The sequence below is a fragment of the Sphingomonas phyllosphaerae genome (assembly GCF_036946485.1).
GTDB lineage: Bacteria > Pseudomonadota > Alphaproteobacteria > Sphingomonadales > Sphingomonadaceae > Sphingomonas > Sphingomonas phyllosphaerae_E.
The window spans coordinates 846,825-954,340 of record NZ_JAQIJA010000001.1; the positions used below are offsets into that span (position 1 = coordinate 846,825).

The 107,516-nt window shown below is 66.3% G+C and carries 137 protein-coding genes and 1 tRNA gene (2 of these 138 cut by a window edge); 63 read left to right on the forward strand and 75 right to left on the reverse strand.

Annotated features, from left to right (window positions below):
- The 14 genes from PGN16_RS03970 to PGN16_RS04035 form a co-directional block, all read left to right on the forward strand.
- Positions 1–395: the 3' portion of a DNA-methyltransferase gene (locus PGN16_RS03970; RefSeq protein WP_335308096.1), read on the forward strand. The gene continues 283 nt to the left of window position 1, outside the view; only the last 395 of its 678 coding nucleotides appear in the window; its start codon lies off the left edge, out of view; the stop codon is at positions 393–395.
- A gap of 11 nt (positions 396–406) precedes the next feature.
- A complete protein-coding gene (locus PGN16_RS03975; protein ID WP_335308097.1) occupies positions 407–967 on the forward strand; it encodes a MazG-like family protein in 561 nt (186 codons plus the stop codon).
- A 398-nt stretch (positions 968–1,365) separates the two neighbouring features.
- Positions 1,366–1,713, forward strand: coding sequence for a hypothetical protein (locus tag PGN16_RS03980; RefSeq protein ID WP_335308098.1), 348 nt, complete (start codon positions 1,366–1,368; stop codon positions 1,711–1,713).
- Positions 1,713–1,922, forward strand: coding sequence for a DUF2829 domain-containing protein (locus tag PGN16_RS03985; RefSeq protein WP_335308099.1), 210 nt, complete (start codon positions 1,713–1,715; stop codon positions 1,920–1,922). The genes PGN16_RS03980 and PGN16_RS03985 overlap by 1 nt, the downstream gene beginning before the upstream one ends.
- A complete protein-coding gene (locus PGN16_RS03990) occupies positions 1,919–2,308 on the forward strand; it encodes a hypothetical protein (protein WP_335308100.1) in 390 nt (129 codons plus the stop codon). Before PGN16_RS03985 ends, PGN16_RS03990 begins: the two co-directional genes overlap by 4 nt.
- The gene (locus tag PGN16_RS03995) at positions 2,308–2,487 is read left to right on the forward strand and encodes a hypothetical protein (protein WP_335308101.1); all 180 of its coding nucleotides are present in this window, start codon (positions 2,308–2,310) and stop codon (positions 2,485–2,487) included. The genes PGN16_RS03990 and PGN16_RS03995 overlap by 1 nt, the downstream gene beginning before the upstream one ends.
- Positions 2,484–2,924 (forward strand): hypothetical protein, encoded by a 441-nt coding sequence (locus PGN16_RS04000; protein ID WP_335308102.1) that lies wholly within the window; start codon positions 2,484–2,486, stop codon positions 2,922–2,924. The genes PGN16_RS03995 and PGN16_RS04000 overlap by 4 nt, the downstream gene beginning before the upstream one ends.
- A gap of 198 nt (positions 2,925–3,122) precedes the next feature.
- Positions 3,123–3,515, forward strand: coding sequence for a hypothetical protein (locus tag PGN16_RS04005; protein ID WP_335308103.1), 393 nt, complete (start codon positions 3,123–3,125; stop codon positions 3,513–3,515).
- Positions 3,508–3,747 (forward strand): hypothetical protein, encoded by a 240-nt coding sequence (locus PGN16_RS04010; protein WP_335308104.1) that lies wholly within the window; start codon positions 3,508–3,510, stop codon positions 3,745–3,747. The genes PGN16_RS04005 and PGN16_RS04010 overlap by 8 nt, the downstream gene beginning before the upstream one ends.
- On the forward strand, positions 3,737–4,081 hold the full coding sequence (locus PGN16_RS04015) for a hypothetical protein (RefSeq protein ID WP_335308105.1): 345 nt from the start codon (positions 3,737–3,739) through the stop codon (positions 4,079–4,081). The genes PGN16_RS04010 and PGN16_RS04015 overlap by 11 nt, the downstream gene beginning before the upstream one ends.
- Positions 4,081–4,341 carry a hypothetical protein gene (locus PGN16_RS04020; protein ID WP_335308106.1) on the forward strand — a complete coding sequence of 87 codons (261 nt, stop codon included), beginning with the start codon at positions 4,081–4,083 and terminating at the stop codon, positions 4,339–4,341. The genes PGN16_RS04015 and PGN16_RS04020 overlap by 1 nt, the downstream gene beginning before the upstream one ends.
- A 47-nt stretch (positions 4,342–4,388) precedes the next feature.
- Positions 4,389–4,649: a hypothetical protein gene (locus tag PGN16_RS04025; protein WP_335308107.1), complete on the forward strand. Its 261-nt coding sequence runs from the start codon at positions 4,389–4,391 to the stop codon at positions 4,647–4,649.
- Entirely contained in the window at positions 4,646–4,843 is a 198-nt protein-coding gene (locus tag PGN16_RS04030; RefSeq protein ID WP_335308108.1) for a hypothetical protein, read from the forward strand. The genes PGN16_RS04025 and PGN16_RS04030 overlap by 4 nt, the downstream gene beginning before the upstream one ends.
- 451 nt (positions 4,844–5,294) lie before the next feature.
- Positions 5,295–6,386: a tyrosine-type recombinase/integrase gene (locus PGN16_RS04035; RefSeq protein WP_335308109.1), complete on the forward strand. Its 1,092-nt coding sequence runs from the start codon at positions 5,295–5,297 to the stop codon at positions 6,384–6,386.
- Between the two features lie 286 nt (positions 6,387–6,672).
- Here the strand turns inward: PGN16_RS04035 and PGN16_RS04040 are convergent.
- Positions 6,673–6,749, reverse strand: a tRNA-Pro gene (locus PGN16_RS04040).
- 130 nt (positions 6,750–6,879) lie between these two features.
- Positions 6,880–7,032, reverse strand: a complete 153-nt coding sequence (locus tag PGN16_RS04045; RefSeq protein WP_335308110.1) for a hypothetical protein — start codon at positions 7,030–7,032, stop codon at positions 6,880–6,882.
- 114 nt (positions 7,033–7,146) lie between these two features.
- Between PGN16_RS04045 and PGN16_RS04050 the strand changes: the two genes are divergently transcribed.
- From PGN16_RS04050 to PGN16_RS04120, 15 genes are all read left to right on the forward strand, one after another.
- On the forward strand, positions 7,147–7,449 hold the full coding sequence (locus PGN16_RS04050) for a hypothetical protein (protein WP_335308111.1): 303 nt from the start codon (positions 7,147–7,149) through the stop codon (positions 7,447–7,449).
- Between the two features lie 182 nt (positions 7,450–7,631).
- On the forward strand, positions 7,632–7,838 hold the full coding sequence (locus tag PGN16_RS04055) for a hypothetical protein (protein ID WP_335308112.1): 207 nt from the start codon (positions 7,632–7,634) through the stop codon (positions 7,836–7,838).
- Between the two features lie 276 nt (positions 7,839–8,114).
- Entirely contained in the window at positions 8,115–8,930 is an 816-nt protein-coding gene (locus PGN16_RS04060) for a hypothetical protein (protein ID WP_335308113.1), read from the forward strand.
- Complete coding sequence (locus PGN16_RS04065; RefSeq protein WP_443019575.1) at positions 8,927–10,078, forward strand: DNA-methyltransferase; 1,152 nt, start codon at positions 8,927–8,929, stop codon at positions 10,076–10,078. Before PGN16_RS04060 ends, PGN16_RS04065 begins: the two co-directional genes overlap by 4 nt.
- A gap of 11 nt (positions 10,079–10,089) precedes the next feature.
- Positions 10,090–11,328: a MazG-like family protein gene (locus tag PGN16_RS04070; RefSeq protein WP_335308114.1), complete on the forward strand. Its 1,239-nt coding sequence runs from the start codon at positions 10,090–10,092 to the stop codon at positions 11,326–11,328.
- On the forward strand, positions 11,328–11,468 hold the full coding sequence (locus tag PGN16_RS04075; protein WP_335308115.1) for a hypothetical protein: 141 nt from the start codon (positions 11,328–11,330) through the stop codon (positions 11,466–11,468). Before PGN16_RS04070 ends, PGN16_RS04075 begins: the two co-directional genes overlap by 1 nt.
- Positions 11,465–11,905 carry a hypothetical protein gene (locus PGN16_RS04080; RefSeq protein ID WP_335308116.1) on the forward strand — a complete coding sequence of 147 codons (441 nt, stop codon included), beginning with the start codon at positions 11,465–11,467 and terminating at the stop codon, positions 11,903–11,905. Before PGN16_RS04075 ends, PGN16_RS04080 begins: the two co-directional genes overlap by 4 nt.
- Positions 11,902–12,183: a hypothetical protein gene (locus PGN16_RS04085; RefSeq protein ID WP_335308117.1), complete on the forward strand. Its 282-nt coding sequence runs from the start codon at positions 11,902–11,904 to the stop codon at positions 12,181–12,183. The genes PGN16_RS04080 and PGN16_RS04085 overlap by 4 nt, the downstream gene beginning before the upstream one ends.
- Positions 12,183–12,362 (forward strand): hypothetical protein, encoded by a 180-nt coding sequence (locus PGN16_RS04090; RefSeq protein WP_335308118.1) that lies wholly within the window; start codon positions 12,183–12,185, stop codon positions 12,360–12,362. Before PGN16_RS04085 ends, PGN16_RS04090 begins: the two co-directional genes overlap by 1 nt.
- Entirely contained in the window at positions 12,352–12,765 is a 414-nt protein-coding gene (locus PGN16_RS04095; protein WP_335308119.1) for a hypothetical protein, read from the forward strand. Before PGN16_RS04090 ends, PGN16_RS04095 begins: the two co-directional genes overlap by 11 nt.
- Positions 12,766–12,966: 201 nt before the next feature.
- Complete coding sequence (locus PGN16_RS04100; RefSeq protein ID WP_335308120.1) at positions 12,967–13,257, forward strand: hypothetical protein; 291 nt, start codon at positions 12,967–12,969, stop codon at positions 13,255–13,257.
- The gene (locus PGN16_RS04105; RefSeq protein WP_335308121.1) at positions 13,247–13,591 is read left to right on the forward strand and encodes a hypothetical protein; all 345 of its coding nucleotides are present in this window, start codon (positions 13,247–13,249) and stop codon (positions 13,589–13,591) included. Before PGN16_RS04100 ends, PGN16_RS04105 begins: the two co-directional genes overlap by 11 nt.
- Positions 13,591–13,938, forward strand: coding sequence for a DUF2493 domain-containing protein (locus tag PGN16_RS04110; RefSeq protein WP_335308122.1), 348 nt, complete (start codon positions 13,591–13,593; stop codon positions 13,936–13,938). The genes PGN16_RS04105 and PGN16_RS04110 overlap by 1 nt, the downstream gene beginning before the upstream one ends.
- A gap of 195 nt (positions 13,939–14,133) precedes the next feature.
- The gene (locus PGN16_RS04115) at positions 14,134–14,313 is read left to right on the forward strand and encodes a hypothetical protein (protein ID WP_335308123.1); all 180 of its coding nucleotides are present in this window, start codon (positions 14,134–14,136) and stop codon (positions 14,311–14,313) included.
- The gene (locus PGN16_RS04120; RefSeq protein ID WP_335308124.1) at positions 14,310–14,510 is read left to right on the forward strand and encodes a hypothetical protein; all 201 of its coding nucleotides are present in this window, start codon (positions 14,310–14,312) and stop codon (positions 14,508–14,510) included. The genes PGN16_RS04115 and PGN16_RS04120 overlap by 4 nt, the downstream gene beginning before the upstream one ends.
- A gap of 227 nt (positions 14,511–14,737) precedes the next feature.
- Here PGN16_RS04120 and PGN16_RS04125 read toward each other — a convergent pair whose 3' ends face one another.
- The 12 genes from PGN16_RS04125 to PGN16_RS04180 form a co-directional block, all read right to left on the reverse strand.
- Complete coding sequence (locus tag PGN16_RS04125) at positions 14,738–14,869, reverse strand: hypothetical protein (RefSeq protein WP_335308125.1); 132 nt, start codon at positions 14,867–14,869, stop codon at positions 14,738–14,740.
- Entirely contained in the window at positions 14,866–15,048 is a 183-nt protein-coding gene (locus tag PGN16_RS04130; RefSeq protein WP_335308126.1) for a hypothetical protein, read from the reverse strand. The genes PGN16_RS04125 and PGN16_RS04130 overlap by 4 nt, the downstream gene beginning before the upstream one ends.
- Before the next feature lie 74 nt (positions 15,049–15,122).
- Positions 15,123–15,602 (reverse strand): lysozyme, encoded by a 480-nt coding sequence (locus PGN16_RS04135; RefSeq protein ID WP_335308127.1) that lies wholly within the window; start codon positions 15,600–15,602, stop codon positions 15,123–15,125.
- Positions 15,603–15,673: 71 nt separating this feature from the next.
- Entirely contained in the window at positions 15,674–16,003 is a 330-nt protein-coding gene (locus PGN16_RS04140; protein ID WP_335308128.1) for a hypothetical protein, read from the reverse strand.
- Positions 16,000–16,320: a hypothetical protein gene (locus tag PGN16_RS04145; protein ID WP_335308129.1), complete on the reverse strand. Its 321-nt coding sequence runs from the start codon at positions 16,318–16,320 to the stop codon at positions 16,000–16,002. Before PGN16_RS04145 ends, PGN16_RS04140 begins: the two co-directional genes overlap by 4 nt.
- Positions 16,317–16,808: a hypothetical protein gene (locus PGN16_RS04150; protein WP_335308130.1), complete on the reverse strand. Its 492-nt coding sequence runs from the start codon at positions 16,806–16,808 to the stop codon at positions 16,317–16,319. Before PGN16_RS04150 ends, PGN16_RS04145 begins: the two co-directional genes overlap by 4 nt.
- A 2-nt stretch (positions 16,809–16,810) precedes the next feature.
- Complete coding sequence (locus PGN16_RS04155; RefSeq protein ID WP_335308131.1) at positions 16,811–16,975, reverse strand: hypothetical protein; 165 nt, start codon at positions 16,973–16,975, stop codon at positions 16,811–16,813.
- A 40-nt stretch (positions 16,976–17,015) separates the two neighbouring features.
- Positions 17,016–18,860, reverse strand: a complete 1,845-nt coding sequence (locus tag PGN16_RS04160) for a hypothetical protein (protein ID WP_335308132.1) — start codon at positions 18,858–18,860, stop codon at positions 17,016–17,018.
- Between the two features lie 110 nt (positions 18,861–18,970).
- Positions 18,971–21,109, reverse strand: coding sequence for a hypothetical protein (locus PGN16_RS04165; protein ID WP_335308133.1), 2,139 nt, complete (start codon positions 21,107–21,109; stop codon positions 18,971–18,973).
- On the reverse strand, positions 21,106–21,495 hold the full coding sequence (locus PGN16_RS04170) for a DUF6950 family protein (protein WP_335308134.1): 390 nt from the start codon (positions 21,493–21,495) through the stop codon (positions 21,106–21,108). The genes PGN16_RS04165 and PGN16_RS04170 overlap by 4 nt, the downstream gene beginning before the upstream one ends.
- On the reverse strand, positions 21,492–22,031 hold the full coding sequence (locus PGN16_RS04175) for a hypothetical protein (RefSeq protein WP_335308135.1): 540 nt from the start codon (positions 22,029–22,031) through the stop codon (positions 21,492–21,494). Before PGN16_RS04175 ends, PGN16_RS04170 begins: the two co-directional genes overlap by 4 nt.
- Positions 22,028–22,699 (reverse strand): hypothetical protein, encoded by a 672-nt coding sequence (locus PGN16_RS04180; RefSeq protein WP_335308136.1) that lies wholly within the window; start codon positions 22,697–22,699, stop codon positions 22,028–22,030. The genes PGN16_RS04175 and PGN16_RS04180 overlap by 4 nt, the downstream gene beginning before the upstream one ends.
- A 60-nt stretch (positions 22,700–22,759) precedes the next feature.
- Here PGN16_RS04180 and PGN16_RS04185 point away from each other — a divergent pair, with 60 nt between their 5' ends.
- The gene (locus tag PGN16_RS04185; protein WP_335308137.1) at positions 22,760–23,203 is read left to right on the forward strand and encodes a hypothetical protein; all 444 of its coding nucleotides are present in this window, start codon (positions 22,760–22,762) and stop codon (positions 23,201–23,203) included.
- On the opposite strand, the gene PGN16_RS04190 is transcribed toward PGN16_RS04185, so the two are convergent.
- From PGN16_RS04190 to PGN16_RS04355, 34 genes are all read right to left on the reverse strand, one after another.
- Positions 23,185–26,541, reverse strand: a complete 3,357-nt coding sequence (locus tag PGN16_RS04190; RefSeq protein WP_335308138.1) for a hypothetical protein — start codon at positions 26,539–26,541, stop codon at positions 23,185–23,187. The genes PGN16_RS04185 and PGN16_RS04190 overlap by 19 nt on opposite strands.
- Entirely contained in the window at positions 26,541–26,726 is a 186-nt protein-coding gene (locus PGN16_RS04195) for a hypothetical protein (RefSeq protein WP_335308139.1), read from the reverse strand. The genes PGN16_RS04190 and PGN16_RS04195 overlap by 1 nt, the downstream gene beginning before the upstream one ends.
- 14 nt (positions 26,727–26,740) lie before the next feature.
- A complete protein-coding gene (locus PGN16_RS04200; RefSeq protein WP_335308140.1) occupies positions 26,741–27,199 on the reverse strand; it encodes a gene transfer agent family protein in 459 nt (152 codons plus the stop codon).
- Positions 27,200–27,202: 3 nt separating this feature from the next.
- Positions 27,203–27,913 (reverse strand): phage tail tube protein, encoded by a 711-nt coding sequence (locus PGN16_RS04205; RefSeq protein ID WP_335308141.1) that lies wholly within the window; start codon positions 27,911–27,913, stop codon positions 27,203–27,205.
- Positions 27,914–27,980: 67 nt separating this feature from the next.
- Positions 27,981–28,418, reverse strand: coding sequence for a tail completion protein gp17 (gene gp17 / locus PGN16_RS04210; RefSeq protein ID WP_335308142.1), 438 nt, complete (start codon positions 28,416–28,418; stop codon positions 27,981–27,983).
- On the reverse strand, positions 28,418–28,828 hold the full coding sequence (locus tag PGN16_RS04215; protein WP_335308143.1) for an HK97 gp10 family phage protein: 411 nt from the start codon (positions 28,826–28,828) through the stop codon (positions 28,418–28,420). Before PGN16_RS04215 ends, gp17 begins: the two co-directional genes overlap by 1 nt.
- A complete protein-coding gene (locus PGN16_RS04220) occupies positions 28,825–29,196 on the reverse strand; it encodes a hypothetical protein (protein WP_335308144.1) in 372 nt (123 codons plus the stop codon). The genes PGN16_RS04215 and PGN16_RS04220 overlap by 4 nt, the downstream gene beginning before the upstream one ends.
- Complete coding sequence (locus PGN16_RS04225; protein WP_335308145.1) at positions 29,196–29,651, reverse strand: DUF4054 domain-containing protein; 456 nt, start codon at positions 29,649–29,651, stop codon at positions 29,196–29,198. The genes PGN16_RS04220 and PGN16_RS04225 overlap by 1 nt, the downstream gene beginning before the upstream one ends.
- The gene (locus PGN16_RS04230) at positions 29,651–30,940 is read right to left on the reverse strand and encodes a DUF1996 domain-containing protein (protein WP_335308146.1); all 1,290 of its coding nucleotides are present in this window, start codon (positions 30,938–30,940) and stop codon (positions 29,651–29,653) included. Before PGN16_RS04230 ends, PGN16_RS04225 begins: the two co-directional genes overlap by 1 nt.
- Entirely contained in the window at positions 30,940–32,505 is a 1,566-nt protein-coding gene (locus PGN16_RS04235; protein ID WP_335308147.1) for an SGNH/GDSL hydrolase family protein, read from the reverse strand. The genes PGN16_RS04230 and PGN16_RS04235 overlap by 1 nt, the downstream gene beginning before the upstream one ends.
- A gap of 64 nt (positions 32,506–32,569) precedes the next feature.
- Positions 32,570–33,088, reverse strand: a complete 519-nt coding sequence (locus PGN16_RS04240; protein ID WP_335308148.1) for a hypothetical protein — start codon at positions 33,086–33,088, stop codon at positions 32,570–32,572.
- Complete coding sequence (locus PGN16_RS04245; protein WP_335308149.1) at positions 33,085–33,501, reverse strand: hypothetical protein; 417 nt, start codon at positions 33,499–33,501, stop codon at positions 33,085–33,087. Before PGN16_RS04245 ends, PGN16_RS04240 begins: the two co-directional genes overlap by 4 nt.
- 72 nt (positions 33,502–33,573) lie before the next feature.
- On the reverse strand, positions 33,574–34,017 hold the full coding sequence (locus tag PGN16_RS04250) for a hypothetical protein (protein ID WP_335308150.1): 444 nt from the start codon (positions 34,015–34,017) through the stop codon (positions 33,574–33,576).
- 10 nt (positions 34,018–34,027) lie between these two features.
- Positions 34,028–34,975, reverse strand: a complete 948-nt coding sequence (locus PGN16_RS04255) for a DUF2184 domain-containing protein (RefSeq protein ID WP_335308151.1) — start codon at positions 34,973–34,975, stop codon at positions 34,028–34,030.
- Between the two features lie 14 nt (positions 34,976–34,989).
- Positions 34,990–35,445 (reverse strand): structural cement protein Gp24, encoded by a 456-nt coding sequence (locus PGN16_RS04260; RefSeq protein WP_335308152.1) that lies wholly within the window; start codon positions 35,443–35,445, stop codon positions 34,990–34,992.
- Positions 35,446–35,459: 14 nt separating this feature from the next.
- Positions 35,460–36,593, reverse strand: coding sequence for a DUF2213 domain-containing protein (locus PGN16_RS04265; RefSeq protein WP_335308153.1), 1,134 nt, complete (start codon positions 36,591–36,593; stop codon positions 35,460–35,462).
- A gap of 53 nt (positions 36,594–36,646) precedes the next feature.
- Positions 36,647–37,522 carry a hypothetical protein gene (locus PGN16_RS04270; RefSeq protein WP_335308154.1) on the reverse strand — a complete coding sequence of 292 codons (876 nt, stop codon included), beginning with the start codon at positions 37,520–37,522 and terminating at the stop codon, positions 36,647–36,649.
- A 3-nt stretch (positions 37,523–37,525) separates the two neighbouring features.
- Positions 37,526–39,412 (reverse strand): phage portal protein, encoded by a 1,887-nt coding sequence (locus tag PGN16_RS04275; RefSeq protein WP_335308155.1) that lies wholly within the window; start codon positions 39,410–39,412, stop codon positions 37,526–37,528.
- Between the two features lie 47 nt (positions 39,413–39,459).
- Entirely contained in the window at positions 39,460–40,836 is a 1,377-nt protein-coding gene (locus tag PGN16_RS04280) for a phage terminase large subunit (protein ID WP_335308156.1), read from the reverse strand.
- The gene (locus tag PGN16_RS04285; protein ID WP_335308157.1) at positions 40,833–41,120 is read right to left on the reverse strand and encodes a hypothetical protein; all 288 of its coding nucleotides are present in this window, start codon (positions 41,118–41,120) and stop codon (positions 40,833–40,835) included. Before PGN16_RS04285 ends, PGN16_RS04280 begins: the two co-directional genes overlap by 4 nt.
- Complete coding sequence (locus PGN16_RS04290; protein WP_335308158.1) at positions 41,117–41,296, reverse strand: hypothetical protein; 180 nt, start codon at positions 41,294–41,296, stop codon at positions 41,117–41,119. The genes PGN16_RS04285 and PGN16_RS04290 overlap by 4 nt, the downstream gene beginning before the upstream one ends.
- On the reverse strand, positions 41,293–41,733 hold the full coding sequence (locus PGN16_RS04295) for a hypothetical protein (protein ID WP_335308159.1): 441 nt from the start codon (positions 41,731–41,733) through the stop codon (positions 41,293–41,295). Before PGN16_RS04295 ends, PGN16_RS04290 begins: the two co-directional genes overlap by 4 nt.
- On the reverse strand, positions 41,730–41,942 hold the full coding sequence (locus PGN16_RS04300) for a hypothetical protein (protein ID WP_335308160.1): 213 nt from the start codon (positions 41,940–41,942) through the stop codon (positions 41,730–41,732). The genes PGN16_RS04295 and PGN16_RS04300 overlap by 4 nt, the downstream gene beginning before the upstream one ends.
- The gene (locus PGN16_RS04305; RefSeq protein ID WP_335308161.1) at positions 41,939–42,472 is read right to left on the reverse strand and encodes a hypothetical protein; all 534 of its coding nucleotides are present in this window, start codon (positions 42,470–42,472) and stop codon (positions 41,939–41,941) included. Before PGN16_RS04305 ends, PGN16_RS04300 begins: the two co-directional genes overlap by 4 nt.
- The gene (locus tag PGN16_RS04310; RefSeq protein WP_335308162.1) at positions 42,469–42,621 is read right to left on the reverse strand and encodes a hypothetical protein; all 153 of its coding nucleotides are present in this window, start codon (positions 42,619–42,621) and stop codon (positions 42,469–42,471) included. The genes PGN16_RS04305 and PGN16_RS04310 overlap by 4 nt, the downstream gene beginning before the upstream one ends.
- Before the next feature lie 250 nt (positions 42,622–42,871).
- Positions 42,872–44,053, reverse strand: coding sequence for a virulence-associated E family protein (locus PGN16_RS04315; protein WP_335308163.1), 1,182 nt, complete (start codon positions 44,051–44,053; stop codon positions 42,872–42,874).
- A complete protein-coding gene (locus PGN16_RS04320) occupies positions 44,043–44,372 on the reverse strand; it encodes a hypothetical protein (protein WP_335308164.1) in 330 nt (109 codons plus the stop codon). The genes PGN16_RS04315 and PGN16_RS04320 overlap by 11 nt, the downstream gene beginning before the upstream one ends.
- Positions 44,369–45,748 (reverse strand): DEAD/DEAH box helicase, encoded by a 1,380-nt coding sequence (locus PGN16_RS04325; RefSeq protein WP_335308165.1) that lies wholly within the window; start codon positions 45,746–45,748, stop codon positions 44,369–44,371. Before PGN16_RS04325 ends, PGN16_RS04320 begins: the two co-directional genes overlap by 4 nt.
- On the reverse strand, positions 45,741–46,079 hold the full coding sequence (locus PGN16_RS04330) for a hypothetical protein (protein WP_335308166.1): 339 nt from the start codon (positions 46,077–46,079) through the stop codon (positions 45,741–45,743). The genes PGN16_RS04325 and PGN16_RS04330 overlap by 8 nt, the downstream gene beginning before the upstream one ends.
- Positions 46,076–46,960: a DNA-methyltransferase gene (locus PGN16_RS04335; RefSeq protein ID WP_335308167.1), complete on the reverse strand. Its 885-nt coding sequence runs from the start codon at positions 46,958–46,960 to the stop codon at positions 46,076–46,078. The genes PGN16_RS04330 and PGN16_RS04335 overlap by 4 nt, the downstream gene beginning before the upstream one ends.
- Entirely contained in the window at positions 46,957–47,568 is a 612-nt protein-coding gene (locus tag PGN16_RS04340; protein WP_335308168.1) for a helix-turn-helix domain-containing protein, read from the reverse strand. The genes PGN16_RS04335 and PGN16_RS04340 overlap by 4 nt, the downstream gene beginning before the upstream one ends.
- A complete protein-coding gene (locus PGN16_RS04345; protein WP_335308169.1) occupies positions 47,565–48,044 on the reverse strand; it encodes a hypothetical protein in 480 nt (159 codons plus the stop codon). The genes PGN16_RS04340 and PGN16_RS04345 overlap by 4 nt, the downstream gene beginning before the upstream one ends.
- Positions 48,041–48,256, reverse strand: coding sequence for a hypothetical protein (locus PGN16_RS04350; RefSeq protein WP_335308170.1), 216 nt, complete (start codon positions 48,254–48,256; stop codon positions 48,041–48,043). The genes PGN16_RS04345 and PGN16_RS04350 overlap by 4 nt, the downstream gene beginning before the upstream one ends.
- Positions 48,253–48,504, reverse strand: a complete 252-nt coding sequence (locus PGN16_RS04355; protein ID WP_335308171.1) for a carph-isopro domain-containing protein — start codon at positions 48,502–48,504, stop codon at positions 48,253–48,255. The genes PGN16_RS04350 and PGN16_RS04355 overlap by 4 nt, the downstream gene beginning before the upstream one ends.
- A gap of 96 nt (positions 48,505–48,600) precedes the next feature.
- Here PGN16_RS04355 and PGN16_RS04360 point away from each other — a divergent pair, with 96 nt between their 5' ends.
- From PGN16_RS04360 to PGN16_RS04410, 11 genes are all read left to right on the forward strand, one after another.
- Positions 48,601–49,182 carry a LexA family transcriptional regulator gene (locus PGN16_RS04360; protein ID WP_335308172.1) on the forward strand — a complete coding sequence of 194 codons (582 nt, stop codon included), beginning with the start codon at positions 48,601–48,603 and terminating at the stop codon, positions 49,180–49,182.
- Positions 49,183–49,277: 95 nt separating this feature from the next.
- Positions 49,278–49,514: a hypothetical protein gene (locus PGN16_RS04365; protein ID WP_335308173.1), complete on the forward strand. Its 237-nt coding sequence runs from the start codon at positions 49,278–49,280 to the stop codon at positions 49,512–49,514.
- Entirely contained in the window at positions 49,511–49,711 is a 201-nt protein-coding gene (locus tag PGN16_RS04370; RefSeq protein WP_335308174.1) for a hypothetical protein, read from the forward strand. The genes PGN16_RS04365 and PGN16_RS04370 overlap by 4 nt, the downstream gene beginning before the upstream one ends.
- Positions 49,708–49,953 carry a hypothetical protein gene (locus PGN16_RS04375; protein WP_335308175.1) on the forward strand — a complete coding sequence of 82 codons (246 nt, stop codon included), beginning with the start codon at positions 49,708–49,710 and terminating at the stop codon, positions 49,951–49,953. Before PGN16_RS04370 ends, PGN16_RS04375 begins: the two co-directional genes overlap by 4 nt.
- Complete coding sequence (locus tag PGN16_RS04380) at positions 49,950–50,099, forward strand: hypothetical protein (RefSeq protein WP_335308176.1); 150 nt, start codon at positions 49,950–49,952, stop codon at positions 50,097–50,099. Before PGN16_RS04375 ends, PGN16_RS04380 begins: the two co-directional genes overlap by 4 nt.
- The gene (locus tag PGN16_RS04385) at positions 50,099–50,263 is read left to right on the forward strand and encodes a hypothetical protein (protein ID WP_335308177.1); all 165 of its coding nucleotides are present in this window, start codon (positions 50,099–50,101) and stop codon (positions 50,261–50,263) included. Before PGN16_RS04380 ends, PGN16_RS04385 begins: the two co-directional genes overlap by 1 nt.
- A complete protein-coding gene (locus tag PGN16_RS04390) occupies positions 50,260–51,384 on the forward strand; it encodes a hypothetical protein (RefSeq protein ID WP_335308178.1) in 1,125 nt (374 codons plus the stop codon). Before PGN16_RS04385 ends, PGN16_RS04390 begins: the two co-directional genes overlap by 4 nt.
- A 2-nt stretch (positions 51,385–51,386) precedes the next feature.
- Complete coding sequence (locus tag PGN16_RS04395) at positions 51,387–52,325, forward strand: PD-(D/E)XK nuclease-like domain-containing protein (RefSeq protein WP_335308179.1); 939 nt, start codon at positions 51,387–51,389, stop codon at positions 52,323–52,325.
- The gene (locus PGN16_RS04400) at positions 52,325–53,407 is read left to right on the forward strand and encodes a hypothetical protein (RefSeq protein ID WP_335308180.1); all 1,083 of its coding nucleotides are present in this window, start codon (positions 52,325–52,327) and stop codon (positions 53,405–53,407) included. The genes PGN16_RS04395 and PGN16_RS04400 overlap by 1 nt, the downstream gene beginning before the upstream one ends.
- A complete protein-coding gene (locus tag PGN16_RS04405; protein ID WP_335308181.1) occupies positions 53,404–53,544 on the forward strand; it encodes a hypothetical protein in 141 nt (46 codons plus the stop codon). Before PGN16_RS04400 ends, PGN16_RS04405 begins: the two co-directional genes overlap by 4 nt.
- A 178-nt stretch (positions 53,545–53,722) precedes the next feature.
- Entirely contained in the window at positions 53,723–54,823 is a 1,101-nt protein-coding gene (locus PGN16_RS04410) for a tyrosine-type recombinase/integrase (RefSeq protein ID WP_335308182.1), read from the forward strand.
- Between the two features lie 178 nt (positions 54,824–55,001).
- On the opposite strand, the gene PGN16_RS04415 is transcribed toward PGN16_RS04410, so the two are convergent.
- The 3 genes from PGN16_RS04415 to PGN16_RS04425 form a co-directional block, all read right to left on the reverse strand.
- The gene (locus PGN16_RS04415; protein ID WP_335308183.1) at positions 55,002–55,262 is read right to left on the reverse strand and encodes a hypothetical protein; all 261 of its coding nucleotides are present in this window, start codon (positions 55,260–55,262) and stop codon (positions 55,002–55,004) included.
- Positions 55,263–55,286: 24 nt separating this feature from the next.
- The gene (locus PGN16_RS04420) at positions 55,287–55,550 is read right to left on the reverse strand and encodes a hypothetical protein (protein WP_335308184.1); all 264 of its coding nucleotides are present in this window, start codon (positions 55,548–55,550) and stop codon (positions 55,287–55,289) included.
- 163 nt (positions 55,551–55,713) lie between these two features.
- On the reverse strand, positions 55,714–57,114 hold the full coding sequence (locus PGN16_RS04425) for a M20/M25/M40 family metallo-hydrolase (RefSeq protein ID WP_335308185.1): 1,401 nt from the start codon (positions 57,112–57,114) through the stop codon (positions 55,714–55,716).
- Positions 57,115–57,225: 111 nt separating this feature from the next.
- Between PGN16_RS04425 and ettA the strand changes: the two genes are divergently transcribed.
- Both ettA and PGN16_RS04435 read left to right on the forward strand, forming a co-directional pair.
- Positions 57,226–58,905, forward strand: coding sequence for an energy-dependent translational throttle protein EttA (gene ettA / locus PGN16_RS04430; protein ID WP_335308186.1), 1,680 nt, complete (start codon positions 57,226–57,228; stop codon positions 58,903–58,905).
- Between the two features lie 129 nt (positions 58,906–59,034).
- A complete protein-coding gene (locus PGN16_RS04435; protein WP_335308187.1) occupies positions 59,035–59,511 on the forward strand; it encodes a hypothetical protein in 477 nt (158 codons plus the stop codon).
- Between the two features lie 185 nt (positions 59,512–59,696).
- Here the strand turns inward: PGN16_RS04435 and PGN16_RS04440 are convergent, their stop codons facing one another.
- The 4 genes from PGN16_RS04440 to PGN16_RS04455 form a co-directional block, all read right to left on the reverse strand.
- Positions 59,697–61,328 (reverse strand): M28 family peptidase, encoded by a 1,632-nt coding sequence (locus tag PGN16_RS04440; protein ID WP_335308188.1) that lies wholly within the window; start codon positions 61,326–61,328, stop codon positions 59,697–59,699.
- Entirely contained in the window at positions 61,328–62,116 is a 789-nt protein-coding gene (locus PGN16_RS04445) for an NYN domain-containing protein (protein WP_335308189.1), read from the reverse strand. Before PGN16_RS04445 ends, PGN16_RS04440 begins: the two co-directional genes overlap by 1 nt.
- Before the next feature lie 215 nt (positions 62,117–62,331).
- Positions 62,332–62,823, reverse strand: coding sequence for a transcription elongation factor GreB (greB, locus tag PGN16_RS04450; RefSeq protein ID WP_335308190.1), 492 nt, complete (start codon positions 62,821–62,823; stop codon positions 62,332–62,334).
- Complete coding sequence (locus PGN16_RS04455) at positions 62,820–64,781, reverse strand: lytic transglycosylase domain-containing protein (RefSeq protein WP_335308191.1); 1,962 nt, start codon at positions 64,779–64,781, stop codon at positions 62,820–62,822. The genes greB and PGN16_RS04455 overlap by 4 nt, the downstream gene beginning before the upstream one ends.
- Positions 64,782–64,894: 113 nt before the next feature.
- On the opposite strand from PGN16_RS04455, the gene dapA reads away from it, so the two are divergent.
- The 9 genes from dapA (at position 64,895) to PGN16_RS04500 (ending at position 76,601) form a co-directional block, all read left to right on the forward strand.
- Positions 64,895–65,776 (forward strand): 4-hydroxy-tetrahydrodipicolinate synthase, encoded by an 882-nt coding sequence (dapA, locus tag PGN16_RS04460; protein ID WP_335308192.1) that lies wholly within the window; start codon positions 64,895–64,897, stop codon positions 65,774–65,776.
- A 360-nt stretch (positions 65,777–66,136) separates the two neighbouring features.
- Positions 66,137–66,619: an SsrA-binding protein SmpB gene (gene smpB, locus PGN16_RS04465; RefSeq protein WP_335308193.1), complete on the forward strand. Its 483-nt coding sequence runs from the start codon at positions 66,137–66,139 to the stop codon at positions 66,617–66,619.
- A gap of 2 nt (positions 66,620–66,621) precedes the next feature.
- The gene (locus PGN16_RS04470; RefSeq protein WP_335308194.1) at positions 66,622–67,182 is read left to right on the forward strand and encodes a DUF2062 domain-containing protein; all 561 of its coding nucleotides are present in this window, start codon (positions 66,622–66,624) and stop codon (positions 67,180–67,182) included.
- 63 nt (positions 67,183–67,245) lie between these two features.
- Positions 67,246–69,297, forward strand: a complete 2,052-nt coding sequence (locus PGN16_RS04475; RefSeq protein ID WP_335308195.1) for a M13 family metallopeptidase — start codon at positions 67,246–67,248, stop codon at positions 69,295–69,297.
- A 17-nt stretch (positions 69,298–69,314) separates the two neighbouring features.
- Positions 69,315–71,732 carry an ATP-binding protein gene (locus PGN16_RS04480; protein WP_335308196.1) on the forward strand — a complete coding sequence of 806 codons (2,418 nt, stop codon included), beginning with the start codon at positions 69,315–69,317 and terminating at the stop codon, positions 71,730–71,732.
- Between the two features lie 42 nt (positions 71,733–71,774).
- Positions 71,775–72,122: a response regulator gene (locus PGN16_RS04485; RefSeq protein ID WP_335308197.1), complete on the forward strand. Its 348-nt coding sequence runs from the start codon at positions 71,775–71,777 to the stop codon at positions 72,120–72,122.
- A 50-nt stretch (positions 72,123–72,172) separates the two neighbouring features.
- Complete coding sequence (ilvD, locus tag PGN16_RS04490) at positions 72,173–73,894, forward strand: dihydroxy-acid dehydratase (RefSeq protein ID WP_335308198.1); 1,722 nt, start codon at positions 72,173–72,175, stop codon at positions 73,892–73,894.
- A 158-nt stretch (positions 73,895–74,052) separates the two neighbouring features.
- Entirely contained in the window at positions 74,053–75,426 is a 1,374-nt protein-coding gene (locus PGN16_RS04495) for an NAD(P)H-hydrate dehydratase (RefSeq protein ID WP_335308199.1), read from the forward strand.
- Complete coding sequence (locus PGN16_RS04500; RefSeq protein WP_335308200.1) at positions 75,423–76,601, forward strand: class I SAM-dependent RNA methyltransferase; 1,179 nt, start codon at positions 75,423–75,425, stop codon at positions 76,599–76,601. Before PGN16_RS04495 ends, PGN16_RS04500 begins: the two co-directional genes overlap by 4 nt.
- On the opposite strand, the gene truA is transcribed toward PGN16_RS04500, so the two are convergent.
- Both truA and fmt read right to left on the reverse strand, forming a co-directional pair.
- Positions 76,541–77,332, reverse strand: coding sequence for a tRNA pseudouridine(38-40) synthase TruA (gene truA / locus PGN16_RS04505; RefSeq protein WP_335308201.1), 792 nt, complete (start codon positions 77,330–77,332; stop codon positions 76,541–76,543). The two genes, PGN16_RS04500 and truA, sit on opposite strands and share 61 nt — an antisense overlap.
- The gene (gene fmt, locus PGN16_RS04510) at positions 77,329–78,234 is read right to left on the reverse strand and encodes a methionyl-tRNA formyltransferase (protein WP_335308202.1); all 906 of its coding nucleotides are present in this window, start codon (positions 78,232–78,234) and stop codon (positions 77,329–77,331) included. Before fmt ends, truA begins: the two co-directional genes overlap by 4 nt.
- Before the next feature lie 52 nt (positions 78,235–78,286).
- On the opposite strand from fmt, the gene recR reads away from it, so the two are divergent.
- From recR to PGN16_RS04525, 3 genes are all read left to right on the forward strand, one after another.
- Entirely contained in the window at positions 78,287–78,883 is a 597-nt protein-coding gene (gene recR / locus PGN16_RS04515; RefSeq protein ID WP_335308386.1) for a recombination mediator RecR, read from the forward strand.
- A 31-nt stretch (positions 78,884–78,914) separates the two neighbouring features.
- Positions 78,915–79,445, forward strand: a complete 531-nt coding sequence (def, locus tag PGN16_RS04520) for a peptide deformylase (RefSeq protein WP_335308203.1) — start codon at positions 78,915–78,917, stop codon at positions 79,443–79,445.
- 65 nt (positions 79,446–79,510) lie between these two features.
- Entirely contained in the window at positions 79,511–80,890 is a 1,380-nt protein-coding gene (locus PGN16_RS04525; RefSeq protein WP_335308204.1) for a DNA recombination protein RmuC, read from the forward strand.
- 14 nt (positions 80,891–80,904) lie between these two features.
- Here the strand turns inward: PGN16_RS04525 and PGN16_RS04530 are convergent, their stop codons facing one another.
- Genes PGN16_RS04530 through PGN16_RS04565 form a run of 8 tightly spaced genes read right to left on the reverse strand, consistent with a single transcriptional unit; the run spans position 80,905 to position 86,959 of the window.
- Positions 80,905–81,819, reverse strand: a complete 915-nt coding sequence (locus PGN16_RS04530) for a hypothetical protein (RefSeq protein ID WP_335308205.1) — start codon at positions 81,817–81,819, stop codon at positions 80,905–80,907.
- Between the two features lie 59 nt (positions 81,820–81,878).
- On the reverse strand, positions 81,879–82,676 hold the full coding sequence (locus tag PGN16_RS04535; RefSeq protein ID WP_335308206.1) for a TrmH family RNA methyltransferase: 798 nt from the start codon (positions 82,674–82,676) through the stop codon (positions 81,879–81,881).
- A 20-nt stretch (positions 82,677–82,696) separates the two neighbouring features.
- On the reverse strand, positions 82,697–82,966 hold the full coding sequence (locus PGN16_RS04540) for an HPr family phosphocarrier protein (protein ID WP_335308207.1): 270 nt from the start codon (positions 82,964–82,966) through the stop codon (positions 82,697–82,699).
- Complete coding sequence (locus PGN16_RS04545; RefSeq protein ID WP_028965961.1) at positions 82,963–83,370, reverse strand: PTS sugar transporter subunit IIA; 408 nt, start codon at positions 83,368–83,370, stop codon at positions 82,963–82,965. Before PGN16_RS04545 ends, PGN16_RS04540 begins: the two co-directional genes overlap by 4 nt.
- Before the next feature lie 29 nt (positions 83,371–83,399).
- On the reverse strand, positions 83,400–84,296 hold the full coding sequence (gene rapZ, locus PGN16_RS04550; RefSeq protein WP_335308208.1) for an RNase adapter RapZ: 897 nt from the start codon (positions 84,294–84,296) through the stop codon (positions 83,400–83,402).
- Positions 84,293–84,724 (reverse strand): HPr kinase/phosphorylase, encoded by a 432-nt coding sequence (locus PGN16_RS04555; protein ID WP_335308209.1) that lies wholly within the window; start codon positions 84,722–84,724, stop codon positions 84,293–84,295. Before PGN16_RS04555 ends, rapZ begins: the two co-directional genes overlap by 4 nt.
- Positions 84,721–86,286: a stimulus-sensing domain-containing protein gene (locus PGN16_RS04560; protein ID WP_335308210.1), complete on the reverse strand. Its 1,566-nt coding sequence runs from the start codon at positions 86,284–86,286 to the stop codon at positions 84,721–84,723. The genes PGN16_RS04555 and PGN16_RS04560 overlap by 4 nt, the downstream gene beginning before the upstream one ends.
- Positions 86,255–86,959 carry a response regulator transcription factor gene (locus PGN16_RS04565; RefSeq protein WP_335308211.1) on the reverse strand — a complete coding sequence of 235 codons (705 nt, stop codon included), beginning with the start codon at positions 86,957–86,959 and terminating at the stop codon, positions 86,255–86,257. The genes PGN16_RS04560 and PGN16_RS04565 overlap by 32 nt, the downstream gene beginning before the upstream one ends.
- 169 nt (positions 86,960–87,128) lie before the next feature.
- Between PGN16_RS04565 and PGN16_RS04570 the strand changes: the two genes are divergently transcribed.
- The 4 genes from PGN16_RS04570 to PGN16_RS04585 all read left to right on the forward strand — a co-directional run bounded on the left by PGN16_RS04570 (position 87,129) and on the right by PGN16_RS04585 (position 92,614).
- Positions 87,129–88,739, forward strand: coding sequence for a phosphoenolpyruvate carboxykinase (locus PGN16_RS04570; RefSeq protein WP_335308212.1), 1,611 nt, complete (start codon positions 87,129–87,131; stop codon positions 88,737–88,739).
- A gap of 290 nt (positions 88,740–89,029) precedes the next feature.
- Positions 89,030–90,487 (forward strand): IMP dehydrogenase, encoded by a 1,458-nt coding sequence (gene guaB, locus PGN16_RS04575; RefSeq protein WP_184032563.1) that lies wholly within the window; start codon positions 89,030–89,032, stop codon positions 90,485–90,487.
- Between the two features lie 417 nt (positions 90,488–90,904).
- Positions 90,905–92,056, forward strand: coding sequence for an RsmB/NOP family class I SAM-dependent RNA methyltransferase (locus tag PGN16_RS04580; protein WP_335308213.1), 1,152 nt, complete (start codon positions 90,905–90,907; stop codon positions 92,054–92,056).
- Between the two features lie 33 nt (positions 92,057–92,089).
- Positions 92,090–92,614, forward strand: coding sequence for a tetratricopeptide repeat protein (locus tag PGN16_RS04585; protein WP_335308214.1), 525 nt, complete (start codon positions 92,090–92,092; stop codon positions 92,612–92,614).
- A 4-nt stretch (positions 92,615–92,618) separates the two neighbouring features.
- Here PGN16_RS04585 and rsmA read toward each other — a convergent pair whose 3' ends face one another.
- The 4 genes from rsmA to PGN16_RS04605 form a co-directional block, all read right to left on the reverse strand.
- Positions 92,619–93,440, reverse strand: a complete 822-nt coding sequence (gene rsmA, locus PGN16_RS04590) for a 16S rRNA (adenine(1518)-N(6)/adenine(1519)-N(6))-dimethyltransferase RsmA (RefSeq protein ID WP_335308215.1) — start codon at positions 93,438–93,440, stop codon at positions 92,619–92,621.
- On the reverse strand, positions 93,437–94,438 hold the full coding sequence (pdxA, locus tag PGN16_RS04595) for a 4-hydroxythreonine-4-phosphate dehydrogenase PdxA (protein ID WP_335308216.1): 1,002 nt from the start codon (positions 94,436–94,438) through the stop codon (positions 93,437–93,439). The genes rsmA and pdxA overlap by 4 nt, the downstream gene beginning before the upstream one ends.
- A gap of 4 nt (positions 94,439–94,442) precedes the next feature.
- Positions 94,443–95,792: a peptidylprolyl isomerase gene (locus PGN16_RS04600; protein ID WP_335308387.1), complete on the reverse strand. Its 1,350-nt coding sequence runs from the start codon at positions 95,790–95,792 to the stop codon at positions 94,443–94,445.
- A gap of 78 nt (positions 95,793–95,870) precedes the next feature.
- The gene (locus PGN16_RS04605; protein WP_335308217.1) at positions 95,871–98,108 is read right to left on the reverse strand and encodes an LPS-assembly protein LptD; all 2,238 of its coding nucleotides are present in this window, start codon (positions 98,106–98,108) and stop codon (positions 95,871–95,873) included.
- 150 nt (positions 98,109–98,258) lie between these two features.
- On the opposite strand from PGN16_RS04605, the gene PGN16_RS04610 reads away from it, so the two are divergent.
- From PGN16_RS04610 to PGN16_RS04625, 4 genes are all read left to right on the forward strand, one after another.
- Positions 98,259–99,701 carry a leucyl aminopeptidase gene (locus tag PGN16_RS04610; RefSeq protein WP_335308218.1) on the forward strand — a complete coding sequence of 481 codons (1,443 nt, stop codon included), beginning with the start codon at positions 98,259–98,261 and terminating at the stop codon, positions 99,699–99,701.
- A gap of 9 nt (positions 99,702–99,710) precedes the next feature.
- Entirely contained in the window at positions 99,711–100,151 is a 441-nt protein-coding gene (locus PGN16_RS04615) for a DNA polymerase III subunit chi (protein ID WP_335308219.1), read from the forward strand.
- 80 nt (positions 100,152–100,231) lie between these two features.
- Positions 100,232–100,654 carry a nucleoside-diphosphate kinase gene (gene ndk / locus PGN16_RS04620; protein ID WP_066707774.1) on the forward strand — a complete coding sequence of 141 codons (423 nt, stop codon included), beginning with the start codon at positions 100,232–100,234 and terminating at the stop codon, positions 100,652–100,654.
- 1 nt (position 100,655) lies between these two features.
- A complete protein-coding gene (locus PGN16_RS04625) occupies positions 100,656–101,171 on the forward strand; it encodes a GNAT family N-acetyltransferase (RefSeq protein ID WP_335308220.1) in 516 nt (171 codons plus the stop codon).
- 352 nt (positions 101,172–101,523) lie between these two features.
- Here the strand turns inward: PGN16_RS04625 and PGN16_RS04630 are convergent, their stop codons facing one another.
- From PGN16_RS04630 to PGN16_RS04655, 6 genes are all read right to left on the reverse strand, one after another.
- Positions 101,524–103,650, reverse strand: a complete 2,127-nt coding sequence (locus PGN16_RS04630; protein WP_335308221.1) for a TonB-dependent receptor — start codon at positions 103,648–103,650, stop codon at positions 101,524–101,526.
- A 61-nt stretch (positions 103,651–103,711) separates the two neighbouring features.
- Positions 103,712–103,951, reverse strand: a complete 240-nt coding sequence (locus PGN16_RS04635; protein WP_335308222.1) for a hypothetical protein — start codon at positions 103,949–103,951, stop codon at positions 103,712–103,714.
- On the reverse strand, positions 103,948–105,201 hold the full coding sequence (locus PGN16_RS04640) for an N-succinylarginine dihydrolase (RefSeq protein WP_335308223.1): 1,254 nt from the start codon (positions 105,199–105,201) through the stop codon (positions 103,948–103,950). Before PGN16_RS04640 ends, PGN16_RS04635 begins: the two co-directional genes overlap by 4 nt.
- Positions 105,198–106,214, reverse strand: coding sequence for an arginine N-succinyltransferase (locus tag PGN16_RS04645; protein ID WP_335308224.1), 1,017 nt, complete (start codon positions 106,212–106,214; stop codon positions 105,198–105,200). The genes PGN16_RS04640 and PGN16_RS04645 overlap by 4 nt, the downstream gene beginning before the upstream one ends.
- Positions 106,211–107,413 (reverse strand): hydrolase, encoded by a 1,203-nt coding sequence (locus PGN16_RS04650; protein ID WP_335308225.1) that lies wholly within the window; start codon positions 107,411–107,413, stop codon positions 106,211–106,213. Before PGN16_RS04650 ends, PGN16_RS04645 begins: the two co-directional genes overlap by 4 nt.
- A gap of 53 nt (positions 107,414–107,466) precedes the next feature.
- Positions 107,467–107,516: the end of a DUF481 domain-containing protein gene (locus PGN16_RS04655; RefSeq protein WP_335308226.1), read on the reverse strand. It continues 841 nt past the right edge of the window; the window shows 50 of its 891 coding nt (coding positions 842–891); the start codon falls outside the window, past its right edge; the stop codon is at positions 107,467–107,469.

Sequence of the window (107,516 nt, forward strand, 5' to 3'; positions counted from 1 at the left end):
GCAACGCGAAGACCTTCCGGGGGGGCGGCGTCTACACAGGCGGCAAGAGCTTCGACAACGCCTGCAGCAGCGAGCGCGATAGCCACGGCAATGCGCCGAACCTGACCGGCACCCGCAACAAGCGATCGGTCTGGGAGATTGCCACACAGCCTTTCAAGGAGGCGCACTTCGCAACGTTTCCGCCGGCGTTGGTTGAGCCCTGCATTCTCGCGGGCTGTCCGGCTGGCGGCACGGTGCTGGACCCGTTCTTCGGCGCGGGCACGACCGGGCTTGTCGCCGATCGCCTTCAACGCCGGTGCATCGGCATCGAATTGAACCCCACCTACGCGGAGATTGCTCGCCGTCGCCTCGCGGATGACCGCGGCGCACTGCTCGACGCGATCCTCGCCGCATGACGGAGCATCCCATGACCGACGCAACCCCGCTCGCGAGTGAGCAGATTACGCCCGAGACTTTTCTCGCCCAGCTTCGGCGCGTCAACACCGATCGCTATCAGGCGTGGATCGGTGACGCTGATGACGCTGGCATCCTGTTCGACGCCGCCGAGCTTGGTGGCGAGGTCGGCGAGCTGCTGAATGTCGTCAAGAAGTTGGAGCGTGAGGCGCGCGGCTGGCGTGGTTCGCGTGCGGCCCCCGAGGATTTCGCCGACGAATGCGCTGACGTGCTGATTTGCCTCGACAAGCTAGCGCGCCGCATGGACGTGGACCTTGAAGCGGCCACCATCCGCAAATTCAACGCCACCAGCGACAAGGTGGGCTTGCCCCAGCGCCTATCCGCCACCCCCGTACCTGGCGATCAGGACGCATCGCAGGCGCAGGGGGAGCGTCTCCGCGAGGTGATCTACCGCTATCAATGCGATGCAGGTCTTGCGCCAGACGATGCAGCCGCAGACGCGGATGGTATCGTTGAGGCGTACCTCGCCGCCCCCCGGTGCGACGGCGCAGGATGGGGAGCTGACGGCGGATGAGCGCCGCCTTGAAGACCTGAAGCAGATGGCGGCTTATGCCGGGCCGATCGTGTCGTTTGACTTGCGCGAGCCGTACTATCTCGCGTCCTGCGATCGGTGCGGATGGGTCGGGTCGTCGGAATTGTGCGGCACCGATAGCTGGGGAGACGACAGCGACGTGTATTGCCCGCGTTGCCACGCCTCAGGTGCTGACTGCGGCAAGGTTGCCGAGCGCATTGCCATCCCGACGCCGACTATCCCGGCGGACATGGTGGCGGACTTGTGCCGTGAGCGCTTTGTCGAGCCGAACGACGATTGGGATAAGGGGTGGAACGCAGCGCTGGAAAGCCTGCTCGCCGCCGCACCCAAGCAAGCAGAGCAGATGACGGCGCAGGAGTGGATGCGGCAAAAGTACGACGATGCTGGCTTTCCCCGGCACCTACACTTTCTACGACTATTCCAGCGCGGATATGCTTGCAGCTTTCATCGCAGGAGAAAGCTGCGGGCAGACGACAATGGCAATGGATGCAGCGCCAAAAGACGGCACGATGCTTCGCCTGTTGGTCGATTACACCGATGGCGGTGGACCGCTGGACGACGCCCTGACCGCGTGGACGATCGGCTTCAACGACCTCGTCAACACCGGCGTGGACGAATGGAAATTCGCTGGCTGGTGCTGGACCCACGATCACTTTTCGCAGGGTAGCGGCACGCCTGTCGGCTGGCTTCCTTGGTCCAACCCCTCGACGGGCGGAGATGAGCAATGATGACTTTCGGAGAAGCTGTCGAAGCGATGATCGAAGATCACAAGGTCGCACGCGCCGGATGGAACGGCAAGGGCATGTATGTCTATCTGGTCTGCGCGGCGGGCTTTGAACCGGCCCTATATCTGCATACCGCGATCGGTACGGAACAGCCGGGCTGGAACGCTTCGACGCCCGACGTTCTGGCACGCGACTGGATGGTGCTGGCATGAGGGATAAGGACGCATCGCAGGTGGCGGAGCGGTGGCGTGAGCGCTGGTATGGATCGGAGCCACAGAAAGGGTCCGCTATCACCGATGAACTCGGCAATCTGATTGCCTATTTTGGCGGTGACGAAACTGCGCACGCCGAAGTCACGAAGATCGTGTCGGCGCATAACGCAACTCTCTCCGCCGCACCCAAGCAAGCAGAGCAGCAGGGGGTGGAGGCGTTGCGATCGGCGCTGGAGGAAGCGGTCGGCGTGCTTGAACGACTGCCTTACGGCGATTGGCCGGGCAAGATGTACAGCGGCAAGACGGTTGCTGCGAACGCCCTGATCCGCCGCGCACGTCGCGCCCTGAACGCCCCCACTGGTGCGGTCGAGAAGGAGCGCGGATGATGCCAAAACCGTGGACCCTTTGGGAATGCTGCACCTGTCACAAGCGACATGCAGATTACGACGCAGCCGCCAAGTGCGAAACGAACCACATCGCCGACAATGCCATGAATGGCTTCAAGGAAAGACTTGATGTGATCTTCAGCAATCGTGGTGCGGTCGAGAAGGGAGAGGCGAAGTGAGCGAACGTCTTGATGCCGCCTTCGCAGCGGCACGCGACCATCTGGCAGAGAAGGATCAGCGCATCGAGTTTCTCGAAGCGGCAATGGGGACCGTATTCGTCAACCTGCGCCGCGCGCCGGAGAAGGCGATGGCTGTTGCGACGTTCGCCAGCGCCATCATGCGCGGTGTGTCGTTGCAGGAAGCGGTAGCGGAAGCGGAGAAGGCGGACGATCCGTCATCTATCGTGGAAGTCACCACCCCCTCGCAGGGGCTGGACGCGGCTACGGTCGAGCGGTGCGCGCAGGTGGCGGAGACGCAGACCGAGCGCAGCAATCGTGACGACGAGAGCGACGAGGCCATGCAGTACGGCGCAGGATACGAGCAGGGTTGCGCTGACGCAGCCGCCGCCATCCGCGCCCTCGCCACCGAACCACACCAGCATGGGGGGAAGGCATGATGGCATACGCAAACCCTTGGACCGGAAAGCCCGTCGACAGGATCAGCGATCTACTCCCGCATCCGAACGGCAACACCTGCAATGAATGCGGATCGCCGTGCATCGACAACTGCTTCATGTGTGGCGCGCCTCAATGCTGTCCGTCGTGCTGCTATGACGACGCGCAATCCACCCCGCACCAAGGCACCGGGGAGAAGCATGGTGGATAAGCTGGAGGCGGGAGAGGCCATCACCGAATTGCAGGCTCGCTGGGCGCGCGCCGCGGCGTACCTGAGTGAGCGCGGTTGGCCAGAGGATCACGACACGATCGGCTATCCAGCGGTCGTCGGCCTTCTTGCCGGATACGAGCGCATCCACGCCACCCCCACAGAAGATGCGCGGGAGCGGGTTAAGGTGCTGGAGGAGGCGCTGGAGGCGATCCGTGACGGCGATGTGCCGCGGCCAGTTCACTGTCATTGGCGGGCTGACGGGAAGCCTAGCAAACTCGATGAGTGCAAGCACGGCGTGACCATGAGCGAAGACTGCGCTGGCTGTACCGCCGAGTTCATCGACACCGCCCTCGGCAATAAGGAGACGGATCATCATGGGTGAGAGCATCGCGGAGGTGGCGGCGATCGCGGCTAAGCTGACGAAGGCGCAGCGGGAGTTCCTCGTGGAGCGCCCGTACAACTACTTCTTCGTGGAGGGGTACAAGCCGGGCGACAAGCTGGTGAAGCTCGGCATCCTCGACCGTCAGCGCATCGGGCTCGGTGATCGTGTCGTCATCACAATGCACGGCATCGCCGTCCGCAACCACCTGGAGGCCACCGACCATGCCCGCTGACGCTGCTGAGATCGTGCGCTTGGCTGACAGGGTCGAGCAGGCAACGGGTCCGGATCGCGAGTTGGACCAGGCTATCTGGTTCGCCCTGTTCGGGCCGGACAAGGACATGCACCGCATAATTGCGCGGGGATCGTTCAATTACACCGCCTCTCTCGACGCCTCCATGACGCTGGCCCCGGAGGGGTTGTGGAAGCGGATCAACGTAGACCCGTATGGCCGCGCAAACATCCGCTTAGGCGACGCTTGCGCAGTTACCGCTGCCACATCCGCGCTTGCTCTCACCGCAGCCGCCTTGCGCGCCCGAGCAGCTCAACACGAGCATGAGGTGGGGTGATGGACAATCCTTTCGCTGGGCCGTTCGGCGGATTGCGCCTAATCGCCACCGACCTGATGGTTATCGGCCCATTTGAGGATTGGTCGCAGGTGAGGTCACCCGGTCGCGCTCGACGTCGCCGCGCCAAGCACAAGCAGCGCATCCGATTCTACCACAAGCCTGATCCGAACGTGATGCACGATCGCGTCAACGGTGTGATTTATGGCCACCCGGCAACGCTGGATCACCTGCGTCGCACGCTTGAAGCCCGTCCCGCATGACCCCCTCTCTTACCCCTCCCGCCTATGTGTCGAAAGGACGAGATGTGGTGACGCCGTCCCAGAGATCGCTGCTGCTGTCGCTGGGAGCCCCTGACAGGCACGGCCTGCGCCACACGCGGCCGGTCGCGCGCGAGCGGCAATCGGGCTGGCTGCAATCGGCGCTGGCGCTGTTCCGCCGCGGCTATCTCGAAAAGCACCACGAGGATGGCACGCACGCGATCGGCGACGGGGCGGGGCGCGTCTGGTTGACGCTGACGGCCGCCGGCGAGGCGCTGCGCGACAAAATCTCGAAGGAAGGTGACCAATGACCGCCGCTGCGAAGACAGCATATCCGCGCCGTTCTGTAATCGAGCGCGCGATCGCCGCGGCGAAAGCCGCCGGCATCAAGGTCGGCGGGTTCGAGGTCGATCCCGACGGCACTGTTCGCATCCTGTCCGAGCGCGTCTCACCGACATCTGATGACGCATACGCGCGCTGGAAGGCGAAGGGCGGGCCGCGCTGATGATGACCGACGCTGAAGCCGGCCGCTTCTGGGCCAAAGTCGATAGACGGGTGCCAGACCAGTGCTGGCCGTGGCAGAACGCCAAGACGCCTGCTGGTTACGGTAAGATGGGGCTCCGTCGTGTGACCCGGTATGCGCATCACTTGTCGCTTGAGCTCAGTGGCCGTCCCCGACCGAGCCCTCAGGCGATCGCGCTTCACTCCTGCGACAACCCGTCCTGCGTGAACCCCTCACATCTATCTTGGGGAACGCAGGCCGAGAATATGCAGCAGGCGATCACCCGCGGGCGCGCGCCGCACGTTGGCCGGGTCAGCGGCACAAAGAACGGTAACGCCGTCCTTGATGAGGAAAAGGTTGCGCTCATCCGCTCGGCGGGCGGCAGTCAGCGCCAGATCGCTGAGAGCTTTGGTGTTAGCCGAAGTCTCGTCAGCCAGATTCGAAGCGGAACAGCATGGAGGCACTCGTGCCAGCCGGACTGCATATAGTCACCAAGCGCCGCCCGGGCAAAACGCTGATCCACTACGTTTACGCTTGGCGCGGCGGGCCGTTGATCCACCGCGCCGAGGGGCCGCGGCCGCGGGTCACCGCAGCGATCACCGATGCCGCCGCCGAGGCGCGCGCGGCCGGCCGGACAGACGGGCCGCAGAGCCCAACCATCATGAACCTGATCAAGTCGTTCTGCGCTGCGCCGGAGTTCACCAAGCTCGCCAGGTCGACGCAGACCTCGCACAACACCTGGCTGAAGCGGATTGAGGAGCGGTTTGGCGACGCCCCGCTGTCCGTCTTCGAAGATCGCCGGGTGCGTGCCGACATCATGGACTGGCGAGACCAGTGGTCCGACAAGCCGCGCAGCGCCGACGCGGCCATGCAGACCTTCACCCGGCTGCTCAGCTGGGGCTATGACCGCGGCAAGCTGCGCGAGAACGTCGCAAAGGGCATCGGCCAGCTCTACGACAACAACCGCTCGGACGTGATCTGGGAAGCTGACGACTTCGAGAAGGTCGCTGCCGTCGCTTCGGTCGAGGTCAACGAGGGCGTCGCGCTCGCCGCGTTCACCGGCCTGCGTCGCGGCGATCTGGTCAAGCTGCCCTGGGCCGCGATCGGTGAGCACGCGATCGTGTGGAAGACGAACAAGAGCCGTGGCCGCAATCTCGCAACGGTGCCCCTGCTGCCTGAGACGAAAGCGCTGCTCGCGCGCATCAAGGAGCGACACGCCGCCGAGATGGCCAAGCTCGAGCCTGACAAGCGCCGACCGCTGCCGGAGACGGTGCTGTCGAATAGCCGGTGGCAGCCGTGGAGTCCGACCGGCTTCGGCTCGCGCTTCGATGACGCGAAGAAGGCCGCCGGCATCGACAAGCACCTTCACGACCTTCGCGGCACCTTCGTGACCCGCTGCTGCATCGCGGGGCTCAACGACCGCGAGATCGCCGACATCGTGGGATGGGACACGAAGGACGTCGCCGCGATCAGAGCGAAATATGCGGATCAGGCGAGGGTGGTTGTGGCCATTGGCGAGCGGCTCGCCCGGGCGGCAATCGCATGAGGCGCAAATCGTCCGAGGTAGCGCGACGCTCGCTTGTGCAGGGGGGTGAAGTCGCTTGGCAGCTATACCAAGCAGCGTTCGCTCTCCGCTGCGCAGCCGATGAAGTCAGCATGCTCGGAGAGGAGGAACTGGCCCGCAATCTGCACCGGAATGCCCGTCGCTTGGACGCGCGACGAGGCCGATTGACGCGGCGACAACCTGCCTTCGAAAACAGGCAAAGCTCCGCCGACGTGTAAACCGGGGTGTAAACCGGCCTACGAGGCAGAGTAAGAAATGGCGGAAAAGGTGGTCGGGGAGACAGGATTCGAACCTGCGACATCCTGCTCCCAAAGCAGGCGCGCTACCAGACTGCGCCACTCCCCGACGCTGTTTTCCCCCTAGGCGCAGAGGGGGCAGGGGCGCAACCCGCTTGTTTCGTACCGGCATCCAACGGCGGAACGCGGCAAGAACGCTGCACTAGCAGTCCCGGAATAGTCCCGAAGCGCCGAGCGGCTCATTTTCCGCGCCGCTCAAGCTCGCTTTCAATCGCGTCGCGCATGAAGCTGACTTGGTTTTCGCCATCGGTCAGTGCGGCCTTGATGCGCGCCAGCGTGCCTTCGCGCAGCGCGACCTCTCGCTTCTCGGGATATTCCAGCTTCCGACCCACGCGCGGCCCACTAGCGCCGCCATGATCTGCTGTCGAGGCAATTAGCATATGCTTTTTCGCTTGATGGGGAAAGGCATATGCTTTAAATAGAGCATATGCTTTTCGGAGGCAAGAATGTCTGACGCAACTCCCGGACCTTGGATCGACAGCGACGGCACGACGACCGGACGTGTCGTCACCGCACCCGGTCAGCCCAAAGTTCGCCGCAATGTTGCAGTGTGCGGCGGACCGAACCGTGTTGCTAACGCGAGGTTGATTGCTGCTGCGCCTGATCTTCTGGAGGCCGTCGCAGCTTTCATTGCCTACGACGAGGGCGACGATGATGCGCCTGACGCCGGTGTGCGGATGATGATCGACTACGATCACGCCTTGACGCTCGCCCGCGCCGCCATCGCCAAAGCGCGAGGTGAGGCATGACCCGCCCGACCGCAATGGCGCCTGACGCCTCTACCTCTCCCGTCGGACATACGCCGGGGCCTTGGGGCTGCCAGCCTGTTGAGCGTGACGGTCCTGACCGCGGGGTCACGATCATCGGTCTGCGGCTTGATAGTGACGGCACGCCACTGGACTCGCCTACGAACGGGCTAGTCGGCGCGGCGTTGCCGTGGCCGACCGAGATCGACAGCGGCGATATGAGCCGCGTTGAAGCAAACGCCCGCCTGATGGCCGCCGCGCCTGAGTTGCTGGAGGCGCTGGAGTGCATGGTCGCAACCTACGCGGACATGCAGGACGGCAACGGCGATCCGTGTCCTGACGTGATCGCCGCCCGCGCCGCCATCGCCAAAGCTCAGGGAGAGCAGGCATGAGCCAGTGGCAGCCGATTGAGACTGCGCCGAAGGATGGGACGCGGGTTCTGCTTTGGCTCCGTGCCCCTTGGTCGTGCGTCGAGGCGGCGCAATGGTATGAGCCTTGGGGAGTGTGGATCACCGACCGCGCCTTTCCAGAGCCGGACGGTGAGATGTCCGGCATCGGGCGCTTGGTGCCCACGCACTGGATGCCCCTCCCTCCCGCCCCGGAGGTGTCCCATGTCGGGTAACTCTCCCCTCGACCAAGATGGGGGCTGGACCGGGCTTCAGTTCGAGATGTTCCCGGTCGAGCGCCCGACGCCGGAGCAGGTGATTGCCGCTGCGATCGCGCATGAGCCAGTCGCCATCTATGCGCTGTTCTCAGGCGGAGACGGAAGCCTGCGCGCAACGCATTGGGCGATGAACAACGTGCCCGGCTGCCGGGTCGCTCACATCAACACCGGGATCGGTCTTGACGCGACCCGGCGCTTTGTCCGTGAGACGTGCGTTCGGCACGGCTGGGACCTGACCGAAATCCGCGCCAAGGAGGACTGCGGGCAGGATTACGACCGCATCGTGCTTGAGCATGGCTTTCCGGGGCCGGCGTCGCACCGTTACATGTACATCCAGCTTAAGGAGCGCGCGATTGAGGAACTGGTCCGCCGCTCGAAGGCGCGCGGCACTGGCGAGAAGGTCATGCTGCTTACCGGCATCCAGCACGACGATAGCACGCGTCGCAGCGGCTACGGCGGGCGCGAGATCACCTTCAATAAGGCGCAGATGTGGGTCAATCACATGTACTGGACCGATAAGTCATCGGTGTATCACTACCTGCGCGACAATCAGATCCGCCGCAACCCGGTGTCCGTCGCACTCGGCATGTCCGGCGAATGCGGATGTGGGGCCTTCGCCGACGTCGGCGAGCTTGCGATCTGGACGCGGGAAGACCCGGCGTTTGGCGAGCGCATCGACCGTCTCCAGCACGAAGCCGCCGCGCGTGGTGTTCACTGCCGCTGGGAAGGTCGCCCGCCTCGCGATCGCGACGACACGCAGACGCAGGACATGTTCTCGCCGCTCTGCACCAACTGCATCAAATCGAGGATGGCCGCATGACCTCCTCTGATACGAACTCGTCTGGGATGATGGGTGGGGGGCTCATTCGTCTGATCGAGGGCGACGCTCGCGAGATGCTGGCGACGCTGCCCGACCAAAGCGTGCATTGCTGCGTCACGTCGCCGCCGTACTTTGGCCTGCGCGACTATGGCGTGGCGGGGCAGATGGGGCTGGAGGAAACCCCAGAGGCGTTCGTCGCCGGTATGGTGGCGGTATTCCGCGAGGTGCGCCGCGTCCTGCGCGACGACGGCACGCTCTGGCTCAACATCGGCGACAGCTACGCAGGCGCGCGTGCCGGCCCTCAAGGATCGTCTGGCCAGATGGCTGACCGATCGGTAGCGGCTGCGCGCTGTCGGGAGGCCGGGCCTGAGGCAATTGCTCGCGGTAAGCGCGACGCGAAGCGCTGGGGCTGGGGTAACAACCCGCACGGCGATGGCATCAAGCCGAAAGACCTGATCGGCATTCCGTGGATGCTGGCTTTCGCCCTGCGCGCTGACGGCTGGTATCTGCGTCAAGACATCATCTGGTCGAAGCCGAACCCCATGCCGGAGAGCGTGCAGGACCGCTGCACGAAGGCGCACGAGTACCTGTTCCTCCTGAGCAAGGGGCCGCGCTACTTCTTTGACCAAGCGGCAATAGCCGAACCGATCTCAGCAGCTTCGGAGGCCCGCCTATCGCAGAACGTCGATCTGCAGCGCGGCTCTGACCGCGTACCTGGGAAAACCAACGGCCCCATGAAGGCGGTCGGAAAGGGCAACGCGAAGACCTTCCGGGGGGGCGGCGTCTACACAGGCGGCAAGAGCTTCGACAACGCCTGCAGCAGCGAGCGCGATAGCCACGGCAATGCGCCGAACCTGACCGGCACCCGCAACAAGCGATCGGTCTGGGAGATTGCCACACAGCCTTTCAAGGAGGCGCACTTCGCAACGTTTCCGCCGGCGTTGGTTGAGCCCTGCATTCTCGCGGGCTGTCCGGCTGGCGGCACGGTGCTGGACCCGTTCTTCGGCGCGGGCACGACCGGGCTTGTCGCCGATCGCCTTCAACGCCGGTGCATCGGCATCGAATTGAACCCCACCTACGCGGAGATTGCTCGCCGTCGCCTCGCGGATGACCGCGGCGCACTGCTCGACGCGATCCTCGCCGCATGACGGAGCATCCCATGACCGACGCAACCCCGCTCGCGAGTGAGCAGATTACGCCCGAGACTTTTCTCGCCCAGCTTCGGCGCGTCAACACCGATCGCTATCAGGCGTGGATCGGTGACGCTGATGACGCTGGCATCCTGTTCGACGCCGCCGAGCTTGGTGGCGAGGTCGGCGAGCTGCTGAATGTCGTCAAGAAGTTGGAGCGTGAGGCGCGCGGCTGGCGTGGTTCGCGTGCGGCCCCCGAGGATTTCGCCGACGAATGCGCTGACGTGCTGATTTGCCTCGACAAGCTAGCGCGCCGCATGGACGTGGACCTTGAAGCGGCCACCATCCGCAAATTCAACGCCACCAGCGACAAGGTGGGCTTGCCCCAGCGCCTATCCGCCACCCCCGTACCTGGCGATCAGGACGCATCGCAGGCGCAGGGGGAGGTGCCCGCATGGCAGGAGGTGTTGGACGCGCAGGAAGCTGAGTGCCGCCAGTTGCGCAAGGCGCTGATCGCGATGGGCCGCATGATCCCCGGCGTGCTGCTGGCGGATGATGTGTCGTCTGACTTCCTCGCCACGCTGCCTGACGAAATGGCGCACTACCACCTCCACTCCGCCCCCGGTGCGACGGCGCAGGATGGGGTGGAAGTCGATGACGATGGCCCATGCACTACCTGTGACGATACAGGCATGACGATTCAGACCGAGCGACCATGCGCGTGTGAGGAAGGTGATCAATTTCGCACCCCGACGCCGACTATCCCGGCGGGCATGGTGGCGTGGAATGGCGGTGACAGCGCGCCCGAGGATTGGGACTTCGAGCAGCCCGTGCTGCTACGAGATGGCTACAAGGTCAAAGCGAAATCTCTGCATTGGGGCCACAACAATTATCTAGACGGTCGGCGAGATGTGATCGCCTACACCCCGCTCGCCGCCGCACCCAAGCAAGCAGAGCAGCAGGGGGTGGAGCGGGCGCAAGAAGCGCTGGATGAAGCCTGTGCACTCATTCAGGAGGCGAAGGGCTTTGCTGGACCGGGTTATATAACTGACCACCTCGACTTTGCAGAGTCATGGCTCAACGAAATCAACCTCGCCGCCCTGAACGCCCCCACAGGTGCGGTCGAGAGGGAGCCAGGCTGCGAGAGCGTGCTTACCGCACTCCGCAATCTTCGCCGATCAATTGAAGAGACAGGCGCAAAGCATAGCACGCCCGCTCTTAAAGAGGCGTTCGATCAAGCCACCATTGTTCTCGGGAGGGGCTACTGATGTTGTCGTTCGACGAATTGTGCAGCCAGTTCCACGCGACAGCCGAGGAACGCGATGCGCTGGCGTGGCATCTCGCCATGTTCCGTGCTCGGAAAACCTACGACGCCTTGCGTGCGGTCGAGAAGGGAGAGGCGAAGTGAGCGAACGTCTTGATGCCGCCTTTGCAGCAGCCCGCGATCATCTGGCCGAGAAAGATCAGCGCATCCAGTTTCTCGAAACGGCGATGGCAACCGTGTTCGTCAACCTTCGCCGCGCTCCGGAGAAGGCGATGGCCGTTGCGACGTTCGCCAGCGCCATCATACGCGGTGTGTCGGTGCAGGAAGCGGTAGCGGAAGCGGAGAAGGCGGACGATCCGTCATCTATCGTGGAAGTCACCACCCCCTCGCAGGGGCTGGACGCGGCTACGGTCGAGCGGTGCGCGCAGGTGGCGGATGACGTGTGGAAGTCCGCAGCGGCGTCGGTCGCATCAGGTGGTGGGCTCACGGCGCGCGGTCGAGCGGCGATTGCTGACGATATTCGCTGTCGCATCCGCGCCCTCGCCACCGATACGCACCAGCACGGGGGGAAGGGAGCGTGAGCTACGCATCCGAACAAGGCGTCCTTAATGGACAGTGGAATGCCGCCGAAATGGCGTTCCAAGCAGAATGCGAGCGAGCCCGCCCGTTCATGCTGTTGAAGCCGCGCATGTTCCCCGATGGGGGGCAATGGTGCGCGCTATACGGCGACAATTTGCAAGAGGGGGTCGCGGGGTTCGGCAATACACCGGATGCCGCCTCACGTGCATTTGACGTTGAGTGGACAACCCGCACTCTTACCCCGCACCAGCACGGCGCGGGCAACGGGGAGAAGCGGTGATGGCCTGCTATACCTTGAAGGAGCGAGTGGCTGGCGGGCTGGCAATCCTCGGCTGCGTATTCGCCGGGGTAGCAATCACCACCGATCCTTTTGGTCAGATCGGGATCGGCCTCCTGAGCGCCGGATATGCACTGAACCGATACACTCAAAAGGGCAACGGGGAGAAGCATGGTGGATAAGCTGGAGGATCAAGCCGATTACGCCGAGGCCGCGCGCGTGCCGTTCGAAGCGAGCCGCGACCGCTTCATGCGGGTCGAGCAATGCTACGAGGCGATCGACGCACTTGTGCAGGCCGGCTACATCACGGACCCCACCCCCACAGAAGATGCGCGGGAGCGGGTTAAGGTGCTGGAGGAGGTGCTGGAGGAAGCTGTCAGCGTGCTTGAACGGCTGCCCTACGGCGATTGGCCCGGCAAGATGTACAGCGGCAAGGTTGCGGCTGCCAATGGCCTGATCCGCCGCGCCCGCACCGCCCTCGGCAATAAGCAAACACCTCTTTCTCTATCCGATGCGGATGCCGGAAACCCGCAGAAATCCGCGCCTCCCGCCCTCGGCAATAAGGAGACGGATCGTCATGGGTGAGAGCATCGCGGAGGTGGCGGCGGGGCTGAGTGGGCACGACGCCGATATGATCGCAGGAGCATGGCAAGGGTCCAGCGGCCGCTGGTACGTCGATGGCAGGTGCAAGCACCTTTATGCGCTCGACATATGCCGCCTGACTGGAGTGCTAACCACTCGCGGGGAAGCCCTACGCAAGCACGTCATTCTGCAAGGAGCGGTTAAATGAGCCTTCGAAAGGCAATAGCGGCACGGCTCGATCCAGAGACGGCAAAAGCAGCCCGCAAACATTGGTTTCTGCGCAATCGGCTTACTGAAGCAGCGGAGTGGCTAGGATATGACTTTCCTGTCGTGGATGCAGTGATCCATTGGGCCAAGGTAAGCGAAGTCGTTCATTTCGCTAGCCTCGATGATAAGTTGCCCGAGCATGTGCCCGGCAAGCCTTGGGTGCACGCCATTCACGATTTCCGCGAGCATCTGCGCGCCACTTATGGAGACACCGACCATGACCGCTGACGCTGCGGAGATCGTGCGCTTGGCTAAGAAGGTCGAGCAGGCGACGGGGCCGGATCGGGAGTTGGACCAGGCTATCTGGTTCGCCCTGTTCGGGCCGGACAAGGACATGCACCGCATAATTGCGCGGGGATCGTTCAATTACACCGCCTCTCTCGACGCCGCCATGACGCTGGTGCCGGACGGGTTGTGGAAGCGGATCAACGTGGACCCGTATGGCCGCGCAAACATCCGCTTAGGCGACGCTTGCGCTGTTACCGCCGCAACTCCCGCGCTCGCCCTCACCGCCGCCGCCTTACGCGCCCGAGCAGCTCAACACGATAATGAGGTGGGGTGATGGACAGGATCCTTGTCTGTGGCGGTCGCGACTACAGCGATCAGGCTATGCTCTTCGGCGCACTCGACATGCAGGCAGAGCAATCGCGCATCTATACCATCATTCAAGGCGGCGCGGACGGCGCGGACCGACTGGCGCGGCTGTGGTGTCATAGCAGGCAGGTCCGCTACGAGAATTTCCCCGCCGACTGGAAGCGGCTTGGCCGCGCCGCCGGGCCGATCCGCAATCAGCAGATGCTGGACGAAGGCAAGCCGACGATGGTGTTCGCCTTCGCTGGTGGCCGGGGGACCGCTGACATGGTGCGACGGGCGAAAGCCGCCGGCATCCCGATCGCGGAGTTCGCATGACCCCCTCTCTTACCCCTCCCGCCTATGTGTCGAAAGGATGTGCATGAAAGCACTTCTGTCGTTCTTATGGGCGGGGTGCTGGCACCGATGGACGTTACTCCGGGAGGATGCCATTCACAATGAGCGGGGCACTTGGTGGGCGTCTGATTTCATTCTCCAATGCGAGCACTGCGGCAACATGAAGAAGGAGCGGCTATGACCGAGGTGACTGTCTTCCCGCCACGAAGCACCGACGACGAAGCCAGCGGCATCGTAGACGAGTTGTCGCGGCTGCAACACTGGTGCGTGCTTCAATATGCGACGCCGGGCGCGATGCAGGCTGCTGATCTAGTGCAGCGGACGCGCATCCTCATTATCGAAAGGTGCAAGCGATGACCGCCATCGAACAAGCCCGTGCACAGGCCGCAGAGCGCTTCCCTGAGCATCTGGTCGATACGATGGGGCGGGAGCATCCTTCGATACCGCGGCGGGCGCTGCTGCGCGGCGACTGGGATAGCGGCTCGCTGGTGCGGTCTTTCGTGGCCGCGCTGGGTGATGTGCCGGGAGTGATGGAGGATGTGCCGGGCGGTTGAACGGGTGGCTTATCCGGAGTTCCACCGGCCCGGTTTGCGTTTGACCGGCTCAGTCGACCGGCTCTTACGTTCCCCGTTCTTCTCGGGTCGCCACCCTTGCTGCGACCGGCGCTCTAACCAGCTGAGCTATACCGGAGTCTCTTACACCCCGGAGCGGGACTTGAACCCGGGACCTCCGATCGTAGCCCGATCTTTCTACCACTCCACCCCATTGACAGCAAGAGCAGTCACACCTTCGGCCGCGCCTTCTCCTGACGGATCGCCTCCTTCACCGCTGGGACAGCTACGGTGACGATAGGAACGACGACAGGCGCCACGGCCTTGGCAATGCGCAGGATGCTGCCCAGGTTGATCTTCATAGCGGTTCCTTCTCTGCTTGCTGGCGCACGATCTGCGCGTTGTTGGAGGCAAGTTCGCTTCCGCCCTTGGTCGCGGCATAGGCCCACGACACCACATCCTTGATGAAGGCGCCGACGACGAGGGTGCCGAGTGTCTTGAAATACTCGTTGTCGCGCAGGGCTGGGATAGCGGCGGTCATCACGAATACCATGACGGTGAGTAGGAATACTCCGATCCCGATCCAGCCGCGCGCGTCCGGCCAATCCCAAGGCTTCACGACCGATACACCGATGCTTCGGCGGCACGTCGCTTCGTCAGGCCCGCCAGAATGCGCCCGCCAGCCTTGTTCCACCGCCCGAACTGCTCAGCCGCAGCGACGTAGTTGCCGGCGTTGTGCAGCTTCAGCAGCGTGCTGTCGCGGAACGCCTGTTCGCCGATGTTGTAGGCCAGAGAGGTCATCGCGCCGCGCTGGTTGTCCGTGGCGACAGGAGCGGCCTTGACGACCGCCGACATGAACTTGGCCACGTCGGACGCCAGACGCTCATCAGCCTGCGCCTGCGTCCACCGCACGCCCTTGACGATACCAGCGCTGGTCGCTCCCCAGCCGATCGTCCACGGCGCGCCGCCGGTGCCGGGATCTGGGTATGCCTCCAGCTCGCAGCCCTCGAATTGCTTGATGAGCTTCAACGCCACAGTCAGGGCGCCATCGCCTTCGCGCGGGATGCCGAACGCATCGGCCAGTGCGTCGATCACCTGGATATGGCTGGCGAGGAAGCGACGCTCAGGCGCGAATGGACGGATTGCATCGAAAAGTGCTGCTCGGGTCATAGCTTTCCCCTGCTTTGCAGATAACCGCGCGCTTCGTTCGCTGCGGCGCGATTGGCCTTGTCGTGCTTGCGGTCGCGGATTGTGCGTCCGATCAGGAACATCAGCACGCCGAACGTGAGGATGGTTGCGGCCCACAGATCGAAGGGGCTGCCCTCGCGCTGCCAGATGACGGGGATCGTCAGGAAGCTGGTGCCGCCGACGAAGCCAAGCCCGGTGCGCTCCAGCCCGTTCATCGTCTCCCGGAAGCGGGTGACCTTGATGACCACGACGACGGTGACGAGCAACCGGCCCAGCGTCATCAGGATGGCAATCATGTTATCAATCATGCCACTTCCTCCGCGCCCAACAGCTTCTCCAGGCGCCCTTTCATCCAGCGGATGATGACGGGCACGAACGCGTTGGCTCCTGTGGCTCCGATGTATGTGAAAAAGCAGATGGCCCGCAGATTTGCGATCTCGATGCCGGCAAGGTCGCCAACCAGGTACGGCACGCCGAACGCCGCGAAGCCCGAGCCGACGACGAGGGTCATGACGATCTCGCTCCACCGCATCGTCCGCCACGGCATGAACGATAGCGCGGTCACCGACCCAGCAAGCGCCGCCATGGCGATGTAGAGCGCGCGATGTTCGTCCTGATTAATCACGACGACGCCTCAGGAAGCCAGCCGGAAGCGCGGCCCACAAAACGAATGCGATCCCAGCAAGCAGACAGACGATCGGCACAGCCCGGTCCCCCAACCATGAAGATGACGGCCAACTGCACAGCCAGCCCGGCGTCGAGAACCGCAGCGTAATCGACGTATTGAAGCGAGAAGGTGTAAGCGACCGCGTGCATTGCCAGCATGTTGAGGTACGTCGCCCAGATCACTGGCGCCCACCAGACGCGCAGACAGGCCCATACGGCGAACATCAGCGACACGAGGTCGAACAGCGCCCAGCCGTCTTCCTGACGCGCAGGATAGCCCACCAGATAGGCGTACGAAGCCGGCGGGTAGAACCACGGCATGTTGAACAGCAGCCAGTTCACCGACAGGATGCAAGCCACCTTCACCGCGCATGCACGGTCGTGCCGAGCGCAGCTAGCAACCGCGATCGACAGCAGGCACACGAGGCCGAAGGTGGCTTCCTTCATCGTCAGTTCTTCTTGGGTGGCTGGGGCGGGTTCGTGGTGCCGCCGCCACCCGATTGCACGGTCACGTCGCCAGGCTTCTTGTCGGGCTTCTGCGGCGCCTCACACGCCTTCTGCTCGACCTCAGTCGCGTCCACGTCAGCCGGGCAGTGGATCGGTGCATCCTGCATTCTCATTCCCCTTCGTGACCGGATAGCGCCGGTCGTCGCATCACAGGATGCGGCTGACCGCAGCGACCCCACCTGCGAACGGCACGTTCCACGTCAGCGGCCCGTTGCCTTCACCGTCGAAGATCCAGCGCGAGCGCGTAGCGGTGCCGGTGCCAGGCTTCGTCACATCGATCTTGCCGCGAATGTCGGAATTGCGGAGGATCACCCGGTTAGTGACACGCTGGCCGTAAGTGGTGAATTCCATGCCCCCGATGCCGGCCGGATCGCCTTCGGTCACTGCACCGGTCGTCGGGTTGACCGTCACCGCGGGCTGTACGAGGCAGGCGTCGAACAGTAGCGTCGACTGCTTCACCCCGAACGGCCCATTTTGCTGGTCGTGCACGGCGAAAGGGTACGCGGGCGACTTGAAGACCGAATTGTAGAACTCGGCGTGGCAATCGTCCCAGGTGCCGCACCCGGCCGCGCAGACCGTGCGCCAAATGTAATAGGGTGTCCCGAACGCGTCGGGGTCATGACCTTGGCTGATCTGATACTGTCGCGCGCCTTCATTCCCTTTGTGCCAGAAAGTGCAGTCCTTCGCCTTCCACAGCTTGCCGCTTGAAAACGGGTCGTCCCAGTGCACCGCACCGTAACGAACGTTGGCGGCCGATATGTGAAGGCGCTCCATATAGCAGTCGCCCAGCCGATCGAACGTCGAATAAGCGGTGATGTCGGCTGGCGAGGCGTTGTTCGGCTGGCTTCCATCGATGTAGACCAGCTCGGGCGTGGCGCTCACGAAGTCGATGTAGTCCGCCACGATGGAGCGTTCGGCATACGCCGCCGCGCCCGGCTTCGGCGCGATCCGCAGCAGCACGCGCGAACCGGGGCCAGCTTGGGGCTGCACCGCGGCAATCGCATCCTTGATCGTCGTGAACTCGCCACCTTGGCCGGGCGCGGTCACCAGCACCTGTCGCGCATAGACACGCTGGTCACGCTCGACCGCGGCGAACAACTGCCGCTCGCGCGCATCCAGCGCCAGATCGGCGCGCGTCAGACCGTTGTCAGACACCGCAGGTCCGAGCGAGGTGGACAGCAATTCGATCGTCTGCACGGCGCTGGTGGCGGTCGAACTGGCCAGCGTGGCCGTCAGCTGGAAGCCGACTGCATTCGCCGGGATGTTGTAGACCCCGGAAAGCGTCAGGACGCCGTTAGCCATGCGGTAGGCGACCACACCCACAGGATCGAGCAGGCTGGCGTTGCCGGCGGGGTCGAACGAGTAGACAGTAAGCGTGACCGTGCGGTTGAAGTTGCCCGAGACGGCCAGCGACAGGTCGATGCGGCTCCGCACTCCGGCCAGCCCGGACGGTTCGATACCCTTGGTGCGGATGACGTTGAGGTACGCGCCCTGTCCAGTCGCTCCGCTTGCAATGGATAGCCCGACGATCGCCCCGACACGCTCGATCAGGGTCGCGCCGTTTGCCGGGACCGCGCTGCCCGTGCCCGATCGCAGGTCGATCGTCTGCGCGCTGGGGGCAACGCTCTCGGTCGCGACGGCCACCTCGCCTCGAATATCCGCCGCAGTCTGGTCGATCTCGGGCTGCACAGCCGCGGCGAGCCCGGAATAGACGGTGTTGTCGACCACCCAACCGGCGCCCTCACGGCGATAATAGTCCTGCTCGTCCGCCGCCTTGCCGATGGTTCCTACAGGGCGCGCCGTATCCGCCGCACGCGCGGCGCCAGTCGAGTAATAGACGATGCCGGCAACGGCGCCCGCAATACGCTGGTCGATCAGGCGGCCAGCCGCGCGGATCTCGGACTTCACGGGGTCATGCGCGCCGGAAGCAGGGAGGCCAGCCACGCTGAAATCCCGAAACGCTTCCGTGAACCGATCCGAAATTTCGCCCACGACAATCTCCGCTTACACCGCGGCGACGCTAGGCCGTAGCCGTCGCCTGTCGTACCGCCGTCACGTTGCCGGGTTAGGGCGCGGGCGGGGGTGAGCATTACGGCGGAAGCCTAGCCGCCAGTCGTGTCTACCACGGCTGGATCAGACCATGGGGACAGCCGTCCGTCACCGACGCTGTACGCCACCTCGACGTTGACGTTGTTCGCCAGCGGCACGAACTCGGTCGTGAACGACACTGCGGGACCGGGGTCAGCGTCTGCATACTCGCGCTCGTTCCACGATCCGGATGTACCAACTCGCCAGCGTGCGTACCACGTCAGGTCGGTGCGGTCAGGGCCATCAGCGGCGATCAGGATGCGAGCGCCAGTTGCGGTCTGGCCGGGCGCGGGGTCCACCGGCTGTTCGCCCTCGGGGGTCTGGCCCACAGCAGAGTAGACCGCTGATGCACTGACGATCGTCGGCTGCTCCAGCGGCTCGCGCGCGACACGTTCGCCCACCGGGGCGGGCTCGCCTTCCTCGGTCGCCGGGTTCCACGCATCAATGTTCGGGTCCGCGGCGATCCAAGACGCCGACAGCCCGCCCGTCTGGAGGTTGCGGCGCACGTCGGTGATCTCGGCTGGGCCGATGTAGGGCGCGAACTCGTCCTCGGTGCCTTCGCCCTCAATCAGCCGCAGGTTGATGAACCGCTGCGACAGGACCGCCGACCCGCTCGACATGAGCGAGACCGTTCCGCGTTTCGGTGCCATCGTCTGTGCCATCTTGCGCTTGGCCAGCCGGCGGGCTTGCGCGTGAGACGGCACCTGGTTCTTCAGGTCAGCGGATCGCAGCGCGCCGCGGCGGGTGATGTCGTCCTCGTCCGTCCACGGATTGGTGTCTACCTCGTTGTAGTCGTGCTCCGCCGAGACGTAGGTGACGTTGATGTTGTTGAGCGCGGCTTCGTCCTCGATGCCGTCCTCGACCGTGTAGCTGATAATCTCGTCGGGACCGAGCGTGACGGTCGGCTCGTAATAACGGCCGGAATACGGCACCAGCGCTTCATCCTCGCGGCTGGCCATCCAGCCGTCGCAGCACGCCAGCAGCGCGCCTAGCACTGCCTTGGGTTCCGAGCCTTCACCGGCATTACGGTGCGCGACACAGGACCGATAACGCGGCTCGGTGCCTCCAGGCCCGCGCGCACGAGCCCCAGTGGGGACTATGCTCGAAAAAGCAGGGGTAACGTCAATGGTGACACCGGTGATGGCGGTCACGGTGCGCGTCTGTGGAGCCGCCCCCTGAGACGAAACGGTGATCGGGCCGCCAACCGCGAATTCGCCAGCGTTCGCAACTTGTATGGTTGAGGCACCCGCGTTCGCGCCGATCGTAACCTGCGTACCCCCACGCAACGGCACCGGGCTGTCGGCATCATTCACCGCCGCCGTCCACAGATCGAGCGTAGGGGCGAAGTGCCGATCCCACGTCTTGCCGTTCCGCACGAGCTGGTAATGCGCGATGTGCAGCCAGGCGTTCTCGGACCACTTCCACGTCAGTGGATCCGACAGCGATTGCGATGGGTCGCGCCAGTCGAATACGGGCTGCGCCTCCACGACGATCGCGAGCGGCATGTTGTTCGGCCCGCCGGCCGGGTAGACCTGCTGATAATCCTTCGCCTTCACCGGACGCGAGATCATATAGCCGGTCACCACACCATCGCCGCGGTGCGCCTGGGTCCAGATCCCCGGCAGCTTGGCGACCACCGGAGCGTGCGCTGTCTCTGTCGCCGCACCGAGGTTGGCGCCGATGGCGATGGTGTCGTTGTTGCCGTATTCGCCGCCGGGGCCGCCCAGAACGAAGCCGTTCGCTTGCCGCGTCACCAACTTGTCGCCCAGATACCACGCCACGATCCGGCTCACTCTGCCATCGTGGAACGCCCACACGTCAACCGCGCTGCCATCGCTGGCCGCTTCGTACAGGATGTACGCGCCGAACAGTTTGAGGCGACCATAGGCCGATACGCGAGGTGGCCGCTCGGTTTTGATGGCCAGCTTCGTGATCTCGGGTGGCGGCGCTTTCGTGCCTGCGGCTGCGGACAGGGCTGTGCCAGCGGCGGTGAGGGCGGTGGATGCGGTGAGCAGCGCAGCCGTGCTGACGCCGCCGATCGAGATGCCGGCCGTGGTGCCGAACAACGCCAGCCCGCCGGCCGCGCCGACGCCGGTTGCGATCAGCGCCGCGCTGCCAGCGATCGTCAGGATGCTGCCCAGCGTGCGGCTCATGGGCGCCACACCTTCAACGGCTCGGCTGGCCCGATCTCAAGCCCGCGCAACGCCAGCGACGCCCAGCGCTCACCGACCCTGATAGCCATCGCCTCATCAAGCCCGCACGACGTGGGACGGTGGATCACCGCAACGTCGCCAGGCTGCGGCTCTGCGGCCTCAGGTACGCCGACAGCGGTCATTCCTCGGCCCCACAGCGCTGTCAGCCCGCCTCCACGCTTGATGGTGAGCAAAGCACCCCGCTCGGTGCTGTAGCGCAGCCCTAGAGATTCTATGGGGCAAGCGTGATCGCGCGCCACGATCCAGCGCGCCACCCAACGGCAGCAGTCGTGATGGCGAAAATCCCACTCAGGCAGCGGGGCAGAGAGGAAGTCGGCGAGCTTCACCCGTTGGTTCCGAACGGACGCGACGTTCCAGAATTTATCCCCGACACATGGTCGAAGATCATATCGCCCGGGGATCGGCGCTGCTGATCCGCATGCGTCCAGTACGCCTGCGGTGCGCTCGACCGGCCGGTGTCGTCGGAGCCCATCGACAGCGTGATCGTGCGCGACGTGTCCTGCCGCGTCACGCTCAGCTTGTCCGCACGGTAGCGTGCCGCCCAGGTGACGGACTGCACCTGCCACTCGTCATCGAACACGATCACGCCAACATCGACGCTGGCACCCTTAACGTCGTCGGCTTCTTCAATCGCCAGCTTCTGCGTGGCTGCCGCGACGCCGGACACTGAAATTTCGGTCCGCCCGGCGGTCCCGTTGATGAACTGCTGGACATCGGTGAAGCCATCAAGCAATTCGCCGCCGCCAAGGTACACAGCAGGCGCGGCTTCGATCATGTCTGCTGGAACCAATAAATCGCCAACGCCGCTCCAGAACCTTGCTGGCGGATCGCAATCGATACGGATGCAGAAGCTGCGTCTCATGCCGGCTTCCGCATGTCCTCGACCAGCGAAAGAGCGCAGCTGCCGTAGCGGCCGATATTCGTGGTCAGACTGACTTGGAACCCGGGCGCCAAATGCATCTGGCAGCGCGGCGTGTCGAAATTGAGCTCTGTTCCTGCGTCGATCGCCTCCCGCAGAGGCGGACGGATTGTCACCACATCACCTTCGATACCAATGATCCGATAGGTGCGGTTGCCCCAAAAGACGTGCCTGATCGAGAACACTTCACCGCCAATAAGGGGGAGCTCAGCCACCCCGCTGATTGTCAGTCTCGTTGCGCGCAGTGGAGCAGCGGCGGCGGTGAAAGATGCGCCAGAAGAGACGTATAGCGATTTATCCGAGAACGGTGTCGCATCGCTGTGCGGCGTCAGCGGATGTCCGGCGACAGGGGCAAAGAACAAGTCGCACACCAGAACATCGACAGCGGTCGCGCCGCCATCGAGGATGTCGGACAGGGCTCGCCACGCCAGTCCGGTTTCTCGGGTGCGCGTGCTGCCGTTTGTCGCATCAAGCCGCCAATAACCACCACCGTCGACCTCGATTTGCTCGGAGATGCCGGAAAGCGAAGTGCCACCGTCGGTGATCTGCCCGACGCGGCGGAAGTCCACGTCGCGGAACTGAAACCGGCACAGGTGGACGGTGATAGGCACGCTGGCTGGCGTAGGATGGGGCGGCGGGCAGCATTACGGCGGATTGACCGAGGCATCGTCGTGGACGATATTGGCCTATCACCCTATACTGAGGTGCGGATGCGACCACTTTTTGCCACAGCGTGCCTCTTCTGGGTAGCCTCGTGCCAGTATGTTCCCGGCACAGATGCCAGTTTTATCCGTAACGCCAGAGCATCAGTGTCGGATAAGCTGATTGACCCTACTAGCCCGCTTTGGCGCAAGGAAAGGATCATCAAATCTGAAACCGCCGACTTCAGGAATGGGGCCCAGGTGACTAAGCCGGGTGACCCGAAGTTTGTGTGTGGGGAGGTCAACGGGAAAAATCAAATGGGGGCGTTTGTCGGATTTTCGCCATACGCTTACGACTTAGTGAACAAACAATCGTATCTTTTGCCAAGCTTCGACAATACCAACGAAGCCGCCATGGCGATATTGAATTTTCCGACCGCTTGCATGACCAAAAGTCAACTGCCCAACGTCTGAATTTGCTGGAGCCGCCCCGGCGCAGCCTGCACCGCTGCGGACCCAGCCCGCGCAGCAACCTGATTGGCATAGGCGCGGTTGCGCTGCTCCATTTGGCCAACCAATTGCTCGGTCATTACCACGCCCGTAAGGTCAAAGTGCTGCGGAGCGATGATCGTCGTATGCTGGCCAGCGCCCGCGATCGTCGGAAGCGCGCCGTTCGGATAGACCTTGCCCGAGGTCGGAAAGACGACGCGCTCGGGTCCGTTTTCTCCAACCATATAGGGCACGCCGCCGACCACGTTGCCGCCGCTTGCACGACCCCCAAAGATTTTGCCGAGGAACCCGCCGACCGCGCCGGCCGATCCACCACCAGCCGCACCGAACAGGCTATCTGCCAGCGGCCCGATGATCGCACGCTGCACGCCGATCCGGATCAGGTCCGAGATGATCCCATTCGCCACATCGCCGAACGCACCCCCAAGCTGGAAGACCTTGCCGATGCTATCGGTGATCGCGTCGTCCAGAGATTGCAGCCCGCGGACCTTCACGTTCTCCAGCGCCTCGTTCATCTGGTCGGCGGTGCGGGGGAGGCTGTCGCGATACTGGTCGAGCACACCGCGGTTGCGGAACTCGACGTCGGAGCGCTGGGCATCGTACCGACGGTCGAGTGTGCCGAGCTGAGCCCGCGCCTGATCCGCTTCCGGACTACCCGGTTTGGCGGATGCAATGGTCGCGTTGAGCCGGTCGCGCTCCTGCGTCTTGGCGTTCTCCAGCAACTTCAGCTCGATGTCGCGACGTTCGGCAATCGTGCGCGCCATCCCCAGCTGCGCACTGAGGATCGTCTGATCAGCATCCAGCAACGTCGCAGCGATCGCGGCACGCGCACGGTTCGCATCCAGCGTCCGTTCCTGCTCGATCACCTCGCGGTTCGCAGCCGCTGCCTTCCGCTCGGCGGCCGATAGTTCATCCGCCCGCGCCTGTTCCAGTTTCGCGTCGGCGCCGGCGAGCACGTTGCGCTTCCGCTGGCTCTCGATGTCAGCAAGACGGGCCTTGGTCGCGTTGTCGAGCAGCTGAAGTTCAATCGCGGCACGCGCGTCGATGCTGCCGGTAAGCTGCTGTTGAGCGCGCAGGAATTCGTCAGTGGCCTGCGCGATCTGGTCATTGAACTGGCGGGTGCGCTGCTCAGCCTCACGCTCGATCTGGTCAGCGCTCTTGCCTTTTGGGCCTTTAGGCGTGTCGAGGTTGCGGATCAGCCCAGGATTGACGGCGCCAGCGCGAACAGGCGGCGTGACGTCCACGCGCGCCTGACGCTTGGCTGCGGCCTCTGCGCGGACAATCGTCTGCTGCTCTGCGCGTAAGCGCTTGCGCTCATCCTCAACACTGTCTTTGCCAGTGGCCGCGTTGATACTCGCTGTCCCGGCAATGGCACGAAGCTGCTGCTGATTGCGATCAAAAAGCGCCTGACGCCCTTCTCGCGATTGCAGCTGGCGGTTGAACGCCTCCTGCTGAACCTGTTTAGGATCACGACCGGTTACCAGAGTTGCCGCACGGACTACCGTCGGATTATTCAGGATGTCGAGGTCGCCCTGACGCGAGATGCGGGAGAAGAAGTTCGCCGCCGATGCAGCAGCCGCCTCGAAAGCTCGCGCCAACGTTATGACGGCGTCGGCGTTACCAGCGACAACGCGAGCAAAGTCAACCTGCAACTGCGCCTTGACGTCGGCCAGCTTGCGAGCGGTTTCGTCAAGCTCTTGAATTTCCTTCTGAGACAGCGCGCGCCCCGTCTCCTGTAGGGATTTTGCCAGCGCACTTACTTTCTCCGGACCGCCTGAGAGAAGCGCGTCTAGCTTCCTACCTTCTTCGCCAAATAGCCGCGTCTCGATCGCCGCACGCTGGAGGGGGTCCTTCAGCTGCGAGATGCGGTCAATAACGGTAGGGAGGGCGTCGCCAGCCGACTTGAAGCCCTTAATCTCGACGCCAAGCGCCTTGAAAACCTTTGCCTGTTCGTCGGATCCTTGCTGTGCTCGGCCAAGGTTGCTGGCAAATTGGCCGAACGCGGAAGACAACGTTGCCTGCTCAACGCCTGTATCACGGGCGATCTTCAAATATGCCTGCAAATCCGTCGTCGTGATACCAAGCTGCTTGGACAGATTGGACAGGGCCTTGCCATACTCGACCGCGCTGCTGATCACCTCGACGCCCACGCCGACCCCGACCGCCGTAGCAATGCCAGCGAGAGCCGCCCCGCCGCCAGCAGCTGCGGATAGGCCAGCGCCTCGTGCAAACTGTCCCACGCTCTTCGAAGCTTGGCCTCTCTCTTGGATGGCACGCTGACGCGTCACCAGTACTCGCCGCTCGTCCAGACGGAGTGCGATCGCAGCGTCATCGAGCCCAGCCTTCTCAAGCTGGCGGGTCAGACGCAGCTCCGCCAGTCGCTCCCGAATGACATCTCGGTCGCGGCCGCGGGCGAAGGTGAGGCGGCCCTGAAGCTCTGCCTGCTCGGCGGCGAGGTGATTGATCTCCTTGGCAGTCGCGACTTCGGTAGCCGCATCACCGGCGAGGGCGGCGGCTGGGATCGAACGCTGCCCAGTCGCTTCGCGCGCAACAGTGCGCCCGAGCGTGCTGTTCGAAGCCGCAGGTACGCCAGCGCGCGCCGACGCCCGCTCGGCAACTGCGGCAAGGCGCGCCTTTGCCGCAGTCTCACGCTCGGTGGCCGCCACAATCGCCGCGGAAGCGGCTCGTTCGATCTCCGCACGACGCGCCGCCTCAGCCGCAGCCTTGGCCTGCTCACGCTCGCTGACCCGCAACGCCTCCTGCTTCTCGCGCTCGGCGGCCCGGACAGCCGCCGCAGACTCTCGCGATGCTTGGATATCACGGGCTCGATCAGCCGCAGAAAATTCCCGCGCTTTGGCTTCAAAGATGCGCGGCCCTGCGGCGTAAAATCGAGCCTGTTGGCGTTGCCGGTCGCGCTCCGCCGCTGCCTCTGCGCGCTGACGCTGTTTCAGCGCCTCAGCGATCTCGCGACTTGCTGCCTTCTCGGCATCTGCTTTTGCTTTGGCCGCCGCTTTCGCCGCATCGGCCTCACGCTTAGACTGCGCCACCTCGGCGTCAGAGCGAGCCTTTCGGGTGCGAGTGACACGAGCGGTTGTCTGCTCCTCAGCCTGCGCGACGTCACCCGCCGCCTTCTTGTGCCGGTTCGCATATTGCTCGACTTGCTGCGGAGAAAACTGACCGAACTTGTCCGGTCGCGTGCGGGTGAACCGCTCGTGCGCGTCAGCGGCTTCATTGAAGTTTTTGGCGTAGTCGCCCAGGCGGGCTTCCAGCACCGCAACGATGGAGTCGACAACCTCGGCCATCAGTGCACCGTCCTTACCAGCCCGCGAGCAGCGAGTTTCTGATGTCGCCGGGCAACCATCTCCGCGTCAGGCGCCTCGACCGGCTGATTGGCTCCCTCCGGGTCGTGCCGCTCGCTCCACACTGCTACCAACGCCTGATACTCCCACCACGACAGCCGTTTGAACTCGCTCGGCGGGATACCCATCATGGCCGCGTTGGTCAGGGCTCCGGCGTAGTCGAACCGGTGGTCGGGGTCGCCGGGTCGCTGCCCGGCTCGGCTTTTGGGTCAGGGTCGTAACCTTCGATCAACGCGAAGAGGATCGAGGCGGCCAGCGCCCACAGGGCGCGCAGGGTGATGCGGCCGCGACGGGATAGCACATAGCGCTCGACCAGTTCGTTGGCGCGGATCGATGACACTTGAACTTCGTCGCCATCCACGACGCCCTGCGCGCCGCCGATCAGCCCTTGCCGAACGATCTCGCGCAGCTCGGAGAACCGATAATCGCCCTGATCCGGCATGACCTCATCGTCACCTGTGCCGTACCGTCCTGCCAGCGTGCGCCCGTAGATGCGGCCGATCCCGGCGTCACACTTCTTCTCAAGCTCGGCGATCTGCGCCGGCCCGAGAAAGAAGCGATACTCGCCGTCGGCGAACTTGAGGTCGACCCACGTCTGCACGGGTTACGCCGCCTTGACGTTGAGGCCGAACTTGTTGACCTTCGGGCTGTTGCTGGCGGCGGTCAGCGTCTCGGTGACGGTGATCGTCTTGTTGCCTGCGGCCGAGAAGGTGCCGGTGATGGTGTTGTTCGTGACGGTTAGCGACGTGCTGTCGCTGCTGGTGGCGGTGAGCGTCGAGCCCGCGGTCTTGCCGGCGATCGTGCCGGTCCACGACGCACCGACGGTAGCGGTCAGCGGGGTCAGCGAGAGCGCGTCGAGCACGATCAGCGGCGGGGCCGGATACCACAGCACCTGACCGTCGGAGACGAAGGTGTTCTGCACCGTGACATTGGCACCGTCCGCAGCCCCGTACTGGAGGTTGCTGAGGACGAAGTTGCCCTCGTAATAGCCGCCGTCGACCGCGTCTTCGGCATCCTCGCCCATGATGAAGCGGTACTTCAGCGAGCGGCCGCCGATCCGGCGAAGGAGGTCCGCCTGCTCGCGATTGAACAGGCCGGTGCCGCTGATGTCGAACTGCTCGCCCGTGACGTTGACGACGCGAAACGGCACGCCGCTCGGATCCTGGCAATCGCGCAGGAACTCGTCGTTCGTGTTGAACTGGTGCGTCATGTTCTTCGTGGTCAGGCCACAAAGGATCGTCGGAACGGTGTCGCCAGAGCCTGCGAAGACGGCGACGTCGAAATACTGACCCTTTACGGTCTTCGGCACGGACATGGGGCGCACTCCTCGGGCGTTTACGAGGGGCTTATCGGCTCGGCATGAGCTGGATTACGGCGGGAACTCAGCCTGTCACGCCGGCTGAGAAGCTCACGACTGCGTGCCAGACGTCGGCTTCCTGCGGGTCGGGAAGCTGGTTGGTCGTCAGCCATGACACCGATGCGGTGCGGTCAGGCAGCGTCAGGATGCGGTCGCCCAGCGCGGCTACGATCGCCGCAGCGATGACGTGCGATTGATCCTCAGCGGGTCGGATGACGCGGCCGGCACCGTCGGTCAGTGGCTTCGTAAACGAATGGACGGTGAACCGGATCGTGCTGCTGTCGAGCCCCGACGCGAGCAGCGGGGCCGCGATCGGCGCGCCATAACGTGTGAACGGGAACGTGCGGTCGACTGGCACGGTGCCGCGGTATTGCGACCCCACAGGTACGAGCGCGCCCAGAGCCGATGCCGCCAGCGCCTTCATCACCGCATCTCGGACGGGCAGGCTATAGTCAACGGCCATCAGCGCACGACCTTTCGGAAGGTGTCGCGCAGACGATCAAGCACGCCAGCCCGGTTCTTGGTCACCGCTGGACGCATGAACGGCCTCTCTTCGATCCGCGTCGTACCCAGCTCCATGTAGAGCGCGTGGTCGCTGTCCGCGATCACCGACGTTTGGACGCGATCGGGCGTCTCGATCAGGTCGCCAACATGGATGGACTGGTCAAGGTCGTGCGTGTCGGCGTTCGGCGGCTGGCCGGACAGCGATGGGACATGGCCGGCACCGCTTATCGCGCCATCGCGGATCGAGAAGGCGGCATCCTCGGCGATACCCTGTGCGCCATCGGTCAATGCAGACCCCAGCGCCAGGATGACAAGATCCGGGTGCATTTTCGCCAGCCGAGCGGCGTGCTCGTCCTTGATGCGGATCATGCTGGACGCGCCTTGATGCGCCAGCCGATCGCTGCGGGATCGCGGCTGGGCGTGGAAATCATCCACACGCCAGCGCGCGGCCCACCGGCGATTTCGACCTGCATATCGGTGGTGACCTGCGCGTTCGTATCGATGACCAGCAGCGAAACATCGCCGTCGGTATAACCTTCGTTGGCCCGCATGTAATCGGTCACGTCATTGACCTGCACTTGGCAGGCGATGCGGGTCGGCGGGGTGCCTGGCTGATACACGCCTTCGCCGTCATAGCCGCCGCCTGTCCCCGGGACGACCAGCGAACCCGGCCAGTACGGACCGCCGAACACCGCCGAGACGCGGCCCGCGATAGAGGCGAAGGCCCGGTCGAACATCAGCAGCCGAACAGCGCAGCGGGGTAAGGCAGCGGCCCTGCGAACCCGTTGAAGCCGTCGCACGCGCAGGCAGCACCGGGTAGCGTGACGCGAACGCCGCCCTTGTTGCGGCCCAGCATCTCAAGATACTCCTGACCGGGCTTGGTCGCGGCGAACCCGCCCGCGGTTACGGCGGCGACAGCCTCGGCGGCGAACGACACCGAGAAGCGATCGGACTTGAAGTCGGTGACGCCGGCGGCGAGCAACGCGGAAACGTCGCCGTCAGTGATCCCCGCAGTGCCGCCGGCCAGCATGTGGTGCGCAGCGGCCGCCAGCATCGCGGGATCCCGGTCAGTCACGATCGGCCAGCTATCGTCAACAAACCGCGTGGCGTCGTCGAGCCAGTATTGCACCGTTGCGTCAGGTACCGCGGCGAACTGAGGATAGCGAATGCGGAACGTGGCGAGATCGGCCATCAGCGCGCCTCCGGGATCGGCACAACCCGAGGCTCGATTTTCCACTTGAAGCCCCACACGTCTTTCAACTGCTTGCCGTTGCCGAGGTCGTTGCCATTGCAGGACAGCAGCTTCTCGATGCAGTTGTCGATCCAGACGTGCTTGATGTCGTCGTCCCACGCATCCATCAAGTCGGTGTGGAAGGATGTGCCTGCGGGCAGCTTCCCCATTCCCATGGCGGTCATGTCGTCGCTGGACAGGGACCATTCAGTAGGGTTGTCGCCGTCCACCACCCGGTAGAACAGTTGCAGCGAGAAAGCGGGGATGCCGACCGGATGGGTGGCCGGGCAGCGCAGCTTGCCGGTGTTGCCGAAGTCCGCATAGGCGAGGTGGTCGCGATGGTTCGGGCTGTCGAGCCGCTTGCCATCCCAGCAGGTCGGCGAGGACGACGAGACGGTGATGTAATTGCCGGCCCGGCAAACCGTGGCGACATCGGCCAGCGTTGGGAAGGCGCCGGATGGCGCAGTCGGCCCGTCGCACTTCCAGTACACCGAACCGGTCGGCGTCTTGCCGGTCACCATGTCGTAACCGAAAATCTGACGCAGGCCGCGGGGGATGCCCTCACACCGCGTGGCGACTACCGCGCAACCCTCGCTGCTCGACGGCGAGCGCTTGTAATAGATCTGGGCGTAATCCCACTGGACGACATTGCCCTTGCCGTCGAGCATGGCCGGCGACCAATAGGCCGAACGGTTCAGCGGGTTGCCGCAGGTGCTGTCGCCCTTGGCCCGCAGGCTGGCGTAGGTGCTGTTTGCGTCAGCCGTCAGATTGCCGAAGAACTGGTGCAGGTGGCTCTTGCCCGGCTGTTTCGGGAAGACGATCGGATCGTCACGAAGGAGTTGCCCGGGGTTGCAGTTGAACCTGAACGCACCGACGCCTTCCGCTGCGCCGCTGACAGCGATAGCGCCCGATCCCCACGAAGGCACGAGCATGGACGCCACGTCGAAGTTGCTCGCGACTGGCGCAGGCACCTTGTCGAGGCTTACGCCCAGCTCAGGCTCTTGGACATCGCCCACCGGCGGCGCGACCGGCGTTAGCTGCGCAATCCGCTTCTCGCGGTTCGCAATGCTGATGTCGGCCAGCCCCTTGGCCTTCTTGAAGCACTCGATGTCCGCGCGCAGCTTGTCCGCGCTCTTGGCCGTCCACACGTTCTGGCCGCTGTAATTGTAGCAGCCCTTATCGATTTGGGCCGATGCTGGCGCTGCGACGAACGCAGCGACCAGCATGGCGAGGGCGGCGAGCGGGCGCATCAGCGGCGCATCGCCGTGATGGCGGCACGGATACCCTTGGCCGCCGCACGCGCGAGATATTCCATGCCCCCGACGCCGGGGACCGAAGCCCCGAACGTCGGATGGATCAGATCCGTCTGCGTATAGAGCGAAGCCGTGCCGGTCGCGTTGTCGCCCGCCAGCACTGGCGTCGGCGTTGCCGTGGATAGCGGCACGAAAGCCACTAGCGGGTCATTGGCTGCGGCGACGGCGGCGATAAGCGCCTGCTCGGCTGCCAGCACGCCGGCAGCGACGGTATAGGCGGAAGCGCCGAGAGCCCCCGGAGCGACGCCAAGCACGATGATCGGCTTGCCGGCGCCGACGATGGCACGCGCCTGTGCGATCACAGCGGACGCCTCGCTCTGGATCGTCGCGGGGCTCTTGTCGCGATCGTTGATCGACCCCTGCAATACCACCATGTCGACGCCGCCCGGCCGCGCCTGAAGCAACGCCAGATCGTTCATGCGGGACGAATAGCGGAGCCCAAGGGAGACGTTATCCGAGGCGAACCCGGTGCCTGCCACGCCCAGATTGTTGCCGTCGTGAACGCCGAGCAGGCGATGCGTGATCGAAGGGTAATTGTCGTGGGCAAAGCTGTTCACCGAACCCGCATTGGTGGCGAAAGCGGTGTAGCTGTCACCGATCCACGCGCTGCGAACGAAGTCGACCGGCTCAGGTTTGATGATGCGATGAGTGGTGGCGAGATAGATGGCACGGAAGTCGCCGTTCAGCTCGCTTTCGTAGCGGATGCGGCGGGGCTTTGCCGACGCCCCAGAGGCGAACGCCACCGTGAGGTGCTGCGGCGAGCCCGGAACCACGTTGTCCATCTTTGCTGGCGTGCGCCCGACGAACTGACCGTCCACGAGGACGCGAAACTGGATCGCCTGACTGTTGAGGACGCGGAAGCTGATCTTGTCCGCGTTCGTCTCCGTCTCGACAGCCCAAGCGACGCCAGCCCGGCCGCCGGCACCGCTGACAGCGCCGGCCGTGCTGGTGACGACCGGGAAACCGTAGGCCGAACCTGAGATCTGCGACGGGATGCCGCCGTAGAACGCGGCCCAATCGTTGCCAGCCGCATCGTTCATGAGCCGCTGCTGCGTCAAGCCGGTCGGCGCAGCCTCCCACGTCAGCGTCGGCGCAGTCAGCCCAGCGCTCGGACCAGAGCCGTAGTTCGGAAGGTCGTAGGGATTGCTGTCCAGCGCCCGCTGCATGTTGCGGAACAGCTTGTCGAGGGAGGCGAGATCGCCAGTGGCAGTATTCGTTGCCGCCAGGCCAGCCGCCCCCAGCGCGATCCCATCCACCGAGATATCGATCCGGCTCTCGCGCGGCGTCTCGCCGGCCTTGCTCTCGCGCAGCACGATCGTGGCCGGCGTCGAAGAGCCCGGCATGCGATCGATATAGACCCGACCGTTGGACGATCCGAACCCCGGCGTGCCGTCGGCCAGTACCTCAAGCGTCGATCCAGCGGTGAGCCCCAGCACAGTGGCTTGGAAGCGGCGCCCTGCCACCGCATACGTTACGTCGAGGGTGAGCGGGTTGAGCGCCACGGACATGCTCCTGTCGATTATGACAGGTGGCGTACCGAGCGGGGCGCGCTTGGATTACGGCGGGTTACGAAGCGGGTAGAGCCAGCACGTCGAACGTGACGCCGGCTGCTGCGGTGGTGATGGGCGCGACGACAGCGCCGAGAATGGAGACGGTGACGCTCTGCGTCGTGAAGCACTTGATCGTGGCCCCGGTGACCGTGACCGTGCCCGCGACAGGGAAGCATAGCGGAGCGTTGGCAGCGCTGGTCGATGCGACATACGGCGTGACGGTCAGCCGCGGCGGGCTGGGCATAGCGGGCCATGTCACGGAGCCGGTTCCACCAGCCGTTGTGGTGCCCTGCACGGTACGACTGATGCGGGGCTGAACGGCGTTGGCAAGTCGGCACGCTTCCCCGCTGCCAGCAGAGCCGCCGACAGTTTCCATAGGCGGGATCGTTGCACTGGGCTGGCACGCCGCAGCCGCAGCCTGCGCAGCCGTATCCGCGGCCTGCTGGGCGCGGTCTATCTTGGTGGTCAGGCTGGTCATGTCGACGCCCCCAGCCGGCGCAGAGACGACCTGGAGCGCAATCAGAGCGGCGATCATTGCGACACCACGACAAAGGTGGCACCCGCAGTGGCCGACGTGACGCTGATCTGATCGGTCAGCACCAGCCCCTGGAACGAGCCGCAATTGAACGACCCGCCAGCCGGGACTGGGATAGATGCAGCAGCGGACGCGCCCGCCGGGGCGCCCAGATACACCAGCATGGCCGCGGTGGAAGTGTTGTAGAGCGCACAGCCCTTGCGCGCCGGGGAAGCCGATAGCGCCGATTGGAAGGCGTTGGCTGACGCCACGGCACCCGACGTCGGCACGCTGGTCGATCGGATCGGCGCAATGTTGGTGATGCCGATGCCGTCCTGCACCTGCCCGGCGGCGTTACGGTAGGACTCAGCAATCACCTGCGCCTGGACAGGCTGCGCGATCAGCAGCAGGGCTGCGGCTATGATGCGGATCAAGGTCGTGGCTCCTCAACGAAAAGGGCCGCCGCACGCGAGGTGAAGCGGCCCGTCAGGTGCAGGGACAGGATGTCAGGCGGGACGCTTCGCATCCGGAGCAGCCGCCTCGATTTGGGCACGGGTGACCTTGGTGCCCATCGCTTCCGAAACGGCACTGACGTCGGGCAGGCCGGCCGCGGTCCAGTGGTCGTCGTTCATGACGTTCAGCCTTTCGACCGCAGCGCGGATCAGCTCGGCGTCGGGCTGGTTGCCCTTGGTGCCGTCCGCAGCGCTGGCCGCCTCTAGCTGTGCGCGCAGGTCGGCGTTTTCCGCCTCCAGCGTCTCGACGCGGGCACGCAGCGTGTCGATCTCGTCGGCCACGCCGGCATCCGAAGCCGGCTTGCCGAAGTCGGGCAGCTTGCCATCGATCGTGTCGGGATCGATCTCGACCGTCTCGCCCGGCTCAATCCAGCGCGTGCCGCCGCCCTTGAGGTTGATCCCGCGCGAGCCGGCGGTGTGGTTGGTGAACGTCTTCATCGCCATCACCTCAGATGTTGTCGCGGTAGGACATGGTCTTCGCGCGGTAGAGCTCGAACTGACCGACGTTCATCACCCCGTCGACACGCCACGTCATGGACGAGGTCGGGAACAGCGGCATGAACTCGAACAAGCCGGGCAGGAAGAACTCCATGTTGTCCGGCGACTTCTCGTAAGCGACCATGCGCGCGGTGCTGCTGGCGCCGGCCTGTTCCAGCTCGCGGCTCGGAGCGATATTGAGCGGGCGCTTGCTGATCGCCGAATAGCTGTTGTTCTCGGCCAGATACTTCAGCACCGACGTCCCGGTGTTGCTGATCCGGGCGTTGTTGATGAACAGGAACTTCGACGTCGGGAGCAGCAGCGAGTCTGCCAGAGCCGTCTCACGGCTGTTGACGTAGACGTCCTGCAACGCCGCATTGACGTCGGCCAGCATCTGATCCGGCGTCGCCGTGGCCCAGCCACCCGTCGGGGCATTGGCCGTCGGCACGCGCGGGTCGTTGATCATGCCGGTGAAGCCCTTCTCGGTGCTTCCGCGGATGACGCGATCGTAGACGAACTTCTCGCCGACCATGCGCGCGGCCGATGCCTTGCGCTCGCCGAGGTTGCCGCCGCCCTGATCGCCGCTGCCCTGCGCCTGGATGCGCGCGAACCGCTCGACCTCCTGCTTGGACAGCTCATAGCCCACACCGGCGAGGTGGAAGCTGGTCGCGCCCTGCGAGAAGTTCAGCCCGGCATTCGGGATGTCGAAGGTCTTGCCGCCGAGATATTCGGCCTTGCCCGCGATGTCGCCGGAATAGACCAGCGTGCCGACGTCCCACATGTCACCGTCGGTATTGACCGGCACCAGCGCGCCATAGTCGAACGACGGGTACTTCTGCGGAAGCATCCGGTGAGTGCGGTAGAGCGCGGGCTGGGCGAAACCCGCTGCCTGCTGCGCGTCGTCGAAACGGATGAACATGGTATTCTGCCCCCTTACTGCTGGACGACGCGGATGCGGACATTGCTGCCGTTCGAACCAGCATCCAGAAAGGTCGCCGGGATCGCGGTGTTGCCCGACGCCGTCGACGTGAAGGCACCGGCGCTGGTGACGTACACCGCAGCATCCTTGGCGACGGTCGCGGCGGCAGTGACCCAGATGTTGCCGTTGTCGAGCAGCGTGGCGCTGGCATACTGCGGATAGACGTCTGCGGAGCCGCCGACGGGCGCGATCAGCGTCGCGGTCGCAATCGAGATGCCCTTGAACTTGCCGCCCGGCGTGCCGGTAACCTGACGGCCGGTGCCGGTGCCGAACGCGGCCTTGCCGAACGCGAGGCCCGCAGCGTCTGCGACGATGCCGGTGACACGATCCTGCGTGGTTCCGTCGGCGAGCATGCCGGGCTGACCCTGCGCATAATCGGTCAGGTAGGTGTCCTGGATGACGATGGTCATTGTATCAGTTCCCCTCAGGCTTCGCCGGCGGGCTGGCGCCACGCATCGGAAATTGCAGCACGACGCTTGGCACGGTCGGCTTCGTATTCGGCCCGCTCGTCGCCGAGGCTGACGGGCATGCCGGTCAGTGCATCGCGCAGGACGTCACGGCCGGCGTCGTCGATCTTTGCGTCCTTGGCGAGCACGGCGAACGAAGCGGCGATCTGACCGGCGTCCCAGCCCTTGGCGGTGTCGCCCATCTTGGCGGTGACGACCGCGGCCATGATGGCGGGCTCGTCCATCGCGTCGGTTACTGCGACGCCCAGCGCCTTTGCCTTGCCGACCACCAGCGCGTAGCTCTTGGCCGCGTCGCGCAGCTTCTCCGGGGTCAGCGTGGCGTCGGCCAGTTGCTTGGCCAGCGTCGCCTTCTCGGTTTCCAGCGTCGCGACCTTGGCATTGGCATCGCCAAGCTGGGTATGCGCGGTCGCCAGCGCGGTATTGGCATCGTTCATCTTGCCGTTGAGCACATCGACCGCGATCCGGACGGCCTCGCCGTTCGTCGCATCGACCTCGGCGTCGCCGATCTTGATCTTCATGGGGTGTTGCTCCGGGTTGCGAAGGTGGTCAGGGCGCTCGTCAACGACGCGCAGCTCGGAACCCCCGCGCGCCACCGGCACGAGGGCGAGATGATTGATGCGGATGTTGCGCATGGAGCCGTCGTAGTCGGCATCGCCGAACCGACCGGGCGTCATGTCGAGGTCTGCCCCGTAGCCGAGGCTGAATTCCTGATGGGTGCTGGTGGCGGCCGAGACGCCGGCCTGATCCATCACCATCACCGGAATGCGCAGAAAGTCGCCGTCGCGCAGAACCTCGCCGCCGGTGTCACCGACGGCCAGCTGCTTCCAGTTTGCGGCATCAACGTCGGCGGACGGGTGATTGATCGTGATCGGGCGATGCGCAGCGCTGGCGATCGCGTCCCGCGCAAAGACCTCAGCCTCGGGGCGGAAGATGCGGATGATGTCCGACGGCGCGCGATCCGTCAGGCCAAGTTCTTTGGCGGTATACGGCTGGATGTTGTTCGCGCGGGCAACACGGGCTGACGCAACGAGATGACCGCCCGGCGTGATGCGGGCGGCTCCGTCGATCAAGGCGCGGTCGTGGAACAGCATACCCGGCTGGATACCGGGCGGCTGGGATAGGGATTACGGCGGACGCTATCGCGTCAGGACCAGTCCCATTCCTGCCAACATTTGCAGAAGGGCAGCACCCCTGGGAGGTCATTCGGCTGCGTGCGCACGGTGTACAACCGTTGGTCCCGCGCCTTGTGGTCGACGCGCGGATGCTTCTGGGGGGTATGCCGCCAGCGCCACCGGGTCAGCCCTGCCGACTGCGCCCGCTCACGAGTCAGGTCTTCGACCAGCATGTCCGTCTGATCGACCGCAATCCGAGCCACCCGCTTCTTGGCGCGCGTAAGAACCGCGCTCGTCTCGCTGCCCGCCTGCGCCGTCGTCATACGCAGCGCCAGAGCGGCCATCAGCGCCGCGCTCATCTTGCCCTTCGTGTCGGCGTGTACTTGGTCGAGCAGCTGGCCGTTGCGGGTCACTGCGTTCGACTGAACCGCCTCCGTCTCGCCGCCGGTCATAGCCGCGACGTCGACACCGGTCGCCGTCTGAACCCGCTGTACCCATTGGCGGACGTGCCAGCGATCGACGGTGCTCACCGCAGCCGGGAACAGCCGTTGAAACCGGGCGAGCTGGCGTTCAACACGCACAGCGGCATCGTCAACCGCACGCTGGATACGGTACGACGCGTCGGCGTCGAGCGGCGCGCCGCGATCAGGCAGTGCTGCGGCATAGGCGGCGAGGATCGCGTCTCGCTCAGCAGCCCATGCGCGCAGCAGGGCGAAGTACGGGCCGCCCATCTGCGATCGCAGCGCTTCCGTCGGCATGATGCGGCGAAACGGGCGTAGCGTCGTGCCCGATGCACGGATCAGCGCTGGCAGGTCGTAGCGCCGCCTCTGGAGCAGCAGCAGGAGCGCCGCGGCCTCGGCTGTCCGCTCGGTCATGCGGCTCTCGGTGTCTGGCGGGGCGCTGGCCACGGATCATTCCTCCGTGATCTTCGACTTCCAATCCAAGTCCAGCGGCTCGAACAACTCCGGCCCAAAGCGCAGCGCGCCGGTGAATGGCTTGACCGCCTCTACGTCGACGTCGCCAGCGTCGTAGGTCAGCGTGACATGCGGCTGATACTCGTCGAAGTCATGTGATGCGCCGGCCTCAACCATGCTGCGATGGCGCCACGACAGGTCGTCGGACGCGAACAGCAGCACGACCGCGTCCTCGCCCAGCTTCTCCACCGCGCGCGGCCCGCCGGGCTTGATCGACAGATTGCCCTTCTGGTCGTCGCTCCACGTCGTGCCCATCTTGATCGGGTCGACCGGCTGACGGCTATACAGCACGGTGACGTGCATGTCCGATGCGTCGAGCGTGGTTTTGAACCCCTGCGCCTTTGCCCAGCGGATCACCTCATCGGCGTTCAGGAGCTTGCGCTGGACGTAGAGCGGTATCGGCTTGGCGTCGTTGGCAGCACGGCGCACGGGGGCGCTTCCATCGCCACCCGCCGCCGCCTGAGATACAGGATCACCTCCTTCCGCATCATCATCCGGACCTTCAGCGATCGCGGACGGGAACCGCTCATCCTCGGGCATTTCGGCAAGCGCGCCGTCGAGCCCAGCAAGCCAGCCTTCCTCAACCGCCGTATGCTGGACCGCCTTGCTGAACGCGGGCTCGGGCACAGATCCGGTCGCCTGCAACGCAGTGACGCCCTGCATCCGCTTGTAGAACACGTCGGCCGCTTCGCTGTCGGTCATCTTGGCGAGTGGCGGGAAGGAGTAATTGACCGACGCGGATGGGGTGACCCCAGCCGATCGCAGCAGCACCGGGTCGATCCGATCCAGTGCCGGGCGCAGAGTGGCTTCCTGATCGGCCCCGATCTTGTCGTTGTAGTTGCGCTCGTCGCCCTGACCGGTCGCGTTCATGCCGTCGGCCGACTTGCCGAGGAACCGGGTCGCTGGGATGTCGAACGCGCCAGCGACCGCAGCGGCGTACGTGCGGATCATGTCCGGCATGCCGTTCCAACTGATCTGGCGCGTCTCCCACGTCTCACCGGGGCTGTCCTTGCCACGGCCGCCGTCGAGAATGCGGGTGTTGTGCGTCGACTTGATCGCGTTCGCCACCGACACACGCTTGAGCACCAGCGCCTCGCCATCGGCGGTCGCCAGCGTCTGCGTCAGGTTCGGTATCGTGACGGTGTCGAGCTTGGCTTCCTCGATCAGCGAGGCGAAGCCGTTCATGGCAGCCTCAGCGTTCTTCACCGCGTCGATGACCGAGACGAATTCGCTGTCGCCCCAATACCAGTCGTCACCGGAAAGGCCGCGCAGCGCCGGGATGCGCTTGCCCTTGAATGCGATGATCCTGCTGGGGTGGATGCGGACACCGCGCCCAGCGCTGGCCAGCTCGAAATACGCAGGTTCGCCGAACAGTGGGTCGGTCGGGTCGGTGATCGCTGGGCCAAGCGACACCTGATGGCGGTTCATGACGTGGAGATAGGTCAGGCCACGAGCAGCGACGCGTTCAGCGATCAGCGGGGTAGTGGGATCATCGCGACCGACGCCCATCACGATCAGCCCGCCGCCCAGCCGTCCCAGGACCAACGCCTGATTGAGCTTCTGCCACAGCCCCAGGCGACGCTCTTCGGCTTCGATCAGGTCGACGGCATCCTCGTCAGCCTGCCAGTCGCGGCGCCCACGGGTCATGTCGAACGGGGGAAGGTCGATGCCCTTCCGCATCATCCACGACGTGCGGTACGCGGCTTCGATCTCGGTGGGGTCGCTGCAGCGGTAGTGGAAACGGCCAGCAGTGCGCTTGTCGACGCTGGTGCCGGCGCCAGAGACGAGGTTCATGAGCCCGTCGAAGAAGCGCCAGCCTGCCATGGTGGTGGGATACGGCTGGCGGCGGGGACTGGATTACGGCGGACAGGTCAGCCCAGCAGCCGCGCCAAATCGTACTCAGCTTCACCCAGCATCAGCTCCGTCAGCGCCCAGACCAAGGCATCGGCTCGGTCCGGCGAGCCCTCACCGACGTAACCGCCCGGCGTGAAGTTGCACATCTGGTCCTCAAGGTCGGCGAACACCCCGACGTGGCTGATGCGGCCCTGCTCGTAGAGCGCGGCCACCGGCTCGGCGCGCACAACCTTGCCCCGGGTGGCGTCGACAGCCTTGAACGGCACGGTCTTGTCGGTGGTCTGGACAATCGCGCGCACCATGTCGCCGCCATAGTTCTTCTCGCCGACGATACGGTCGCCGCCCCAGCGCCGGTAGCGATCGACAGCGCGCCGGCCCCAGCCTTCAGGTGACAGGTTGCAGGTGGCGTCCTCGAACACATAGCCGCGGCCATCGATACCGAGACCGCCTACCATAATGCCGACGTCATCGCCGTTGCCGTCTCCCTTGGTGCCGGACGGGTCAACCGACACGACGACGCGCCGCATGCCGATGCGGGCCCCGTTGTAGATCACGACCGGGCTGTCACCGTCCCATTCCAGCTGCGCGCGGAATTTGTCGATGCCGGGGATGGTGCCGCCCTCTGTTTCGCGATCATCCAACGCCCACAGCGCCCCGTTGACCTCGCTCGCCCATTCACCGGCCTCGAACCGCAGCCGCTTGGCGGCAGACATGGACGCAAGCACATCGAAATACTCGGCGGGCAGATTGTCGGCGTTGTCGGACGGGTTGACCTTCATCTCGACGTAATCGTCGGGGTTCGGCAACGCTTCCTTGGTGCCGGGCTTCACCTTGGATCGGAATAGCTGGTACGACCAGTGCAGCTTAGACGGCGGGTTACAGTCGAAATACGCCTTGAGCGCCAGATGCGTGCGGCCGGTCGCCTGGGCGATCTCCGGCGCCAGCTCGCACTTTTGCGCGAGACGCGACATGGCCGTCTCAATCGATCCCCACGGGATCTGGCTGCTCTCGTTAAAATACAGCGTCACGTACTCGGCACCCAGGATCTTCTCGACCCGCTCCTTGTCGTCCAACCCTGCGATCCAGATCTGCGATCCATTGGGCAGGTCGAGGTAGAAGTCGGTCTTGTCGAACCGCGCCCGCAGCGTCGGGAAGCACAGCTTCAGCACCTTGGGCATGGTGTCCGCCCAGATGCTCGTCTTCGCGTGGTTGAAGCGGAACCGGAAGATCGCGTGACGGCTGCCCGGCGCGTTGATGGCGCGCTGGATGATGTTGCGCACTAGGATGAACGTCTTTCCCGAACGTGACCCGCCGCGCAGCATGATGTTGCGGGCAGGGCCGTTCAGGAGGGATCGGGCCTCACGCTGGCGGGGGGTAAGGGCGGCGGGTGTCACTGGTCAATCGTGACCGGCTGCTTGCGAGTGACGGTGACGTCGAACAAGCACTCGTTATCGGCATAAGCGTAGGTTTGGGTGTTGCTGATAGTGACCCCTTCGCCGACAAAACGCCTGTGACGCTCAGTACGATGTATCTGTGTTGCTAAGCTGCGGCCGAGCACCGCCATCCACTGAGGGAGATCCTCGCGATGCGCCTTTTGCTCAGCGCGGCCGCGCCACCACCAGCCGAACAGCAGTCCGGCGAGGAAGAAGATCCAGACGGAGGCGTCTTCGTGGGTCACGAACGCGGCTCCAGCCATGCAATAGCGACTACCCCAAGTGCACCGACAGCGATCAGCGCCAGCGCCAAGCAAACACCAAGCATGCCGCGGTCCCATGACGCGCCGGCGAAGACCGCAGCGCTACCAGACACCAGAAGCCCCATACTGATGGTGCCCTTCCGATCAATCTCGCTCATGCCGACGCATCCTCGCTCGACACGACGATCGCCATCGGCCCGCCATCAGCACCAGCGTGCTTGATCATCTCGCCGTAACGCTTGGGGTCCCACTTCGCGAGAAGCTTCAGCCGCGTCTCCACCCGCAGCTTCGACCGCATCAGCCATTCCTTGTTCGGGATCGGCCCGTGTTGCGTCTCGATCGTGTCCTGCTCAGTGACCTCGTCAGCGATGCTCAGGGCATCGATCGCAATCTGATCGAACCCTTCCTCGCGCGCGCGCGCGATGGCTCCAGAAAGCTCTTGGTCACTTCCAGCCCAGTCATAGACCGTCGATGTCGCAGGCATATCCTCCGCACCACAGATGATCGTCAGCGGCGTGCCTTTACGCAATCCATCGATGATGCGCGCGATCACCTCATCCGTCCGCTTGGACGGGCGCCCGGTCGGCTTTTTCATCGCACTACTCCCGCTCGGCGCCCATTGGTCTGCACAGCCGCCCGCTCAGCGAGCAGGGCCGGTCCGCCCGCCTTGGCGATCAGCTGCAACAGCACAGGTGTCGATGCCCCGTAATTCCGCTCCAGCGCGCGCCAGCCGCCACGCAGGAAGACGGCACGCACCTCGACCGGGTCGGCGGAGATGGCGCTGCTCTGTCGTACGTTGGTCATAGATCGATAACCCCCAAGTTTGCTTCTTCCGCCAGTTCCATGAAGCTCTCGCGTGCGGCACGCGGTGCCCGGTTCCACGCCTGCGCGATCAGGCGCATCGCGGTATCCTCCGGATCGTCATCGGGCAGCATCGGCACCTGAAGATCACGGATGACACGAACCTGTGCCTTGAGCGCTGCTGCGGTGATCCTGCCCTCCTCCGCCTTCGCCAGAAGGTTTTCCGCCTCGGTATCGTCCGGCACCGCCATGACCGCGAGATGGTGACCGAACGACAGCGCAGCGTGCCGACGGTCAGTTGGGAAACGCCGGCACGTCTTCACGATCGGATCGAAGCGTTCCACATCGCTACGGAAGATCGTCAGCGCCTCAGTCCGGGCGCGCTCACCGTAGCGATCGGAACCAGCGATCAGCCAGTCGCCAATCAGCCAATTGATCGTCCGAGCACTGCGGCACAGCTGGCGTCCAAGATCCGACCATTCCTCGAACGTGGTCGTGTCGGGCAAGTCGAGCGTAATCTGGGCGGGGGTCATCTCGCGCTCCATTGGCGAATGTAGAAAGCGGCATGGTCGGCTCGGATGCCGTATTTGGCAGCGAGCTTGGCGGGGTTGGCGCGGGCGATGGCGGTGGGGTCCGCGTGCATCATGGCGACGATGAAGGGGGTGAGGCCGGTGTCGGTCACTGTCCGTAACCTCCGTCCAGAACCGGCAACATTCCCCCGGCCTTATATTCTCCCCCTCTTTCTTCTTCTTTTGATCTGAAAAGAGAAAGGTTATGGACATAGGGCTGAAACCCGCAGAAATCCTCACGTCCACGACCGTCCGTAACCGCGGTACATAACCGGTTGTCCATGACGTCAGTTTGCGAGTGTGTCGCATATCCGCTGACGGGGAGGTTATGGACAGCAACGTCGCGGACAGGGGTTGCGGACATCATGCTGAAACGTCCTTCCGCCAGGCGATGTAGGTCTTGCGGTTCTCGTCTTTGGGTGTCGTCCGTTTGTATCCGAGCGCCTTCAGGACTGTCGCGACACGCATCTGCGCCTTGCGGTCCATGCGGTCGGTCGGGATCCCCAGCAGGCGCATAGCGGCGGTCGGCGTGACCTCAGGCACCCCGGACAGCTTCTCGCCCAGCAGAGGCTCCCAAGCGTCCTGTTCTTGCCTTGCGGCCGTCTGCGCAGTGGCGAGCGCTTCCTCTTCCTTCTCAAGCCACCATCGCTCGCCTTGGCGGTACAGCTGCTGCGCTTCGGCCCATAGCTGATCGCGCCATTTGCGGATGCCGGCGAGATCGATCTTGGTCACCGACACGGGCCAGTAGCGCCGGTTGCCGGTGCTGTCGGTGAGGTAGCCGAAGTCCTCCGGGTTGATGGTGCCGAAGAACACACAGCGCCTCGGATGAACGGTGGCAATCTTGGCGTAGGGCAGCACCACCTTGTCCGAGCGCATCGAGATGAGCCCTTTCACTGAGGCGCTATCCTTCTTGAAGAAGGCAACGAACTCGGCGAGCTCGACCACCCATGCGCCCATCATCTGCATGACCATCTTGTTGTGCTGGTCGAAGAGGCTGACGGACTCGGCGGTGTAATCCTCCCCGAACAGCGCAGCGATCGCGCTCGACTTGCGGATACCCTGGTCGCCTTCGAGCACGAGTACCGTGTCGACCTTGCAGCCGGGGTCGCGGGCGCGGGCAACGGCCGAGATCAGAACTTTCGGGCCGATCGCGCGGACGAATTCCGTGTCGTTAGCGCCGAGCAGCGATTGCATCCAGCGGGTGAGGCGGGGCTTTCCGTCCCACGCGAGCCGGTCCAGATAGTCGGTGATCGGGTTGTAGGCGTTGTCGAGCGCGACGCGGTTGACAGCTGCCGGCACATCGCTCTTAGACGGCAGGAACCCGGCATGCTCAATGAGCATCTGGATGTCGACGTAATCGGCTTCGCGGAGCGGGCGGCCTTTCCACTCGATCTGGCTCGTCAGCTCGTTGAATTTGAGCTCCGGGCCGATGCCGCTCAGGTTGCGAACGTACAGGACGAGATTGTACATCGTCTTGCGCTCGCCCTTGCTGCCAATTTGCAGCCGGCTGCGCCAGGCGTTCAACGGAATAGCCTCAGCGGCCATGGATGCGCTCCAATGTCATGGCCACTGCATCGTCACCGGTGCCATCGGTGGAGCGGGCGAGGATGTAGACGGCGCCGGCGGCCTCGGCGGCTCGGGCGAACGCTTGTTGCGGCTTCCGCCATGCGTCGCGACCAACCTTGGCTTCGATCGCGTAGAGCCGACCGGTTGGGGCCGCAGCAAGCAGGATGTCGGAGGATCCGACCAGCCCATAACGGACAAGCCGACCCTCAGCCTTAAGCGCACCGGTGTTGTTGCTCCAGGCGAGGCCGAGCGGCGACACGGCGAGCAGCAGCTTGTTGACGAGATCGGCGTGCGTCATGCGCCCGCCCTCCATTGCTGGCGCTGCTTCATGATGTGACCAGCCCAGGCGACCGGGTATTTGTACCGGCGCTGCTTCCCGAGCTCGATCAGCTGATCAAGCGTGCGGGCGGACTTCAGCTCATGGCGCTTGCGGGCGCGGATCGCGTCGAGGTCGACCACCTCAAGCGTGCCTTCGACCTGCTCGACCTCACGCGCCTGCGTCGCGTAGGTGTGACCACACTGCGGACACTCGGGTGCCGGCTGGTGAACGCGGAAGCATTCAGGGCATTGCTTGACCGGCACCTCGGTCTTGGCGCCGCGCTTCTTCTTCTGACGGTCCTCCAGCGACCACTCACGATCGTCGTCGGGGAGGCCGTGACGCATGGCGTTGCCGGCATGGTCGAGGATGATCGCGTGCGGCTTGCCCGGTGCGGGGCGTAGGGCGCGACCAATCTGCTGAAGGTGCAGCGACAGCGACTGCGTCGGCCGCAACAAGATCACCGCCTCGACCGCCGGGACGTCGAAGCCCTCACCGAACAGGTCGGCGTTAGTCAGAACCTGGATCCGGCCGGCGGAGAAGTCGGACACGATCGCGTCACGCGCGCCACTGTCCATGCTGCCATCGACATGCGCCGCCGAAATGCCGGCCACGGTGAACTGCTCGGCGACGTGCTTGCTGTGCTCGATTGACACTGCGAACGCGATCGCGCGCTTGCCGGGCGCCAGCTTGCGATAGTGTGCCACCGCGTCGCCAACGATTGACGGCTTGTCCATGAGCTTAGCGAGGTCGTCGCGCTTGAAGTCGCCGCCCTGCGTGGCGACGCCGGTTACGTCAGCTGCGGAGGGGGCGAACAGCCGGTAATCGCAGAGCGCGCCGCGATCCATCAGATCGGCGACAGTCGGGCCCTGCACCATGCTCTCAAACCACTGGCCAAGACCGCGGCCATCGAGCCGCCACGGGGTCGCGGTCAGGCCGACGATCTGCGCGCGCGGGCACGCCTCGAAAATCTGCTGATACTGCGCGGCGCCCATGTGGTGGCATTCATCGAAGATGATGAGGTCGGGCGGGGGCAGCTTGCCGATCCGGCGGGCCAGCGTCTGGACGGAGCCTACCTGCACCATGGCATCAACGTCGCCGATCGATCCGCCCATGACGAGGCTGTGCGGGATCTCCATAGACCAGAACGTGCGGCTGGCCTGCAGGATGATCTCGCGGCGGTGAACGACCCACCAGCACCGGCGACCGCGCTGGGCTGCGGTCTTGACCATATATGCGCTGGTTACCGTCTTGCCGCCGCCCGTGGCAAGCTGGACCAGCACGGTGCGATCCATGCCGCGGAATTGCGCGCGGATGTCGGCGATCAGCGCCTGTTGATAGTCGCGGAGCTCAATCACGGGTGGCCCTTTCGATTTCCCATGCGGCCTGCACCGTCAGCTTCAGCGCGGTGTTCAGGGCGTTCAGCTTCCGAAATGGCGCTTCGGCGTAGACAGCCGAGGTCGCCAGCTGCGAAACCTCATGCAGGATGGCGGCCGCAGTCGGGCCCGCGCGACGCATTGCTGCGCCGGCGCGATCACGAAGCATCGCCAGCTCGACACGCGCAGCCATCGTCATCTCGTCTTGGTTCGGGCAATGGATGCTGATGGAGTGGCGGTGCGCGCGTTCCGCTGCGGTCCCATGCAGGAACTCGCGCGCCCCTTCGATGGGAGAGCGGAACGGCGCGTTCATGCCGCGCGTCCCCAGGGACTGCACAGCGCGGCGAGCGTCTCCGTGATGCCAATCAGCATGAAAGCCTCGGGCGGGGGCGGTGATCGCAGATCGTCGGCGACGATCAAGCGCGCCTCGCCGATCTCGATGCCGGCATTGGCCGCCGCGGCATCGATCGGTTCACCATCGCGGATCGCGCGGCGGAAGAGACGCAGCTGCTGCGAGCCGCCGGTCATGCTGCCACCCCCGCCAAAGAGATTGCCCTGTCGCTGAGCGTCTTCGATGCGGCGGCAAGCGATGTCGAAATAATCAGGATCGATTTCGCAGCCAACGAAGCTCCGCATTGCCTTTACGGCGGAGATGCCCGTCGTCCCGACGCCCATAAATGGATCTACGATGATAGGCGCGTCTACCAACGACAGGCACCAATCCATGAGCGCGATTGGCTTCTGCGTTGGATGCCAGCGCTCCTTTCCGCCAGTCTTCTCCGATGCTTTGCAGATGCCTTTCCACATGTGCGAGAAGATGCGGTCTTTCCCGCGTCCCTTGCGCCAAGCAAACTCTACATCGCTAAAGGAGTCGAAAGCGGCGAGACCGGCAAGCTTATCCCATGCAAGCCAGCGCCCGTGAGGTAGGCGCTGTGCAAAGTGATTACCGCCCCAAAGTATAACATCAGAAAATTCGAGCCATTCTGTTGGATCGAAAGCTTCGTCATCCCCATGAACCGGCTTCAGGTTGCGGACGTTGTGCGATCCCTTACCCCCTCCACTCATAGCGAAGCCGATCCCGTAAGGCGGATCGCTAACAATCGCCGCTGCTCTATCCAACGGCGGCAGCACCTCGCGACAATCGCCAAGGTACAATGTCGCGTTGCCAATTACTTCTTTGCGCTGACAGATCATGCCGCCACCTGCTGCCAGGCTTCGGGGTTCCAGCCATTACGGCGGGCGCGGCTGACGATCTCTTCAGCGTTAAGCGGATAGGATCCGCCGCGGCTCCAGAACATGCCGTTCGGATCGTATCGGCCTGCTTCATTGCAGCGGGTGACGGGGCCGAAGCGGCGAAGATAGTCCGCCGCGCGCCCGGCCAGCGTGTTGTCGAGATGCGGGCGATCGATCGGGGCCGTGACACGATTGACGACGCGCGCCGGCCGCTTGGGCGCCGGCTGCCGAACGAACGGTTCGGGCTTGGCAGCCGGGCGGACATTCCGACCACGGGGGCGCTGCAACCCGCAGATAGTGACCCACCGCTGTACGGTGCTGCTGGAGGCGTTGTAGATCTTGCGCAGTTCCGCTTGCGGGTGCTCCGCCCAAGCGTCGGCGAAGCCCTCTGGCACAGGCTTCAAATCAGGCTTCCCGCAAGCCCAAGCGCCCAGCCCGCGGCGAGACACAACTCGAATGATGCTCTCGCGTGACCGGCCCATCTCGGCAGCGATCTCGCGCGCGATCTTACCTGCAGCGACCATGTTCTTGATCTTGGTCAGATCGTCGTAGCTGTAGGTGCAGTTCATGCGGCGCGCCCCGCTGCGATCATCTGCATGCCGCGCTCAATCTTGCGCCGGCCGATCTCGGGAAGCTGCGCACGTTCCGCCGCGTCCCACTTCTGATCCGCGGCCATGCGCACCACGGTCGCCGTGTCCTCAGCAGCCTCGGCCGCAATCGACATCGGCGTAGGCTCCTCGCCGTCAGGCAGATCGAACGCGCCTTGATCGGCCAAATGCAGCCATTCATTCGTGAAGGCTGCCCCGAGAAAACGCGAGATCGAGAGCAGCGCGTCGCCGGGCAGCGCACGCCAGTCGCAATTGCCGGGCTCGACCAGCGCGCATTCAATCATGCGATCCTTGACGCCGGTGCCGTTCGACAGCTGCTTGACTGAGTAGCGGCGACCGCGGCCAACGAAGAGGCGCAGCGCGGCGCTGATTGTCTCGCCGTAACGATCGCGGGAAATGAGTGCGGTTTCTCCCGCTGACGACTTAACCTGCATCATGCAGAGGCATCCTCATGAGAACGATTGTAGGGCTTGGTCGGGCCGATGCTGCGCGAGAGGCGGTCGAGGCCGTGGCGCAGGCCGAAGAGGGCGGCGATCGCGGCGCACCAGATTGCGATGACGCCCCAGGGCAAGAGCGCGACGAAGGCGATCACAACGGCCACATTGACGACGGCAGCAAGGTAAGCGGCGAGGTGGCGGCGCAGGGTCATGCGGCGACCGATGCAACGGGTTGCGCCTTGGGCGTCCGCTCGCGGCTGGCCAAATATGCGAGAGCCTCAGGACTTAGCGCCCGCTCAAGCCGCCGAGCAGCATCGGCAACAGCCGGGCGGCGCCAAGGTGGAATTTCAGCAGGGGAGCGGTTGCGCCATTCGCTGACCGTCTGCTGCGGGAAGCCAGTCGCTTCGGCTAAGGCGCTCACGCCGCCGAAGGTTTCGAAGATGCTGCGAACCACGTCCATGGGCCTAGCATTACCGATTATCGGTTAGGTATGCAAGTCTCTACCTTACCGACTTCCTTTCACGATTTTGCTGCGGCGCAGTGCCATAATCGGCGCATGCCCGGCTTCATCTTCGACCGCGAACTCGTCCGCTCCCGTATGCAGGAGAAGGGTGTCAACCGCTCCGATCTAGCGAAAGGCGTGGGATTGCCTCATGCCAGTGCCGTGTCAAAAATCTTCAATGGCGAACGCGCTGTGAAGGTTGATGAGGCGGCACGAATTTACGACTTTCTTGACCTGCGTCAGGTCGAGGGCACTGGCGTTCGATCGATCCCAATTATCGGCCTTGCGGCAGCGGGAAACTGGCGCGATGCTATCGCCATGCCTTTGGGACAGATGGTTATTCCAGATCACCTCACAGGGGATCGAGCCTTCGCAATTGAGGTGAAGGGCGACAGCATGAACCTGCTAATTGATGATGGCGGCTGGGTTGCGATCGACCCCGAGGATCAGGTGTTGAAGGCTGGGAAGTGCTACCTAATTCAGAACGACGAATTTGGGGTCACGGTGAAGCGCTATATGTCGAAGCCGGCCCGGTTTGAGCCAGTGTCTGACAACCCCGAGCATAAGGCTTTTGAGGTGACAGACGTGCGGTATCACATTCTGGGCCGGGTCGTGTGGAAAGGCGAGCCGCTCTAATTATTTTTGACGTACCGAAATTCGGTATTGCGCATGTGACCGATAATCGGTAATTAGGCTCCCATACGGCGATCACCGCCGACAGGGAGCCGACAGTGCACCACAACCGCATCACCGCCGGGGAGCCGCTGACCAGCGCAGAGCTTGCGCAGGAAGTCGAGCAGGCCGGCGCTCGCCAACGCGAAAACTTTCGCCGCTTCAATCAGCCGCTCACCCGCGCACAGTGTGATGATCTGGCCGCAGGTTCGGCCATGCGGATCGGCGCGCTGTACTCGTCCACCGACAAGCAGATCAGCGATGCTCTGTGGCAGATGTTTGGGGGTGCGAAGTGAGCGCCCCCTGGATCCGCCCGATCGACCCGACGCCGATCGACTGCACCGAGATCAACGAAGCGTTGCGCTACCCGGCTCGCTACGAGGCCCGCCGCGCTGCTGCGCAGGCTGAGATCGACGCGCTGTTCTCCGAGCACAATGCCCGCGTCCGTGCCGAACAGGAAGCGCGCTGGGCTGCTGAGGAAGCGGCGCTGTGACCGCGGTCCACGTCACCCACCATGCGGCGCAACGCTACGTCGAGCGGGTCAACGGCAATCTGACGCTAGAGGAAGCCGCTGAGGCGATCCGGGGTCATGCAAGCGCGATTGAGGCCGCGGCTGCTTTCGGGTGCCGTGTCGTCAAGACGAGCAGCGCCAAGCTGATCTTGGAGGGGCGCACCGTCGTCACCGTCATGAACCGGCACTGGCTCATCATCTCGCAGCCGCGGGGGCACGCATGACCGACGATCTCTTCGCCGCCATCGCCTCGATCATCTTCGGCTGCTCGCTCGGATACTCGCTGTCCGTGATCGGCCTCACCGTCAGCCGCAACGCTGGCAAGATTTCCGACGCCCTTCACCGGCGTCCCATTCGGAAGGACCGCTGATGCTTATGTTCCGATCCACTCATGATGCCGCTGTGGCGGCGATCATCACCGAGCGCGATGAAGCGCTCCAGTTGGTAGCGAAGCTGCGGGCCGAGTTGACCAAGTTCACCGGTCCGCGTGGCCGCGGGGCTGATGGCCGGTTCCAGCGGAGCGCCCGGGCGTGAGCGTGGCTCTTGCGGAAGCGCCGGTCACCGGCACCGACATCGCCGTGCAGGTCCAGCACGAGCCGGCCATCGTGCTGCTCGATGCTGGCAAGCGCGACGACCTGTTCGATCACATCCAGCGCGAGATTGATGCTTTCGAGCCGGACCTGACCACCACGAAGGGCAGGGACGCGATCAAGGCGCTCGCATACAAAATCACCCGCACAAAGACCGCTATTGACGCGGCCGGCAAGACCCTTAACGAAGAAGCGCGCGCCAAGATCAACGTGGTGGACGCTGCTCGCCGTGTCGCCCGTGACCGCCTAGACCAGTTGGCGGAAGATGTACGTCGCCCGCTGACGGAGTGGGAAGACGCCGAGAAGGCGCGCGTCGCCGAATGCGAGGCTACCATCGCGCGCATCGCGTCCGCCGGCACGGTCACGCTTGACGACACCGCTGCGTCGGTTCGTGAGCGCGGTGCCGAGATCTGGTCGATCGAGATCAGCGCGGATCGCTTCGGCAGCCTTGCCGACCGGGCAACGACCGCGAAGGCGCACACCGTTGATCTACTGAAGACGGCGCTGGCTCGACTGACCAAGGAAGAAGCTGATCGCGTCGAGCTGGAACGGCTGCGCGCCGAGGCTGCACAGCGCGACGAGCGCGAACGCCAAGAGCGCGAAGCACAAGAGGCGGAGGAACGTGCCGCCAATGAAGCGCGTGAGGCAGAAGCCCGTCGCGTTGCAGCGGAGCAGGCCGAAGCGGAGCGCGTGGCTCGTATCGAGCGCGAGGCCACCGAGCGAGCGCAGCGGGAAGCCGAGGCAGCCGCTCGTGCAGAACAGGAGCGCCGCGACCGCGAGCACGCCGATGCGCTCGCTGCCGAGCGTCGTCGGGCCGAAGAAGCCGAGCGTGCTGCGCAGGCTGAGCGCGACCGTATCGCCTCTGAGGAGGCGGCTCGCCAGCGTGAGGCGGAGCAGGCAGCCGCCGCTCAGGCAAAGCGCGACGCTGACCAGAAGCACCGCACCAAGGTGAAGACCGCCGCCAAGCAGGCCCTCATCACCTGTGGTGCCGACGAGGAAACCGCACGCAAGATCGTGGTGGCGATCCTCGCCAGTGAAATCCCCAACGTCTCGCTGAGGTTCTGACCATGCAGGATAATCCTTTCGCGATCGATTATGCCGCTTCCGCCGACGAGGCCAGCGACAGTGGTGTTGGCGAGCCAGCCAAAAGCGCCATCGCTGCCGGCATCCATCATCTGACCAGCGCGGAATATCACGCTGATCCTGCCCCGTTGCCCAGCCTCTCTTCGACGTTGGCCAAGGTCATCACCACGAAGTCGCCACTGCATGCCTGGCACGCGTGTCGCCGATTGAACCCGAACTACCAGTCGGTGGAGCGTAAGACCTTCGACATCGGCACCGCAGCTCACCGTGCGCTGCTTGGTGTTGGCGATGATTACGTGGCGATCCCTGATGACCTGCTTGCCGCTAATGGTGCCGCCAGCACCGCCGGGGCCAAGGCGTTCATCGCTGATGCTCGGTCGAAAGGGCGCACGCCGTTGAAAGCCGACGAGGTGGCTCAGGTCGAGGCGATGCGCGATGCGGCGACCAGCAAGCTCGCTGAATACGGCATTGTTCTGGATCCGGCGCGCTCTGAAATGGCGGCGTTGGCGGAGATCGACGGCATCTGGTGCCGCGCGCTCTTCGACAACGCACCCGCCGATCCGGTGCAGCCGATCTACGACTACAAGACATGCGAGGACGCCAGCCCGGCGGCGTGCCTAAAGGCGATCGTCAACTACGGCTACGACGTACAGGCCGCGCTCTACCTTGATGTGTGGAAGGCTGTCACCGGCGAAGATCGCCGCTTCGTCTTCATCTTTCAGGAGAAGCCCGCGCCTCACGAGGTGACGCTGGTCACGCTGTCAGGCGCCTTCCGCGACGTCGGCGAGCACCGCGCTAAGCGCGCGCGCCAGATGTGGGCACAGTGCCTCTCGACCAACAATTGGCCCGGCTACCCGGTCGGGCTCCACGAGATCGACGCGCCGGCATGGCTGATCGAACGCGCATATGAGGACCAGAACTGATGATCCGCTTCATCCCCGTTTCCGAGATCAACGACCCGCTGACGATCGCGCTGGGCCTCTCCGGCGGTAGCGGCACCGGCAAGACCTTCACTGCGCTCCGCGTTGCTCGCGGAATGGCGCAGAAGATGACCGGCAAGCACGGTGCCCCAATCGGCTACGTCGACACCGAGAACAAGCGCGCCCTGCACTACAAGGCAGCTTTTCCGGAGATGCACCACTTCGACTTCACCGCCATCAACGAGGCCGGCGATCTGGTCGGGTTCGGACCCGAGCGCTGGATCGAGGTGATTGACGCCGCTGAGGCGGCGCAGATGCCGGTCCTCATCATGGACAGCTTCAGCCACGCATGGGAAGGCGTCGGCGGGGTGCTAGACCTGCACGCGCAGGTGCTCGACCGGCTGGTTCAGCAGGCGCAGGCCCGTGCTAACGGCCGCTACGAGGTCGACCCGGCAAAGTTCAGCCAGCTCGCATGGGCCGAGGTCAAGCCGCGGTACCGCCGGCTGATCGACCGCATCGTGCGCGCCAAGACCAACATCATCATCTGCACGCGCGCCAAGCCGGTCATGCAGCAGGGCTTCGGCGACAAGGCGAAGAACGCCCGCAAGACCAAGACCCGCCGCGAGGATGTGCCGTGGGATCCGGCGAGCGATGGCGACCTGATGTTCGAGATGACCGCGATGATCATTCTCGACCCGATCGCGCCCGGCTGCCCGGTCCACCAGATCAAGGTAGCCGACCAGTTCAAGGGACTGTTCGACCGCCGCAAGCCGATGAGCGAGGAAACCGGCGCAGCGATGGCAGAATGGGCAGCCGGTCAGGGCGGCGCCAACGCGCAGAAGGAAACGATGGACCACGCCCGCGAGCAGGCGCGTGCTGGCACCGATGCATTCACCGCATGGTGGAACAGCGACGATGGCAAGGCAGCGCGCCCGGTGGTCCGACCCATTATGGACGAGATCAAGGCGCTGTGCGCTGACGCTGATGCCGCAGCGGCTGTGTCCGATGACGTGCCCTTCGGACGGTCGGATGAAGATCACGGCGATCAACATGACGGTGCCGATCAGGTGAGGGAAGCCGCATGACGCCCGCCAAGAGCTACCGCGATCGGCTGGAACCGCGCCCCGGCTTCCCGATCCGCCGTCCTACGATCGATGGCGAGCAGCCTGTCGTGCAGAAGCGACAGGTGCTAGGAATGTTCGGGAGAGGGCAGGGGGCATGAGCGCGCTGCTGACCCCGCAGGAAGCCGCGGAACGGCTCCACATTTCCGAGCGCACCCTTCGCGACCTCAAGCGGGTGGGCGCCATTCGCTACGTCGCCATCAGCGCCCGTCGCATTGCGTACCGACCGGAGGATTGCGACGATTACGTCACCGCACAGGTTCGCCAGGAACGCCCCGCATGTCCGTCTACAAGCCGAAAACCAGCCCGTACTACCAGTATGACTTCCAGTGGAAAGGTCGTCGGTTTTCTGGAAGCACGGGCGTCACGACAAAGCGCGACGCGGAACGGTTCGAGGCCAACGAACGGCGCAAGGTAGCGCTCGGCACCGACGCAAAGCCGACGGCGACGCTCAATGAGGCGGCGCAGCGCTGGTGGGAGGCGGTCGGCAAGCACCGCAAGTCGCACGTCACCACCGACTATCAGCTTACCGCGCTGGTGAAGGGCATCGGGCCGAACAAGATGCTGCATGAGATCACCATCACCGACTTCGACCGCTACGTCGCCCGCCGACGCGCGAAGCTGTCGAACGCCAGCGTGAACCGTGAGGTCGAGTTGGCGCGCGCAGTCTGGCGCTGGAACGGCAAGCGCGGCTTTGAGGTGGCCGAGCCGCACTGGCGGGATTTACTACTGAAGGAGAAGCAGGAGCGCATCCGCGAGCTGTCGAATGACGAAGAGGCGCGGCTGTTCGAGTCGCTGCACGACAATCTCAAGCCGATCGTGGAATTCGCCTTGCTGTCTGGTCAGCGTCGGAGCGAGGTCATCAAGCTCCGCTGGTCAGACGTCGACCTGGCGGCGGCGCGCGCGACCTTCAACATCAAAGGGGGCGAGAAGCGTGTCCTCCCGCTGACGCCGCGCATGGTCGCGCTGATTGCCAACCAGCCTAAGGTCTGCGCGCAGGTGTTCACCTATGTCTGCCTGCGACCTGCCCCGCCGCGCGCCGATCGACCGCGCCGGCTCAAGGGCGAACGGTATCCGTTCAGTGAGGGCGGCTGGGCGCGTCAGTGGAAGCAGGCATTGAAAGATGCGGGCATCGCCGACTTCCGGTTCCACGACCTTCGGCACACGAAGGGCACGCGGGCGCTGCGCGCGACCGGCAACCTCAAGGCGGTATCGAAGATGCTCGGGCACACCAGCGTCCTGACGACATCGCGATACGCGCACGCGCTGGAAGATGACGTGCGCGCAGCGATGCTAGACAGCGAGTCCCAGAATAGTCCCGAAGCGGGCAACGTAACGGCGCTGAGAACCGCAGAAATCCGCCGGAAAGAAGGGAAGTGAGAGACATGCTCCCAAAGCAGGCGCGCTACCAGACTGCGCCACTCCCCGACGCGGGTGAGGGGATCGGCCTAGGCCGTGCGTCCGGCGCGCGCAAGCGTCGGATCGGGTCCCTCACAAAAAGAAGAGGCGCCCGCAGGCGCCCCGACAACGGCGTCACCACCGCCAAACCGCACCACGCTCAGCGCGCCGCGGCACCATCCTCGGCCATGTCGCGGACATTGTCCGCCTGGTCCTCGAGATTGTCGGCAGCGCCTTCCAGCATGGAAGCGGCGCTGTCGTTGGCAGTGGCCTCGGCCATTGCATCGAGGTCGTTGGCCTTGCGCTCGAGCGCATCGGCCACCGCCTCGGCATTGTTACCGATCGAAGCCGTGTCGGAACGATCGCTGCACGCCGATACGCCGCAAAGCGCGATCGCGAGCAGGGGAAGCGAATTCCTCATGACCACCGGCACGGCTCCCGTCGATTACATGTTCTTCGCGGCGTCCTCGCCGGCGTCACGGACGTTGTCCGCGGCCGAGTGGATGTTCTCGGCAACCGCCTCAGCGTTGTCCTCGGCGAACGGGTTCGCAGTGGTGTTCGACATGTCGGCAACGTTGGCCGCCATCGCGTCCATGTTGTCCGCCATCATGTCGGCGTTGTTCTCGACCGCCGAAGCCTCGGGCGACTTCGAGCAGGCGGCAACCGACATCAGGCCAGCGGCGGCGGCAACGAGCAGGATCTTCTTCATCGGAATGCTCCCAAGCATTACATAAAAAAACTCGCGCCCGACCCCAGCGCCGTCGCGAACCCTCGCAATACCCTACCAACCGGGGGGGTCAATAAGCAAAATTCACCTTTGCGAAAGGTTGCGACGAATGGTGACCCGTCGCGGCGCACCTTTCATGCGGGTTTCACGGCCGTGCAACCGGCCCGATCTCCTCGGGCGCGTTCGCGACGATTGCGAGCATCGTAGTCCATGCCGCGACATTCTGGCGCAATTGTTCGGGGTCGACGCGCTCCAGCGTGTCGTCGGGCGTGTGATGCGTATCGAAATAGCGCAACCCCGACTGGTTGAGGTCGACGCCGGCCACTCCCGTCGCGATCGTCGGGGCGATGTCCGTGCCGTCGCCGGCACTACCCGATCCCGCGACGATCCCGAGCGGGGCGAGCGCGCTGGCCAGTCGTGCGCTCACCGCCTTGGCGCTGTCGGGGAATTGCGTCTCGAAGCGCCAGACGCGATCCGCGCCGAAGTCGCTTTCGGACGCGGTGGCATGGCGCTCCGTGCCGTGGCGCCGGGCATATTCGGCGCCACCGAACCCGCCGACTTCCTCGGCACCGAACCACACGACCCGGATCGTGCGGCGCGGCCGCTGCCCGCTGTCCATAATCCGCTTGGCCGCCGCAGCGGTGATCGCCACGCCGCTGGCGTCGTCGATCGCGCCGGTACCCAGGTCCCAGCTATCGAGATGCCCGCCGACCAGCACCACGCCCGCCGCCGGATCGGTGCCCGGCACCTCGGCGATGACATTGCCCGATTCGCGCTCCCCGATCATCTTCGGGGTGAGCAACAGCTTCAGCTCGATCGGTTGCCCACGTTTTGCCAGCCGCTCGATCAGCGCCGCATCGGGGGCGGCGAGCGCCGCGGCCGGGATCGGCTTCACGCCCGCCTCGAAATTGGTGACCCCGGTGTGCGGCAGGCGGTGCGCATCGGTCCCGATCGAGCGGATCACGATCGCCGCCGCGCCCTTTTGCGATGCCAGCGCCGGGCCGGTGAAGCGTGCGGTGCCGCTGCTGCCGTAGCTGGAGCCATCCTGCGTCGGCTGCATCGCATTGCCGATATAGACGATCTTGCCCTTTATCGCGGAGGCGGGGGCGTTGGCGAACTCGACGTAGGATGGGAACACCACCAGTTCGGCGGTCAGCCCGCGCGGCCCCGTGCTTGCCGAATTGCCGAGCGCGGCGAGCGCCAGCTTCTGCGGCACCGGCGCGACGATCTCGGCACTTTCTTCGCCGCGTATCCATACCGGCATCCGATAGGGCTCGGCTCGCACGTTGCTGAACCCCAGCGCGGTCAACTTCTTCACCGCCCAGTCGCGCGCGCGCGCCTCGGCCTCCGTGCCGGCCAGGCGCTGCCCGACCTCGGTCGTCAGCCCCTCGACGATGTCATAGGCGACATCGTCCTTCAGCGCGGCGTCGCGCAGCGCGGCGACCTGCGGATCGACCGTGGCGGGGGTGGGCGGGGCGGTCCGCGGCGCGGCGGTGGCAGGTGCCGCGAGCAGCAGGGCGATCGTCAACGGGATCAAGTGCTTCATGGCCGGGGGCGTAACCGGCGCGGAGCGGTTTGCCAACGGCGCGGGCTGCGCTTACATGCGCGCCAACGATTTTTTCGCCGCACCCTCTCTTGTCACGGAGCCGCGCGCCCAATGGCCGTCCAGTATACCTATGTCATGAAGGGTCTGACCAAGACCTTCCCGGGCGCGAACAAGCCCGTTCTGAACAACATCCACCTGCAGTTCATCCCCGGCGCGAAGATCGCGATCATCGGCCCCAACGGCGCGGGCAAGTCCACGTTGATGAAGGTCATGGCGGGGATGGACACCGATTTCCAGGGCGAGGCGTGGGCCGCCGAGGGCGTTCGCGTCGGCTATCTGGCGCAGGAGCCGCACCTCGATCCGTCGAAGGACGTGATGGGCAACGTCAAGGATGGCGTGCGCCCGATCGCGGACCTCGTCGATCGCTTCAACGCCATCTCCGCCGAAATGGGCGATCCGAAGGACGATACCGACTTCGACGCACTGATGGAGGAGATGGGCGACCTCCAGGCCAAGATCGACGCGGTCGACGGCTGGACGCTCGACAATCAGCTCGAAGTGGCGATGGAAGCGCTGCGCTGCCCGCCGGGCGACGCCGATGTCAGCAAGCTGTCGGGCGGTGAGCGGCGCCGTGTCGCGCTCTGTCGTCTGCTGCTGGAGAAACCCGACATCCTGCTGCTCGACGAACCGACCAACCACCTCGACGCCGAAAGCGTCGCGTGGCTGGAGAATTTCCTCAAGGAATATACCGGCAACGTCATCCTCGTCACCCACGACCGCTACTTCCTCGACAATGTCGTGAACTGGGTGCTCGAACTCGATCGCGGGCGCTATTATACCTACGAGTCGAATTATTCGGGCTATCTGGAGAAGAAGGCCAAGCGGCTCGAGCAGGAAGAGCGCGACGAAGCGGGTCGCCAGCGTGCGATCGCGGACGAGCTGGCGTGGATGCGCCAGACCCCCAAGGCGCGCCAGACCAAGAGCAAGGCTCGTATCCGCGCCTTCGACGAGTTGATGGAGAAGCAGGAGAATCGCGTCGCCGGCAAGGCGCAGATCCTGATCCAGCTTCCCGAGCGGCTCGGCGGCAAGGTGATCGAGGCGAAGGGTCTGACCAAGTCGTACGGCGACAAATTGCTGTTCGAGAACCTTGACTTCACGCTCCCGCCCGGCGGCATCGTCGGCGTGATCGGGCCGAACGGCGCGGGCAAGTCGACGCTGTTCAAGCTCATCACCGGGCAGGAACAGCCCGATGCCGGCACGATCGAAGTCGGCTCGACCGTCAAGCTCGGCTATGTCGACCAGAGCCGCGACGATCTCGATCCGAACAAGAACGTCTGGCAGGAAATCTCCGACGAACTGGAGGTGTTCCGCTTCGGCAAGCAGGAACTGGGCACCCGCGCCTATGTCGGCGCGTTCAACTTCCGCGGGCCGGACCAGCAGAAGAAGGTCGGCCAGCTTTCGGGCGGTGAGCGCAACCGCGTCCACATGGCCAAGATGCTGAAGGAGGGCGGCAACGTCCTGCTGCTCGACGAACCGACCAACGACCTCGATGTCGAGACGCTGCGTGCGCTCGAGGAGGCGCTGGAGACATTCGCGGGGTGCGCGGTCGTCATCAGCCACGATCGCTTCTTCCTCGATCGGCTCTGCACGCACATCCTCGCGTTCGAGGGCGACAGCCATGTCGAATGGTTCGAGGGCAATTACGAGAGCTACGAGGAAGACAAGCGCCGCCGCATGGGCGACGCCGCCGACCGCCCGACGCGGCTGGCGTACAAGAAGCTGACGCGCTGATCGGGGCGAGGGGCGGGGCGCGAGAGCGCTCCGTTCCTTCCCTCAGGCGGCCCACGACGGCGACCGACCATTGAAGCGCGCTCTGCCGCGGCATAGCATCGTGCTTAGGGCGTGCGGAGGATCGAGCCGATGATCGTGTTAATCACGCTGGCCGCCGTTGCGCTCCATAGCTGTCCGGTCGAACGAGCGCGCTACACGCTACGGCATCATCCCGAAGTGACCGGCGTCTTCCGCTATATCGAGAGCGGTGATGAATGGCCGAACCGCATCGTGCTTACAGTGCATGATGTGAGGGCAAAGACGACCTCCTGGTGGTTGCCGTGGGATGGCGGGACGGATGGCCTTCAGAATATTGCGTCGACCGAAGACCCTGATGCACCCGGCTGGCATCCGCCGGACCCTGACGGCGGCCCACGGCCTCACGGTGACCGACAGTTTATTGGCACCGACGCGCGTTATGTCGTCGCTAATGCCGCGCCGCGATTGGGTCAGCGAGCGCCTGCTCATTTCCTGCTCCCCGACAGCGGAGGCTCGCACGATACCGCCTTCCCGGTCCGGCAATTCTTCGATCTCGTCGGTTGCTCGGGCGAGCGGGCACGCCGATAGCAGATCCTCGACGTGCGCAGTGGTGATGCCCGATAGGGCTGATCTACCAACCCGTCGTCGCCCCGGACTTGATCCGGGGCCCCGCTTCTTACCTCCGGGTCCGCCCCTGAAGCGGGGCCCCGGATCAAGTCCGGGGCGACGAGATCAATTTCGCTCCCGTAGCCGTTCGAGAACTGTACCGGCCGCTATTTCCGCTCCCCCGCGCTCTTCCCGCGCAGCGCGAGAAATTCGCTCCCTGCGCTCCACGTCGGCCACACGCCTGCCTTGGACAGCCGCTCACCCATCGCATGGAACAGGTCGACGTCGGCCGCCGCGCCGTCCAGCTTCCACCCGGCGTCCCACGCGTCGCAGGTCTTGTGATAGCAGGCCATGTAATCGTCGAGCCACTTCTGCCCGCCCGCACGCCCGCCGTTGCGCAGGTCCGCCGCGCCGCCCAGCGCCATCAGCAGCAGCGACGGCACCCCGCGCCGCACCACCGAGAAATGATCGGCGCGGTAGAACAGCCCGCGCTCGCTGAACGTCTCCGGCGTCACCACGCGCCCCTGCGCACGCGCCGCGTCCGCCAGCAGCCCGTCGAGCGAGGATTGCCCCTGTCCGACCAGCACGACGTCCTTCGCCGGGCCGGCGGTCTGGAGGATGTCGAGCGTCAGGTTCGCCGCGGTCTTGGCGAGCGGATAGACCGGATGCGCCGCATAATGTTCGGAGCCGAGCAACCCACGCTCCTCGCCGGTCCACAGCGCAAACACCAGCGTCCGCTCCGGCGCGGGTGCGGCCTTGAACAACCGCGCCAGCTCGACCACGCCCGCCGTCCCCAGCGCATCGTCGTTGGCGCCCGGACGCAGCGTCTTGCCCGCGGCATCCGCCGGCCCCTCGCCATAGGCGTCCCAATGCGCCGCGAACATTACGGTCTCGTCGGGGCGCTTCGTGCCGGGGATCTTCGCCAGCACGTTGGCACTCTCGATCCGCTCGACCGCGACCCGCGCCGCCGCCGAGAAGCGCGGCTTCATCGCCACCGGGCGGAACGTCTTGGAGCGCGCGGCCACGCGCAGCTTGGCGAGATCGAGCCCGGCGTCGGCGAACAGCTGGTCGGCCACGTCATGGTCGATCCAGCCCTGCAGCGGCACGCGGGAGTCGCTCGCCGCGCGGACGATGTCGTAATTCTCGCCGTTCGAGGCGTTGACCGTCGACCACGGATAGCCCGCGCCGCCGGTATCGTGGACGATCAGCGCCGCCGCCGCCCCGCGCCGCGCCGCTTCCTCGAACTTGTAGGTCCAGCGCCCGTAATAGGTCATGCGGCGGTCGCCGAACTTGCCCTTTGCGTCGTCGCCGGGCTGCGCCTCGAAATCGGGGTCGTTGACGAGGAAGACCAACGTCTTGCCGCGCAGGTCGATGCCCTTGAAGTCGTCCCACCCGGCCTCGGGCGCGGACACGCCATAGCCAACGAACACCATCGGCGAGTCCTTGATCGAAATCGTCGCGGCATCGCGCACCGTCGTGACCGCAATCTCCTTGCCCTGCATCAGCATCGTGCGCCCGATCGTCATCCGCGCGCTGGGCGCGACGCGGGTGTGGATCAGCGGCACTTTCTGGAGCCATTGCCCGTCCGGCCCGCCCGGCTGGAGCCCCAGCGCCGTGAAGCGCGCGACCAGCCAGTCGAGCGTCTTCTTCTCCCCCGGCGTTCCCGGCGCGCGCCCGCCATATTCGGGCGACGCCAGCACCCGCACATCATCGGACAGCCGCTGCAGCGAAGCGTCCTCCGCCAGCGCCGGCGTGGCGATCGTCGCGGCCAGCGCCAGCGCAAGGGTAAGCCGCATCATCAATCCTTCCATCGTACCAATACGTGATTGTCGCGCCGATCCACATCGATCGACGGGATCGCATCGACCAGATCGGACAGCCGCTTATAGCCATAATTGCGCACGTCGAAGCTCGACCGGTTCGCGGCGCGCTGCCCCAGTGCCGAGAGCCGCACGAACCCCTTGGCGTCGGGCTTCAACGAATCATACGCGTCGTGAAGCAATTGCAGCAATTCGGGATCGTCGGCCGGCCGGGTCGCCGCCGGGGCAGGCGCCGGCATCGTCGTCGTCACGCCGATCGGCGGCGGTACCGATTCTCCGATCGGCACCTCAACCCGCCGCGCGCGCTTGGGCTTGGTCGTCTCCAACAGGGCATTGACGTCGATGAACCGCGTACAGGCGTTGCGGAACCCCGCCGGCGTATTGCTGTTGCCGAAGCCATAGACGTCGAGCCCGTCCTGCCGGATGCGCGTGGCGAGCGGCATGAAATCGCTGTCCGAGGACATGATCCCGAACGCATCGACGCGTCCGCGGTGGAGCAGGTCCATCGCATCGATCGTCATCTTCATGTCGGTGGCGTTCTTGCCGCGCGTCAGGTCGAACTGCTGCTGCGGCTCGATGCCGTGCATGACGCTCATCTCGCGCCAGCCTTTCAGCCCCTCCTTGGACCAATTGCCATAGACACGGCGCACGTTGACGCGGCCAAATTCGGCGAGCGCGGTCAGCACGGGGTCGAGCGCCTGCCACGACGCATTGTCGGCGTCGATCAGCAGCGCGATGTTGCGGTTGGGATTGTCGTCGGCAGCCATGTGCGCTGCATCGGCTGCGGGAGGGGCTGGGTCAATCGCAACCGTCGGAGGGCGTCCGATAGGTGCGAAATCCGCACGTTGCCGGATCGATAGAGTTACCCCCGTTCGTCGCCCCGGACTTGATCCGGGGCACCACTTCTTCTTGTCGGCCGAGGTAAAAAGCGGGATCCCCGATCAAGTCCGGGATGACGGGATGAAGCGGGGGGCCCAGCCCGCTATCCCGCCACTGCCGGATACGCGATCGCGACGATCTCATATTCCCGCTCGCCCGCCGGCAGCATCACCCGCCGCAGGTCACCGACCGCCGCGCCGCGCAACGCCCGCGCGATCGGCGCATTCCAGCCCACGCGGCCTGCGCCCGCGTCGGCCTCGTCGTCGCCGACCAGCGTCAGCACGCGTTCGTTGTCGTCCTCGTCGGCGATCGTCACCGTCGCACCGAACCACGCGCGCGCGCGATCCTGCTGCTGCGCCGGGTCGACGACCTTGGCCGCCTTCATCCGCTTCGACAGCCAGCCGAGCCGCCGGTCGATCTCGCGCAGCTTCTTGCGACCGTAAATGTAGTCGCCATTCTCCGACCGGTCGCCATTGCCCGCCGCCCAGCTGATCGTCTCGACCAACGCCGGGCGATCCGTGGCGAAGAGCTGCTCGTACTCCGCGCGCAGCTTCGCATAGCCGGCCGGCGTCAGGTAATTGGGACGATCGATCATCCGCCGCGCGACCGTCCGAGATACCAGCTGAGATTGTTCGGTCCGCGGCTCTTGGCGCGCGCCGGGTTCATCAGGTCGTAGACGACCGCATTTTCCAGCACCCGCTGCACGTAGTTGCGCGTCTCGCCGAACGGGATCGCCTCGACCCAGTCGACCGCGTCGACCGTGCCGGTGCGCGGATCGCCGTTGGCGCGCAGCCATTTGTTCACGTTCCCCGGCCCGGCGTTATAGGCGGCGATCGCCAACGGGTAGCTGCCATAGAGCGCGAAGATGCGCTGGAAATAGCTCGAGCCGAGCTGGATGTTGTAATTGGTGTCGCTGGTCAGCCGCAGCGGATCGTAGCCGAGCCCGAGCTTGCCCGCCTGCTCGCGTGCGGTGCCGGGCATCAGCTGCATCAGCCCGCTCGCGCCGACCGGGCTGCGTGCCATCCGGTCGAACTGGCTTTCCTGCCGCGCGACCGCGTGGATCATCGGCCATTCCGCCTCGTAACCGCTCGGCACAGCGACAGTCGGGAAGCCGTTGGCGCTATATTCGGTCAGCCCGTTCTGCATCGCGCTGCGACCGAGCAGCACGCCGAGATCGGGGCGGCCGATCGCGCGCGACAATTCGTCGGCCAGATAATGGTCGGTGTCGCTGGTCGCGTCGGCGGCGATCTGCTTCACGAAGGCGGTCTGGTCCTGATATTGGCCGGCCTGCCCGAGGAATTGCGCCGTGCGCACCACCTCGCGTGCATAGAAGGCGGAGCGCGCCGCCGGAGCGATCACCGGCGTCGGCGGGGCAGGGGGCGCGGTCAGCGGGCGGCGGAGATGCTCGATCGCCAATTGGCCGTAATATTGGTCGCGATAGCCGGCGGTGCGCTCGAACAGCGCGTTGGCGTCGGGCTGGCGCGCCTGCTCGGCGGTGCGCGCCGCCCAGTACAGCCCCTTGGCGCGCGTCTGCGGCGACTGGCTGCCCAGCCCGTAGCGTTCGAACATCGCGCGCGCGTCCGCCGGCCGGCCGAGCTTCATCGCCGCCTGACCCGCCAACCATGCCAGCGAGGTATAATCGTCGCGCTCGCCATAGGGCTTGGTCGAAACGTCGGTGCCCGCCGGATAGGCGTCGTCGATCTGCCGCGCGATGTCATAGGCGGTCTGCCACTGGCCGTCCGCCGCCGCCGCGCGGGCGTTGACCAGCAGCGCCTCGTAGAATTTCTCGACATTGCCCGGCCGCGTCATGCCGGTGCGGGTGCGCGCCAGCCAGCCGCGCGCGCTGGGGCTAGCGCCCGAGTTGCGCAGCCACATCGCCTTGTCCGCGATATAGCCGGCATCGCGTGCGCCGATCGCGTCATAGCTGGCGGCGAGCGCCGAGGCGTTCTCGGCATTGCTGCGGAACGCCAGCCGTGCGGTGAACAGCGGGCGCGCCGCCTCGCTGGTATAGGCGAGCATCCGCTGCGCGCTGCTCGTCGCGCCCTGCCACAGCAAGGCGTCGGTGCGCGCGTCATGGTCGGCGGGGGACAGCGCGCTGGCGAACTGGGTCAGCACGGTCGATTCGTCCTGCGGCGACAGGTTGCCGAGCCGCCAGCCGGTGCGCGCCGCCACTTGGGCGTCGACGCTCGAGCCGGTCGCCTGATAGGCGCGCGCGCAGGCGATCCAGCCCGCCGCGGTCAACGGCTTCCAGCGGCGGCAGAACGCCGCAACGCTCGTCACCGGCGTGTTCGGATCGGTCGCCGCCTTGCGCTCCAGCGTGCGCCGGAACCCGGCCTCGCCCGGCCAGCCGGGGTGGGCGCTGATGAACGAGAAATAGCTGTCGAACGGCAGCGCGTCGGTCTGTTGCAGCGCCTTCCACTGCGCGACCGGCTGCGCCATGCCCGGCAGCGGGGCGGCCGCGGCCGGGGGCTGCGCCGGCTGGGTCGCGGGCACCGCGCCATATTGCCCGGCGACGACCGCCAGGGTTCCTGCTGCTGCAACGAAAAGGATCAACGCACCCGCCTTCACTGTTTTTGACCGACGCCCGTGGTGGACAGCATAGCAGCCCTAGCCGTATCTGCGCTGAACGGCGTCCCCCAAACGCGTGTCAGGAGCAAATTCGTCTCATGTTCTCAGGTTCCATCCCGGCATTGGTCACGCCGTTCGACGCGCAGGGCGATTTCGTCGAGTCGGCGTATCGCGATCTGGTCGAGTGGCAGATCGCCGAGGGTTCGTCCGCGCTCGTTCCCTGCGGCACCACCGGCGAGGCGGCGACGCTGACCAAGGAGGAGCAGTTCGCGATCGTCCGCGTCTGCGTCGATCAGGCGAAGGGGCGCGTGCCGGTGATCGCGGGCGCGGGGTCGAACGACACGCGTGTCGCCGCCGCGAACGTGCACGCCGCACGCGAGGCCGGGGCCGATGCCGCGCTGATGGTCCCGCCTTACTACAACCGTCCGTCGCAAGAAGGGATCTATCGTCATTTCGAGGCACTCGCCGCCGATGCACCCTTGCCGGTGGTACTCTACAACGTTCCGGCGCGCACCGTTACCGACATCCAGCCCGAAACGCTGATCCGCATCGTGTCGGCGTTTCCGAAGGTGTTCGTCGCGGTCAAGGACGCCTCGGGCGTGCTGACCCGCGTGACGCAGCACCGCGTCGGGCTTGGGGGTGATTTCTGCCAATTGTCGGGTAACGATGATCTCGGGCTCGCCTTCAACGCCAATGGCGGAGTGGGGTGCATCTCGGTGAGCGCCAATGTCGCGCCGCGGCTGTGCGCCGACTTCCAGCGCGCCTGTGCCGCCGGCGACTACGCGACCGCGCGTGACCTCCATGACCGGTTGTTCGCGATCCACACCTCGTTGTTCACCGACGCCTCGCCCGGCCCGGTCAAATACGCGATGACCAAGGTGCGCCCCGGCTTCCCCGATGGCTTGCGCCTGCCGATGACCTGGCCGTCCGAGGCGAGCCGCGCCGCGGTCGACGCCGGGCTGGAGCGCGCGGGCCTCTGACATGAGACTTCCGTCATTGCTTCGCTGCGCTCGCAATGACGAACCCTCTTCGAAGTTGCGGCCGATAGACCATCACGTTCTTTCGGAGGCGCTAATCGACCTTGATCGAGACACTCCGTTTCTTCGTCGCCCCGGACTTGATCCGGGGCCCCGCTTCTTCGCGACAGGTGTAAAAAGCGGGATCCCGGATCAAGTCCGGGATGACGGAGTGGGAAGCGGTTAATGCTTGCCTCGGAGGTCGAAGGAGCAAGCGTGAGCGGCGTACAATGTAACCGCGCGATGATCCGGCTAAAGATCCCACTCGGAAAATCTCGGCGTTAGCCGTTTGCCCCCCGCGCCGGTCGCGCCTACATCGCCCCCATGCCGCGTCCCAAACCCGCCACCTTCGACAAGAAGAAGATCGTCGCCGAGAACCGCCGCGCCCGTTTCGATTATGCGGTCGACACCACCTATGAGGCGGGGATCGTGCTCACCGGCACCGAGGTGAAGTCGCTGCGCTTCGGCGAGGGCTCGATCGCGGAAAGCTATGCCGAGGTGAAGGGCGACGAGGTGTGGCTGGTCAATTCGAACATCCCCGAATTCAGCCATGGCAACCGCTTCAACCATGAACCCAAGCGGCCGCGTAAACTGCTGCTTCATGAGCGCGAGATAAACAAGCTGCACGGCGCGGTCGCGCGGGAGGGCATGACGCTGGTCCCGCTGACCGTCTACTTCAACGGGCAAGGGCGCGCGAAGGTGGAACTGGCACTCGCCAAGGGGCGGAAGGCGCACGACAAGCGCGAGCACATCAAGGAGCGCGACTGGAAGCGCGAGGCCGGCCGCATCATGCGCGATCACGGCTGAGCGTGGCGACCCGACCGGTGACCCTGTGGGAACGTCTCGCGGCATGGAGCCGCCGCAATCTGCCGACGCGCGAGTCGATGGAGAACAGCCGCGTGCTGCGCCCGGTCGCGCACCGCGTGCTCGCGCCGGAATTGTGGCGCTTCACCCGCCGCTCGGTCCCGCGCGGGGTCGCGCTGGGCATGTTCACCGGCATCCTGATCCCGATGGGGCAGATCCCGGCGTCGGCGGTGCTGGCGCTGCCGGTTCGGGCAAACGTGCCGGCCGCCGCGCTCACCACCTTCTTCACCAACCCGCTGACCACGCCGTTCCTGTTCGTGATGTATTACAAGGTCGGCGGCTGGCTGCTCCATCTCGATCGCGCCGTTCCCGGACAGCCGCTGGGCGACGCGGTGGAAGCGGCGCCCGGTTGGGTCGACTGGTTCCTGCAGGACGTCGGCCCGGCGACCGCGGTCGGGATGGTGGTGTGCTCGCTGGTCGGGGCGCTGCTCGGCTACGGGCTGGCGGCGTTGATGTGGCGGCTGTGGATCGCGCGGAAGTGGCGGCACCGTCACCACGGTAACTAGCACACGCGGTCACGGCTCGTTACAAACCCGGCATTCGCGGCTTTCCCGAAGGATGCCTGGTAAATGCGTTTCCTTGCTGTCACCGTCACGTCCCTGTTTGCTTTGGTTCCCGCCGCGCTGATCGCGCAGTCCACGCAGCAACAACCGCCCGCGTCGAGCGCACCCTCCGCCGCGGCGGACGGCCCCACCTATGGCACGTTCGGCTTCGACGCCGCCGGCATGGACCGCAGCGTGCAGCCGGGCGACGACTTCTACGGCTTCGCCAACGGCACCTGGGCGAAGAACACCACGATCCCCGCCGATGAGTCGAACTATGGCGCGTTCAACGTGCTGCAGGATCTGTCGCGCGAGCGCACCCGCGCGATCCTCGAAGGCGCCAAAAGCGATCCGCGTTCGAAGATCGGGGCGGCCTATGCCGCCTTTCTCGACACGAACGCGATCGAGAATGCCGGGCTGAAGCCGATCCAGCCGTGGCTGGCGAAGATCCGCAAGGTGGACAAGGCCGGCTACCCAGCCTTGCTCGCCGAGGCCGATCGCAACGGCGTCGACATCCCGTTCGGCCTGTACGTCGGGCAGGACGACAAGGACCCGGACACCTATGCGGTCAATCTGATGCAGAACGGGCTGGGGATGCCCGACCGCGATTATTACCTGTCGACCGACGCCAAGCTGATGCAGACCAAGGCCGCCTATCAGGCGCATCTGGCCAAGCTGCTGACGCTGGCAGGCGAGCCGAACGGCGAGGCGCGCGCTGCCGCGCTGGTGGCGTTCGAAACCGAGCTGGCGCGCGTCCATTGGACGCGCATCGACAGCCGCGACGCCGACAAGACCTATAACAAGATGACGCTGGAGCAATTGCGGCAGAGCGCGCCGGGCTTCGACTTCGCGACCTTCCTGAAGGCGGAGAAGGCGAGCGCGCCGACGCTGATCGTCGCGCAGCCGACCGCGATCGCCGGCACCGCCAAGCTGATCGCCGCCACCCCGATCGCGGTGCTGCGCGACCAATTGCTGGTGCGCAGCTTGGACGGCTTTGCCGACGTGCTGCCCAAGGCGATCGATGCGGAGAGCTTCGCGTTCAACGGCACGGTGCTGAGCGGCACGCCACAGCAGCGCGAGCGCTGGAAGCGCGGCGTCAGCTTCACCTCGGAGGCGCTGACCGACGAGGTCAGCAAGGTCTATGTCGCGCGCTACTTTCCGCCCGAGACCAAGGCGGCGGCGGACGAGATGGTCAAGAACGTGCTCGCCGCGCTCGGCCGCCGCGTCGAGAAGCTCGACTGGATGGCGCCCGAAACCAAGCAGAAGGCGCTCGCCAAGCTCGCCGCCTTCACCCCCCGGATCGGCTATCCCGACCAGTGGCGCGATTATTCGAACCTTGAGGTTCGCGCCAATGACGCATTCGGCAACATGCTGCGCGCCAACCAGTGGCGTCACGATTACAATGTCACCAAGCTCGGCAAGCCGATCTACCGCTGGGAGTGGGGCATGGCGCCGATGACGGTGAACGCGCAGGCCAATTTCGGGCTGGTCGCGATCACCTTCCCGGCGGCGATCCTCCAGCCGCCCTTCTTCGATCCGAAGGCCGACCCGGCGGTCAATTACGGCGGGATCGGCGCGGTGATCGGGCATGAGATCAGCCACCATTTCGACGATCAGGGCGCGAAATACGATGCCAAGGGCCGGCTGACGCAATGGTGGACCGATGCCGACGTCCAGAAGTTCAAGGCGCTGAGCGAACGGCTGGTAAAGCAATATGACGCCTATGAGCCATTGCCGGGGATGCACGTGAAGGGCGAACTGACGCTGGGCGAGAATTCCGCCGATCTTGCCGGACTCGCCGCTGCGCACGACGCCTATGTCGCGACGCTGGGTGGCAAGCCCGCGCCGGTGATCGACGGCTTCACCGGTGATCAGCGTTTCTATCTCGGCTGGGCGCAGGTCTGGCGCCGCAATTATCGCGAGGCCAATCTGCGTCAGCGTCTGCTCACCGATCCGCACGCGCCCTCGGAACAGCGCGGCAACATCGTTCGCAACATGGACCCGTGGTATTCGGCCTATAATCCGCAGCCGGGGCAGAAACTGTATCTCGCGCCCGACGCGCGGGTGCGGATCTGGTGATCGGCTGAACGACGGTGATGCGGCTCGCCACGATCGAGAGGAAACGCCGGTGGCTCGACGGCGGAGTCGCCGCACTGGCGATCGCCGGGATCGCCGGGTTGGCCGCGGCCGCGCTGATCCTGTGGCTGGTCGGCGATGCGACGGTCGCGGGCGGCTTCCTCGCGGCGGCGCTGGTGCTGGCGGGCGTGGGCGCCGCGATCGTGCGGATGCGACGGGCGGGCCGGGAGCCGGTCTCGATCAGCTATGACTGGGAATTGCTGCGCGTCATGGCGGAGTCGAGCCCCGATGGCGTGGCGATCACCGATCGCAGTGGGCGGCTGGTGTGCGCGAACGATCATTACGAACAATTGTTCGCCGGCTTTCCGACCCCGCCGTCGCTGCCGCTGGCGGGTGACGGCGCGGGGGAACTGGAAGTCGCCGGGCGCACCGCATGGCGCGACGGGCAGGCGCGCGTCACGCTGAAGGGCAATGTCGGCGCGATCGAGGCGACGATCACCCGCGCCGGGCAGCAGCAGGACGTGCTGGTCTGGCGCTTCGCGGGGCGGACCGTCTCGCCGGGGCTGCCGGCGCGGCTGATGGAGGCGCTCGACGGCCTGCTCGGCGCACAACTCGGCGCGGCGGGGGTGATGGCGGCGCTCATCACGGCCGAGGGCTATGTCATTTCCACCAATGCGGTGCTCAAGACCCGTGCAGCGTCATCGCCCGATCAACCGATCATCGGCGAGGATCTCGCGCGCTTTCTGGCGGAGGATCAGGCCGGGCTGGTGCGCTTCGTCTCGGAAGGCGCGGCGGCCAATCCGTTGCGGCTGGTGCAGATACCGCTCGCCGACGATCCGGAAGCGCCGATCCTGGTCGCGCTGGTCGACAGCGAGCCGCCGCTTGGCGGTGGGTCGGGCGATGGTATTGAGGCATTGCTGATGCTGATGCCGTTCGGCGTCGCGCTGGTCGATCGCGAAGGACGCTTCCTCCAGATGAACAGCGCCTTCGCGCGCGCCGCGAACGTCGATGCCACCGCGCCGCCGATCTATCCGGGCGATCTGGTCGTCCGCGAGGACAAGACCGCGGTCGCCGATGCGATCCGTCGCTTCGCCAGTACTGCGGCGCGCTCGACCGATCTCGCGGTGCGGCTGAAGGATCATCCCGACGAGCCGGTCGCCCTGTCGATCGCCGCGGCGCGCGGGTTGGGGGACGCGGTCGTCCTGCTCAGCCTGAAGGACAATGGCGAGGAGAACCGGCTGAAACGCGAGGTCGCACAGGCGACCAAGATGCAGGCCGTCGGCCAGCTCGCCGGCGGTGTTGCGCACGATTTCAACAACATCCTCACCGCGATCATCGGCCATTGCGACCTGATGCTGATGCGGCACTCGCCAGGCGACAGCGATTACGACGACATTCTGCAGATTCGCAACAATTCCAACCGCGCCGCCAGCCTGACGCGCCAGTTGCTCGCTTTCTCGCGCCAGCAGACGTTGCGTCCGCAGGTGTTGCAGCTTCCGGACGTCGTTTCCGAAGTCTCCAACCTGCTTCGCCGGCTGATGGGCGAGACGGTGACGATGGAGGTCAAGCATGGCCGCGATCTGGGGCCGGTGCGCGCCGATCCCGGGCAGCTGGAGCAGGTCGTCGTCAATCTCGCTGTCAACGCACGCGACGCGATGCTCAGCACCGGTAACAGCGGCAAGCTGACGATCCAGACGCGATCGGTGCCGATCGCCGAAATCCGCCGTCGTGGCGACATCATCCCGACCGGCGACTATACCGCGCTGGAAATCTCCGACACCGGCACCGGCATCCCGCCCGACGTGCTGCCCAAGATCTTCGAGCCGTTCTTCACCACCAAGGAGGTCGGCAAGGGCACCGGGCTGGGCCTGTCGACCGTCTACGGCATCGTCAAGCAATCGGGCGGGTTCATCTTCGCCGATTCGCGCCCGGGGCAGGGCGCCACCTTCACCATCTATCTACCCGTCCACACCGCCGGGGTCACCGATGCGGTCACCGCCGCGGCGCAGGCCAAGCAGGCGGCCCGCCATCGCTCGGGCGATCTGTGGGGTAGCGGCACCATCCTGTTGGTGGAGGATGAGGACATGGTCCGCGCGGTCGCGGAACGCGCACTGGCGCGGCAGGGCTATACCGTGCTCGCCGCGGAGAATGGCGAAGCGGCGATGGAGCTGATGCAGGGAGTCGATCGGCCGGCGCTGGTCATCTCCGACGTGATGATGCCGCTGATGGATGGGCCCACGCTCGCGCGGCAGCTCCGGAAAATTCACCCCGACATCCCGATCCTGTTCATGTCGGGCTATGCCGAGGAACAGTTGCGCCGGTCGATCGACCTCGACAATGTCGCCTTTCTTCCCAAGCCCTTCTCGGTACAGCAGCTCGCCGAGGCGACCCGCGACGTGCTCGTCGCACAGGAGGAGGCGTCGCGCACCGACGCGTGAGAGCGGTTGCGCCTCTGCGTAAGCGCGCTATGGCGTATCGCCATGACGATGCGTGTGCTTTTGGTCGAAGACGAACCGTTGATCGCGATGATGCTCGAGGACTTCCTGGACGCGCTCGACAAGAAACACGCCGGCACTGCCGACAGCGTTGCCTCCGCACTGCCGCTGGTCGAGGCGGGCGGTTTCGACGCCGCGATCCTCGACGTCAATTTGCGCGGCGGCGAGAAGAGCTTCGCGATCGCCGACGCCCTTGCCGAGCGCAACATCCCGTTCGTTTTCGCGACCGGCGGCGGTGGCGAGGAGATCGCGCCGACGCACCGCGAACGCCCGCGCCTCGCCAAGCCGTTCACGATCGATGGGGTCGACAAGGCGCTTAGCGAACTCGGCTGACGCATTATACTTGCGCAACGCCCGCCTTCGGCGACATAGGCGTGCGCGATATGACCCAGACCTTTGACAAGTCCCGCCTGCCGAGCCGCCATGTGTCGGTCGGCCCCGAACGCGCGCCCCATCGCAGCTATTATTATGCGATGGGCCTCACCGAAGAGGAGATCGCACGCCCGTTCGTCGCGCTCGCCTCGGCGGGCAACGACAGCGCGCCGTGCAACACCACCCTCAACGATCAGGCCGATGCGGCGCGCCGCGGCGTGGAGCAGGGCGGGGGGATGCCACGCCGCTTCAACACGATCACCGTCACCGACGGAATCGCGATGGGGCACCAGGGGATGAAATCGTCGCTGGTCAGCCGCGAGGTGATCGCCGATTCGGTCGAACTGTCGGTACGCGGCCATTGCTATGACGCGCTCGTCGGCTTCGCTGGCTGCGACAAGTCGTTGCCCGGCATGATGATGGCCATGCTGCGGCTCAACATCCCGTCGATCTTCGTCTACGGCGGCTCGATCCTCCCCGGCCGCTTCCACGATCGCGACGTCACCGTCGTCGACGTCTTCGAGGTGGTCGGCAAATATGCCGCCGGCACCTGCCCCTTGTCCGAGGTTCATGAGCTGGAAAAGGTCGCCTGTCCCGGCCACGGCGCATGTGGCGGGCAGTTCACCGCCAACACCATGGCCTGCGTCGGCGAGGCGATCGGCCTGTCGCTCCCGAACAGCAACATGGTCCCCGCGCCCTATACGACCCGCGAACAGATCGCGGTGGCGGCCGGCGCGCAGGTGATGGAGCTGGTCGCGCGCAACCTGCGCCCGCGCGACATCTGCACGCGCAGCGCTTTCATCAACGCCGCGCGTGTCGTGGCCGCGACCGGCGGTTCGACCAACGCCGCGCTGCATCTGCCGGCGATGGCGAGCGAGGCCGGGATCGATTTCGACCTGTTCGACGTCGCTGAGGCATTTAAATCAACGCCTTACATCGCCGACCTGAAGCCAGGCGGTAAGTACGTCGCCAAGGACATGTACGAGGCCGGCGGCGTCTACATGCTGATGAAGACGATGCTGGCGGGCGGACTGCTCGATGGCGATTGCCTGACCGTCACCGGCAAGACGCTGGGCGAGAACATCGACCAGGTGACCTGGAACCCCGACCAGAAGGTCATCTACGACGTCTCCACCCCGATCACCCCGACCGGCGGCGTCGTCGGCCTGCGCGGCTCGCTCGCCCCCGATGGAGCGATCGTGAAGGTCGCGGGGATGAACCGCCTCCAGTTCGAGGGGCCGGCGCGCTGCTTCGACTGCGAGGAGGACGCCTTCGCCGCGGTCGAGGCGCGCTCGATCGCCGAGGGTGAGGTCATCATCATCCGCTATGAAGGGCCGAAGGGTGGGCCGGGGATGCGCGAAATGCTCTCCACCACCGCCGCGCTCTACGGCCTGGGTCTCGGCGAAAAGGTGGCGCTCATCACCGACGGGCGCTTCTCGGGCGGCACGCGCGGCTTCTGCATCGGCCATGTCGGCCCGGAGGCCGCCGAGGGCGGGCCGATCGCCTTGGTCGAGGACGGCGACCCGATCCGCATCGACGCGGAGGTGGGAACGATCGACCTGCTCGTCGACCAAGCAACTCTCACCGAACGCCGCGGGCGCTGGCAGGCACGCCAGAACGATTATGGCGCGGGCGCGTTGTGGCGATATGCGCAGAATGTCGGTCCCGCGTACAAGGGCGCGGTGACTCATCCCGGCGCGAAGGCGGAGCGGCACGTCTACGCCGACATCTGAGGCACTTTCGTCCTTGCGAGCGGGCGAAGCAATCGGAGGCGTCCTGATCCGGCTCTGGATTGCGTCGCTACGCTCGCAATGACGATATTTGTTTCATCCCGACGACCCTCGCTAACGAACCACTTCACTCCGCTGTCGCCAGCGGGTAGGCGGCGGTGATGATCCCGATCGCCGGAACCCCCGTGCTCACCGCCGCTCAGATGCGCGCGGCGGAAGATGCCGCCATCGCCACTGGCACGAGTGTCGATACGCTGATGCAGCGGGCCGGAGCCGGCGTTGCCGATGCCGTCCGGCGGCTTGCCGGCGTCAATGAAGTGCTGATCGTGTGTGGCCCCGGCAACAACGGCGGCGATGGGTATGTCGCCGCCGCCCGGCTCCACGCCGCCGGGCGCAAGGTCCGCGTCGCCGCCGCCGCCGAACCCCGCAGTCCGGCGGCGATCGCCGCCCGTGCGCTGTGGACCGGCCCGGTCGAACCGCTCGCCACCGCCGCTCCCGCACCGGTGCTGGTCGATGCACTGTTCGGCACCGGCCTGTCGCGCGCGCTCGACGCCGACATAGAAGTGGCGCTCAAGGCATTGGCTAAGCACGCAAATCTCGCCATCGCGGTCGACGTGCCGAGCGGGGTCGGCACCGACGATGGCGCGCTGTTGGGGGAGGTCCCGACGTTCCACGTAACGCTCGCGCTTGGTGCGGTGAAGCCGGCGCTCCTGCTCCAGCCGGCCGCCGCGCGATGTGGGGCGGTGCGCGTGGTTCCAATCGGGGTCGCGGTCGACAGCGACACGCATGTCCTCGCGCCACCCGATCTGAGCGCCCCTGCGGTCGACGCACACAAATTCACCCGCGGCATGGTCGCGGTCGTTCGCGGCCGCATGGCAGGCGCTGCGCAACTCGCGGCACAGGCGGCGATGCATTCGGGGGCGGGTTATGTCGAACTGCTCGGCGCGACCATCCCCGGCGCGCCGCACGCGCTCGTCCGTCGCCGCTGCGACGACGCCGCGCTCGCCGACCAGCGGATCGGCGCGCTGCTCATCGGCCCCGGGCTCGGCCGCGACGACGAAGCGCGTGCCCTCCTCGATCAGGCACTTGCCACCGATCACCCGCTCATCGTCGATGGCGAGGCGCTCCACCTCGTCTCGCCCGATCGCCTGCGCGCGCGCGCCGCGCCATCGATCCTGACCCCCCATGCCGGCGAGTTCGCGGCGTTGTTCGGCAAGCCGGCGGGCAGCAAGCTCGCCGCCGCGCGCCAGGCGGCCGCGCGCGCCGGCGCAATCGTCGTCTTCAAGGGACCCGATACCGTCATTGCCGCGCCGGACGGACGCGCGATGCTGGCGGGGGAGGCGAGTTCCTGGCTCTCGACGGCGGGCTCCGGCGACGTGCTGGCGGGCGCGATCGCGGCGATGCTGGCGGGCGGGCGCGCACCGCTGGGTGCCGCGGCGGCCGGCGTGTGGCTGCACGCGGAGGCCGCACGGCGGCTCGGCCCGGCCTTCATCGCCGACGAACTCGCCCGCGCTCTGGCGGGAGCGCGGGCATGAGCGTGATCGTCCGGGTCGCGGCGCGGGGCGAGGGCGTCACCGCCGATGGCCGGCATGTCGCGCTCGCGGCGCCCGGCGACACGATCGCCGATGACGGCGCGATCCTGCCCGGCCCGCATCATATCAATCCGCCGTGCCGCCATTATCCCGAATGCGGCGGGTGCCAGCTCCAGCATCTCGACGACGCGAGCTGGTCCGCGTTCATCACCGATCGCATCGCATCCGCGCTTTCTGCCCAGGGCGTCAGCGCGCCGATCCGCCCTCCCGCGCTGTCGCCGCCGCGCACGCGCCGCCGGGCCTCGCTGCATGTCGAGCCATCAGGCCGCATCGGCTTCACCGGGGAGCGCAGCCACCAGATCGTCGATCTTCACGAATGCCATGTGCTCGCGCCCGCGTTGTTCGCTTTGGTCCGCCCGCTCAAGCGCTTGCTCCCGACGTTCAAGGCCAAACGTCGTCTCGACGTGCATCTGACGCTGGCCGATCAGGGGGTCGACGTGCTCGTCAAAGGCGTCGCGCCCGAGGGCCTCGCCCATCATGACGCACTCACCGCCTTCGCGCAGGCGAACGGCGTTGCGCGGATCGCATTCGACGACGGCATGGGGCCGGAAGTCCGGTGGGAGCCCGAGCCGGTGACGATCACGCTGGGCGGCGTGCCGGTCCCGCTGCCGCCGGCTGCCTTCCTCCAGGCGACCGTCGAGGGCGAGGCCGCGCTGGTCGGCGCCGCACGCGAGGCGGTGCAGGGGGCGCGGATCGTCGCCGATCTCTTCGCCGGGCTCGGCACGTTCGCGCTGTCGATGGGCGGGCGGGTCTATGCCGCCGAGGGCGCGCGCGACGCGATCATGGCCCTGAAGGCTGCAGCCGGCCGGGCGCAGCGGCCGGTGTTCACCGAGCATCGCGACCTGTTCCGCCGTCCGCTCACCACCGCCGAGCTAAATCGTTTCGACGCGATCGTCCTTGACCCGCCACGCCCGGGCGCTCGGGAACAGGTGCTGCAACTCGCCGCCTCGACGGTCACGACTATCGCCTATATCTCGTGCAATCCCAGCAGCTTCGCACGCGATGCTCAGGAATTGTGCAAGGCTGGCTACACACTCGACTGGGTCCAGCCGGTCGGTCAGTTCCGCTGGTCGACCCATGTCGAGCTGGCGTCGCGCTTCAGCCGGTCGCCGGGATAGGACGCCTTCACGAAGAACAACCCGTCGGGCGGCGCATTCAGCCCGAGCCGCCCGCGATCCGCAGCGTGGAGGGCGTCGGCGAGGTCGCGCTTCGACCACCGCCCCATCCCGACCAGCGCGAGACAGCCGACCATCGATCGCACTTGATGGTGGAGGAAGGACCGCGCCTCGACGCGTGCCGTCACCCGCTCCCCCTCGCGGCTCACCTCGAACCAGTCGATCGACTTCACCGGGCTCGCCGACTGGCAATGCGCCGAGCGGAAGGTGGTATAGTCATGCTGCCCGACCAGCGACTGCGCTGCCTCGTGCATCTTTCCTGCGTCGAGCGGCTGGGGAATTTGCCAAGCCAGTCCCTTTTCGAAGGTCAGCGGGCTGCGCCGATTGACGATGCGATATTCATAAGACCGCGCAAGGCACGAAAAACGCGCGTGAAAATCCTCCGGGACCTCGACGCAGGCGAGGACCGCGACCGGCGCCGGCCGCAGCCGCGCGTTGAGCGCCTCGCCCAGCCGGAATGCGCCGATCGGCTTGGCGATATCGAGATGCGCGCGCATTCCGATCCCGTGCACCCCGGCGTCGGTGCGCCCCGCGCAATGCACCACCGCCGCCTCGCCGGTCACCGCCAGCGCTGCGTCCTCGATCGCCTGTTGCACGCTGGGGCCATGCGCCTGCCGCTGCCAGCCCATGAACGGCCGCCCGTCGAATTCGACGGTCAGCGCATAGCGCGTCACAGCCGGGTACCGACCGGAATGGCGAACCCGCGCAACAATTCCGCGACGCTCATCACCCCGCGTCCGGCGCGCTGCACCCGCATCGGGCGGACCGCGCCGCTGCCACAGGCAATCGTCAATTCGTCGTCGAGCACCGTGCCCGGCGCGCCGCCTTTCGTGACGACGCCGGCCTCCAGCACCTTCACCCGCTCGCCTGCATGTTCGAAGAACGCGCCCGGCACCGGACAAAAGGCCGCGACCTGCCGCACCACCTGCGTCGCATCCGCGCCGAACTCGATCCGTGCTTCTTCCTTGCGGATCTTTTCGGCGTAGGTGACGCCGTCCTGCGGCTGTGGCACCGGCGGATACCTGTCGGGATCGCGCAAGACCTGCGCCATCAATCGCGCGCCCATTTCGGACAACTCGTCCGTCAGTTGCCCCGCGTTCTTGCCACCGATGGAGGTTCGCCCCTCCAGCCGCACCGGTCCGGTATCGAGCCCGGTTTCCATCTGCATGATCCCGACTCCGGTTTCGGCATCGCCGGCCAGGATCGCACGCTGCACCGGCGCTGCTCCACGCCAACGCGGCAGGAGCGATCCGTGGACGTTCAGACATCCGAGCCGCGGTGCTTCCAGCACGGTACGCGGCAAAATCAGCCCATAAGCCGCGACGACCGCAACATCGGCCCCATGCGCGACGAACGCCGCCTGCGCGTCCGCGTCCCGCAACGTCACCGGCGTCAGCACCGGCACGCCCAGTTCCTCGGCCCGGATATGCACCGGCGAGCGCACCAGTTCACGTCCGCGCCGCCCGCCTGGTCGTGGCGGCTGGCTGTACGCCGCGACCACATCGTGTCCGTCCGCAACCAGCGCTTCCAGCGTCGGCACCGCGAACGCCGGAGTTCCCATGAAGATGATCCGCATCGCTCCTCTCGACACGCTGGCGGCGCGCCGCGCAACCCCCTATCTGTTCCGCATGGCATCCCCTGAGATCGAGGCGCTGACGAGCGCGCTGGCGCGACTCCCCGGTTTCGGCCCGCGCTCGGCGCGGCGCGCGGTGCTCCATCTGCTCAAGCGCCGCGAGGCATCGCTCGCGCCACTGCGTGCCGCGTTGACAGCGGTGGAGGAGCGGCTCGCAACCTGCGGAATTTGCGGCAATGTCGACACCAGCGACCCGTGCCAGATCTGCGCCGATCCGCGCCGCGATCCCCGCAGTCTTTGCGTGGTGGAGGACGTCAGCGACCTATGGGCGCTGGAACGCGGCCGCCTGTTTCCCGGCCGCTTCCATGTGCTTGGTGGACGGTTGTCGGCCCTCGAAGGCGTCCGTCCCGAGGACCTTGCGATCGAAGGGCTGATCGCACGGGTCGCCGGTGGCGCGGTCGACGAGGTCGTGCTGGCGATGAACGCGACGCTCGAAGGCCAGACCACCGCGCATTATCTCGCCGAGCGGCTGGAGCGTTATCCGGTCCGGCTCACGCAGCTTGCGCATGGCTTGCCGGTCGGCGGCGAGCTTGATTATCTCGACGAGGGCACGCTGGCGCAGGCGCTGCGCGCACGTCGCCCGGTCGCTTGACGGGCCGGCGACGCGCTTCTAGCCCCGCGCTATGGCCATTCTCCCGATCGTAGAAGTCCCCGACGCGCGCCTGCGCGAGACCGCAGAACCCGTTTCGGAGGTGAACGACACCGTCCGCGCGATCGTTACCGACATGTTCGACACCATGTACGACGCGCATGGCATCGGGCTGGCGGCGGTGCAGGTCGGCATCATGCAGCGGATCGTCGTCATCGACCTGCAGGAGCGGGAGCTGGAGGAAGGCGAGCCACGCGAGGCCGCGCGCGACCCGCAGGCCTTCATCAACCCGGAAATCACGTGGCTTAGCGAGGAAACCTCCAGCTACAACGAAGGCTGCCTGTCGATCCCAGAGCAATATGCCGAGGTCACGCGCCCGACGCGCTGCCGCGTGACGTGGCTCGACACCGAGGGCGCGCGACAGGAGGCCGAGTTCGATGGACTAATGTCGACATGTATGCAGCATGAGATCGACCATCTGAACGGCGTGCTGTTCATCGACCATATCTCTCGGCTGAAGCGCGGGATGCTGCTCAAGAAGCTCGACAAGCTGCGCCGCGGCTGACCGCGCTAGGCGAGGGCGCCAATTAACGGTTGTCCCCGGCGCATCGTTCGATCTATGTTCCGGGCATGATCGACTATATCCTCGTCGCGCTGGTCGCGCTCGCGCTCGGTGCGTTGCTCGGCTGGCTCGCCGGCAAGCGCGAGGCGGACGGCTACCGCCGCGAGCGTGATGGGCAGGCCGAACAGTTCAAGCGCGCGATTACCGATCTTGCCGGCGCCGAGGAGCGCGCCCGCGCCGCCGAGACGCTTCGTACCGAACTGACGCAGGTGCGCGACGAGCGCGAGGCCGCGCGGTTGCAGGTCTCGCGGCTGGAGGCGGAAGGTCGCGCCGCCGAGCAGCGCATCGCCGACCTGCGTGCCGCCGCCGACGAGATGAGCCTGCGCTTTCGCGAGGTCGCGCAGAACGCGCTGGGGGAAGCGCAGAAGCAGTTTCTCGAACGCGCCGAGGCGCGCTTCCGCCAGGCCGAGGAGCAGTCGGGGCAGGGGCTCCGCGCCTTGCTCCAGCCGGTCAACGATCGCCTGCTTCGTTATGAGGAAGGCGTGGCAAAGATCGAGGCCGAACGTCGCGACGCCTTCGGTGAACTCAAGGGCCAGATCGAGGCGATGCGCGTCGGGCAGGAGCGCGTTTCCGGCGAGGCGGCCAAGCTGGTCAACGCGCTCCGCAACGCCCCCAAGGCGCGGGGGCGCTGGGGCGAGCAGCAGCTCCGCAACGTCCTCGAATCGTGCGGGCTCGCCGAGCACACCGACTTCCGCATGGAGGTGAGCGTCACCGGCGAGGAGGGCGCGCGGCTCCGCCCCGACGCGATCGTCCGCGTGCCCGGTGGCAAGTCGCTGATCGTCGACGCCAAGGTGTCGCTCAACGCCTATCAGGACGCCTTCGGCGCGGTCGACGAGGCCGAGCGGCAACTGGGGCTCGCCGCGCACGCCGCCTCGATGCGCGCGCACGTCAACGCGCTCGGCGCCAAGGCCTATTGGACGCAGTTCGACGACGCGCCCGAATATGTCGTGATGTTCGTCCCCGGCGAGCATTTCCTCTCCGCCGCGCTCGAACATGACGCCGGGCTGTGGGATTATGCCTTCGAGCGCCGCGTGCTGCTCGCCACGCCGACCAACCTGATCGCGATCGCGCGGACCGTCTCGGCGGTGTGGCGGCAGGAGAAGCTGGCGCGCGAGGCGCAGGAGATCGGCGCGCTCGGCAAGGAACTCTATCAGCGGCTCGCGGTGATGGGCGGGCATGTCGCGCGGCTCGGCAAGAACCTTGATACCGCGATGGGCGCGTACAACAGCTTCGTCGGCAGCCTGGAGAGCCAGGTGCTGACCAGCGCGCGCCGCTTCGAGACGCTCAACATCGACACCGGCAACAAGACGCTCGACCCGCTTCCGGTCGGCGAGCAGGCCGCACGCCCGCTGACGAAATTGGTCGCGGTGGAGGATGCGGCGGAATAGCGGCGGCGCGGCAGCTATCGCGTCTTTTTCGGCGCTGAGCCGGAGGTTCGTTGCACCCAGAAGAAGCCGTCGAACTCCGGTACTGCCTTCTCGCGCGGCAGCGCACCGATGTGCATGGATCGCGGCTGATGCACATCGGGCCGATCGCGAAGAGCGGAGTTGCCACATTGAATGGCATTGGGTGGCAGCGGACGGCCGACTTCGTAATGGACGTTGGGCTTGGTCGAGCAATTCCAGCTGGTGCCGCCGGACGATCGCAAGTTCAGGCTGATCGTCGGCCCTGATCGCGCGAGATGGCTGGCCATCGGTTCGAACCGTCCGCCGCCTTCGTTGAGCGCGCGACGGCTGGCGTGGAAGTTGCCGACCAGCACGATCACCAGATCATATTCTTCCTGCGCCGCGGCAGTACGGATGTTCTCGGCCTGCGCCGCCTCATGCGGCCCCTGTGAAGGCAGGTGGGCCCAGCGCTTTTCCTGCGCTTCATCGCGCATCCCGTTGAAGGCGGTAACGGAAATCGGCGCGCCTCGGGTCTTTTGACGATGGAGACGCACGAGCATGTCGAACATCGCCTGGCTATGGGTGCCATCGTCGGTCGGTGTCCATGCGGTGCGAAGCAGGGCGTCGGCGAAGCTCTCGTCGGGCAGCGCCCACGCTTTACGCAACGCCGCATCATCGGTGACTGGATGTTCGATCGCCAGCAGCACGCGTTTGCCGCGAGCGGCCAGCGCGCAGACGACATCCGACACGAACGCCGGAGCCTCGCGGGTTCCATGTTGCTCGCCGAACACGACGTATCGGGGACGTGTGTGTTCCACTTCGTCCCAGCCCGGCGGCATCTGGCAATCTACGGTCGAGGTTCCGGTCGCAGCCGCAGTTGCCGAGCTTCCGACGGGCGCGAGGGTGAGCAGCAGGAGCGGTAGAATCGACATGGCACGATTGTATCGCAACCAAGATCGTTACGTAAGCTGAACGACCGGACGCACTCCCCTCACCGGTGCCGCGCCAGCACCTCATAGGCCATCACCGCCGTCGCCACCGCCGCATTCAGGCTATCCGCCTTGCCCAGCATCGGCATCTTCACCAGCAAATCGCACTCGGCCTCATATTCCTCCGGCAGCCCCTGTGCCTCGTTGCCGGTCAGCAGGAAGGTCGGCGCGGCATAGGGCGCGTCGCGATAGCCGTTGTCGGTCTGCAAACTCAGCCCGACCAATTGCCCCGGCCCCTCGCGCAGCCACGCCAGGAACTCGGGCCAGATCACCCGCACGATCGGTACCGTGAACAGCGCCCCCATGCTCGCGCGCACCGCCTCGGTCGAGAACGGATCGACGCACTCATCGATGAGGATCAGCGCGCCCGCGCCGACCGCATCGCCGGTGCGCAGGATCGTGCCGAGATTGCCCGGATCGCGCAGCCGCTCCGCCACCAGCCAGATCGGCGCGGCACTGCGGTCCAGCTCGCCCAGCGTTGTCTCGAACGTGTCGAAGACGCCGACCACCGCCTGCGGATTGTCCTTGCCCGACAGTTTGGAAAGGATGTCGGGCGTCGTCTCGACAGCCTCGCCGTAATCCGCCTCGACCGCGTCGATCAGCGCGCGGACCAGCGGATGGCCGGCGCTTGCCGCGGCGAAGAACAGGATGCGCGGGATCCGCCCGGTCTCGCGCGCCTCGGTCAGGATGCGCAGCCCCTCGGCGAGGAAAAGCCCTTCCTCGCGGCGGTGCCGCTTGTCGCGCAACGCCTGCACGCGCTTGACCAGCGGATTGGAGAAGGAGGTAATGACCTTGGGCATGAGGAAGGGCCGGCGGAGGATCAGTCCTCGCCGAACTTGCCCTCGACCAGCGCGCACATCGTGTCGACCACGCCCTCGGCCTGCTCGCCCTCGGCCGAGATGGTGATGTGATCGCCCTTGGCGGCGCCGAGCATCATCAGCCCCATGATCGACGTCCCGATCACCTCCGAATCGCCCTTGGCGACCTTCACCGGCGCGGGCTGACCACTGGCGAGCGTCACGAACTTGGCACTGGCGCGCGCATGCAGCCCGCGGCGATTGGTGACCTCGACCGTGCGAGACACCGTCATGCCGCGGCCTCGCCCAGCACCTCGGATGCGACCGAGATATACTTGCGCCCCGCCTCGCGCGCGGCGGCGACCGCTGCGACAACGGTCATCGCCTTGCGCGCCGACTCCAGCCGGATCAGCATCGGCAGGTTGATCCCCGCGATCACCTCAACGCGGCCGCGCTCCATCAGCGAGATCGCGAGATTGGAGGGCGTGCCGCCGAACAGGTCGGTCAGCACGATCACGCCGCGGCCTTCGTCGACCTCGGCAATCGCGGCGGCGATGTCGGCGCGGCGTGCCTCCATATCATCCTCCGGCCCGATCGCGACCGTGCGCACCTGCCGCTGCGGGCCGACGACATGCTCCATCGCGACCACGAATTCATCGGCGAGCCGCCCGTGGGTGACGAGCACCAAACCGATCACTGGCCCCGACATTTGCTTCGACAATCCGTTCATTGACCCTGTGGGCGTCCCTCGAGCGCATCCTGCGGGGCCGCCGCAAGGTCCCGATGCACGATGGTGGGGCATAATCCCGCGTCGCGCAACCGTCCAGCCACGCGCTCCGCGACATGGACCGAGCGGTGCTTGCCGCCGGTGCAACCGAACGCCACCGTGACGTAGGGCTTTCCCTCGGCCCGGTACCGCGGCAGCAGCAGCAGCAGCAAATCCTCGATCTTGCCCACCGCTTCCTCATACGCCGGATCGGCGGCGATATAGGCCGCCACCGCCGGATCCTGTCCCGTATGGGGACGCAGCGCCGGGTCCCAATGCGGGTTCCGCAGGAAGCGCATGTCGAACACCATGTCGACTCCTGCCGGGATGCCGCGCGCGAAACCGAACGATTCGATCGTCAGCGTGGTGCCGACCCCGGTGTCGCGCGCGAACGCCTCGCGGACCTGCTGCGCCAGCGTGTTGGCCTTGAATGTCGTCGTGTCGATCAGCCGGTTGGCGCGCTCGCGCAGCGGCGCGAGCAGGCGCCGCTCGCGCTGGATACCCTCCACCGCGGGGCGATCGTCGGCGAGCGGGTGGCGGCGGCGCGTCTCGGCGAAACGCCGCGTCAGCTCCTCGCCCGAACAGTCGAGGAACAGCAGCCCGACATTGTCGCCGCGCTGGCGCAATTCCTCGAAGCGGCGCAGCGCGGTATCGGCGTCGAAGTTGCGCGTTCGCGTTCCGAAGCCGATCGCCAGCGGGCGAGGGGCCTCGTCGGGGTCGACGGGCGGTGCGACGACACGCGGCAACAGCGACAACGGCACGTTGTCGATCGTCTCCCAACCGAGATCCTCCAGCGTTTTCAGCACGGTGGAGACACCCGCCCCGGCCATGCCGGTCACCAGCAGCACTTCGTTCATCGCTCGGCCTCTCTGACAGGCGGTTGTTCTGCGAGCGCCCATTCCACCTTGATCGGAGCGGACGGCCAGCGCGGATCGATCACGACTTCGGGAACGGCGACGCCGTCGAGCATGATGGCGCGCGGTTCGGGCATCCGCTCGTCCTCGCTGGCGAGCACCACCGACAGCGCGACCGGCACCGCCGTGCACGCCGGGCGCGCGACGATCCCGATCCCGCGCACCTCCATCCGCCCGGCGATCGTGGCGGGGGAGCGCGCGATCAGCACGCCATCCTCCTGTGAAAGCACGGTATAGTCATCGGCGACCAGAACGGCCCCGCGGTCGATCAGTCGCATCGCCAGATCGCTTTTGCCCGCACCCGACGGCCCGGTCAGCAGCACGCCGCGCGCGCCGATCGCGACGCAGGTCGCATGGATCGTCACGGTCACGCGCGCGTCGCCAGCGGCAGCCGCACCACGAAGCGCGCGCCGCTCAGCCGGTCCTCGCGCGATTCGACCCCGATCTCGCCCTGGTGCGCCTCGACGATCGTCCGCGCGATCGCCAGTCCCAGCCCGGAATGCTGTCCGAATGTCTCCTGCGACGGCCGCACCGAGTGGAAGCGCCGGAAGATCGCCTCACGCGCTTCCTCCGGCACGCCCGGCCCCTCGTCCTCGACCCAGACCTCCAGCATTGAGCGGTCGCGCCGCGCCGCGATCGTCACGGTGCCGCCTTCGGGCGAGAAGGAAATCGCATTGTCGATCAGATTGGCGAACACCCGCTCCAGCCGCGCGCCTTCGCCGGCCACGACCAGATCGTCGTCGAGCGGATCGAAGCGCACGCGCACGTCATGCGCCGGCCCGCGCGCCTCGCGCTCGCCGACCATCGCTGCCAACATCGCCGCGACATCGACCGGTTCGAAGGTCGCGCGGCTCAATTGCGCGTCGAGCCGCGACGCCTCGGAAATGTCGCTGATCAGCCGGTCGAGCCGGTGAACGTCGTCGTTGACGATCGCCAGCAGCTTGGCCCGCAACGCCGGGTCCTCGACCCGACCCAACGCGTCGGTCGCCGAGCGGAGCGAGGCGAGCGGGTTCTTCAGTTCGTGCGTCACGTCGGCGGCAAACGCCTCGGTCGCGTCGATCCGTGCACGCAGCGCCAGCGTCATGTCGGACAGCGCGCGTGCCAGCATCCCGATCTCGTCGCGCCGCTCGGGCAGCCGCGGCACCGTCACCTCGCGCGCGCGCCCCAGCCGCACGCGCACCGCCGCGCGGGCGAGCAGCCGGAGCGGCACGACGATCGTCCGCGCCAGGAACAGCGACAGCCCGATCGAGATCGCGCTCGCCACCAGCACCACCACGCTCAACCGATAGCGCTCGGCGCGCACCCGCTCGGTGACGTCGCGTGCATTGACCGCGGTCAGCAGCGCCAGATCGCGACCGAGCGGCGCGGCGGCGGTGATGACCGGCGTGCGGTCCGGCGCGCGCCACAGGTGTTGTGCGCTGGCCGCGCCCGTGAAGACCGCGCGCACATCGGGCCAGCGCCGGCCGTCGCGCTGCTCGCGATAACCGGGGGCGAGCGGGGCGCGGACGATCCGGTCGATCGCGGCGTCCAGCCAGCGCGCGCTGCGCCGTGCGAGCGGGTCGTCGTCGGGATCGTCGAGCCGGAAATTGGCGACGCCCAGCGCGCGACTGTCGGCAAGCAAGGTACCGCCGCGATCGTACAGTCGGACGCGCGTACCAGTTTCGCGCGCCAGTTGCGCGATTGTCGTGTTCCGCCGCGCCGGCGCGATCGGCGCGAGCGCCTCGGCCATCAACCGCACCTCACGCGCGGCCTGGGTCGAGCGCTGGTCGAGGATACGGCTGCGGAACGATTCAAGATAGAAGAACCCGCCCGCCAGCAACAGCAGCGCGAGCACGTTGACCGCGAGGATACGCGGCGTGAGCGAGACCTTGCCCGACCACGCCCGCGCCTGCTCAGCGGCGTCACTCCTCCGAAAAGCGGTAGCCGGCGCCATAGAGCGTCTCGATCGAGTCGAAGGCGGGGTCGGCTTCGCGGAACTTGCGGCGCACGCGCTTGATGTGGCTGTCGATGGTGCGGTCGTCGACGTAGATGTCGTCCTGGTAGGCCGCGTCCATCAACTGGTTGCGCGTCTTCACGATCCCGGGCCGCTGCGCCAGCGTTTCGAGGATCAGGAATTCGGTGACGGTCAGCGTAACGGGCTTGCCGTCCCACGTCACGCGGTGCCGCGCCGGGTCCATCACCAGCCGCCCGCGCTCGATCGGGCCCTGCGTCTCGGCCTCGCCCTCCGCGCCCGCCTGCGCCGGCTCGGTACGGCGCAGGATCGCGCGGATGCGCGCGATCAGCAGCCGCTGGCTGAACGGCTTGGCGATATAATCGTCCGCGCCCATCGCCAGCCCCAGCGCCTCGTCCAGCTCGTCGTCCTTGCTGGTCAGGAAGATCACCGGCAGCCGGCTCTTCTCGCGCAATCGCCGCAGCAGCTCCAGCCCGTCCATCTTCGGCATCTTGATGTCGAAGATCGCGAGGTCGGGCGGATTGTCGGTCAGCGCCTTCAGCGCCGCCTCGCCGTCCGAATACAGCCGGGTCATGAACCCCTCGGCCTGCAGCGCAATCGACACCGAGGTCAGGATGTTGCGATCGTCGTCGACCAGCGCGATCGTGGCGGTCATGGATTGGTCCCGTGCATCAGAAGGGCAGGGGGTAAGCCAAAGCGCCGCCGCGCTCAACAAGAACGACGCATGGCTGTCATGTGTTTAACATGTTTGACGCCAGCGTTCGGGCGGCGTATTTCGCCGTCATCGAACGCGCCCCTGAAGGCGCCCATTGGAGGACGGACCTTTGAGCCATCGCATTCCCGACGCCGGGCTGGAGACGCAGGGCATCGAAACCCGCGCCACGCTGCACTGGAACCTCGTCACCGCCCGCCTGACCGAGGCCGCGGTCGCGCGCAGCGAGGGCAAGCTCTCCGCCGACGGCCCGCTGGTCGTCGAAACCGGCGCGCACACCGGCCGCTCGGCGCAGGACAAGTTCATCGTCCGCGATGCCGAGACCGAATCGACCGTCTGGTGGGGCAAGTCGAACAAGGCGATGGAGCCGGCGCATTTCGCCGCGCTCAAGGCCGACTTCCTCGCCGCGCTCGGCGCGAAGAGCGACCTGTTCGTGCAGGACCTGTACGGCGGGTCGCAGCCGTCGCACCGCGTCCGCGTCCGCGTCATCAACGAGCTGGCGTGGCACAATCTGTTCATCCGCACGATGCTGGTCCGCCCCGAGGAGAAGGACCTCAAGGGCTTCGTCCCCGATTACACGATCATCGACCTGCCCAGCTTCCGCGCCGATCCCGCGCACCACGGCTGCCGCAGCGAGACGGTGATCGCGGTCAACATGACCGAAAAGCTGATCCTGATCGGCGGCACGCGCTATGCCGGCGAGATGAAGAAGTCGGTGTTCGGCATCCTCAACTATCTGCTCCCGCCGACCGGCGTGATGCCGATGCACTGCTCGGCGAACATGGGCGCGGACGGGCGGACCGCGGTGTTCTTCGGCCTGTCGGGCACCGGCAAGACCACGTTGTCCGCCGATCCCAAGCGCACGCTGATCGGTGACGACGAGCACGGCTGGTCCGACGATGCGGTCTTCAATTTCGAGGGCGGCTGCTACGCCAAGATGATCCGCCTCTCGCCCGAGGCCGAGCCGGAGATCTTCGCCACCACCAAGCGCTTCGGCACCGTGCTCGAAAACGTCGTGATGGACGAGGTGACGCGCCAACTCGACCTCGACGACAACAGCCTCGCCGAGAACAGCCGGGGCGCCTATCCGATCGACTTCATCCCGAATGCGTCGAAGGAAAATATGGGCGGCACGCCGCGCAGCATCGTGATGCTGACCGCCGACGCGTACGGCATCCTGCCCCCGATCGCCAAGCTGACCCCGGATCAGGCGATGTACCACTTCCTGTCGGGCTATACCGCGCGCGTCGCGGGCACCGAGATCGGCGTGACCGAGCCCGACGCGACCTTCTCGACCTGCTTCGGCGCGCCGTTCATGCCGCGCCACCCGTCGGTCTACGGCAATCTGCTCAAGGAGCGGATCGCGAAGGGCGGGGTCGATTGCTGGCTGGTCAACACCGGCTGGACCGGCGGCAAGTACGGCACGGGACACCGGATGCCGATCAAGGCGACCCGCGCGCTGCTGAACGCCGCGCTCGACGGCAGCCTGAACGATGTCGAATTCCGCACCGATCCCAATTTCGGGTTCAAGGTGCCGGTGGCGGTGCCCGGAGTCGACAGCGCGATCCTCGATCCGCGCGCGACCTGGGCCGACAAGGCCGACTATGACGCTACCGCGGCAAAGCTGGTCGACCTGTTCAACGACAATTTCGCGCAATTCGCCGAACACGTCGACCAGGGCGTCCGCGAGGCCGCGCCCAAGGCGGTAAAGGCCGACGCCTGACCGCCAACCGTCATTGCGAGCGGAGCGAAGCAATCCAGAGCGTCCGGGCTGTGGCCCTGGATTGCTTCGCTACGCTCGCAATGACGAACAACGTACCCCCAAGCTTCGCCGTCACCCCGGACTTGATCCGGGGTCCCGCTTCCTATCCAACGCGGAGGAAGCGGGACCCCGGCGCAAGGCCGGGGTGACGACAATGATCGGGGCAGCGGATGCGGGCAGGGTACTAGCCGTCCGCCCCCGATGCGGTTACATGGCGCGCCACTTCCTCACCCCACAGGATTCGGCGTTCCATGAACATCCGCCTCGGCCTTACCTTCGACGACGTGCTGCTCGTGCCGGCGGAGTCGAGCGTGCTCCCCGGCGAGGCCGATACGCGGACGCAGGTGACGCGCGGCATCTCGCTCAACATCCCCGTCCTCTCCTCGGCGATGGACACCGTCACCGAGGCCGACATGGCGATCGTCATGGCGCAGCTCGGCGGGATGGGCGTGCTCCACCGCAACCTGACCGTCGACGAACAGGTCGCGGCGGTGCGGCAGGTCAAGCGCTTCGAGAGCGGGATGGTCGTCAACCCGATCACGATCGCGCCGCAGGCGACACTCGCGCAGGCGCAGGCGCTGATGGCCGCGCACCGGATCAGCGGCATCCCGGTGGTGGAGAGCGACGGCAAGCTGGTAGGCATCCTCACCAACCGCGACGTGCGCTTCGCCGAGAACCCCAACCAGCCGGTCGCCGAGCTGATGACGCGCGAGAACCTCGTCACCGTCTCGACCGGCGTGGCGAAGGAAGAGGCGCGCCGCCTGCTCCATCAGCGCCGCATCGAGAAGCTGCTGGTCGTCGACGACGCCTATCGCTGCGTCGGGCTCATCACCGTCAAGGACATCGAGAAGGCGGTCATGTACCCCGAGGCGACCAAGGACGCCGCCGGCCGGCTGCGCGTCGCCGCCGCCACCACGGTCGGCGACAAGGGCTTCGGCCGTACCGAGGCGCTGGTCGACGCCGAATGCGACCTGATCGTCATCGACACCGCGCACGGCCACAACAGCGAGGTCGCGCGCGCGGTCGAGCGCGTCAAGAAGCTGTCGAACGCGGTGCAGGTAGTCGCCGGTAACGTCGCCACCGGTGAGGCGACCCGCGCGCTGATCGACGCGGGCGCGGACGGGATCAAGGTCGGAATCGGCCCGGGCTCGATCTGCACTACGCGCGTCGTCGCGGGCGTCGGCGTGCCGCAGCTGACCGCGGTGATGGACTGCGCCGAGGCGGCGGCCAAGGCCGGCGTGCCGGTGATCGCCGACGGCGGGCTGCGCACCTCGGGCGATCTCGCCAAGGCGCTGGCGGCGGGCGCCTCGACCTGCATGGTCGGCTCGCTGCTCGCCGGGACGGAGGAAGCGCCGGGCGAAACCTTCCTGTATCAGGGGCGTGCGTACAAATCCTACCGCGGCATGGGCAGTGTCGGCGCGATGGGCCGCGGCTCGGCCGACCGCTATTTCCAGGGCGAGGTCCGCGACCAGCTCAAGCTGGTGCCCGAGGGGATCGAGGGGCAGGTGCCCTACAAGGGCCCGGCGCGCGACGTGATCCACCAGCTCGTCGGCGGCATCAAGGCGGCGATGGGCTATACCGGTTCGGCGACGATCAAGGATCTTCAGGCGCGCGCGCAGTTCGTCCAGATCACCGGCGCGGGGCTCAAGGAAAGCCACGTCCACGACGTGACGATCACCCGCGAGGCGCCGAATTATCCGACCCGCTGACGCGCCGACACCTGCGCCGCTGTCCTACGCGGCGCGGGTCTGGCAAAAGCAGGGGATGACGCTCGCTCAAGCCTGCCGGCGGAATTTGGGTGGTCAACGGTCCCACCACCGCCCCATACCCGTCATCCCGGCGAACGCCGGGATCCCGCTTCTTCTTCTTCGGCGGGCGAACACAGGGTCGGTGTCGTGCGGGGGTGCCGACGTTCACGCGACGGACGTCACCATTCACCGTCACCCCGGCGAAGGCCGGGGTCCAGTGACGGAGCGATTGGGAGCGCCACGGAGCGCCTCCCAGCTGGACCCCGGCCTGCGCCGGGGTGACGAAAGAAGTAGGGAAAGCGCCTCATCGCCAACCCGCCAGCGTCTCAACATTCGCAACATTCGCGTCCATCCGCCTCTCACCCCGAAAGCGCCACGATGACCCCCGCCGCCCGCACGCAAGCCGCGATCGACCTGCTCGACGCGATCGTCACCGCCGCGCGCGAGGGCGGGGCGGCGGCCGACACATTGATCTCGCGCTATTTCGCGCAGCGCCGCTACGCAGGCTCCAAGGATCGCCGTGCGGTGCGCGAGCTGGTCTACGCCGCGATCCGCCGGCTCGGCGAGCGCCCCGCCGACGGCCGCGCCGCCATGCTCGCGCTCGCCGCGACCGACCCGGCGCTCGCCGCGACCTTCGACGGCTCCACCCACGGTCCCGCACCGATCGGCGACGAAGCGCCCGCCGCCGAGGGCCTCCACCCGCGCTGGCTCGGCGAGCGCCTCGCCGCCACCGGGCTGGACGAAGCCGAGCAGCAAGCCCTGATCGACCGCGCGCCGCTCGACGTTCGCCTCCACCCCGACCACGCCGACCTCGAGCTTCCCGATGCCGCGCCCATCCCCGGCCTGCCGCTCGCGCGCCGGCTCCCCGCCGGCAGCGACATCGCCGCCTACGCCGGCAAGCTCGAGGTGCAGGACGCCGGGAGCCAGACGGTGACGCAGGCTGCCGCTATCACACCGGGGATGACCGTGCTCGATCTCTGCGCTGGGGCAGGCGGCAAGAGCCTCGCGATGGCCGCCGACATGGCCAACGAGGGCCGGATCATCGCCAGCGATGTCGACCGCGCGCGGCTGTCGCGGCTCGCCCCCCGCGCCGAGAAAGCCGGCGCGACGATCATCGAGACCCGGCTGCTCGACCCCAACCGCGAAGCCGAAGCGCTGGCGGACGTGCAGGCCGACGTCGTGCTGATCGACGCGCCCTGCTCGGGGACCGGCACGTGGCGGCGCAACCCCGAGGCGCGCTGGCGGCTCACCCCGGCGCGGCTCGACCGGCTGATCGAGACGCAGCGCCACGTCCTGTCGGTCGGGGCGGGCGCGGTGAAGCCCGGCGGTGCGCTGGTCTACATCGTCTGCTCGCTGCTCGACGGGGAGGGCGCGGCGCAGGTCGACGCGTTCCTCGCCGCGCACCCCGGCTGGCACGCCGAGCCGCTGACGCTGCCGTTCGGCCGCGCGCATCACGCCGGCACCCGCCTGACCCCCGCGCATGACGGCACCGACGGTTTTTTCGTCGCACGGCTGCGGGCGCCATGCTAACCGGGCCGGATCGTGTCGAAGCTGGAGCCGTTCATGCGTTTCACCGCCATTGCCATGGCCGCCTCGCTGGCGCTGGTGTCGATCTCCACCGCGCTCCACGGGCAGCGGCCTGACGACCAGATCGACGCGCGCAGCATGGCCTTGTTGCAACAGGGCAAGGCAGCGCGCGCGGCGGGCAATCTCGACGGCGCGACCGACCTGCTCGAAACCGCGGTGACCGTCGACCCGCGCAACCGTCAGGCGTTCGTGGCTTTGGCCGGAGTGGCCGAGGCCCGCGGGCTGCCGGGCAAGGCGATCCGCCTCTATCGCGAGGCGCTGTTGCTCGAACCCAATGACGTCAATGCCTTGGCCGGGCAGGGCGAGGCGATGGTCGCCAAGGGCGCGGTCGAGCGCGCGCGGCAGAATCTCGCCAAGGTGCGTTCGCTGTGCAAGGGCGCGTGCCCGCAGGCGACGACGCTCGCCGCCGTGATCGCCAAGGGGCCGCCGATCACCACGGCGCAGGTCGGCGCGAACACCACCACCGCGGCAACGGGCGCAGCACCGACGTCGGACGATTGAGGCGTTAACTCAACCGTCTGGCGACGGCGACGAACTCCGCGACGCTCACCGTTTCCGCGCGCCGTGTCGCGTCGATCCCCTCGGCCTCCAGCGCCTCCAGCGCCCCGGGCACGCCGCGTAACGACTGGCGCAACATCTTGCGCCGCTGCCCGAACGCTGCGGCGGTCACCCGCTCCAGCGCCGACAGCGCCACGCCGTCCGGTGCGTCGGTGGGGGTGATGTGGACCACCGCCGACATCACCTTGGGCGGCGGGGTGAAGGCCGAGCGGTGGACCGGCATCGCGATCTTCGCGGCCGATCGCCACTGAGCCAGCACCGCCAGTCGTCCATAAGCATCGCCGCCGACCGGCGCGACAATCCGCTCCGCCACCTCGCGCTGGAACATAAGCGTCAGAGATTGCCACCACGGGAACCATTCGGCGGACAGCCAGCCGATCAGCAACGCGGTCCCGACGTTATAGGGCAGATTGGAGACGATATGCGGCGCGCCCTCGAACAGCGTGCGCGCATCGATCTCGGTTGCATCACCTTCGATCACGCGCAGCTTGCCTGGATAGGCCGCCTCCAGCTCGGCGAGCGCCGGAATGCACCGCCGGTCGCGCTCGATCGCCGTCACCCGCGCACCTTGCGCCAGCAGCGCCCGCGTCAGCCCGCCGGGCCCGGGGCCGATCTCCAGCACCTCGGCGTCGGTCAGGTCGCCCGGAATACGCGCGATCCGGCTCAGCAATTGCGCGTCGAACAGGAAGTTCTGTCCCAGCGCCTTGGACGCCGACAGTCCATGCCGCGCGATCACTTCGCGCAGCGGCGGCAGGTCCGGCGCGGTCATGCGAGGGCGGCGGTACGGCTGCGGTGCGTGGCGGCGTGATCGGCCATCAGGATCGCCGCGATCGTCGCGCCGGGATGCGCCTGGTCCTTGCCCGCAATCCCGAACGCGGTGCCATGGTCGGGTGAGGTGCGGACGATCGGCAGCCCCAGCGTCATGTTGACACCATCGTCGAAGAACAAGGTCTTCAACGGTACCAGTGCCTGATCATGATAGGGGCAAAGCGCGACATCGTAATGCGCACGCGCCCGCTCGTGGAACATCGTGTCCGCCGCCAGCGGCCCGCGCACATCGATCCCCTCGGCGCGCAGCAACTCGATCGCCGGGCGCATCACGTCGATTTCCTCACGCCCCAGCGCGCCATCCTCGCCCGCGTGTGGATTGAGCCCGGCGAAGGCGAGTCGCGGGCGCTCGATCCCGAAATTGCGCACCATCGCCCGTGCGGTCACCCGCGCCTTGGCCAGCATCAGGTCGATCGTCAGCAAGGCAGGCACGTCGGCCAGCGCGACATGCGTCGTCATCGGCACGACGCGCAGCCCCGGTCCGGCCAGCATCATCACCGCATTGTCTCTGGAAATGCCACATCGCTCGGCGACGAACTCCGTTTGTCCGGGATAGGTGAAGCCGATCTTATACAATTGCGCTTTCGATACCGGGCCGGTCACCAATGCCCGTCCCGCGCCAGACCGCACCAGCCCGGTCGCCAATTCCAGCGCGCGGACGGCGCAGCGGGCGCCATCCGGGTCCGGCAAGCCGGGGACGATGTCGCCGGCATCTTCCACGGTCAGGACGGGCAGCGCGTCCGGGAACACCTCTGCGACCGCGTTCAAGTCGGAGACCGGCGCGACCGGGCCATTCCAAACCCGTGCGATCGAACGGCGATCGCCCACCGCGACAAAAGGCGGCAGCCCACGTTCGACGCGCGCGTCCCATGCCTTCGCGATCGTCTCGGGACCGATCCCGGCAGGATCGCCCATCGAAATGACGATCGGCCCGGGCATCGGCTCAGCGATACTCGATCACCGCGTCGCGACGCAGATCACGGAGCGCCTGCTGCGCGCGAAGGTTGACGCGCTGCTGCTCGAGCTGGCTCTGGATCTGCTGCGCGCCCGGCAACTGCCCGCCCTGCGCTTCGTCGCGGCCGCACATCACCAGCGTGCGAACGCCCTCGGTCGGCGAGCCGAACGGCGGCGTCGCCTGGCCGACCTGCAGCTTCAGCATGATCGCCTGCAACGGCGGGGGCAAGTCGCGGATGCGGATCGCGTCATTGTCGACCACCTCGGCGTTAAGCGATGCGGCGACCTTCGCCACCGAACCACAGCCCTGAAGCTTCTGGATCGCAGTGGCGAAGGCGCTGGTGCGCTCCGTCGCCTGCGCCTGCGTGGTGCCGGCGGGGAATTTGATCGTGAGCTGCTTCAGGCTCAGCCGTGCGTCGCGCGGATCGGCGGTCAGCACCTGTCGTTTGTCGACCAGATACAGGATCGAGAACCCGCCCGGCGTCGCGACCGGCCCGGCGACCTGCCCGACCTGCATCGTCTGCGCCGTCTCGGCGAGCGGCCCCGGCAACTGAGCGGCACGCACCCAGCCCAGATCGCCGCCGACGCCGCGGGTCGACGCCTCCGAGAAGTTGCGCGCGAAATAGCTGAAAGGCGCCTGGCCCTTGCTGATCTCGGCGATCAACTGCTTGCTGTTGTCAAACACCTGCTGCTGGCGATCGGGCGTCGCCGCGAGGTAGATTTCGTTGAGGTGATATTCTTCGGTGCCCTTCGCGGCTTCCAGCCGGTCGAGGATCGCCTTCACCTCTTCGTCGCCGACGTTGACGAACGGTTCGACGCGCTTGCTCAGATAGCGGTTCCAGGCCAGCTCGCCTTCGATCTGGCGACGCAGCGAGCGATCCGACGATCCCTGTTCGCGCAGCCAGGTGGTCAGTTGCGCAGGCGTCTTCTGCAGGTTGCGTGCGACACCGGCATAGGCCTGATCGATCTCGGCCTTCGTGACGGTAATATCCGCCACCTTCGCCTGCTGGATCTGCAGCGTCTCGTCGATCAGCTGGCGCAGCACCTGCAATTGCAGCTTCTCGCGCTCCTCGGCATTCAGCTTGGCATTGTTCGCCGCTGCGATGAAATTCACGCGCTGGTCGACGTCGGTGCCGGTGATGATCGCTTCGTTGACGATGGCGGTCGCCTTGCGGACGTTCGGATCGACCTTGCCGAAAATCTGCAGATCCTTCGGCAGATTCAGACCCGTCGCGTCGCGGGGTTCGGCATCCTGGGCCAGGGCCGCACCCGTCACGCCCAGCGCCACGATCGTCCCCAGCAACCGGCGGGTCAGCGCCGCGCCCTTTGTCTTGATCATCACGTGCGTCTCGAAATCCCGATGAGGTGCGCCTGTCGCCGCCACGGCGTTTGTGCCGGAAAACAACTGAACCGCGGCTTAGCGGCCGAGGTTCTTCAAGGAAAGCGTCAACAGATAGCTGTTGCCGCTGCGCGCGTCACCGACGTTGCGGTAATCCCGCTTCCACGCCAGCCCCAGATTGAGGCAATCGTCCTCATAGGCGACGCCGAGCCGATGGCGGATCGGCGAGAAACCGTCCGAGGTCGACAGCGGGTCTTCCGCACGATTGGTGAGGTCGACGATCGCCGAGCCCCATACCGACCAGAAGCGCGTGACCCCGACGCGCCCGCCGACGCGCACTTCCTCGCGGTCCTGCAAATCCTCCAGCACGTCGATATCGCGATTGAGCCGCAGATAGCCGACGGTGGCATAGGTCTGGCGCGTGCCGACGGTCGCATCGATCTCGTTGCGACGGATCGAGAAATTGTCCTTGTCGATCCGGTAGCGATGGGTGAGCGTCACCAGCTCGCCGAAACGGATGTTGGTTCGCCCGACGATATCGGAGAACCGGTCCGAAAGGCCGGTGCCGTCCGGAAGGATGCTCGGCCGCTCATTCAGGCGATAGCTCTGCCCGACGTTCGCCGAGATGGCGACGCGGTCGAGATCCAGCGCCCATTCCGCGCCGTAGGTGATGCGGCTCGAGTCCTCCCACCGATCGTAACCGGAGAAGCGGTTGAGCGCGAACAGATTGGAATCCTCCAGGTCGACCGCCCGCGCATCCTCGTTCGGGACCTGGATATTGCGCGTCTTGGGCGTGGCGACGATCTGAACGCGCGGCGTGAAGCGCTGGAACCCGCCGAACAGCTCGCCGACGAACGGCCAGCGGACGTCCGCCGCCAGCGCGCCGATGAAGCGCGTCTGGAAACCTTCGATCCCGCGATAGCTGGCGATCGAAGTCGCGGCGACGTTCTGCGTGTCATAGGCGTCGGCGCGGCCGAACGCGGTCAGCGTCACCTCCTGTCCCAGCACCGTGATCCCGCGCCAGTCCCAGCGCGCGCTGCCGAACGCGCGCTGCGTGTCCTGGCCGGCCTTGCGGCCGATCGCCAGCGAGTTGAGCTGGATTTGCAACGTTCCCCCGAGCAGTGCGTCGGGCACGCGGCGGCGATAGTCGATCTCGGGCAGCGCCACGGGCTGCATCCCTTGCCGATCACCGACCCGCAGCGTCTGCACCGCCCAGCCGGCGATCGACAGATAGCTGTTCGGGTCGACCCGCTCCAGCGCCAGCGTCGTGCGCAGCCGGTCCTCGTTCGAGATGTCGTAACGGCGCAGGAAGGTTCGATCGGTCACCAGCCGCAGCGAGCCCGACAGGCTCCAGTTCGGATCGAACTGGAAGCGCCCGGCACCGTCCAGATAGCCGCGGAACGCGCGCTCGGTATCCGATGTGGTGACGTCGGCAAGGTTCTGCGTCCGTCGGCTGCTCGTCGCGAAGCCGCGGATGGAGTACGCGCCCAGCTCGTTCAGTCCGCTGTAGCGCGCCTCCATCATCGGCACTTCGGAGGTGAAGATGTGTGGCGCGAGGACCAGCGACTGGTTGGGGCTGAGCGCCAGATTGAACGGCAGCACCAACTCGGCGCCGTTCAGCCGCGTCAGCCCGATCGACGGCGTCAGCAGCCCGGTGTCGTTGCTCGCGGCGACCGAATTGCTGAAGCGCGGCAACGCCGGGCTGGTCAGCCCGAACAGGTGAAAGCGTGCGCCCTCGTAATAGACGCGCTCCTTGTCGGGGCGGTAGATGACCTTGACCGCGGTGATCTTCCACGTCGGCTCGCGCGGGCATCCGTCCGATCCGGTGACGGCACATGGCGAATAGACGGCGCGGTCGAGGTTCATCGTCCCGTCCGCCTCGCGCACCCCGCGCACCGCCGCCAGTCGCCCGCCTTGCTCCAGCACGACCAGCAGATTGTCGACCAGACCGTCCTTCAGCGTGTCGGTCAGCTCGATCGAATCGCCATAGGCCACGTCCCCCTGCGGATTGGTCACCGCGACATTGCCGGTTGCGACGACCTTCCCGCTCTTGCGGTTCCAAACGACCTTTTCGGCACGCAACCGCTCACCGGCGCGCGTCATCCGTACCTCGCCGGTCGCGGTCACGACATCGGCGTTGTAATCATATTCGAGCGCGCCCGCGCTGAACTGCACCTGATCGCTGTCGGTGGAGCCGGCAGCCCCCACCGGGGCAGGGGCGGGCGCACTGCCTGCACGGTCCTGAAGCGACTGCGCTGCGGCCGGTGCGGCCAGCGCCAGACACAGCGCAGCGCCGGCGAGAAGATCGAAACGCATCACGTCGTCGTCGTTGCCCCGTTTGCGCGACCGACCGGGAATGGCGGCCACGCCTCTGCCGCCTATCGCATCGCCACGCCTGGCCTGCAACGCTTTGCCATTTCACCGGGCGGTGCCTAGGTAGGCGGCATGTTGCAAGAGGATACAGGAATGCAGATCGCCTTCACCGCCGACCGTCCCGCCGATGCCGCGGTGCTGGCGCTGCCGGTCCGCAAGGATGCGCCCCTGGCCGGATTGATCGACGGCGCAGATGCGCTGCTGACGGCCGCCGCGGCAGGGCAGCGCTTCACCGGCGAGGCGGGCAGCGTCGCGGAGGCGTTCGTGGTCGCGGGACAGGGGACGCAGCGCGTGCTGTTGCTGGGCGTCGGCAGCGGCGACGATGCGGCGTTCGAACGCGCGGGCGGCGCGTTGACGGCGCGGCTGCTCACCTCAGGCGTCACCAGTGCGGTTGCCGATCTGCACGGCGCGCCCGCGCTCGCTGCGGCACGCTTCGCGGCGGGTGTGGCGCAGCGCGCCTGGCGGTTCGACGAATATCGCACCAAGCTCCCCGAGAAGCAGAAGCCGACGCTGACCGCTGTGACGATCGTCGGCGACGACGCCGAGTGGACCGGGCGCGAGGCGGTGACGCGCGGGCTGGGGCTGGCGCGCACGCTCGCGACGCTGCCGCCGAACATCCTCTATCCGGAGAGCTTCGTCGCGCGGGTGCTGGAAGCCGTCGATGGGCTCGGGCTCGAGGTGACCGTGCTCGGCGAGAAGGAACTCGCCAAACTCGGCGCGGGTGCGCTGCTCGGCGTGTCGCAGGGCTCGCGGCGTGAGGCGCAGGTGCTCGCGCTCAAGTGGAGCGGCGCCGGGGACGACGCGCCGCTGACCGCGCTGGTCGGGAAGGGCGTAACCTTTGATACTGGCGGGATTTCGATCAAGCCGGCCGCGGGCATGGAGGACATGAAGTGGGACATGGGCGGCGCGGCGGCGGTCGCCGGCGCGATGCTGACGCTCGCCGCGCGCAAGGCAAAAGCCAACGTCATCGGCGTCATGGGCCTCGTCGAGAACATGCCCGACGGCAATGCGCAGCGTCCCGGTGACGTCGTCACCAGCATGTCGGGGCAGACGATCGAGGTCATCAACACCGATGCCGAGGGCCGGCTGGTGCTGTGCGATTGCATCACCTGGGTCCAAAATACCCATAAGCCGACGCGTATCGTGGACCTTGCGACGCTGACCGGGGCCATGATCGTCGCGCTCGGTAACGAATATGGCGGGTTGTTCAGCAACGACGATACGCTCGCCGGCCAACTGCTGGCGGCGGGCCTCGCCACCGGCGACAAATTGTGGCGCTTCCCGCTTTCGGACGCCTACGACAAGCTGATCGACTCGCCGATCGCCGACGTGAAGAACGTCGGGCCGCGCGGTGCGGGGTCGATCACCGCCGCGCAGTTCCTGCAGCGCTTCGTCGACGAGGGCGTCGCCTGGGCGCATCTCGACATCGCCGGCATGGTGTGGGCGGACAAGGACGGCCCGACCTGGGCCAAGGGCGCAACCGGTTACGGCGTGCGCGTCCTCGACCGGTTCGTCGCCGATACCTGCGAGAGCTGAGGCGGGAAGGTGCAGGTCGACTTCTACCATCTGACCCGGATGCCGCTTGAGCGTGCGCTTCCGCAGATCGCGGCGAAGGTGGTGGCGTCGGGCGCGCGGTTGCTGATCGTCGCCGCCGATGAAGAGCGGCGCGTCACGCTCGACCGGCTGTTGTGGAACTATGCGCGCGACAGTTTCCTGCCGCACGCGCAACAGGGTGGTGCGGCGGACGAGCGCCAGCCGATCCTGATCGCCGCCGACGTCAACCCCGCCAATCGCGCCCGCCACATCGCGCTGGTCGACGGCGAGTGGCGCGACGCGGCGCTGGATTTCGACCGTGCTTTCCACTTCTTCGACGAGGAACACATCCGCGCCGCGCGCGCGGCGTGGAAGGAACTGGCCGCGCGTGACGGGGTTGAGCGACGCTATTGGAAGCAGAACGACGCGGGGCGCTGGGAACAGGCGGCCTGAGCCCTCGCTTGCATCGCCGCCCGCACCCGCCTAGGGCGACGCCACTTCCATCCTATTCATTTCAGGAGCCCGTGACCGTCATGGCCGCGAACCGTACCTTCTCGATCATCAAGCCCGATGCCACGCGCCGCAACCTGACCGGCGCCGTCACCAAGATGCTGGAGGAGGCCGGCCTGCGCGTCGTCGCGTCCAAGCGCATCCAGATGACCAAGGAGCAGGCCGAGGGCTTCTACGCGGTCCACAAGGAGCGTCCGTTCTTCAACGATCTGGTCAGCTTCATGACCTCGGGCCCGGTCGTCGTGCAGGTGCTGGAAGGCGAGAACGCCATGCAGCGCAACCGCGACATCATGGGCGCGACCAACCCCGAGAACGCCGCACCCGGCACGATCCGCAAGGAACTGGCCGAGTCGATCGAGGCGAACACCGTCCACGGTTCGGACTCGGACGAGAATGCCGCGATCGAGATCGCGTACTTCTTCAAGCCGGAAGAAATCGTCGGCTGACATGACGTGGCGCCTGCACCGTGCGGGGCCGGCGGATGCCGCCGCGCTCGCGCTGGTAGCGGGCGCCACCTTTCTCGAAGCGTTCGCGGGTATCCTCGACGGCGCCGACATCATCGCGCACGTCACCCGCAACAGCAGCGCCGCGGCGTTCGAGGCGTATCTGGCCGGAGGCGCGATCGCGACGCTGGCCGCCGCGCAAGCGGGCGGTGCGCCGATCGGCTACAGCCTGCTCACCGCGCCTGATCTGCCGATCGCGCCGGAGCCGGGCGACATCGAACTCAAGCGCATCTACGCGCTCTTCCCGACGCACGGCACCGGTCTCGGTCCGGCATTAATGGCAAGGGCGATCGACGACGCGCGCTCGGCCGGACACCGCCGGCTTCTGCTCGGCGTGTACGGTGGCAACAGGCGCGCGCAGCGGTTCTACGAAAAGCAGGGCTTCGCGGTGGCGGGGACGCGCCGCTTTCTCGTCGGTGCGACCTGGCACGACGACCTCATCTACGCGCGCGCGATTTGAGCCGACGTCCCGGACCAAAGCCGGGGGGCGACAATCTGCCGAGCGCGGTGACGTCAAGTTGGTCGTCATTGCGAGCGCAGCGAAGCAATCCAGGTCATCCTGGTCCGGCGCTGGATTGCTTCGCTGCGCTCGCAATGACAGCGATACCGTCGACCTCACATCATCATGATCGAGGGCCGATCGACATTCGGTATTCTCATGACTGACCGGTCATTTGGTGGATCGTCAGCCTCCTTCTTTCGTCGCCCCGGACTTGATCCGGAGCCCCGCTTCTTCGGCAGCCGCAGCGAAAGCGGGATCCCGGATCAAGTCCGGGATGACGAGGGAGGGGGGCGGTGAATGTCGATGGACTCTAAATCCCCACGCGGAACGTCACCCGCACGTCGCGGCCGGCCAGCGGCGCGAAGTCCTTCAGCACGCTCGCGGCGCGGCGCGCCTCGACGTCGAAGATGTTGTTCGCCGCCAAGAGGATGCTGCGCCGGTCGCTGCCGCCCCACGGATGGAAGGACAGCGACGCGTTGACCATCGTATAGCCGTCGGTGCGCGTCTCGAACGGCGCGGTGCGGTTCTGCGCGAAGGCGCGCTCCACCTCGATGCGTGCGCCGCTGGTGTCGTTGCGCGCCTCGATCCCGCCCAGCAGACGCAGCGGCGGGATGCGCGGCACCGGTCCACGGTCGACCACCTCGGCATGGACGTAATCGCCGAGCAGGTCGGCGGTGATCACATGCGTGCCGATCGTCGCCAGCCGCGCCGACGCATCCGCCTCGAACCCGTAATAGCGCGCCTTGGCCTGATCGTAGCGGAAGCACGGCAACTCCACCTCGCCCTGCGCCGCGGTCACGCACGCCTCGGGCGCGACCTGCGACTCATAGATGTAATTGTCGAACCAGTTGTAATAGGCCGACGCATCCAGGCTGAAGATCTGGTTGTGCGCGTGGAGCGTCGCTTCCAGTCCCCAGGACGTTTCCGCGCGGAAGTCTGGATTGCCCAGCTCATATGCCTGCGTGCCCGCGTGCGGACCGTTGGCGAACAGCTCTTCTGCCGACGGTGCGCGCGCGGTGCGCGACCCGTTCAACCCGACGCGCACGCCCTCAGCCAGCGTATAGGCCGCGCCCAGCGAGCCCGACCATGTTCCGAAGCTGCGATCCGCGCCGGTGAAGCGCTCGGTCCCTTCGCGGAAGCCGGGATCGGCCGTCAGCCGGGTGTGTTCGTAGCGTAGCCCGCCCTCGGCCTTGAACCGGCCATCCTCATATTGCTGGAGCGTGAAGAGCCCGGTCTGCTCGGTCTGGTTGCGGGGCAGGAACGCCTCGTCACCGACCACGTCGAAGGCGCGGCTGAAATATTGCACGCCGCTGGCGCCCTGCCACGCGCCGCGCTTCGCCTGAACCACCTCGAGCCGGGCCTCCAGCCCCTTGTTGTAGAAGGCGGTGCCGACCGAACCGTCCTCCTCCAGCTCGAAATGCCGGTAATTGGCGTGGGCCGCGCGGATACGGATCGCGTCGATCAGCGCACCATGCGGCGTCACCTCGGCGCGCAGATCGTAGCGGTTCTGCACGACATCGAGCCGCGGCGCTTCCTGCTCCTGCCCCAGCGCGGTCGCATAGCGGACCGGCACACCGTACAGGCTGTCGTAATGGCCATAGGAGACGCCGAGCATCCCGCCATCGGTGATGATCGACGCGCCCGCACCGGCGGTCCACGTCTCCGCCCCGCTATTGGGCAGCTTGCCGCTCAGCGCGGCGTTCGCGGCGAAATCGATCGGCTCATCCCCGTCCTGCGGCGCGCCGGCCAGCGCCAGCGACGCCCGACGCGCCGCGCGCGACAGGATGAACCCGCCGGTGCGCAGGTCGTCGGCCTTCAGATAGGAGCCGTCGACGTGCAGCACGATCGGGCCGACCGCCGTCACGTCCGCCGCGCCGCCGATCGAGCGCTCGTTCGCCGCGCTGCCATAGGTGCCGATCGCATCGACGCGATAGCCGTTCTCCGGCAGGGCGCGCGGAATGCGCCGGTCGACGACGTTGACCACACCGCCGACCGCCGACGATCCGTACAACAGCGCGGCCGGTCCGCGCAGCACCTCGACGCGCTCGGCGAGCAGCGGATCGATCACCACCGCATGGTCGACCGAGGTGTTCGACACGTCGATCGAGCCGATCCCATCGGTCAGCACGCGGATACGGTCGCCCTGGAAGCCGCGCAGGATCGGTCGGGACGCGTTTGGGCCGAAGGACGTCGCGGACACACCCGGCAGGCGGGCGAGCGTTTCGCCGATTGTCGGGCGCAACTCGCGCGTCAGGTTCGCGCCGGTCAGCACCGAGGTGCCTTGCAGGACGTCGGTCTCGCTGGTCTGAATCGGCGCGGTCACGATCACTTCGTCTGAGCGATGCGGATCGGACTGACGACCCGTCGTGCCGGTCTGGGCGGCGGCGGGCAAGGCAAGCGGGGCGAGCGCCACCGCGGCAAACAACATGGTCTTCATGGACGACTCCCTTATGGGTTCGCCATAACACCATGTTACAACATATCAAGTGACGTTTGCGTCAGGCAGCGGCGTCCCGTTCCACACCGTCGATGATCTTGCCCCCGGCCATGAACACGACGATCGTACAGGCCCCGAACATGATCCAGCCGGGGGTGCCAGGGAAGCGATGCAGGTACGTCATCCCGCGTTCGACCGCCCCGGTGGCGATGGCGTAGATCAGCATGAACGCCTCGAACTTCGTCTTGACGACGAACAGCCGCGCGAAGCCGCGCCACCAGCGCTGCCAGCGCCCGGTCATGCCCGCAGCTCCGCCAGACCCAGTTCCTCGATCAGGGCGGTGCGGGCGGTTGCGATCCGCTCCAGCAACGCCGGGTCGCCGAGATCGTCCGGCGCGATCGCCTCGGGCCAGTGGCGTTCGATCACCGCCGCGATCCGGTCGAGCCGCCGCTCGTCGACGAGGAAGCGGGAATCGACCGTCGCCGGATCGCAGACGACGCGCAGCCGCAGACACGCCGGGCCACCGCCATTGGCCATCGACTCGCGGACATCCACCACCTCGACGCGCCGGATCGGCCCGTTGCCCGCCAGATGCGCCTCGATCCATCGCCAGACGCGCGGGTTGGCGCGCGCTTCTTCGGGGACGATCAGCGTCGGCACGCCATCGGGCGGAGTGACCAGCTGCGCGTTGAACAGATAGGAACCGATCGCGTCCGCCAGGCTGACCTCCGACGCCGGCACCTCGACGATCTCGACCTCCGGCAGCAGGCGGCGGAGATCGGCGTAGAAACCGTCGCGATCCGCGAACGCCTGTTCGTGCGCCAGCAGGATGCGCTCATTGGCCACCGCGACCACGTCGTTGTGAAATGCGCCGGCCGCGATCGCCTCCGCCGATTGCTCGACGAACAGCGTCCGCGCCGGATCGAGCTTGTGGTGCCGCGCGACCGCGCGACTGGCCTCGACGTGCTGGCGCGCGGGGAAGGTTCCGCCCGCCACGCCATAGACGAAGACCTCCACGCCCGGTGCATCGTGCGCCGTACACAATCGCATGTGGTTGGCCGCCCCTTCGTCGCCGAACGGCGGCAAGACCGGCGGCTGCACGACGAACTGGGCGGGATCCGCGAAGGCGACCTGCAATTGCGCCAGTGTCGCGCGCCACTCATGGCTGCGATGCGGCATGGTCACCAGATTGGCGACGGTCAGGTGGCAGCGCCCGTCCGCGGTATCGGGCGCGGGGGAGACGGTCGCGGCATTGGCGGCCCACATCGCGGAGGCGGACAGCGCCTGTGCCTTCAGGTGCGCGGGCGCCGCATCATAGTCGATCGCGAGCCGCGCCAGCCAGTCGTGGTCCGGGCGGGGCGGGGGGATCAGCACGCCCTGCACCAGCCCGAGCGCGAGGTTGGCGCGCATCTTCGCCACGCCCTGCAACGCCGCGGCGCGCGGGTGCGCGACCTGTCCGGCATTGGCGGTGGCGGCGAGATTGCCGGGGCTCAGCCCGGCGTAATTGTGGCTGGGGCCGACGATCCCGTCGAAGTTGATCTCGCGTATCATATCCGTCCGATCCAGCTCACGCGGTCGCCTTCGCGCAGCCGTAGCGCCGTGGCGGCGGCGGGGTCCAGCACGACACCGCCCTCGGCCGTCCCGATCCGGGCGTAGGCGCAGCGGAAGTCCGCGAGGCGTCCGGTCGCGACCAGCGCCTCAATCGTGCCCCCTTCGCGAACCGCCACGACCGTCGCATCCTGCGCGTCGCGCACGGTGCGGATCTGATCGGTCTTCACCGTCATGGTCGGGCCGCCATCGAAGATGTCGATGTAATTCTCGTAGGCGAACCCTTCATTCTCCAGCATCCGCATCGCCGCGCGGCCGGAAGGGTGCGGCAGCCCGATCGACGCGCGCGCATGGTCCGAAAGCATCGCGGTGTAGATCGGATGCTTGGGCATCAGGTCGGCGATGAATTGGTGACCATGCACCGCGTTGAACTCGTCGGCCTCCTGGAAGCCCATGCCGAAGAACCGTCCGGCGAGCCCATCCCAGAACGGCGAGCCGCCCGCCTCGTCGATCACCCCGCGCAGCTCGGCCAGCGTCCGGTCGGCGAAGCGTGCGCGGTGCGCGCGGATGAACAGATAGCGGCTCCGCGCGAGCAACAGCCCCAACCCGCCTGCACGCTCACCGGGGTGGAGGAACAGCCCGCCGACCTCGCTCGCGCCTTCCAGATCGGTGGTCAGCGACAGCATCTCGGCGCGGAACGTTCGCGACAGCTCGCGGCTATGCTGGGTCAGCGTGCCCAGACGGTAGCTGTAGAAGGGGTGCTGCTGCCCGACGTGCGTGAACAACTGGCACGTCCCGCGCACCTCGCCGGTGACGTTGTTCTCCAGCATCAGCACGAACAACTCGTCGGTAAGCGAGCTGTCGTCATGCCCGAACGCCTGCGCGCTGCGCGCCAGCTTGGCGGTCAGTGCGTTGCGGTCCGGGGGCAGGTTCGTGAACCCGCCGCCGGTCAGCTTCGCCATCTCGTAGAGGTGCGACAGATCCTTGCGATCGGCGGCGCGGATCACGAACGTCATGCCAGCGCTCCTTCGGCCAGTCGCAGCATCGTCACCACCGACAGCGCCGCGCGCTCGGCAAGGCTGTCGACGATCAGGAATTCGTCGGCGGAATGGATCGCGCCGCCGCGCGCGCCCATCGTATCGACCACCGGCACGCCGCACGCCGCGATGTTGTTGCCGTCGCACACGCCGCCGGTGTCGCGCCACGCGATCGGCTGCCCCAGATCGGCGCCCGCGCCGCGCACCAGTTCGAACAGCCGCGCCGCGTTGCCGTCGATCGGCTTGGGCGGGCGGTTGAAGCTGCCGTGCACCGCGATCGCGACGTCATGGTCGGTCTGCACCGCAGCGACCGCGGCGTCGATCGCGGCGCGGGCGCGCGCAATCTCGGCGGGATCGGCGGGGCGGAAGTTGACGCGCAGCACGGCTAGGTCGGGGACGACATTGTTGGGGCCCCCGCCATCGATCCGCGCCGGATTGACGGCCAGCCGTGGCGAGCGTTCCGCGTGCAACCGCACCGCCAGCGCGCCGGCGGCGACGATCGCATTGCGGCCGTCCTCCGGGTTGCGCCCGGCATGAGCGGCGCGGCCGTGAACGACGATCGAGAAATTGCCGGTTCCGCCGCGCGCCCCCGCCAGCGTCCCGTCGGGCAACGCCGGCTCATAGGTAAGCGCCGCGACCTTGCCCGCCGCCGCGTCGGCCAGCAATGCCGCGGAGGAGAACGATCCCGTTTCCTCGTCGGAATTGACGATCACATCATAGCCGAGCCGGGTTCCGCCGGCCTCGATCGCCAGCAACGCTTCCAGCATCAGCGAAAGACCGCCCTTCATATCCGCCACGCCGGGGCCGTTGAGAATACCGGGCTCGCGCCAGTGCAGCGCCTGAAACGGGTGATCGGCCGGGTAGACCGTGTCCATATGCCCGGTCAGCAACAGCCGGAGCGGCGCCTCCGGCCGCACCGACACGCGCAGGTGTCGGCCATGCGCGACCTGCGCCACCCGCCCGTCTGCGGCGACGCTCTCCACTGCGGCGGGTTCGATCAGTTCCACGCTGCCCGGCAGCGCCGCGAAGGCGTCGGCCAGCTCGGCCGCCATCGCCGCACAGCCGGCGAGATTGCGCGTGCCGCTGTTGATCGCGGCCCAACGCTCGACACGCGCCAGCATCGCACCGGCGTCGATCCTCTCCAGGGAAGCCCGTTCGCCGGGCGAAAGATTGTTCATCCCCGCACCCTAGCGGGAGGCTAGCCGAAACGAAACACAGGCCGGCAAGCGGCCTAGAAGGCGTAGACCAGCGACGCGCGGCTGGTCGTGTCGGTCGTGACGC

Excerpts from the sequence above, each read along its gene's own strand:
- PGN16_RS04125 (WP_335308125.1), bottom strand. The coding sequence starts at position 14,869 with ATGAAGATCAACCTGGGCAGCATCCTGCGCATTGCCAAGGCCGTGGCG.
- PGN16_RS04100 (WP_335308120.1), top strand. The coding sequence starts at position 12,967 with ATGAGCCTTCGAAAGGCAATAGCGGCACGGCTCGATCCAGAGACGGCA.
- smpB (WP_335308193.1), top strand. The coding sequence starts at position 66,137 with ATGCCGCGTCCCAAACCCGCCACCTTCGACAAGAAGAAGATCGTCGCC.
- PGN16_RS04360 (WP_335308172.1), top strand. The coding sequence starts at position 48,601 with ATGCCCGGCTTCATCTTCGACCGCGAACTCGTCCGCTCCCGTATGCAG.
- PGN16_RS04630 (WP_335308221.1), bottom strand. The coding sequence starts at position 103,650 with ATGAAGACCATGTTGTTTGCCGCGGTGGCGCTCGCCCCGCTTGCCTTG.
- fmt (WP_335308202.1), bottom strand. The coding sequence starts at position 78,234 with ATGCGGATCATCTTCATGGGAACTCCGGCGTTCGCGGTGCCGACGCTG.
- PGN16_RS04540 (WP_335308207.1), bottom strand. The coding sequence starts at position 82,966 with ATGACGGTGTCTCGCACGGTCGAGGTCACCAATCGCCGCGGGCTGCAT.
- PGN16_RS04560 (WP_335308210.1), bottom strand. The coding sequence starts at position 86,286 with ATGGCGCCGGCTACCGCTTTTCGGAGGAGTGACGCCGCTGAGCAGGCG.
- PGN16_RS04440 (WP_335308188.1), bottom strand. The coding sequence starts at position 61,328 with ATGATGCGGCTTACCCTTGCGCTGGCGCTGGCCGCGACGATCGCCACG.
- PGN16_RS04420 (WP_335308184.1), bottom strand. The coding sequence starts at position 55,550 with ATGAAGAAGATCCTGCTCGTTGCCGCCGCCGCTGGCCTGATGTCGGTT.
- PGN16_RS04015 (WP_335308105.1), top strand. The coding sequence starts at position 3,737 with ATGCCCGCTGACGCTGCTGAGATCGTGCGCTTGGCTGACAGGGTCGAG.
- PGN16_RS04240 (WP_335308148.1), bottom strand. The coding sequence starts at position 33,088 with ATGATCGCCGCTCTGATTGCGCTCCAGGTCGTCTCTGCGCCGGCTGGG.
- PGN16_RS04380 (WP_335308176.1), top strand. The coding sequence starts at position 49,950 with ATGACCGACGATCTCTTCGCCGCCATCGCCTCGATCATCTTCGGCTGC.
- PGN16_RS04355 (WP_335308171.1), bottom strand. The coding sequence starts at position 48,504 with ATGGACGTGGTTCGCAGCATCTTCGAAACCTTCGGCGGCGTGAGCGCC.
- recR (WP_335308386.1), top strand. The coding sequence starts at position 78,287 with ATGGCATCCCCTGAGATCGAGGCGCTGACGAGCGCGCTGGCGCGACTC.
- PGN16_RS04445 (WP_335308189.1), bottom strand. The coding sequence starts at position 62,116 with ATGGCTGCCGACGACAATCCCAACCGCAACATCGCGCTGCTGATCGAC.
- PGN16_RS04010 (WP_335308104.1), top strand. The coding sequence starts at position 3,508 with ATGGGTGAGAGCATCGCGGAGGTGGCGGCGATCGCGGCTAAGCTGACG.
- PGN16_RS04070 (WP_335308114.1), top strand. The coding sequence starts at position 10,090 with ATGACCGACGCAACCCCGCTCGCGAGTGAGCAGATTACGCCCGAGACT.
- PGN16_RS04220 (WP_335308144.1), bottom strand. The coding sequence starts at position 29,196 with ATGTTCGACCGGGCCTTCGCCTCTATCGCGGGCCGCGTCTCGGCGGTG.
- gp17 (WP_335308142.1), bottom strand. The coding sequence starts at position 28,418 with ATGGCCGTTGACTATAGCCTGCCCGTCCGAGATGCGGTGATGAAGGCG.
- PGN16_RS04130 (WP_335308126.1), bottom strand. The coding sequence starts at position 15,048 with ATGACCGCCGCTATCCCAGCCCTGCGCGACAACGAGTATTTCAAGACA.
- PGN16_RS04535 (WP_335308206.1), bottom strand. The coding sequence starts at position 82,676 with ATGCCCAAGGTCATTACCTCCTTCTCCAATCCGCTGGTCAAGCGCGTG.
- PGN16_RS04225 (WP_335308145.1), bottom strand. The coding sequence starts at position 29,651 with ATGGCCGATCTCGCCACGTTCCGCATTCGCTATCCTCAGTTCGCCGCG.
- PGN16_RS04165 (WP_335308133.1), bottom strand. The coding sequence starts at position 21,109 with ATGAGCCGCACGCTGGGCAGCATCCTGACGATCGCTGGCAGCGCGGCG.
- PGN16_RS04255 (WP_335308151.1), bottom strand. The coding sequence starts at position 34,975 with ATGTTCATCCGTTTCGACGACGCGCAGCAGGCAGCGGGTTTCGCCCAG.
- PGN16_RS04205 (WP_335308141.1), bottom strand. The coding sequence starts at position 27,913 with ATGTCCGTGCCGAAGACCGTAAAGGGTCAGTATTTCGACGTCGCCGTC.
- PGN16_RS04035 (WP_335308109.1), top strand. The coding sequence starts at position 5,295 with ATGGAGGCACTCGTGCCAGCCGGACTGCATATAGTCACCAAGCGCCGC.
- PGN16_RS04230 (WP_335308146.1), bottom strand. The coding sequence starts at position 30,940 with ATGCGCCCGCTCGCCGCCCTCGCCATGCTGGTCGCTGCGTTCGTCGCA.
- PGN16_RS03995 (WP_335308101.1), top strand. The coding sequence starts at position 2,308 with ATGCCAAAACCGTGGACCCTTTGGGAATGCTGCACCTGTCACAAGCGA.
- PGN16_RS04075 (WP_335308115.1), top strand. The coding sequence starts at position 11,328 with ATGTTGTCGTTCGACGAATTGTGCAGCCAGTTCCACGCGACAGCCGAG.
- dapA (WP_335308192.1), top strand. The coding sequence starts at position 64,895 with ATGTTCTCAGGTTCCATCCCGGCATTGGTCACGCCGTTCGACGCGCAG.
- PGN16_RS04635 (WP_335308222.1), bottom strand. The coding sequence starts at position 103,951 with ATGACCGGGCGCTGGCAGCGCTGGTGGCGCGGCTTCGCGCGGCTGTTC.
- PGN16_RS04400 (WP_335308180.1), top strand. The coding sequence starts at position 52,325 with ATGATCCGCTTCATCCCCGTTTCCGAGATCAACGACCCGCTGACGATC.
- PGN16_RS04260 (WP_335308152.1), bottom strand. The coding sequence starts at position 35,445 with ATGACCATCGTCATCCAGGACACCTACCTGACCGATTATGCGCAGGGT.
- PGN16_RS04345 (WP_335308169.1), bottom strand. The coding sequence starts at position 48,044 with ATGATGCAGGTTAAGTCGTCAGCGGGAGAAACCGCACTCATTTCCCGC.
- PGN16_RS04585 (WP_335308214.1), top strand. The coding sequence starts at position 92,090 with ATGCGTTTCACCGCCATTGCCATGGCCGCCTCGCTGGCGCTGGTGTCG.
- PGN16_RS04105 (WP_335308121.1), top strand. The coding sequence starts at position 13,247 with ATGACCGCTGACGCTGCGGAGATCGTGCGCTTGGCTAAGAAGGTCGAG.
- PGN16_RS04150 (WP_335308130.1), bottom strand. The coding sequence starts at position 16,808 with ATGAAGGAAGCCACCTTCGGCCTCGTGTGCCTGCTGTCGATCGCGGTT.
- PGN16_RS04290 (WP_335308158.1), bottom strand. The coding sequence starts at position 41,296 with ATGAGCGAGATTGATCGGAAGGGCACCATCAGTATGGGGCTTCTGGTG.
- PGN16_RS04500 (WP_335308200.1), top strand. The coding sequence starts at position 75,423 with ATGAGCGTGATCGTCCGGGTCGCGGCGCGGGGCGAGGGCGTCACCGCC.
- PGN16_RS04495 (WP_335308199.1), top strand. The coding sequence starts at position 74,053 with ATGATCCCGATCGCCGGAACCCCCGTGCTCACCGCCGCTCAGATGCGC.
- PGN16_RS03980 (WP_335308098.1), top strand. The coding sequence starts at position 1,366 with ATGCTGGCTTTCCCCGGCACCTACACTTTCTACGACTATTCCAGCGCG.
- PGN16_RS04650 (WP_335308225.1), bottom strand. The coding sequence starts at position 107,413 with ATGAACAATCTTTCGCCCGGCGAACGGGCTTCCCTGGAGAGGATCGAC.
- PGN16_RS04395 (WP_335308179.1), top strand. The coding sequence starts at position 51,387 with ATGCAGGATAATCCTTTCGCGATCGATTATGCCGCTTCCGCCGACGAG.
- PGN16_RS04120 (WP_335308124.1), top strand. The coding sequence starts at position 14,310 with ATGACCGCCATCGAACAAGCCCGTGCACAGGCCGCAGAGCGCTTCCCT.
- PGN16_RS04060 (WP_335308113.1), top strand. The coding sequence starts at position 8,115 with ATGTTCCCGGTCGAGCGCCCGACGCCGGAGCAGGTGATTGCCGCTGCG.
- ilvD (WP_335308198.1), top strand. The coding sequence starts at position 72,173 with ATGACCCAGACCTTTGACAAGTCCCGCCTGCCGAGCCGCCATGTGTCG.
- PGN16_RS04065 (WP_443019575.1), top strand. The coding sequence starts at position 8,927 with ATGACCTCCTCTGATACGAACTCGTCTGGGATGATGGGTGGGGGGCTC.
- pdxA (WP_335308216.1), bottom strand. The coding sequence starts at position 94,438 with ATGCCCGGGCCGATCGTCATTTCGATGGGCGATCCTGCCGGGATCGGT.
- PGN16_RS04480 (WP_335308196.1), top strand. The coding sequence starts at position 69,315 with ATGCGGCTCGCCACGATCGAGAGGAAACGCCGGTGGCTCGACGGCGGA.
- PGN16_RS04305 (WP_335308161.1), bottom strand. The coding sequence starts at position 42,472 with ATGACCCCCGCCCAGATTACGCTCGACTTGCCCGACACGACCACGTTC.
- PGN16_RS04425 (WP_335308185.1), bottom strand. The coding sequence starts at position 57,114 with ATGAAGCACTTGATCCCGTTGACGATCGCCCTGCTGCTCGCGGCACCT.
- PGN16_RS04330 (WP_335308166.1), bottom strand. The coding sequence starts at position 46,079 with ATGAACGCGCCGTTCCGCTCTCCCATCGAAGGGGCGCGCGAGTTCCTG.
- PGN16_RS04030 (WP_335308108.1), top strand. The coding sequence starts at position 4,646 with ATGACCGCCGCTGCGAAGACAGCATATCCGCGCCGTTCTGTAATCGAG.
- PGN16_RS03990 (WP_335308100.1), top strand. The coding sequence starts at position 1,919 with ATGAGGGATAAGGACGCATCGCAGGTGGCGGAGCGGTGGCGTGAGCGC.
- ettA (WP_335308186.1), top strand. The coding sequence starts at position 57,226 with ATGGCCGTCCAGTATACCTATGTCATGAAGGGTCTGACCAAGACCTTC.
- PGN16_RS04295 (WP_335308159.1), bottom strand. The coding sequence starts at position 41,733 with ATGAAAAAGCCGACCGGGCGCCCGTCCAAGCGGACGGATGAGGTGATC.
- PGN16_RS04580 (WP_335308213.1), top strand. The coding sequence starts at position 90,905 with ATGACCCCCGCCGCCCGCACGCAAGCCGCGATCGACCTGCTCGACGCG.
- PGN16_RS04475 (WP_335308195.1), top strand. The coding sequence starts at position 67,246 with ATGCGTTTCCTTGCTGTCACCGTCACGTCCCTGTTTGCTTTGGTTCCC.
- PGN16_RS04300 (WP_335308160.1), bottom strand. The coding sequence starts at position 41,942 with ATGACCAACGTACGACAGAGCAGCGCCATCTCCGCCGACCCGGTCGAG.
- PGN16_RS04335 (WP_335308167.1), bottom strand. The coding sequence starts at position 46,960 with ATGATCTGTCAGCGCAAAGAAGTAATTGGCAACGCGACATTGTACCTT.
- PGN16_RS04250 (WP_335308150.1), bottom strand. The coding sequence starts at position 34,017 with ATGAAGACGTTCACCAACCACACCGCCGGCTCGCGCGGGATCAACCTC.
- PGN16_RS04640 (WP_335308223.1), bottom strand. The coding sequence starts at position 105,201 with ATGATACGCGAGATCAACTTCGACGGGATCGTCGGCCCCAGCCACAAT.
- PGN16_RS04195 (WP_335308139.1), bottom strand. The coding sequence starts at position 26,726 with ATGGGTATCCCGCCGAGCGAGTTCAAACGGCTGTCGTGGTGGGAGTAT.
- PGN16_RS04175 (WP_335308135.1), bottom strand. The coding sequence starts at position 22,031 with ATGAGACGCAGCTTCTGCATCCGTATCGATTGCGATCCGCCAGCAAGG.
- PGN16_RS04405 (WP_335308181.1), top strand. The coding sequence starts at position 53,404 with ATGACGCCCGCCAAGAGCTACCGCGATCGGCTGGAACCGCGCCCCGGC.
- PGN16_RS04645 (WP_335308224.1), bottom strand. The coding sequence starts at position 106,214 with ATGACGTTCGTGATCCGCGCCGCCGATCGCAAGGATCTGTCGCACCTC.
- PGN16_RS04530 (WP_335308205.1), bottom strand. The coding sequence starts at position 81,819 with ATGTCGATTCTACCGCTCCTGCTGCTCACCCTCGCGCCCGTCGGAAGC.
- def (WP_335308203.1), top strand. The coding sequence starts at position 78,915 with ATGGCCATTCTCCCGATCGTAGAAGTCCCCGACGCGCGCCTGCGCGAG.
- PGN16_RS04625 (WP_335308220.1), top strand. The coding sequence starts at position 100,656 with ATGACGTGGCGCCTGCACCGTGCGGGGCCGGCGGATGCCGCCGCGCTC.
- PGN16_RS04485 (WP_335308197.1), top strand. The coding sequence starts at position 71,775 with ATGACGATGCGTGTGCTTTTGGTCGAAGACGAACCGTTGATCGCGATG.
- PGN16_RS03975 (WP_335308097.1), top strand. The coding sequence starts at position 407 with ATGACCGACGCAACCCCGCTCGCGAGTGAGCAGATTACGCCCGAGACT.
- PGN16_RS04415 (WP_335308183.1), bottom strand. The coding sequence starts at position 55,262 with ATGAGGAATTCGCTTCCCCTGCTCGCGATCGCGCTTTGCGGCGTATCG.
- PGN16_RS04385 (WP_335308177.1), top strand. The coding sequence starts at position 50,099 with ATGCTTATGTTCCGATCCACTCATGATGCCGCTGTGGCGGCGATCATC.
- PGN16_RS04410 (WP_335308182.1), top strand. The coding sequence starts at position 53,723 with ATGTCCGTCTACAAGCCGAAAACCAGCCCGTACTACCAGTATGACTTC.
- PGN16_RS03985 (WP_335308099.1), top strand. The coding sequence starts at position 1,713 with ATGACTTTCGGAGAAGCTGTCGAAGCGATGATCGAAGATCACAAGGTC.
- rsmA (WP_335308215.1), bottom strand. The coding sequence starts at position 93,440 with ATGACCGCGCCGGACCTGCCGCCGCTGCGCGAAGTGATCGCGCGGCAT.
- PGN16_RS04265 (WP_335308153.1), bottom strand. The coding sequence starts at position 36,593 with ATGCTGTTCCACGACCGCGCCTTGATCGACGGAGCCGCCCGCATCACG.
- PGN16_RS04140 (WP_335308128.1), bottom strand. The coding sequence starts at position 16,003 with ATGATTGATAACATGATTGCCATCCTGATGACGCTGGGCCGGTTGCTC.
- PGN16_RS04275 (WP_335308155.1), bottom strand. The coding sequence starts at position 39,412 with ATGGCAGGCTGGCGCTTCTTCGACGGGCTCATGAACCTCGTCTCTGGC.
- guaB (WP_184032563.1), top strand. The coding sequence starts at position 89,030 with ATGAACATCCGCCTCGGCCTTACCTTCGACGACGTGCTGCTCGTGCCG.
- PGN16_RS04115 (WP_335308123.1), top strand. The coding sequence starts at position 14,134 with ATGACCGAGGTGACTGTCTTCCCGCCACGAAGCACCGACGACGAAGCC.
- PGN16_RS04020 (WP_335308106.1), top strand. The coding sequence starts at position 4,081 with ATGGACAATCCTTTCGCTGGGCCGTTCGGCGGATTGCGCCTAATCGCC.
- PGN16_RS04610 (WP_335308218.1), top strand. The coding sequence starts at position 98,259 with ATGCAGATCGCCTTCACCGCCGACCGTCCCGCCGATGCCGCGGTGCTG.
- PGN16_RS04600 (WP_335308387.1), bottom strand. The coding sequence starts at position 95,792 with ATGATCAAGACAAAGGGCGCGGCGCTGACCCGCCGGTTGCTGGGGACG.
- PGN16_RS04605 (WP_335308217.1), bottom strand. The coding sequence starts at position 98,108 with ATGCGTTTCGATCTTCTCGCCGGCGCTGCGCTGTGTCTGGCGCTGGCC.
- PGN16_RS04525 (WP_335308204.1), top strand. The coding sequence starts at position 79,511 with ATGATCGACTATATCCTCGTCGCGCTGGTCGCGCTCGCGCTCGGTGCG.
- PGN16_RS04005 (WP_335308103.1), top strand. The coding sequence starts at position 3,123 with ATGGTGGATAAGCTGGAGGCGGGAGAGGCCATCACCGAATTGCAGGCT.
- PGN16_RS04050 (WP_335308111.1), top strand. The coding sequence starts at position 7,147 with ATGTCTGACGCAACTCCCGGACCTTGGATCGACAGCGACGGCACGACG.
- PGN16_RS04435 (WP_335308187.1), top strand. The coding sequence starts at position 59,035 with ATGATCGTGTTAATCACGCTGGCCGCCGTTGCGCTCCATAGCTGTCCG.
- PGN16_RS04565 (WP_335308211.1), bottom strand. The coding sequence starts at position 86,959 with ATGACCGCCACGATCGCGCTGGTCGACGACGATCGCAACATCCTGACC.
- PGN16_RS04095 (WP_335308119.1), top strand. The coding sequence starts at position 12,352 with ATGGTGGATAAGCTGGAGGATCAAGCCGATTACGCCGAGGCCGCGCGC.
- rapZ (WP_335308208.1), bottom strand. The coding sequence starts at position 84,296 with ATGAACGAAGTGCTGCTGGTGACCGGCATGGCCGGGGCGGGTGTCTCC.
- PGN16_RS04215 (WP_335308143.1), bottom strand. The coding sequence starts at position 28,828 with ATGATCCGCATCAAGGACGAGCACGCCGCTCGGCTGGCGAAAATGCAC.
- PGN16_RS04350 (WP_335308170.1), bottom strand. The coding sequence starts at position 48,256 with ATGACCCTGCGCCGCCACCTCGCCGCTTACCTTGCTGCCGTCGTCAAT.
- ndk (WP_066707774.1), top strand. The coding sequence starts at position 100,232 with ATGGCCGCGAACCGTACCTTCTCGATCATCAAGCCCGATGCCACGCGC.
- PGN16_RS04090 (WP_335308118.1), top strand. The coding sequence starts at position 12,183 with ATGGCCTGCTATACCTTGAAGGAGCGAGTGGCTGGCGGGCTGGCAATC.
- PGN16_RS04190 (WP_335308138.1), bottom strand. The coding sequence starts at position 26,541 with ATGGCCGAGGTTGTCGACTCCATCGTTGCGGTGCTGGAAGCCCGCCTG.
- PGN16_RS04340 (WP_335308168.1), bottom strand. The coding sequence starts at position 47,568 with ATGAACTGCACCTACAGCTACGACGATCTGACCAAGATCAAGAACATG.
- PGN16_RS04155 (WP_335308131.1), bottom strand. The coding sequence starts at position 16,975 with ATGCAGGATGCACCGATCCACTGCCCGGCTGACGTGGACGCGACTGAG.
- greB (WP_335308190.1), bottom strand. The coding sequence starts at position 62,823 with ATGATCGATCGTCCCAATTACCTGACGCCGGCCGGCTATGCGAAGCTG.
- PGN16_RS04320 (WP_335308164.1), bottom strand. The coding sequence starts at position 44,372 with ATGACGCACGCCGATCTCGTCAACAAGCTGCTGCTCGCCGTGTCGCCG.
- PGN16_RS04110 (WP_335308122.1), top strand. The coding sequence starts at position 13,591 with ATGGACAGGATCCTTGTCTGTGGCGGTCGCGACTACAGCGATCAGGCT.
- PGN16_RS04315 (WP_335308163.1), bottom strand. The coding sequence starts at position 44,053 with ATGGCCGCTGAGGCTATTCCGTTGAACGCCTGGCGCAGCCGGCTGCAA.